Origin of the sequence: Paenibacillus radicibacter (assembly GCF_024721995.1) — a bacterium.
In the GTDB taxonomy this organism is placed as follows: Bacteria; Bacillota; Bacilli; order Paenibacillales; family NBRC-103111; genus Paenibacillus_AM; species Paenibacillus_AM radicibacter.
Window position 1 is genome coordinate 402,238 of the sequence record NZ_JANQBC010000002.1, and the last position, 115,343, is coordinate 517,580.

99 protein-coding genes (2 of these 99 only partly in view) are annotated in these 115,343 nt (G+C 43.5%); 32 read left to right on the top strand and 67 right to left on the bottom strand.

The features are described 5' to 3' along the window. From NV379_RS07195 to tdh, 3 genes are all read right to left on the bottom strand, one after another. A protein-coding gene (locus NV379_RS07195; protein WP_258206605.1) for a metal ABC transporter substrate-binding protein crosses the window boundary here: on the bottom strand, positions 1-29 show its start. The gene continues 1,000 nt to the left of window position 1, outside the view; 29 of the gene's 1,029 nt are visible here — the first part of the coding sequence; it begins with the start codon at positions 27-29; its stop codon lies off the left edge, out of view. A gap of 197 nt (positions 30-226) precedes the next feature. Next, a complete protein-coding gene (locus tag NV379_RS07200) occupies positions 227-1,402 on the bottom strand; it encodes a glycine C-acetyltransferase (RefSeq protein WP_258206606.1) in 1,176 nt (391 codons plus the stop codon). Between the two features lie 32 nt (positions 1,403-1,434). Further along, complete coding sequence (gene tdh / locus NV379_RS07205) at positions 1,435-2,475, bottom strand: L-threonine 3-dehydrogenase (protein WP_258206607.1); 1,041 nt, start codon at positions 2,473-2,475, stop codon at positions 1,435-1,437. Between the two features lie 160 nt (positions 2,476-2,635). Here tdh and NV379_RS07210 point away from each other — a divergent pair, with 160 nt between their 5' ends. Continuing rightward, positions 2,636-3,196, top strand: a complete 561-nt coding sequence (locus tag NV379_RS07210) for a helix-turn-helix domain-containing protein (RefSeq protein ID WP_258206608.1) — start codon at positions 2,636-2,638, stop codon at positions 3,194-3,196. Between the two features lie 197 nt (positions 3,197-3,393). Beyond that, entirely contained in the window at positions 3,394-4,416 is a 1,023-nt protein-coding gene (locus NV379_RS07215) for an alpha/beta hydrolase (RefSeq protein WP_258206609.1), read from the top strand. 284 nt (positions 4,417-4,700) lie between these two features. On the opposite strand, the gene metG is transcribed toward NV379_RS07215, so the two are convergent. The 3 genes from metG to adh form a co-directional block, all read right to left on the bottom strand. Then, positions 4,701-6,752, bottom strand: coding sequence for a methionine--tRNA ligase (gene metG / locus NV379_RS07220; protein ID WP_258206731.1), 2,052 nt, complete (start codon positions 6,750-6,752; stop codon positions 4,701-4,703). Positions 6,753-7,042: 290 nt separating this feature from the next. After that, positions 7,043-7,432 carry a DUF779 domain-containing protein gene (locus tag NV379_RS07225; protein WP_258206610.1) on the bottom strand — a complete coding sequence of 130 codons (390 nt, stop codon included), beginning with the start codon at positions 7,430-7,432 and terminating at the stop codon, positions 7,043-7,045. A 14-nt stretch (positions 7,433-7,446) separates the two neighbouring features. Then, the gene (gene adh, locus NV379_RS07230; protein ID WP_258206611.1) at positions 7,447-8,967 is read right to left on the bottom strand and encodes an aldehyde dehydrogenase; all 1,521 of its coding nucleotides are present in this window, start codon (positions 8,965-8,967) and stop codon (positions 7,447-7,449) included. A 297-nt stretch (positions 8,968-9,264) separates the two neighbouring features. On the opposite strand from adh, the gene NV379_RS07235 reads away from it, so the two are divergent. Continuing rightward, on the top strand, positions 9,265-10,668 hold the full coding sequence (locus tag NV379_RS07235; RefSeq protein ID WP_258206612.1) for a peptide MFS transporter: 1,404 nt from the start codon (positions 9,265-9,267) through the stop codon (positions 10,666-10,668). A 90-nt stretch (positions 10,669-10,758) separates the two neighbouring features. Here the strand turns inward: NV379_RS07235 and yidD are convergent, their stop codons facing one another. Together yidD and NV379_RS07245 are read right to left on the bottom strand one after the other, a co-directional pair. Beyond that, positions 10,759-11,016 carry a membrane protein insertion efficiency factor YidD gene (gene yidD / locus NV379_RS07240; RefSeq protein ID WP_258206613.1) on the bottom strand — a complete coding sequence of 86 codons (258 nt, stop codon included), beginning with the start codon at positions 11,014-11,016 and terminating at the stop codon, positions 10,759-10,761. Continuing rightward, positions 11,013-11,426, bottom strand: a complete 414-nt coding sequence (locus NV379_RS07245; RefSeq protein ID WP_258206614.1) for a Fur family transcriptional regulator — start codon at positions 11,424-11,426, stop codon at positions 11,013-11,015. Before NV379_RS07245 ends, yidD begins: the two co-directional genes overlap by 4 nt. Positions 11,427-11,555: 129 nt before the next feature. Here NV379_RS07245 and NV379_RS07250 point away from each other — a divergent pair, with 129 nt between their 5' ends. After that, positions 11,556-12,170: a DsbA family oxidoreductase gene (locus NV379_RS07250; protein ID WP_258206615.1), complete on the top strand. Its 615-nt coding sequence runs from the start codon at positions 11,556-11,558 to the stop codon at positions 12,168-12,170. A 56-nt stretch (positions 12,171-12,226) separates the two neighbouring features. Continuing rightward, positions 12,227-13,042 carry a divergent polysaccharide deacetylase family protein gene (locus tag NV379_RS07255; protein ID WP_258206616.1) on the top strand — a complete coding sequence of 272 codons (816 nt, stop codon included), beginning with the start codon at positions 12,227-12,229 and terminating at the stop codon, positions 13,040-13,042. A gap of 24 nt (positions 13,043-13,066) precedes the next feature. Here the strand turns inward: NV379_RS07255 and NV379_RS07260 are convergent, their stop codons facing one another. From NV379_RS07260 to NV379_RS07270, 3 genes are all read right to left on the bottom strand, one after another. Further along, positions 13,067-14,320 (bottom strand): MFS transporter, encoded by a 1,254-nt coding sequence (locus NV379_RS07260; protein ID WP_258206617.1) that lies wholly within the window; start codon positions 14,318-14,320, stop codon positions 13,067-13,069. Positions 14,321-14,443: 123 nt separating this feature from the next. Then, positions 14,444-15,250 carry a DeoR/GlpR family DNA-binding transcription regulator gene (locus NV379_RS07265; protein ID WP_258206618.1) on the bottom strand — a complete coding sequence of 269 codons (807 nt, stop codon included), beginning with the start codon at positions 15,248-15,250 and terminating at the stop codon, positions 14,444-14,446. A 30-nt stretch (positions 15,251-15,280) separates the two neighbouring features. After that, complete coding sequence (locus tag NV379_RS07270) at positions 15,281-16,336, bottom strand: SIS domain-containing protein (protein WP_258206619.1); 1,056 nt, start codon at positions 16,334-16,336, stop codon at positions 15,281-15,283. A gap of 126 nt (positions 16,337-16,462) precedes the next feature. Here NV379_RS07270 and NV379_RS07275 point away from each other — a divergent pair, with 126 nt between their 5' ends. Continuing rightward, positions 16,463-17,335: a class II fructose-bisphosphate aldolase gene (locus NV379_RS07275; protein ID WP_258206620.1), complete on the top strand. Its 873-nt coding sequence runs from the start codon at positions 16,463-16,465 to the stop codon at positions 17,333-17,335. 125 nt (positions 17,336-17,460) lie between these two features. After that, positions 17,461-18,405 (top strand): 1-phosphofructokinase family hexose kinase, encoded by a 945-nt coding sequence (locus NV379_RS07280; protein WP_258206621.1) that lies wholly within the window; start codon positions 17,461-17,463, stop codon positions 18,403-18,405. Between the two features lie 53 nt (positions 18,406-18,458). On the opposite strand, the gene NV379_RS07285 is transcribed toward NV379_RS07280, so the two are convergent. The 5 genes from NV379_RS07285 to pflB form a co-directional block, all read right to left on the bottom strand. Beyond that, positions 18,459-19,367 carry a C39 family peptidase gene (locus NV379_RS07285; RefSeq protein ID WP_258206622.1) on the bottom strand — a complete coding sequence of 303 codons (909 nt, stop codon included), beginning with the start codon at positions 19,365-19,367 and terminating at the stop codon, positions 18,459-18,461. 1 nt (position 19,368) lies between these two features. Continuing rightward, on the bottom strand, positions 19,369-20,220 hold the full coding sequence (locus NV379_RS07290; RefSeq protein ID WP_258206623.1) for an SMP-30/gluconolactonase/LRE family protein: 852 nt from the start codon (positions 20,218-20,220) through the stop codon (positions 19,369-19,371). Positions 20,221-20,321: 101 nt separating this feature from the next. Then, positions 20,322-20,492, bottom strand: a complete 171-nt coding sequence (locus tag NV379_RS07295; RefSeq protein ID WP_258206624.1) for a hypothetical protein — start codon at positions 20,490-20,492, stop codon at positions 20,322-20,324. A gap of 71 nt (positions 20,493-20,563) precedes the next feature. Beyond that, on the bottom strand, positions 20,564-21,307 hold the full coding sequence (pflA, locus tag NV379_RS07300) for a pyruvate formate-lyase-activating protein (RefSeq protein ID WP_258206732.1): 744 nt from the start codon (positions 21,305-21,307) through the stop codon (positions 20,564-20,566). An 89-nt stretch (positions 21,308-21,396) separates the two neighbouring features. Next, complete coding sequence (gene pflB / locus NV379_RS07305) at positions 21,397-23,664, bottom strand: formate C-acetyltransferase (RefSeq protein WP_258206625.1); 2,268 nt, start codon at positions 23,662-23,664, stop codon at positions 21,397-21,399. A gap of 169 nt (positions 23,665-23,833) precedes the next feature. On the opposite strand from pflB, the gene NV379_RS07310 reads away from it, so the two are divergent. The 5 genes from NV379_RS07310 (at position 23,834) to NV379_RS07330 (ending at position 29,451) form a co-directional block, all read left to right on the top strand. Beyond that, a complete protein-coding gene (locus NV379_RS07310) occupies positions 23,834-24,550 on the top strand; it encodes a Crp/Fnr family transcriptional regulator (protein ID WP_373426083.1) in 717 nt (238 codons plus the stop codon). A gap of 222 nt (positions 24,551-24,772) precedes the next feature. After that, positions 24,773-26,875: an LTA synthase family protein gene (locus tag NV379_RS07315; protein ID WP_258206627.1), complete on the top strand. Its 2,103-nt coding sequence runs from the start codon at positions 24,773-24,775 to the stop codon at positions 26,873-26,875. A gap of 160 nt (positions 26,876-27,035) precedes the next feature. After that, complete coding sequence (locus tag NV379_RS07320) at positions 27,036-28,292, top strand: MFS transporter (protein WP_258206628.1); 1,257 nt, start codon at positions 27,036-27,038, stop codon at positions 28,290-28,292. Further along, entirely contained in the window at positions 28,273-28,893 is a 621-nt protein-coding gene (locus tag NV379_RS07325) for a TetR/AcrR family transcriptional regulator (RefSeq protein ID WP_258206629.1), read from the top strand. The genes NV379_RS07320 and NV379_RS07325 overlap by 20 nt, the downstream gene beginning before the upstream one ends. Before the next feature lie 102 nt (positions 28,894-28,995). After that, the gene (locus NV379_RS07330; RefSeq protein WP_258206630.1) at positions 28,996-29,451 is read left to right on the top strand and encodes a MarR family winged helix-turn-helix transcriptional regulator; all 456 of its coding nucleotides are present in this window, start codon (positions 28,996-28,998) and stop codon (positions 29,449-29,451) included. Positions 29,452-29,504: 53 nt separating this feature from the next. Here the strand turns inward: NV379_RS07330 and NV379_RS07335 are convergent, their stop codons facing one another. The 4 genes from NV379_RS07335 to NV379_RS07350 form a co-directional block, all read right to left on the bottom strand. Then, positions 29,505-30,380, bottom strand: coding sequence for a sugar phosphate isomerase/epimerase family protein (locus NV379_RS07335; RefSeq protein ID WP_258206631.1), 876 nt, complete (start codon positions 30,378-30,380; stop codon positions 29,505-29,507). A gap of 37 nt (positions 30,381-30,417) precedes the next feature. Next, positions 30,418-31,479 (bottom strand): Gfo/Idh/MocA family protein, encoded by a 1,062-nt coding sequence (locus tag NV379_RS07340; RefSeq protein ID WP_258206632.1) that lies wholly within the window; start codon positions 31,477-31,479, stop codon positions 30,418-30,420. A 202-nt stretch (positions 31,480-31,681) separates the two neighbouring features. Continuing rightward, positions 31,682-32,545: a sugar phosphate isomerase/epimerase family protein gene (locus NV379_RS07345; protein ID WP_258206633.1), complete on the bottom strand. Its 864-nt coding sequence runs from the start codon at positions 32,543-32,545 to the stop codon at positions 31,682-31,684. A 270-nt stretch (positions 32,546-32,815) separates the two neighbouring features. Next, the gene (locus NV379_RS07350) at positions 32,816-33,775 is read right to left on the bottom strand and encodes a DMT family transporter (RefSeq protein ID WP_258206634.1); all 960 of its coding nucleotides are present in this window, start codon (positions 33,773-33,775) and stop codon (positions 32,816-32,818) included. A 169-nt stretch (positions 33,776-33,944) separates the two neighbouring features. On the opposite strand from NV379_RS07350, the gene NV379_RS07355 reads away from it, so the two are divergent. The 7 genes from NV379_RS07355 to NV379_RS07385 all read left to right on the top strand — a co-directional run bounded on the left by NV379_RS07355 (position 33,945) and on the right by NV379_RS07385 (position 39,860). Then, entirely contained in the window at positions 33,945-34,175 is a 231-nt protein-coding gene (locus NV379_RS07355) for a FeoA family protein (protein ID WP_258206635.1), read from the top strand. Beyond that, positions 34,169-36,172: a ferrous iron transport protein B gene (gene feoB, locus NV379_RS07360; protein ID WP_258206636.1), complete on the top strand. Its 2,004-nt coding sequence runs from the start codon at positions 34,169-34,171 to the stop codon at positions 36,170-36,172. Before NV379_RS07355 ends, feoB begins: the two co-directional genes overlap by 7 nt. A gap of 17 nt (positions 36,173-36,189) precedes the next feature. Next, positions 36,190-36,363, top strand: coding sequence for a FeoB-associated Cys-rich membrane protein (locus NV379_RS07365; protein WP_258206637.1), 174 nt, complete (start codon positions 36,190-36,192; stop codon positions 36,361-36,363). A gap of 105 nt (positions 36,364-36,468) precedes the next feature. Continuing rightward, the gene (locus tag NV379_RS07370; protein ID WP_258206638.1) at positions 36,469-37,632 is read left to right on the top strand and encodes an ABC transporter ATP-binding protein; all 1,164 of its coding nucleotides are present in this window, start codon (positions 36,469-36,471) and stop codon (positions 37,630-37,632) included. After that, positions 37,629-38,291 (top strand): ABC transporter permease, encoded by a 663-nt coding sequence (locus tag NV379_RS07375; RefSeq protein ID WP_258206639.1) that lies wholly within the window; start codon positions 37,629-37,631, stop codon positions 38,289-38,291. The genes NV379_RS07370 and NV379_RS07375 overlap by 4 nt, the downstream gene beginning before the upstream one ends. Positions 38,292-38,310: 19 nt before the next feature. Continuing rightward, on the top strand, positions 38,311-39,213 hold the full coding sequence (locus NV379_RS07380; RefSeq protein WP_258206640.1) for a glycine betaine ABC transporter substrate-binding protein: 903 nt from the start codon (positions 38,311-38,313) through the stop codon (positions 39,211-39,213). Positions 39,214-39,230: 17 nt separating this feature from the next. Then, complete coding sequence (locus NV379_RS07385; protein ID WP_258206641.1) at positions 39,231-39,860, top strand: ABC transporter permease; 630 nt, start codon at positions 39,231-39,233, stop codon at positions 39,858-39,860. A gap of 3 nt (positions 39,861-39,863) precedes the next feature. Here the strand turns inward: NV379_RS07385 and NV379_RS07390 are convergent, their stop codons facing one another. The 8 genes from NV379_RS07390 to NV379_RS07425 form a co-directional block, all read right to left on the bottom strand. Further along, positions 39,864-40,868 (bottom strand): ABC transporter ATP-binding protein, encoded by a 1,005-nt coding sequence (locus NV379_RS07390; RefSeq protein ID WP_258206642.1) that lies wholly within the window; start codon positions 40,866-40,868, stop codon positions 39,864-39,866. Positions 40,869-41,086: 218 nt separating this feature from the next. Next, complete coding sequence (locus NV379_RS07395) at positions 41,087-41,878, bottom strand: ABC transporter permease (protein ID WP_258206643.1); 792 nt, start codon at positions 41,876-41,878, stop codon at positions 41,087-41,089. Continuing rightward, positions 41,875-42,651 (bottom strand): ABC transporter permease, encoded by a 777-nt coding sequence (locus tag NV379_RS07400; RefSeq protein ID WP_258206644.1) that lies wholly within the window; start codon positions 42,649-42,651, stop codon positions 41,875-41,877. Before NV379_RS07400 ends, NV379_RS07395 begins: the two co-directional genes overlap by 4 nt. Positions 42,652-42,887: 236 nt before the next feature. After that, positions 42,888-43,766, bottom strand: a complete 879-nt coding sequence (locus NV379_RS07405) for a carbohydrate ABC transporter permease (protein WP_258206645.1) — start codon at positions 43,764-43,766, stop codon at positions 42,888-42,890. 16 nt (positions 43,767-43,782) lie between these two features. Continuing rightward, positions 43,783-44,655 (bottom strand): carbohydrate ABC transporter permease, encoded by an 873-nt coding sequence (locus tag NV379_RS07410; RefSeq protein WP_258206646.1) that lies wholly within the window; start codon positions 44,653-44,655, stop codon positions 43,783-43,785. A gap of 1 nt (position 44,656) precedes the next feature. Continuing rightward, positions 44,657-45,997 carry an extracellular solute-binding protein gene (locus NV379_RS07415; protein WP_258206733.1) on the bottom strand — a complete coding sequence of 447 codons (1,341 nt, stop codon included), beginning with the start codon at positions 45,995-45,997 and terminating at the stop codon, positions 44,657-44,659. 123 nt (positions 45,998-46,120) lie between these two features. Next, positions 46,121-47,629, bottom strand: a complete 1,509-nt coding sequence (locus NV379_RS07420) for an AraC family transcriptional regulator (RefSeq protein WP_258206647.1) — start codon at positions 47,627-47,629, stop codon at positions 46,121-46,123. Positions 47,630-47,632: 3 nt separating this feature from the next. After that, positions 47,633-49,390, bottom strand: coding sequence for a cache domain-containing sensor histidine kinase (locus NV379_RS07425; RefSeq protein ID WP_258206648.1), 1,758 nt, complete (start codon positions 49,388-49,390; stop codon positions 47,633-47,635). 144 nt (positions 49,391-49,534) lie between these two features. Between NV379_RS07425 and NV379_RS07430 the strand changes: the two genes are divergently transcribed. Next, positions 49,535-50,173 carry a DedA family protein gene (locus NV379_RS07430; protein ID WP_258206649.1) on the top strand — a complete coding sequence of 213 codons (639 nt, stop codon included), beginning with the start codon at positions 49,535-49,537 and terminating at the stop codon, positions 50,171-50,173. A gap of 52 nt (positions 50,174-50,225) precedes the next feature. On the opposite strand, the gene NV379_RS07435 is transcribed toward NV379_RS07430, so the two are convergent. The 3 genes from NV379_RS07435 to NV379_RS07445 form a co-directional block, all read right to left on the bottom strand. After that, positions 50,226-50,411, bottom strand: coding sequence for a hypothetical protein (locus NV379_RS07435; protein WP_258206650.1), 186 nt, complete (start codon positions 50,409-50,411; stop codon positions 50,226-50,228). Positions 50,412-50,504: 93 nt separating this feature from the next. Further along, positions 50,505-50,639 (bottom strand): YjcZ family sporulation protein, encoded by a 135-nt coding sequence (locus tag NV379_RS07440; RefSeq protein ID WP_258206651.1) that lies wholly within the window; start codon positions 50,637-50,639, stop codon positions 50,505-50,507. Positions 50,640-50,786: 147 nt separating this feature from the next. Next, the gene (locus NV379_RS07445; protein WP_258206652.1) at positions 50,787-51,620 is read right to left on the bottom strand and encodes an aldo/keto reductase; all 834 of its coding nucleotides are present in this window, start codon (positions 51,618-51,620) and stop codon (positions 50,787-50,789) included. A 132-nt stretch (positions 51,621-51,752) separates the two neighbouring features. On the opposite strand from NV379_RS07445, the gene NV379_RS07450 reads away from it, so the two are divergent. Further along, positions 51,753-52,706, top strand: coding sequence for an L-lactate dehydrogenase (locus NV379_RS07450; protein WP_258206653.1), 954 nt, complete (start codon positions 51,753-51,755; stop codon positions 52,704-52,706). Positions 52,707-52,786: 80 nt separating this feature from the next. On the opposite strand, the gene NV379_RS07455 is transcribed toward NV379_RS07450, so the two are convergent. The 5 genes from NV379_RS07455 to NV379_RS07475 are packed head-to-tail and all read right to left on the bottom strand — an operon-like array spanning position 52,787 to position 55,970. Beyond that, entirely contained in the window at positions 52,787-53,176 is a 390-nt protein-coding gene (locus NV379_RS07455; protein ID WP_258206734.1) for a DUF350 domain-containing protein, read from the bottom strand. A gap of 5 nt (positions 53,177-53,181) precedes the next feature. Next, positions 53,182-53,841 (bottom strand): signal peptide protein, encoded by a 660-nt coding sequence (locus NV379_RS07460; protein ID WP_373426085.1) that lies wholly within the window; start codon positions 53,839-53,841, stop codon positions 53,182-53,184. Then, entirely contained in the window at positions 53,813-55,033 is a 1,221-nt protein-coding gene (locus NV379_RS07465) for a glutathionylspermidine synthase family protein (protein WP_258206655.1), read from the bottom strand. Before NV379_RS07465 ends, NV379_RS07460 begins: the two co-directional genes overlap by 29 nt. Further along, positions 55,033-55,755, bottom strand: a complete 723-nt coding sequence (locus NV379_RS07470; protein ID WP_258206735.1) for a hypothetical protein — start codon at positions 55,753-55,755, stop codon at positions 55,033-55,035. Before NV379_RS07470 ends, NV379_RS07465 begins: the two co-directional genes overlap by 1 nt. A gap of 5 nt (positions 55,756-55,760) precedes the next feature. Continuing rightward, entirely contained in the window at positions 55,761-55,970 is a 210-nt protein-coding gene (locus NV379_RS07475; protein ID WP_258206656.1) for a hypothetical protein, read from the bottom strand. Positions 55,971-56,202: 232 nt separating this feature from the next. Here NV379_RS07475 and NV379_RS07480 point away from each other — a divergent pair, with 232 nt between their 5' ends. Next, positions 56,203-56,643, top strand: a complete 441-nt coding sequence (locus tag NV379_RS07480) for a hypothetical protein (RefSeq protein ID WP_258206657.1) — start codon at positions 56,203-56,205, stop codon at positions 56,641-56,643. Positions 56,644-56,711: 68 nt separating this feature from the next. On the opposite strand, the gene NV379_RS07485 is transcribed toward NV379_RS07480, so the two are convergent. From NV379_RS07485 to NV379_RS07515, 7 genes are all read right to left on the bottom strand, one after another. Beyond that, complete coding sequence (locus NV379_RS07485) at positions 56,712-58,850, bottom strand: HelD family protein (RefSeq protein WP_258206658.1); 2,139 nt, start codon at positions 58,848-58,850, stop codon at positions 56,712-56,714. A gap of 129 nt (positions 58,851-58,979) precedes the next feature. Continuing rightward, positions 58,980-59,735, bottom strand: coding sequence for a carbohydrate ABC transporter permease (locus NV379_RS07490; protein WP_373426091.1), 756 nt, complete (start codon positions 59,733-59,735; stop codon positions 58,980-58,982). A 93-nt stretch (positions 59,736-59,828) separates the two neighbouring features. Further along, a complete protein-coding gene (locus NV379_RS07495; RefSeq protein ID WP_258206736.1) occupies positions 59,829-60,788 on the bottom strand; it encodes a carbohydrate ABC transporter permease in 960 nt (319 codons plus the stop codon). Between the two features lie 19 nt (positions 60,789-60,807). Next, a complete protein-coding gene (locus NV379_RS07500; RefSeq protein WP_258206660.1) occupies positions 60,808-62,118 on the bottom strand; it encodes an ABC transporter substrate-binding protein in 1,311 nt (436 codons plus the stop codon). Between the two features lie 162 nt (positions 62,119-62,280). Next, entirely contained in the window at positions 62,281-63,450 is a 1,170-nt protein-coding gene (locus NV379_RS07505) for a response regulator transcription factor (RefSeq protein ID WP_258206661.1), read from the bottom strand. A gap of 3 nt (positions 63,451-63,453) precedes the next feature. Next, entirely contained in the window at positions 63,454-65,184 is a 1,731-nt protein-coding gene (locus NV379_RS07510; RefSeq protein ID WP_258206662.1) for a sensor histidine kinase, read from the bottom strand. Positions 65,185-65,215: 31 nt separating this feature from the next. After that, entirely contained in the window at positions 65,216-66,919 is a 1,704-nt protein-coding gene (locus NV379_RS07515) for an amylo-alpha-1,6-glucosidase (RefSeq protein ID WP_258206663.1), read from the bottom strand. A 334-nt stretch (positions 66,920-67,253) separates the two neighbouring features. Here NV379_RS07515 and NV379_RS07520 point away from each other — a divergent pair, with 334 nt between their 5' ends. Continuing rightward, the gene (locus NV379_RS07520) at positions 67,254-68,297 is read left to right on the top strand and encodes a serine hydrolase domain-containing protein (RefSeq protein ID WP_258206664.1); all 1,044 of its coding nucleotides are present in this window, start codon (positions 67,254-67,256) and stop codon (positions 68,295-68,297) included. Between the two features lie 54 nt (positions 68,298-68,351). On the opposite strand, the gene NV379_RS07525 is transcribed toward NV379_RS07520, so the two are convergent. The 14 genes from NV379_RS07525 to NV379_RS07595 form a co-directional block, all read right to left on the bottom strand. Then, positions 68,352-68,525 (bottom strand): GapA-binding peptide SR1P, encoded by a 174-nt coding sequence (locus NV379_RS07525; protein ID WP_258206665.1) that lies wholly within the window; start codon positions 68,523-68,525, stop codon positions 68,352-68,354. Further along, complete coding sequence (gene gap, locus NV379_RS07530) at positions 68,501-69,541, bottom strand: type I glyceraldehyde-3-phosphate dehydrogenase (protein ID WP_258206666.1); 1,041 nt, start codon at positions 69,539-69,541, stop codon at positions 68,501-68,503. The genes NV379_RS07525 and gap overlap by 25 nt, the downstream gene beginning before the upstream one ends. A 199-nt stretch (positions 69,542-69,740) precedes the next feature. After that, on the bottom strand, positions 69,741-70,511 hold the full coding sequence (locus NV379_RS07535) for a 3'-5' exonuclease (RefSeq protein ID WP_258206667.1): 771 nt from the start codon (positions 70,509-70,511) through the stop codon (positions 69,741-69,743). A 104-nt stretch (positions 70,512-70,615) separates the two neighbouring features. Then, positions 70,616-71,332: an acyltransferase gene (locus NV379_RS07540; RefSeq protein ID WP_258206668.1), complete on the bottom strand. Its 717-nt coding sequence runs from the start codon at positions 71,330-71,332 to the stop codon at positions 70,616-70,618. 84 nt (positions 71,333-71,416) lie between these two features. After that, complete coding sequence (locus NV379_RS07545; RefSeq protein WP_258206669.1) at positions 71,417-72,580, bottom strand: acyl-CoA dehydrogenase family protein; 1,164 nt, start codon at positions 72,578-72,580, stop codon at positions 71,417-71,419. 46 nt (positions 72,581-72,626) lie between these two features. Next, complete coding sequence (locus tag NV379_RS26040; protein ID WP_308860258.1) at positions 72,627-73,820, bottom strand: DUF4269 domain-containing protein; 1,194 nt, start codon at positions 73,818-73,820, stop codon at positions 72,627-72,629. Between the two features lie 101 nt (positions 73,821-73,921). Further along, positions 73,922-74,905, bottom strand: a complete 984-nt coding sequence (locus NV379_RS07560; RefSeq protein WP_258206670.1) for a type I phosphomannose isomerase catalytic subunit — start codon at positions 74,903-74,905, stop codon at positions 73,922-73,924. A 27-nt stretch (positions 74,906-74,932) separates the two neighbouring features. Then, on the bottom strand, positions 74,933-75,865 hold the full coding sequence (locus tag NV379_RS07565) for an ROK family protein (RefSeq protein ID WP_258206671.1): 933 nt from the start codon (positions 75,863-75,865) through the stop codon (positions 74,933-74,935). Between the two features lie 13 nt (positions 75,866-75,878). Continuing rightward, positions 75,879-79,022, bottom strand: a complete 3,144-nt coding sequence (locus NV379_RS07570) for a beta-galactosidase (RefSeq protein ID WP_258206672.1) — start codon at positions 79,020-79,022, stop codon at positions 75,879-75,881. Positions 79,023-79,105: 83 nt separating this feature from the next. Then, the gene (locus NV379_RS07575; protein WP_258206673.1) at positions 79,106-80,608 is read right to left on the bottom strand and encodes an ABC transporter substrate-binding protein; all 1,503 of its coding nucleotides are present in this window, start codon (positions 80,606-80,608) and stop codon (positions 79,106-79,108) included. A gap of 290 nt (positions 80,609-80,898) precedes the next feature. Continuing rightward, positions 80,899-81,858, bottom strand: a complete 960-nt coding sequence (locus NV379_RS07580) for a carbohydrate ABC transporter permease (protein ID WP_258206674.1) — start codon at positions 81,856-81,858, stop codon at positions 80,899-80,901. Positions 81,859-81,877: 19 nt separating this feature from the next. Further along, positions 81,878-82,807, bottom strand: a complete 930-nt coding sequence (locus tag NV379_RS07585; RefSeq protein WP_258206675.1) for an ABC transporter permease — start codon at positions 82,805-82,807, stop codon at positions 81,878-81,880. 238 nt (positions 82,808-83,045) lie between these two features. Beyond that, entirely contained in the window at positions 83,046-84,635 is a 1,590-nt protein-coding gene (locus tag NV379_RS07590) for a response regulator transcription factor (RefSeq protein WP_258206676.1), read from the bottom strand. A gap of 4 nt (positions 84,636-84,639) precedes the next feature. Next, positions 84,640-86,454 carry a sensor histidine kinase gene (locus NV379_RS07595; RefSeq protein WP_258206677.1) on the bottom strand — a complete coding sequence of 605 codons (1,815 nt, stop codon included), beginning with the start codon at positions 86,452-86,454 and terminating at the stop codon, positions 84,640-84,642. 236 nt (positions 86,455-86,690) lie between these two features. Here NV379_RS07595 and NV379_RS07600 point away from each other — a divergent pair, with 236 nt between their 5' ends. The 7 genes from NV379_RS07600 to NV379_RS07630 all read left to right on the top strand — a co-directional run bounded on the left by NV379_RS07600 (position 86,691) and on the right by NV379_RS07630 (position 100,238). Further along, complete coding sequence (locus NV379_RS07600; protein WP_258206678.1) at positions 86,691-89,828, top strand: alpha-mannosidase; 3,138 nt, start codon at positions 86,691-86,693, stop codon at positions 89,826-89,828. Between the two features lie 352 nt (positions 89,829-90,180). Continuing rightward, complete coding sequence (locus NV379_RS07605; protein ID WP_258206679.1) at positions 90,181-91,455, top strand: glycoside hydrolase family 125 protein; 1,275 nt, start codon at positions 90,181-90,183, stop codon at positions 91,453-91,455. 28 nt (positions 91,456-91,483) lie between these two features. Then, positions 91,484-94,249: an alpha-mannosidase gene (locus NV379_RS07610; RefSeq protein ID WP_258206680.1), complete on the top strand. Its 2,766-nt coding sequence runs from the start codon at positions 91,484-91,486 to the stop codon at positions 94,247-94,249. A gap of 299 nt (positions 94,250-94,548) precedes the next feature. Beyond that, positions 94,549-97,227: an endo-beta-N-acetylglucosaminidase gene (locus NV379_RS07615; RefSeq protein ID WP_258206681.1), complete on the top strand. Its 2,679-nt coding sequence runs from the start codon at positions 94,549-94,551 to the stop codon at positions 97,225-97,227. A gap of 210 nt (positions 97,228-97,437) precedes the next feature. Further along, the gene (locus tag NV379_RS07620; protein ID WP_258206682.1) at positions 97,438-98,442 is read left to right on the top strand and encodes an ABC transporter substrate-binding protein; all 1,005 of its coding nucleotides are present in this window, start codon (positions 97,438-97,440) and stop codon (positions 98,440-98,442) included. Between the two features lie 69 nt (positions 98,443-98,511). Beyond that, on the top strand, positions 98,512-99,444 hold the full coding sequence (locus NV379_RS07625) for an ABC transporter permease (protein ID WP_258206683.1): 933 nt from the start codon (positions 98,512-98,514) through the stop codon (positions 99,442-99,444). After that, on the top strand, positions 99,444-100,238 hold the full coding sequence (locus tag NV379_RS07630; RefSeq protein WP_258206684.1) for an ABC transporter ATP-binding protein: 795 nt from the start codon (positions 99,444-99,446) through the stop codon (positions 100,236-100,238). Before NV379_RS07625 ends, NV379_RS07630 begins: the two co-directional genes overlap by 1 nt. 65 nt (positions 100,239-100,303) lie before the next feature. Here NV379_RS07630 and NV379_RS07635 read toward each other — a convergent pair whose 3' ends face one another. Next, entirely contained in the window at positions 100,304-101,047 is a 744-nt protein-coding gene (locus NV379_RS07635) for an SDR family NAD(P)-dependent oxidoreductase (RefSeq protein ID WP_258206685.1), read from the bottom strand. A gap of 128 nt (positions 101,048-101,175) precedes the next feature. Between NV379_RS07635 and NV379_RS07640 the strand changes: the two genes are divergently transcribed. Then, entirely contained in the window at positions 101,176-102,069 is an 894-nt protein-coding gene (locus NV379_RS07640; protein WP_258206686.1) for a LysR family transcriptional regulator, read from the top strand. Between the two features lie 60 nt (positions 102,070-102,129). Here the strand turns inward: NV379_RS07640 and NV379_RS07645 are convergent, their stop codons facing one another. The 4 genes from NV379_RS07645 to NV379_RS07660 form a co-directional block, all read right to left on the bottom strand. Continuing rightward, a complete protein-coding gene (locus tag NV379_RS07645) occupies positions 102,130-102,570 on the bottom strand; it encodes a DUF1992 domain-containing protein (RefSeq protein WP_258206687.1) in 441 nt (146 codons plus the stop codon). Positions 102,571-102,770: 200 nt separating this feature from the next. After that, positions 102,771-106,445, bottom strand: coding sequence for a family 10 glycosylhydrolase (locus NV379_RS07650; protein ID WP_258206688.1), 3,675 nt, complete (start codon positions 106,443-106,445; stop codon positions 102,771-102,773). Positions 106,446-106,812: 367 nt separating this feature from the next. Next, positions 106,813-107,496 (bottom strand): TerC family protein, encoded by a 684-nt coding sequence (locus NV379_RS07655; RefSeq protein WP_258206689.1) that lies wholly within the window; start codon positions 107,494-107,496, stop codon positions 106,813-106,815. 51 nt (positions 107,497-107,547) lie between these two features. Beyond that, on the bottom strand, positions 107,548-108,471 hold the full coding sequence (locus tag NV379_RS07660; protein ID WP_258206690.1) for an AEC family transporter: 924 nt from the start codon (positions 108,469-108,471) through the stop codon (positions 107,548-107,550). 251 nt (positions 108,472-108,722) lie between these two features. Here NV379_RS07660 and NV379_RS07665 point away from each other — a divergent pair, with 251 nt between their 5' ends. Next, positions 108,723-109,379 (top strand): class I SAM-dependent methyltransferase, encoded by a 657-nt coding sequence (locus tag NV379_RS07665; RefSeq protein ID WP_258206691.1) that lies wholly within the window; start codon positions 108,723-108,725, stop codon positions 109,377-109,379. A gap of 46 nt (positions 109,380-109,425) precedes the next feature. Here the strand turns inward: NV379_RS07665 and NV379_RS07670 are convergent, their stop codons facing one another. From NV379_RS07670 to NV379_RS07690, 5 genes are all read right to left on the bottom strand, one after another. Further along, the gene (locus NV379_RS07670) at positions 109,426-110,859 is read right to left on the bottom strand and encodes an ABC transporter substrate-binding protein (RefSeq protein ID WP_258206692.1); all 1,434 of its coding nucleotides are present in this window, start codon (positions 110,857-110,859) and stop codon (positions 109,426-109,428) included. Positions 110,860-111,007: 148 nt separating this feature from the next. Then, the gene (locus NV379_RS07675) at positions 111,008-111,892 is read right to left on the bottom strand and encodes a carbohydrate ABC transporter permease (protein WP_258206693.1); all 885 of its coding nucleotides are present in this window, start codon (positions 111,890-111,892) and stop codon (positions 111,008-111,010) included. Continuing rightward, positions 111,885-112,808 (bottom strand): carbohydrate ABC transporter permease, encoded by a 924-nt coding sequence (locus tag NV379_RS07680; protein ID WP_258206694.1) that lies wholly within the window; start codon positions 112,806-112,808, stop codon positions 111,885-111,887. Before NV379_RS07680 ends, NV379_RS07675 begins: the two co-directional genes overlap by 8 nt. 169 nt (positions 112,809-112,977) lie before the next feature. Next, positions 112,978-114,321, bottom strand: coding sequence for a response regulator (locus tag NV379_RS07685; protein WP_258206695.1), 1,344 nt, complete (start codon positions 114,319-114,321; stop codon positions 112,978-112,980). A gap of 10 nt (positions 114,322-114,331) precedes the next feature. Then, positions 114,332-115,343, bottom strand: the 3' portion of a protein-coding gene (locus NV379_RS07690; protein WP_258206696.1) for a sensor histidine kinase. Its footprint extends 737 nt past the window's final position; the window shows 1,012 of its 1,749 coding nt (coding positions 738-1,749); its start codon lies off the right edge, out of view; it ends in the stop codon at positions 114,332-114,334.

Genomic DNA, 115,343 nt, shown 5'->3' on the forward strand with positions numbered 1-115,343 from the left:
AGTGTAAAAATAAAATAATTGCGTTTCATGAGTAGTTCCTTTCTTATTCACGTTATTATTTAATCGTAATGATTCCTATTTGATTATAAGTGGGCATAATCTTACTGTCAATACTAATCGTTAATATTACGATTAAGAATACTAAAGCAATAAAAAGAACGAATCTATCTCTAGATTCGCTCGTCTCATTTATAAATATTCAGTTATACCGTGTTCATGCCGACTACTAAATCAAACCAAATTCTTTTCCAACTTTAAGAATCTTCTCAAGCGCGAACGCTAAATCTTCTTCGGTATGGCTAGCCGTTACGATTAAGCGCACTCTGCCTTTATCCATGGCAACTGTCGGATAGACAATTCCTTGTGCGAAGACGCCTTCCTCAAGCAGACGATCCGAGAACTGATTCGCTCTCGCAGGCTCACCTACGATAATCGGAATGATCGGTGTCTCACTTGCGCCAGTATCAAATCCTGCATCCTGAAGCGCTTTACGGAAGTAATTCGCATGGCTCCACAACTTCTCAATTAGCTCATCGCTTTGTTTCAACATGTTGACCGCTTCAAGGCAGGAAGCTGCAACAGCTGGCGTCTGCGAAGTGGAGAACAAGAATGGACGTGCTTTGTGGATCAGGTAGTCCTTCAACACTTGCGAACAAGCGACATAACCGCCAACAACACCGATTGCTTTAGACAATGTACCCACTTGAATATGAACACGTCCGTGCAAGTTGAAGTGATCTGTTGAACCCTTACCATGTTTACCAAGCACACCGCTTGCGTGCGCATCATCTACGTAGACAATCGCATCGTACTTTTCACATAGCTCAACAATTTCAGTTAGCGGCGCAATGTCGCCATCCATACTGAACACACCGTCTGTTACAACTACGCGCTTCTTGAAGTTCCCTGATTCTTTAAGAATCGCCTCTAATTGATTCATATCTTTATGAGCAAAAATACGACGTGCTGCTTTCGTCAGACGAATACCATCAATAATACTTGCATGGTTTAGTTCATCGCTGATGACAACATCATCTTCATTCAAAATGGAAGACAATACGCCGGAGTTCGTCGTGAAACCCGATTGGAACGTCAGTACCGCTTCTGTTCCTTTGAACGCCGCAAGCTCTTTTTCAAGTTGATCATGGATTGCAAGTGTTCCTGTAATTGTACGAACGGAACCACTGCCTACGCCATACTCTTCAATTGCCGCGATTGCTGCTTTTTTCAAATCCGGATGTCCTGCAAGTCCTAAATAGTTGTTGGAAGACATTTGCAGTACTTTGCGACCATTCAGTTCCATCCATGTGCTAGAACCGCTGCCCCATACCTTTAGATCACGGTATCTGCCTTGCTCTTTAAGTAGCTCTAGTTCTTCATTTAAGTAATCAAAGCTTGCCATGTGAGTTCCCCCTTATAAATCCTGTTCAATCTTTAATGTTCAAATACAATCTTACCGCATTCTCCTGATGACATGAGTGCAAATCCTTCCTCATACTGATCAAGCTTAAGGCGATGTGTAATAAGTGGTTTAAGATCAATTCGCTTCTGATCAATCAAGCCCTTCATTTGGTACCAAGTATCATACATTCTACGACCTGTAATACCTTCAATACGTAATCCTTTAAAAATAATATGACGAGATAAGTCCAGTGAAACCTCTTGTGTTGGAATACCAAGCATAGATACACGCCCTGCGTTCGCAGCAGCTTCAAAACCATCACGAATCGCAACTGGATGTCCTGACATCTCAAGTACGACTTCCGCACCCTCACCATCCGTATAGTCACGAATCGCATCGACCATGGATACTTCGCGACTGTTGATAATCACATCAGCACCCATTTGCTTTGCAAGTTCCAAGCGATAAGGATTAATATCAATTGCCATCACAAGTCCCGCTCCACATGCCTTTGCAACAGCAACCGCCATTAGACCAATCGGACCAACACCGATCACAGCTACGCTTTTACCAACAATATCACCGGATAGAACCGTCTGAACCGCGTTGCCAAGAGGATCTTGCAAACATGCGATCTCGAATGGCAGTTCTTTGCGATTATGAATGACATTACTTTCACGCAAGACGGCATATTCTCCGAAACAACCCGGAACTGTAATTCCAAAGCTCTTCGTATTCGGACATACATGCGCTTTACCTGTACGACAAGCTTTACAGTTCCCACATACAATATGACCTTCACCTGATACGTGGTCGCCAATCTTCACTGTTGTGACCTGACTGCCCACCTCTTCAACAATACCCGCAAACTCATGCCCGAATACATTCGGTGTAACAACCGTATTCTCCGCCCAAGCATCCCACTTATATATATGTACGTCCGTTCCGCAAATTGAAGACGCTTTCACTCGAACCAGAACTTCATTCGGTCCACAGGTTGGGACAGGCACTTCCATAAGAGTTGCTCCAGGACCGCGTACATCCTTAACCAAACCCATCATCATCCGACTCATCATAGTCACTCCTACTCAAAATCTCATTTATACACTATATTATACATATGTATGTTATAATGTACATAGTTATTTATCACGCACAAAAAACACTTACTAACATAAAATATCTGTTAAAATATTTGATAGAGAATTCTATAGATCATAAACGGAGGATAAGATGGAGACAGAACAAATTCACAAAAAAATCGGTCGTAACTTACTTGCCGTTCGTAAATCCCGCTCTTTAAGCCTCGATCAAGTTGCCGAACTAACCGGTGTAAGTAAAGCGATGCTGGGTCAAATCGAACGTGGCGATTCCAACCCGACGATCTCGGTACTTTGGAAAATCGTAAACGGACTACATATTTCATTTACTTCTTTAATTGAAAATGAAGAGCCTACCGTATCGGTCGTACACATCGAAGATTTAACACCTTTTGGAGAGGAAGACGGCGAATATCGCGCGTATCCTGTGTTTCCTTTTAACCAACAGAAGAAATTCGAGATTTATAAAGTGGAGATTGATCCATACTGCAAGCATGAATCTGAGGCACATAACGAAGGTGTTGAAGAGTATTTATTACTTGTAAAAGGGAAGCTGAAACTTACAATCGATCAAGAGTCCTATATCATTAATGAAGGTAGTGCCATTCACTTCTCAGCAGATCGACCGCATATTTACGAGAATTTATCCGATGAAATGACATCGTTCCACACGACAATCTTCTACAGTTCATAGTACTAAAAAGGGACGCACCATGCTCAAAAGGCGGGTGCGTCCTTTTTTTGTCTAGCAAATATTGTATGTTACATCCATTCGGATCAATGTTACAGCTCGTTTACAAAAGTTTACGTTTTTCGCATATCCATTGACTTGTAAGCGCTATCAAACTAACATTAGGAATACACTTAAGATCAGAAATGAGGTGGAATCCTATGTCAACAACATCCTTGTCACCCTATACGATCCCGCAAACATTGCCCGGTCGAATTCATACTGAGATTCCAACACCTCAACCACGTAAACGGAAAGTGTTACGCAACATTCTCATTACCCTTTCACTCTTAATCTTTAGCGCGGTTATCGCGTTCCATGCCTATGTGGCACTATTCTTAGCTAGACCTGACATCGTACCATTGCCTTCAAACCCCATGCAGAAACTCGGTTTATCGTATGAAGATGTCTCATTTGCTAGTTCCAACGGGATGACACATCTAGATGGATGGTTGATCCCAGCAGTAAAATCCAAGAAAAGCATCGTCTTCTCTCATGGTTATGGGGAAAATCGTGCAGCCCCTTGGGTGCCAACCTACACGATTGCCAAGGAAATGCATAACCGCGGTTACAACGTGCTCATGTTCGATTACAGCTACGCAACTGCAGGCAGCACGAGACTTATGACAGGTGGTCTACAAGAGTCCAAAGAGCTTGCAGGAGCGATTGAATTCCTGAAAGAACGCGGCATGGAGCAAGTGTACGTATGGGGCTACTCTATGGGTGCAGGCACTGCGCTACAGACGGCGCTTAGCCAGCCGAATATTGACGGGATGATTCTAGACAGTACCTTCATCCTTAGTTCTGATACGTTATCTAGCAACATCAAGCGACTAGCGAATTTACCCAAATATCCATCTGTACCCCTCATTCAATTGTTCTCCTCCCTCATTGATGGAATCAATATGCGGGATATTCCTTATAAACAAGTGATGGCACATTCGTATAACATGCCGATCTACTTCATTCACGGCGACAAGGATCAATTAGCACCTTATGGTGTCATCGAAAAGCTTGCAGCAAACCAGAAGTCCCCTCTTTCTGACAAATGGATTGTTCAAGGTGGCGAGCATGAGATGATTCACCAATCACAGTCCAAAGCGTATTTCAAGAACACATTCGCTTTCCTCGACAAAGTGTCGAGTGAACGAACCAAGTTTTTAGCGTCGAGTACGCCACTTTAAGAGCGTGTTCAAAAAGTGGGTCACTGCAGAGAAAAGAACAACTAATGCTTACGATGTGGCTTTCCACAAAAATCCTGTGAGTCTCAATCATGAATTTTGAATTTATTTTATGGTATTTTCATGATTTCAAAGGCGGACGCTACGCTCCTACAGTTGCTCTTTTCTCTTTCGTTAACTTTTTGAACACGCTCTTTAATACACACATTCTTACATGCAAGAAAAAGGGCGCCCCTCACGTAAGTTACTTACGGATGGAGCTGCCCTATTTATTTTCAAACAAATGATTACTTCACAACCGCGCCGTTCGGCATAGCGTCCGGCACTGTAGCAAGTGTAAGCTGGTCGCCTTCTGATGCTGCAAGGATCATACCTTGTGACATCTCACCACGAAGCTTCACTGGCTTCAAATTCGTTACACAGATCACTTTGCGTCCTACTAGTTCTTCTGGCTTGTAGAACTTCGCAATACCAGACACGACTTGACGTTGCTCAAAGCCAAGATCCAATTGCAGCTTAAGCAGCTTGTCAGCACCTTTTACAGGCTCAGCAGCTAGTACTTGAGCTACACGCAGATCAACCTTCATGAAGTCGTCAATCCCGATCTCCTCTTTAAGAGGTACAGATGGTTCAGATACTTCCTTAGCTGGTGCAGCTGCTTCTTCCGTCACAGCAGGTGCTGTTCCACCTGTCATTGCACCAGCAATATAAGCCACTTCCGCAGCTACATCAAGACGTGGGAACATCGGATCAGCCTTACGAGTTTGCGTGCCTACTGGGAATGCTCCGAATGCTTGAACACTATCCCAAGCTGTTAGTTCAGCTTGTCCATCAACCCCTAGGGATTGCCACATTAATTGTGGCGTGCGCGTCAAGAACGGCTGAAGCAACACGGAGGAGATACGTTGGCATTCTGCCAGCACGTACATCACAGAACCAAGAATATCTTTCTTGGACTCATCCTTCGCAAGCACCCATGGCTGCGTCTCATCGATGTATTTATTCGTACGACCGATGAATGACCATACAGCAGATAGTGCTACGGAGAATTCCATGTTCTCCATGGCCTCTTCATACTTCGCAACGGTTTCGTTAGCTAAAGCGATCAAGCTTGCATCAAACTCTGTCGCGTTTTCTACTAGTGGCTGTACTTTACCTTCGAAATACTTGTCCATCATCACCATTGTACGGTTAAGCAGGTTGCCTAGATCGTTCGCAAGATCATGATTCACACGCTCTACGAAGTTCTCAGGAGTGAAGGTACCATCAGAACCAAATGGAACTTCACGAAGCAAGTAGTAACGAAGTGCATCAAGTCCATAGCGGTCGATCAATGTTACAGGGTCAACAACGTTACCTTTAGACTTGGACATTTTGCCGTCTTTCATGAGTAACCAACCATGAGCGAACACTTGATTCGGAAGCGGCAGATCAAGCGCCATCAGCATAATCGGCCAGTAAATCGTGTGGAAACGTACAATTTCCTTACTCATCAAATGAACGTTAGCCGGCCAGAACTTGCGGAATTTCTCGTCGTTGTCTGTACCGTATCCTAGTGCTGTAATATAGTTCGATAATGCATCGATCCATACATAAATAACAGCCTTCGCATCACCTGGAACTTTAACGCCCCAATCGAACGTGCTGCGGGATACTGCTAAATCTTCAAGACCCGGCTTAATGAAGTTGTTGATCATCTCATTCTTACGAGATTCCGGTTGGATAAAGTTCGGGTTTGCTTCATAATACGCTAGAAGACGATCTGCGTATTTGCTCATTCTGAAGAAATAGCATTCCTCTTCGACAATCTCTACAGGTCCGCCGCAATCTGGGCATTTGCCATCTACAAGCTTCGCTTCTGTAAAGAAAGACTCGCATGATGTACAGTACCAGTCTTTATACGTACCCAGATAAATGTCACCTTGGTCCATGAACTGCTTGAAAATTTTCTGAACAACCGTCTTATGACGCTCATCCGTAGTACGAATGAAATCATCATACGAGATGTCGAGCTTGGACCACAATTCCTTAATCCCTGCTACGATTTCATCTACGAATTGCTGCGGCGTAACGCCTTTCTCTTGCGCTTTGCGCTCAATCTTCTGACCATGCTCATCCGTACCTGTCAGGTACATCACTTCATAGCCACGAAGACGCTTATATCGAGCCATAGCATCACCTGCTACGGTTGTATACGCATGACCAATATGCAGCTTCGCGCTTGGGTAATAAATTGGTGTTGTAAGGTAGAACGATTTGCTATTCGTTGACATGTTAAGACCCTCCTTGAATAGATGTACCCATGTTGCAATGAGAGAACACAAAAAGCCCCCGCCCATATTGGGGCGAGAGCTGTTACTCACGCGTTACCACCCAGTTTCCCCTACCTCTTGCGAGAGTAAGGCTCAGTAAGTCCTACGACTTTTCCGTTAACGCTGGAAAGGCGATACTCCCTCACTCGATTCATCAGCTCGAAAGTATGTTCTCCGGGACCATTTTCCAAGTATCTTCCTATACCAGCTTTCAGCATCCACCGGCTCTCTGTAATAGGCGTCCACAAGTACTTATCCGTTCATTGAACATGAAATATCCATATACTCAAAAATATAACGAAATCGCACCTCGATTGTCAAGTCGATAACAGGCCAAGAATAGCAAGTTCTTCCTCTTTAAAAGGTCGCGATCTTGTCAGAAATCGAAAGCCTTCAGGACTTTCTAATGAAAAACCCGCTCCTCGTCCGGGAACGATATCAATAGTAAGCTGGGTATGTTTCCAGAGCTCATATTGTGCAGCCCCGATATAGAACGGTGTTGTCGCAATATGTCCCAAATACACATCCTGATCCCCTACTCGAAACTCACCTGCTGGAAAGCACATTGGTGCACTACCATCACAGCAACCGCCTGATTGATGAAACATAAGCGCACCATGCTGTGCTTTGAGCTTCAGAATAAGTGCTGCAGCTTCATCGGTTACGAGCACCTTCGCAACTATAGCCTGCTCTTTCTCCTTCTCCATCGGCTCGCCTCGCCTTAGAAGAAACCGAGTGCACTTGGACTGTAGCTCACAAGTAAGTTCTTCGTCTGCTGATAGTGATCCAGCATCATCTTGTGATTCTCACGTCCAATACCCGAGTGCTTGTAGCCGCCGAATGCTGCATGAGCTGGATAATCATGATAGCAGTTTACCCATACGCGACCCGCTTCAATACCTCGTCCGAGTCTATATGCACGGTTCATATCCCGCGTCCATACCCCTGCACCAAGTCCATAGAGCGTATCATTAGCAATTCCAAGCGCTTCTTCTTGGTCTTGGAACGACGTCACTGAGACGACAGGACCGAATATTTCTTCTTGGAAAATGCGCATTTTATTATTTCCTGTAAAAATTGTCGGCGTCACATAATACCCATCAGCTAAATCGCCAGTTAATATGTTACGCTCGCCACCAGTCAGCAGCTCAGCACCTTCTTGCTTACCAAGCTCGATGTAGGACATGATTTTCTCCAATTGATCCTTCGAAGCTTGGGCACCGATCATCGTATCCGTATCAAGCGGATTACCTTGCTTCACTAAGCGTGTCCGTTTCACAGCTGCATCCAAGAAATCGGAGTAGAAGCTTTGCTGAATGAGCGCACGCGATGGACACGTACACACTTCCCCTTGGTTGAGCGCGAACATCGTAAAGCCCTCTAGCGCTTTATCCGCAAAAGCATCATCGTGTGCAAACACATCTTCGAAGAAGATATTCGGCGACTTACCGCCAAGCTCAAGCGTTACAGGAATAATGTTATCGGAAGCATACTGCATAATGAGTCGGCCAGTGGTGGTTTCACCTGTGAAAGCCACTTTGGCAACTCGTTTACTTGATGCAAGCGGCTTACCTGCTTCAATCCCGAAACCGTTTACAATATTGACCGCACCTGGTGGCAATAAGTCCGCAACAAGTTCTGCCCAGACCAAGATACTTGCTGGTGTCTGTTCGGCTGGCTTAATCACCACACAATTGCCCGCAGCAAGTGCAGGTGCAAGCTTCCATGTTGCCATGAGCAAAGGGAAGTTCCACGGAATAATCTGTCCGACTACGCCGAGCGGTTCATGGAAATGATAGGCTACTGTGTTCGGATTTAGCTCTCCAATTGAACCTTCCTGTGCACGAATAACTCCGGCGAAGTAACGGAAATGGTCAATGGCAAGCGGCAAATCCGCAGCAAGTGATTCCCGAATCGGCTTTCCATTGTCCCATGTTTCTGCAACAGCAAGCATCTCAAGATTCGCTTCCATCCGATCTGCGATCTTATTCAGTAAGATCGAGCGTTCAGCAGGTGTCGTCCGTCCCCATGACGCTTTCGCAGCATGTGCGGCATCGAGTGCTTTCTCAATATCTTCAGCTGTCGAGCGTGGTACTTCACAGAAATTTTTGCCGTTTACCGGCGACGGATTCGAGAAATACTGTTCTTTAACAGGAGGAACCCACTCTCCACCAATGTAGTTGTGATAACGACTACGAAATGTCACCTTACTATCTGGACTTCCAGGTTGTGCATAAATCATACGAATCATCTCCTTTCTATCATCACTAGCATTATATTCTCGCAAGTAACGCGTTATGTCCGAGCCAATCCATCATTTACCCTGGATGGAACCTGCATGGAATAACAGTCAATTGCAAAATATATAAAATCCATATATTAACTACAAAGTAATATTTTAATCATCATACATGTGGTGATTGTCCTTGACGTAAGAACGACAAAACAACTAAGCTTTTATATACAACTGTTTTGATTTTAGTGCGCTAATGAACTAATATCCTAAAGAGACACTTCGACACCAAGAGGAGGAAACAACATGACGACCGTCAACTTAGATGCATCAACTCCATCAAATAAGAAAAAACACCCGCCGGGTCTATACGTACTATTCTTTACTGAAATGTGGGAACGGTTCAGCTACTACGGCCTTCGTGCCATGCTGGTTCTTTACTTAACAACAACATTTATCAGTGGAGGACTCGGTTTCTCTGATAGCTCAGCTACTCTGATATACGGGTTTTTCACTGGTGCCTGTTATTTCACCCCGTTACTCGGCGGATACTTAACAGACAGGTTTCTAGGGCGTCGCAAAGCGATTACGATCGGTGGTATCGCAATTGCAATCGGTAACCTTGCCCTATTTCTCTCTCAGAGTACAACAGCCCTCTACATCGGACTTGGACTCATCATTATCGGTAACGGCTTCTTCAAACCGAACATTTCAACACTAGTTGGTGAGCTTTATCCAAAAGGAGACAAGCGTATCGACTCCGCCTATACGATCTTCTATATGGGAATTAACGTCGGTGGCCTTATTTCACCACTCGTGGTTGGATTCTTAGCCGAATCCCTGTTCAAGACAAGCTTCATGGATACGATTACCTACGGTTATAAATATGGATTCTTAGCTTCTTGTATCGGGATGATTGTCGGTCAAATCATCTTTAACCTGTTAGCCCCGCGTTACTTAGGTGACATCGGAACAGTACCGACAAGTCAGATGAATGTGTCGAAGACTTCCGATAAGAGTACTTCTGAAAAGGCAGCTAACGCTCCGCTAACGAAAAAGGAGAAACAACGCACGACTGTTATCCTTATCATTACCGGCTTTGTCGTCTTCTTCTGGGCTGGTTTCGAACAAGCGGGAAGTTCACTTACGTTATATACCAAACATTTTATCGACAAAACCATCTTCGGTTGGGAAGTACCTACAACTTGGTTCCAATCGATTAACCCGATGTTAATTATTCTTCTCGCACCGCTCGTATCGATGTTATGGATTAAATTATCTAATCGTAAGCGTGGCGACATCAGTATTCCAACTAAGATGGGTATTGGTATGATTCTACTCGGTGTAGGTTACATGGTTATACTTATTGCCATTATGAAAACAGGTAGCGACACGAACAACATTGTGCAAAAAGCGAACATTATGTTCATCGTCGGCACTTATTTCTTCCATACAGTCGGAGAACTGTTCTTATCACCTGTAGGATTATCCCTGGTGAATAAGATTGCACCACTCAAGCTAACATCTCTTCTTATGGGAGTATGGCTATCGAGTACGGGTATCGCGAACATTGTGGGTGGACTATTCGCTTCCCGCATCAAGGAATTAGGTTTCTTCAGTGTATTCTCTGTCATTGGCCTCTTGGCAATTGTTCTCGGTTTCGTATTGCTTGCAGTTTCGAAGAAATTAGTCCGCATGGCTGATTTATAGTCACAATACATTTATTAAAAATAATAATAAGAGGCATCACTCAAGAGCTGCTAACAGCTTTCGGGTGATGCCTCTTCTTGTCACATTCAACTATCCATTACTGTCGCTCATCTGTTCAAGAGATTTACTCTTCTTCCCCGGCGGTACATGATCAATACCTCCAGGATGGAACGGATGGCACTTACATAGCCGTACGACCGTCAGCCAGCTCCCCTTAAGCGCCCCATGCTCTTCTAAGGCTACTAGGGCATATTCCGAACAGCTCGGGTAGAATCGGCATGTAGGCGGTTTTAAAGGTGAGATGAACCTTCGGTAGAAATGTACCGGTCCTTGCAGAACCTTTTTCATGACTGACAATCCTTACAGTAGCCATAGACCTCAAATTTATGTTTCACGACGGCAAAATCGTCTGGAATCCCAGATGCCCCATCCATCGGACAATACACAAACGGAATCGTACGCGCGCAATGCAAACAGATCAGATGATGGTGGTGGTGATGTTCTTGGCAGTGGGCACGGAATTTAATGCCATCTTCAAACACGAACTGCTCCAGCACATTCATATCGTTCATAATGCGTAAATTGCGGTATACCGTATCAAAGCTAAGCCCTGTATATTTCTGGGCCATATGTTCATAAACATCTTTCGGAGTTAAGTAGTTATCTGTTCCAGCAAATAAATCAGCAAGTGTTCGTCTTTGCTCTGTAATCCGCAGCCCTTGCTGGGACATCAGCGAAATGATTTGTTCCGTCGTCACGGGCAAGTACCTCCAAGAAAATCAGTCTCTTCTAATCATGCAAAAAAAACGAGAGCGAGTCAACTCATTGACAAGTCCGTTATAATAAGACTATAAGTAGTTTTTAACTTGAAAGGAGCATGTTATAAGATGAAAGTAGTCGAAGTATTCCACGATACGATTTGTCCTTGGTGCCGAATCGGTATTAAAAATCTTAATGATGCCGTAGATCAACTCGGTGAGCCTGTTGAAATCCGTTTACATGCTTTTTTCTTAGATCCACTTACCCCAGCAGAAGGCGTGCCTTTTAAACCGATGTTGACTGAAAAAATGGGTGGCGAGGAAAATTACAACGCAGCCATTGAACAAGTTACACGTGTTGGTGAAATGTGCGGCCTTGAATTTAACTTTGATAAGGTAGAGCTTTCCCCACACACTCTTATGTCTCACCAAATGATTACTCTTGCACCACCACATATGAAAGTTCAAGTCGTTGAAGCGATTGATCGTGCTTACTTTGCAGAAGGCAAAGATATTGGCAACAAAGAAGTGTTGCTCGAGATCGGTAAGCAAGCGGGACTTGATCCCGAATACATTGCTGACTTTATCGGACCGGATGTTCGTCTGAAGGAAATTGACCTCGATATTCAGAAGACATTCGAGCTAGGTATCTCACAAGCTCCATTCTTCGTTATTGATGGTAAATATGCAGTCAGCGGCGCGCAACCTGTCGAAGCGTTCTTACAAGCACTTCGTATGAAATAAATGCATACAAAATAGCAAACACCTCCATATTAACGTAATGGAGGTGTTTTTTTGTTATGAAAATAAATGGATCTATCCGATTGGCTGCATTAGTGGCAAGCGTGCTCATCAGTACCCTGAGCTCAGGAATGAATACATATGCTCATGCTGCCCCTACCCAGAAAGCCGTGAAATCTGCCGCCATTATTATTGATGATTTTGGCAATAACATGAAAGGTACACCTGAGATTATTGGTCTTCCCTATAACATCACAATCGCCGTCATGCCTTTTCTTCCTACTACAAAGCAAGATGCCGAAGCTGCATACGCTGCCGGCAAGGAAGTCATTGTGCATATGCCAATGGAGGCCAAGAGCGGAAAGAGCAGTTGGCTTGGACCTGGTGCCATTACTGTAAATTTATCAGATGACGAAGTTCGCAAGCGGATTAATCTCGCTATTGATGAAGTTCCTCATGCCGTTGGAATTAACAATCACATGGGTTCTAAAATTACGGGAGACGCTCGCATTATGCGAATTATCCTGGAAGAATGTAAGAAGCGCAATTTATTCTTCATCGACAGTCATACGAATTACCGTAGTATCGTCTGTCAGACTGCCAAAGAAGTCGGTGTCCGATGCTTGGAAAATCAAGTGTTCCTCGACGATGTCCATACGACAGGTCATGTACTGAAGCAAATGAATGAGATTGCCAAACGCCTGGAGACGAGTTCGACTTGCATTGCAATTGGGCATGTCGGTGTAGGCGGTAATATTACAGCAAACGTATTAAAAACAAAGCTGCCGGAACTCGCCCAGCAGCATCATTTTGCAAAAATATCGGAATTGTTAGCGCCAGCTGAAACTGCGCCAAGTGAGCAGCATCAACATTAAATTATGCACTTCTCAAACGTTGTACTAACCGGTAACAGCAGCTTTCTCGCCTGCCGGCTTACGTGCAGCGTTTGTTTCATTCTGCCGAACATCCAGCTTATGCCGCTTCGTCTCGAAGGTTGTAAATACGCCAATGATAAGCGATAGAATCATCATGATGTACAAGTACCATGGCGTTCCGAACAAATCGAGAATTGCACCCGTCGCAAGTAAGGCCAACTGCATCAATACTCGATCAATCATTTCCTTAAAGGAGAAGAATCGACCTTGCATGTGACTTGGAATTTGGCGTTGGAATATCGTTGTCACCATCGGGAAGAAGAACGCAACAGCAAAGCCGAATATGACAAATCCTCCTAATACGCTAACTGCAGAGTGTGCGAAGGACATGAAGAACTGGGATACCGCAAATACGAGTAATAATAGGGATGAGCCTAATACTAAGTTCGTCTTGCCGATCACTTTCTTAACGAAGAAACCTGCGATTAGAATACTAACTCCCTCAACCGTGTAAACCAACCCCATTATAAGATCGGACTGCTGCACTTCACTAAACGAGAGAATGAGTAGGTTAAATCCACCAAAGAAGAAGTTCAGCATCCCTGCTGAAACCAAGCCGACAAGGACGGCACGTTCGGTTTTAATTAAAGTAAACACTTCTGAGAAGCGCATTTTTTCCTTCGGACCCGATGCTTTAACAACAGGATCTTCTGTCTGCTTCGGAATCTGAATCAAGCAGTTCAAACCGAACAAAATGACAAAAACAATGAAAGCACTTACATAGTTCGTCATTAAGCTGAGCTGGGCTACCATCACACCTGCGACTGCCGTCCCTGCAATGCGAGAGATGGTCGTAATATTCATATGGATCGTATTCGCCGACAACAATTGATCCTTCTGTATAAGTAAAGGGATCGTCGTTCTAACTGATGGAAAATAAGCTGCACCCGACACTTGCATCAATACAAGTGACGCAATCATCCATGGGATTGAATCAAGCATTAGAGCCGGAAACATACACAGCGGCGATAAGACACGCACGAAATTAGCTGTCAATAACACCGTCTTCTTATTCGTACTGTCAATCCATCTTCCTATTAATGGTAATAGTACAACGGAAGCTAGTAAACCTACCATCAATATCAGAGATTTCAGAAAGTCAGATGAAACAAGATGCTTCATGAATTGCAAGTTGCCGATAATGCTAAGCCACAGCCCAATACCACCGACAAGCTCCCCAATCATAAGCACAAGAAAAGATTTATTTCGAAAGAGCATACTTCCCCTCCTATTCTGTCTCACAAACTCATTATTGGATTATACCGCAAAAGGCACAAAAAAGGCAGACATGTACATCCTTTTCGAGAAGATTCGAAAAGTAATGTACACATCTGACCTTCACTACCTCAAGATAGCCGGTGTCTGATCAGCGATTATGGCTTGAATACCATGTTCGTTCATGTAAGCAGTTGTCGGTTCATCAAATGGCTTATCGCAGATACATCCATAAAGCGAAGTAAGCGGTGCAATGGAGAATAGCGATGCTTTTCCAACCTTCGTATGATCGAGTACAGCGATTGTCTGAAGCGCTCGATTCATGAGCATTCGTGCGGTCTGCGCTTCAAGCTCCGAGTAAGTACTAATTCCTTGCTGGATGTTGAACCCATCGATGCCAAGGAACATTTTGCCGATATTAATATGTTCAATCGTTTTCTCTGCAAGCGGCCCACACAGTTCAAAGTTCTTCGCACGCATCACACCACCGATGACAACAACTTGAATACCTTCACTATCTGCAAGTTCCATCGCGATGTTAACAGCATTCGTGACAACGGTAATCCCTTGACGTGATTTAAGCTGCTTCGCAATTAAATAAGTAGTCGTCCCACCCGAAAGGCAAATGCTGTCCCCTTCTTCAATGAGCTCACTTGCTTTGCGAGCAACCGCTTCTTTCTCAAGCCATAACTTTTGGCTCTTCTCAGAAAAAGCGACTTCACGAACTGTAGACATTCCTTCGTAAAGGGCTCCACCAATCGTTCGAATCAGCTCACCCTTACGATCTAATAGATCCAAATCACGACGCGCAGTCGCTTCCGATACGTCGAATCGTTCAATAATCTCAGTAATTGTTATCTTTCCCTGCTGCTTAAGCAGGTTCATCATCTGTGTACGTCTAATATCCCCTTTAGAGGAAGGAGTATCGTTCATTGTTCAGTCACTCCAACTTGATTTAATTGATTAAATTTGCACGACTTGAGTTAAGTTGCGCGGTTCATCCGGGTTTAAGCCTAATCCATACGCTGTATAGTAACCCAGGTATTGAGCAGCTGGCAAGTAAAGTACACTGCGTGCTTCATCGCTCACTTGCGCAAGACCTACCTCAATAACTAGATCAGCGAATGCTGTATCTTCGCCTGCAATAGCTGCAATTAAGATAACTTCCGCACCGTAATCCTTCATCTCTTGCGCTACTTTAAGCTCATATGCACGCGCTGTTTGCGACAAGAGCAGGCAGACAATCGTGCCTGGTTCAACGATCGACTTCGGTCCATGACGGAACTCCATCGTACCATAGCTTTCTGTCCAGACATAGGACATTTCTTTCAGCTTGAGACAAGCCTCCATCGCCAGCCCACCATATGCCCCCATACCCAGGTATACGAACTTTTTAAAATCTTTTCCTTCTATAAATGGCTTCACGAGTGCATCCGCTTCACGCACTACCGCCTCGTCTTGCTCAAGCACCGCTTCCATCTCATCGACCCATTGCTGCTCACCTGACACTTTCGCAATCGCAGCTTGCATCAAGAACGTCATCGATGCGAGAGATTTCGTCATGACTGTACTTTTCTCTTTGCCAAGTGGAGAGATCAAGCATTCAGAGATTTGCGCCATCGTACAGTCTTCATAACAAGTAATGCCACATGTATCCCAATTTGATAAGTGAGCTACGGATTTCAAAGCTAATATGACTTCTGTTGATTCCCCCGAGCGCGATACACCTACTAACAATATTTTGCGATTTGCTGCAACTGTCTGATCACGGAATAAGAAAATTTCTGAAGAAGGATACGCGGTTGCGACGCGTCCTGTCCATTTGCGGAAAGTCACTGCCATTGTCAACGCTTGATAGTACGAAGAGCCCGAGCCAATGAACACAACTTCATCATAAGAAGGATTTCCAATATATTTATTCAGCCAATCGACTTGCACATCTAGCTGTTTCCATGCTGCAGCAAGTGCTTCCGCTTGCGAACTAATCTCTGGATACGTAAGTTGACCTCTCATTGACATCTCCAACATTCCCCCATATAATTCAGATATTAATAGTATAAATCATTATTATGATCGTTTCAATCAAATTAATGATGATTCGGTCACAATCATTCATTTTGATAGGAAAAAAGGAGCGAATCAATCATGGGTCACTTAATTTCCTCTACAACCATGCTGCAAGAAGCACGCAGAAATGGATATGGAATTACTGCTTTTAACGTACATACATTGGAGATGCTGCAAGCGGTTGTAGAAGCAGCAACGGAACTTGATGCTCCACTCATTCTCCAAACCACTGTTGGTACAGTGAAACACTTGGGACCTGAATATATTGTCGCTGCCGCGCAAACAGCCGCTAAGTTATCCAATGTTCCGATTGCCTTGCACTTAGATCACTGCACAGACTATGATCTTCTGGTAAAATGTATTCGTGCAGGTTATACATCGGTTATGATAGATGCCTCGATGTTCCCATTTGACGAGAATGTCGCATGTTCACTTGAGGTTGTCAAAGTAGCCAAAGCCGCAGGGGTTAACGTTGAAGCTGAGCTTGGTAAAGTAGGCGGGGTTGAGGACGACATCGTGGTTGAAGAAGCAGATGCAAGGCTCGCGATTCCTGAGGAGTGTTTACGTTTCGTCGAGCTTACAGGGGTTCCGACACTCGCACCTGCCATTGGAACTGCTCATGGTATCTATAAGGGAGAACCGAACATCGCATTCGATCGGATCGCAGAAATTGCAAGCTTAGTGGATCTTCCACTCGTCTTGCACGGTGGTTCCGGCATTCCTGCTGAACAAGTGAGACGCTGTGTAGCACTTGGAATGGCGAAGATGAATGTTGCAACAGAACTACGAATTGCTTTCTCCGATGCCATTAAAAATGTATTTAACGCAAATCCAGATGAGAACGATCCACGTAAGTATATGGTTCCTGCCAAACAAGCAGTTAAATCCCTTGCGATGGAGAAAATGCACCTTGTCGGCTGTGTCGGCCGCGCACAAGAATTGAAATTATAATTAAAGAGAGTGGTCAAAAAGTGAAGCCAAAGAGAAAAAAGCAACTGGAGGAACGAAGTGTTTTTTCTCTGCAGCTGATCGACATTTTGAACACGCTCTAACAAACAGCAGGAGGGGGAATTAGCATGATTACGACGCTAACCTTGAATGCAGCTGTGGATAAAACTTATGTCGTGCCCGGATTTTATAAATCCGGGTTATTCCGTGTCAATGAGATGGTCGCCGATCCTGGCGGCAAAGGGATTAACGTGGCAAGAGTTGTCACACTGCTTGGAGGAAAGGCAATTGCGACCGGATTTATTGCCGGTTCACAAGGAGCTTTCATACAAAAAGGTTTAACCAGACAAGGCGTAAGCCATGATTTCATCGAGGCTCACGAAGGTGAATCTCGCTTATGTACGACCATCCTTGATCCTGAAAGTGACGAGCACCAGACGGAACTCTTGGAGATGGGACCCACAATTACAGAAGATGACATCATAAAACTCAAGCATAAAGTTGCTGAACTTGCCAAACAATCATCAATCGTCGCGATGTCAGGTTCTTTACCCGTTGGTTGTCCGCCAACCATCTATGCCGATCTTATACAGATTGTTAAAGAGCATGGTGCCAAAGCGATCCTCGATGCTTCCGGTGATGCACTAGCAGCAGGAGTCGAGGCTAAACCCTATTTAATTAAACCAAATGAACATGAAATTGCACGGTTAACAGGGAAGAAGCACGCTTCGGATGATGAACTTGCTCACGCGATTCAGACGTTAATGGATCAAGGCATCCCATGCGTAATCGTCTCCCTTGGGAAACGAGGTGCACTTGCTGGTTGGGAAGGTGTCATTTACCGGGCCCAGGCTCCTGTTATCGATGCTGTAAATCCTGTGGGCAGCGGTGACTCCATGGTCGCAGGTATGATTACGGCCATTGAGTGCGGGGCTACTGCTGAGGAAGCCTTACGTCTCGGTGTTGCCTCTGGTGCTGCGAATGCATTAAATTTACGAGCTGGATTCGTAGACTCGCAAGTCGTGGAACAACTCAAGGATGAGGTTCTAATTGAGCTATACGTAAAGCATTAAACATAGTCCTTTATAGAAAATGCAAAAATGCCTTCCTAATCTGCGATTTGCAGTTAGGAGGGCGTTTCTGTTGTGATCTGATCTATAGGTGTACGGGCATCGTAGCTGATCGCTTGCGATCCCATCTGATGCCATGCGCGAACAAACGCATCCTTCTCCGTCTGATCCGCAATCCCTAGCGGATCATTGATATATATGAAGTCCTCGTCATATCCAATCACTAACACCGAGTGTTCTTTCATCGTTGCTCGTATAGAACCTGTTGCTGTATCCCACGTTTCGAAATCGTCATCCGCTAATTCATCAAAAGTGCTATTCGCAATGACCCAGACGGGAGACCCCATATTTAAATAATCTTCAACACGCTGCCACTGCGACCCTGTCAGATCGACAATTCGATCAGGCAAATACTGCTCAGCAAGTTCGACAATGGGTTCATGATACACACCGTATCCGTAATGATCTCCAGTGATCGAGCCTACGAATCCGATGTCTGGATTCCCCCATGATAACACTTGGTCATCATCGCCCTCTACACGAGGAGCAGGGTCTTTCTTAATCGCTTGAGCTAGCGTCAATTTATCAACGTCTACGCCTGCTGATTGCAGCAACATGGCAAGTGATGTCACTTCACAACCATTATACAGTTCGGGATTTTGCAGTATTAACGGGACATGAAGCTTAACGGAAGTTGGGATAGGTGGTGTAGATGTAGGTATAGAGGTGGGTGTTGGTGATTGACTAGATGTTGCTTCGGTTGAAGCTTGAGGAGCGGAAGAAGGAGCCGCGCTAGCATCTAGAGATGGCTCCTGCACTTCCGATAAGACTTTATCTTGTAAATCAGGGTACTCCAATGATGTTGGCATCGCAAGTTTATCTTCTGCCTGATTAAACGAGCATGCCGATGCAATACCTCCGACCACTACGATAATAAGAACAGCTTGCCTCCATCTATTGTCCATCTTACACGACCTCTATTACTCCGCACAGCACACGACAACGTCCAGGTGATTCCACACGGAACTTCTCTACATTGCCTTGGTCAGCTAGCGTTACATAGACCGTACAGCCATCAACACCACCGAACGTTAAATTCGTACAATTGGTACCATGCAGCTTAATTTCTTGTACGATTTCACCTTGTGGGGACAGCTTCACAATCGTACCTTTACCAAAACGTGTCGAATAGAGATAACCTTCTGCATCACAACGCATGCCATCTAATCCGAAATCTTCAAATTGGATGAGCAATCGTTTATTACTAATCTCACCAGTTTCACTTAAGTCATATGCCCAAATGTTACGCTGCACGGATTCATTCACATAGAGCGTCTTCTCGTCCGGACTCACTTCAATTCCGTTCGTTGTCCCCATATTCGCTTCAAGTAGATCAACTTTGCCATCTGGAGTAATACGCCAGATTTGACCGGTCTCCTCTGCCCAATTCGGATCAGAGGCAAAGACGATTCCACTCGCCGCAATCGCGATGTCATTCGGCTGATTCATGCTTGGCTCATGGGCATGAACGGTAATCTCGCGAGTTTTCGGATCTATTTTCAAAATATTATGATTCGTATAATCGGCCAGTAACATCTCACCTGCTTGATTGAATCGAATACCGTTCGCGATACTACCACTTGGAAGTTCTACGTAAACGGAGCATTCACCATCAGGTGTTACCATACCGATTGTGCCCTCATGATCATAATTAACTGCATATAAGTTACCAGCCGCATCACATGCCGGCCCTTCAATCCCACCCGTAAATCCATGTGCCGTTGTAAACACTTCACTTTGGTAATAGGACTTAACCATTTCACTCGCTCCTTATGTACGAAATTATCCTTCTACATTTCGCCATAATCCCTTATAAATCCTGCATTAGGATATGGAAAAAAGGACTAGATGCTAAGCATCTAGTCCTTCGGAAAACCAAGTTGTTCGCGGGTAAACTTACCTTCCCACAGCATGTCCAGATCGAGATTGATGGAGTCTCTCTTCACAAATCGGAACAGACCATACATGACTGTCCCCATCAATCCACCGAAAATAAGCAATGAGACCGTTAAATAAACTGCCGATGCCAAGCTCGATCACCTCCTTAGAACCACTTAATGTGATTATATGAAGGCAATTGTGACATATGCTTTAGGATTTATTACTTACTGTTAGCCGCAGATAGCGCTCTTGCATCTTCAATAATCGCGTAAGCACGTTTTACCTCTTCTTCAGTCGGTGATTCTACACCTTCAAGTGGATACTCTTTGCCAAGCGCCTCCCACTTGTATATACCCATTTGGTGATAAGGAAGAATCTCGAACTTCTCCACGGTCTTCAGTGTGCCTAAGAATTCACCTGTTGCACGTAGATTCTCTTCGCTATCTGTAATACCTGGGATTAACACGTGGCGAATCCACATCTTCGTCCCATTATCCGATAACCACTTCGCTGTACGCAAAATTTGATCATTCGGTTGTGAAGTTAGTTCAATGTGCTCATTACGATCCATCATCTTCAAATCAAGCAAAACCAAATCTGTTACTTCATATAAAGATCGATTCTTCTCCGCATCGCTAAATCCTGAAGAATCAATTGTCGTATGCAAGTTAAAGCGCTTCTTCACTTCTGTGAAAAGTTCCGTTACGAACGGAGCCTGCAAAGTAGGCTCGCCGCCAGATACCGTCAAGCCGCCGCCTGAGCTGCGATAGTAAGGTAGGTAAGGCTCAATTTCCTTCACCATCTCTTCCACTGTTACCTTACGTCCTTCATCTGTTGCCCAAGTATCAGGGTTATGACAGAACTTACATCTAAGCGCACATCCCTGTAAGAAAATAATGAAGCGAATCCCCGGACCATCAACGGTACCGAATGTTTCGACAGAATGAATACGTCCTTCCATGATGTGTTTCTCTCCTTTAAAGGCAAATACAGACGAGGGGGTCTGGCCCGCCTCGCCTGCATGAACCTATATATAGTTATCGTAACTTAGGATTAGATCGTGCCGTGGAACGTACGGTTGATAACATCTAGTTGTTGTTCTTTTGTCAACTTGATGAAGTTAACCGCATAACCGGATACACGGATTGTAAGTTGTGGATAGTTCTCTGGGTGTTCCATCGCATCCATCAATTGCTCACGGTCAAATACGTTAACGTTCAAGTGGTGACCACCTGTTGTCATATAACCATCAAGCATGGATACCATGTTCACTTTACGAGCTTCAAGATCTTTACCAAGTGCTTTAGGTACGATCGAGAATGTGTTGGAGATTCCATCTAGGGAATGCTCGTACGGAAGCTTCGCAACAGAGTTCAAGGATGCAAGAGCACCTTTCTTATCACGTCCGTGCATTGGGTTTGCACCTGGTGCAAACGGCTCGCCAGCTTTACGTCCATCAGGTGTGTTACCTGTTTTCTTACCGTAAACGACGTTAGAAGTAATCGTTAGTACGGACATTGTAGGGATTGCGCCACGGTATGTTTCGTGCTTACGAAGCATGTTCATGAACTTCTCTACAAGCTCAACTGCGATTTCATCGACACGGGAATCATTGTTACCGTATTGTGGGTAGTCGCCTTCGATTTCGAAGTCTACAACGATACCAGCTTCGTTACGGATTGTTTTTACAGTCGTATGCTTAATTGCACTCAAGGAGTCAGCTGCTACAGACAAGCCCGCGATACCGCAAGCCATTGTACGGATGATCTCACGATCGTGAAGTGCGAATTCAATACGCTCATAGCTGTATTTATCGTGCATATAATGAATCACATTCAAGGTGTTCATGTATAGCTGAGCTAACCACTCAAGCATGTTGTCGAATTTCGCTGTAACTTCTTTGTAATCAAGTACATCAGAAGTGATTGGCGCATATTTCGGTCCTACTTGAGCACCGGACTTCTCATCTACACCGCCGTTGATTGCGTATAGCAATGCTTTAGGCAAGTTCGCACGAGCACCGAAGAATTGCATTTGCTTACCGATCTTCATCGCGGATACACAGCAAGCAATACCGTAGTCATCGCCATAGATCGGAAGCATCAAGTCATCACTCTCATATTGAATGGAGCTTGTTTCGATGGAAACCATCGCACAATACTTCTTGAATCCTTCAGGAAGCTTTTCAGACCATAGTACAGTCAAGTTCGGCTCTGGAGCTGGTCCCAAGTTGTAAAGTGTGTGCAAGAAACGGAAGGAGTTGCGAGTTACGCGAGTCTTACCGTCTACTGCCATACCACCGATGGATTCTGTTACCCAAGTTGGGTCACCAGAGAACAATTCATTGTAGTCAGGTGTACGCAAGAACTTAACGATACGCAATTTCATTACGAAATGGTCAACTAGTTCTTGTGCTTCAACTTCAGTCATTGTTCCTTCTGCAAGATCACGTTGTACGTAAGCATCTAGGAAGGAGGATACACGACCCAAGCTCATCGCTGCACCATTCTGCTCCTTAATTGCTGCAAGGTAACCGAAGTATACCCATTGGAACGCTTCTTTAGCATTTTGTGCTGGGTTTGAAATATCGAAACCATGCTCATTTGCCATTGCTTTCAATTCTTGAAGGGAACGGATTTGCTCAGAAAGTTCTTCACGAGCACGAATCACGGATTCTGTCATGGAATTAACTTCTAATTGTTTAAGGTCATTCTTCTTCTCAGCGATTAGACGATCCACACCGTAAAGTGCTACGCGGCGATAGTCACCGATAATACGTCCACGACCATAAGCATCTGGAAGACCTGTAATTACACCAGACTTACGAGCTGCTCTCATCTCGCCTGTATAAGCATCAAATACACCTTGATTATGAGTTTTACGGATATTGGTAAAGATATCGATAACGGATTGCGGCATTTCAAAGCCATAAGCTTTACATGCATCAATCATCATTTTAATACCACCGTAAGGTTGCATGGAACGTTTGAAAGGCTCATCTGTTTGCAAACCAACAACTGTTTCCTTGCTTTGATCTAGATATCCTGGTTTATGAGAAACGATTGAAGAAGGAGTATTTACATCAACATCTAGTACTCCACCATTTTCGCGTTCTTTAACGGAAAGCTTTGATACAATGTCCCACAAATCATTCGTGTTTTGAGTTGGACCTACTAGGAAGCTCTCATCACCATGATATGGAGTAATATTCAGTTCAATAAAGTCGCGGACATCGATTGCTTTTGCCCATTTTCCTAATTGAAATCCACGCCAGCCATTAATTTCAGTTCCACCAAGTATGTTTTTCTCTGTTGCAGCCATTATAGCTACACCTCCTGATCGTGATTGGTTTTCCTTTATAACCACATTGTAATCCATTTGTGAAATATATCACTATGAAGTTTGTCACAGACAAAAATATTGTTTATAATGACAATGTTCCCGAAACGTCTTTACGCCTACTTACACTTTTTTTGATAAGGGAGTTATGATGTTGACTACTAATCGTAAGAAATACCCAAACGCCAACACATCCACTTTTTCCGAAGCGAATTTGAAGTGTTTGATGGATCATATGCAAGAACTTAAAGTACCTGCTGGAAGCCATCTGTTCTGGGAAGGTGAAGCTGCTGACAAATTGTATTTTGTGCAATCCGGCAGTGTTCGAATCACCAAATCCTCGGACGAAGGCAAGGAGCTTATTCTTTATATGTACCAACCTGGTGATTTGCTCGGACAAATCCATCTTTTTCAAACTTCGACGCATGGTTTTAGCGGTAAAGTGGTAGAAGATACCGTTGTGGGATTTATGAATCAGAAAGATCTCGAAGTACTAATTGAACAAAACAATGAACTTTCTGTTGAGTTTATGAAATGGATGTCCCTGAACCATCGTATTACAGAAACAAAGCTCCGCGACTTGATCATGTACGGCAAACCTGGTGCACTTTGCTCCACGTTAATCCGACTTTCCAATACGTTCGGTAAGCCCGACGGTGATTATGTTGAGATTGCAAAAAAGCTTACACATACTGAGTTATCCAACATGATTGGTGCAACGAGGGAAAGTGTAAATCGGTTGTTAAACGATCTGCGAAAGCAAGATATTATCGATTACAGCAATGACTACATTCTTATTAAAAATATGGAGCGGTTGAAGGAATTTTGTAAATGCGAAAACTGTCCGATTGAAATTTGTCGCATTTAATTCATTCATCCATATCAAGCAAATCCCCACTCATTACTGGGGATTTTTTGTTTTTCTGGGATCATTTTTAATAACTGCTAAGAGTATGAAATGAAAGAGTCTCTGCCAATAAAAAAAGTTTGTGATGTTTATAACCCATGTTATAATTATTGAGGTTTGCGTGTTTACAATGTTCTTACAAATAGATGCAGTAAATTTAATAGAAAGGGGAGCAGACATCAGATGAGCGATCGAAATTTCTCAGCTAAGTCCATTGGGAAGTACATTCTATCCAAAATTCATATTTTACTATGGCCGATTCCACTCGTACTCATGATGGAATTCCTAAACCGCGACAGTGTCTATAAAGCACTGGGCTACGGTTACAAGCATATGAATGAAATGTTCTTAAATTACTTGATCATCTTGGCGCTCTTCTTCTTATTCATCGCCATTCTTGGTCGAACACAGCTCGCTTTCTGGGTCGTGTCCACACCGATCATGATCCTCTCTCTAATCTCTGGGGTAAAGAGACAAATTCTTGGAGTACCGCTACTCCCGTGGGATGTGTTCTTGACCAATGAGACTGAGGACATCACGAAAGAATTAGGGGATCTTATCCCTTGGAAAATGATCATTGGAATCATTATCTTTGTTGTAATTGCTATTATTCTACTTAATAAAGTGAAACTATTAAGAGGTAAATTCAATTGGACAGAGAAGATCGTCCTGCTCGTGTTATCCGTGTTTATGTTATTTACGATCTATACGGACAAGCCGATTAAGATCAAAGACGCACTTAGCATCAGTACGATCCCTTGGGATCAAGCGGATAACTATCTGCGCAACGGTTTCGCGCTGACAACGATGATGAATATGGATTTAATTTTCGTTAAAAAGCCAGACGGCTATAACGAAGCGAACATTGCTGCGATGGTGAAAGATACAGAGCGTCGCACGAACACAGGCAGTAAAGAAAAGCCGAACGTTATTGTCGTTCTCAGTGAATCCTTATTCGATGCAACGAAGCTTCCGAACGTGAAATTCTCTGAAGAACCAATGCCTCACCTACGTTCCTTGCAGCAAAAGTACCCGCATGGTGAAATGCTATCCCCGCAATTTGGCGGCGGTACGGCTAACGTAGAGTTTGAAGTATTATCGGGTAACTCGATGCGCTTCTTACCGCAAGGCTCCCTTGCGTACATTCAATATGTGAACCATCCGACCGATTCCATCGCTGGAATCTTGAGTCGTAAAGGCTACAATACAGCAGCCATTAACCCTTACCACAACTGGTTCTTTAACTCGAAGAACGTGTATCATAACTTTGGATTCTCCAAGTTTATATCGACCGAATTCTTTGAACCAGAGTATAAGGGTAACTACTTGTCTGACCATGCTGTAGCGAAGAAAATTATTGAAGAAGCCGACAAATCAGACGGCCCAGACATGATTTTTGCAAACACGATGGAAAACCATGCTCCTTACGAATCGAATAAATTTGCATCTAATCCGATTTCCGTATCCGGCAACATGTCTCCTGAATCCAAAGCGATGCTAGAGACGTATGCGACAGGTATGCGTGATGCCGATCTGATGCTTAAAGAGATCACGGACCATTTTGAGAAAAAAGGCGAACCAACGATTGTTCTATTCTTCGGTGATCACTTGCCGTCTCTAGGCAATGACTACCAAGTGTACCGCGATGTTGGTTACTTGCTTCCCAATGACCCGGATGTTACGAAGAAGTTATTCTCGACTCCATTCGTGATTTGGGATAACTACTTGCCTGAACACCGCGAAGAATTATACATGTCTCCTTCGTTCTTATCGCCTTACATCTTGAATATGGCGAACTTGGAAGGAACTTTCTATACGGATTACTTGTACAATCTGATGAAGAAGCATCCGGTAATCCCGCCTAAGAACATGTATGAAGCGATGAACATTAAGGAAGAAGATTTAAAAGGCTACGAAATGCTGCAATATGACGGTATGTTCGGCAACCAATTCAATTACGGTGATTATCGCGATAAGATCTTAGCGAAGAACTTCATGCTCGGTCTTGGTGAGATGAAGATTGAAGATGCTAGTGTGCAGCAAGTTGGTGGTACTCAGACACTTGTTATTTCTGGTAAGAACTTGTCTCCAACTGGCGTTATTTACGCGAATGACACAGCACTAGAGACCACTTATTCGAATGGCAAGCTGATGGCTCCGTATAGCAGCTTAGCGGGTAAAGATAATATCAAGATTCAAATCCGTGTCATCGATACGAAGAACATTACGATTGCAGCGTCCAACAATATGGATCTAGGCCAGCAAGCGGTACCTGCATCGAATTAGGTTCATAAATCAACTTAAATAAAACCTGAAGAAACAGCTTGATTATGCTGATCTTCGGGTTTTTTTGTTATTTTCAAATAATTATCTTGTTATTTATTACCAACTGCAATATAATAATGACACGTATGTCATTTATATTTTCTTGAGGAGGATATATATTGTGGAGAGTACAGAAAAGGTGCAACGAGGGTTATGGCATAACAAATCTTATCGCTACTTGATCAGTTCGCAGCTAGTCTCCAATCTAGGGGATTGGCTGGATTTGCTCGCCCTGTTCGCACTTCTATCTTTAAAGTGGCAAGTCACTTCCATGGAAATGGCGTATGTGATGATCTGTTTCGGCTTGCCGATGGTCTTATTCGGTCCAATCTCAGGTGTGCTCGCAGATCGATTCGAACGACGTACTCTCATGATCATATCCGATGTACTGCGAATCCCACTCGTTCTTGCCTTTATTTTTGCAACAAACATATGGCAAATCTACATCATTCTGCTTCTAAAAGGATCACTTGCTGCACTATTTAATCCAGCGAAGAATGGGAAACTGAAAGAAATCGTAGCTCCCGAACATATGGATAAAGCCGTTGCATACAGTACGATGATTGAACAAGTCTCTAAGATCGCAGGCCCAATCGTAAGTGGTGTGCTGCTTAGCAGTGTTGGTATCGCAGCAGCCTTCTATATTGACGCTGCCAGCTTCCTCGTCTCCGCGCTGCTTCTCATTGGAATTCCTGTTCGAAAGCACTTTGATGCGACTGCATCTGCTGATCAAGAACATAAATCCATTTTGCAAGACTTGAAATTGGGATTCACCTTTATGTCGAAAGTACCATTCATCTTATTCGGCACTGGCTTATTCTGTATGACCTTCCTCGTCTTGCAAATCGCCGACACCCAAGTCATGATCTTACTTCGAGAAATTCCAGGTATGTCTGCGGAGTTCATCGGGATCGCACTAGCTAGTAGTGGAATTGGACTGTTGGGAGTGGCTGCACTCCTTAATCGTAAGCCGGTTCAATCCATTGTTCTTGCGATGTGTATCGGTATTATTGGACTCGGGATCGTCTTTGTTCTCGCTGCATGGTTTGCCTCCTTACAAGGCGGGTTCGAGTGGCTCATTCCGGTTTCATTTATGTTCGGTGGTGCAAGCGCAGGACTTGTTATTATTCCATTTAATGTGACCGTTCAAAAACGTACACCTGTGGAATACAGCGGACGCGTATTCGGAACAATCGGGAGCTTATCGACACTCATGAGTATTATTGGACCTATGATCGGCGGGATTATTGCCACTGTTTATGGGGTGATGGCGGCATTCGTCTGGTCAGGCAGTTTACTTGCTATTCTTGGCATTATCGCTTTATTATTAGGTAAATCCTTTGATCGGAGATCAACACATGTCACCGAAAGTGCCTGATATTTATAAACAACATAAGAAGATCGAAATCTTACAAGCAGCAGAACAAGTTTTCATTCGCAAAGGGTTTGGCCGCGTCACGATGAAAGATATTGTGGAGCAGTGTCAGATTAGTCGTGGTGGTGTGTACTTATACTTCTCCTCTACAGATGAGATTTTTCAAGCCATATTAGATTGGAAGAATGGGCAACCTCAACAAGAACTACTCCTGATATATGAATCGGCTAACAACGGTGAAGAAGCACTCACACAATTTATCATCCTTATATCCACTTATATGAAAGAAACTGCTAATAGCTTATATCGAGCGCATGTTGAATTTTTTAGTGCACTTGCTCAAGATGATAATCGATGGCAGTTTGTTCAGCAGCGTCATGAATTATTGGTCAATAATTACGCATTTTTCTTTCAGGAAGGGACACGACTTGGTTATTTTTCACCTCAGACAGATTTACGGATTCTTACGAAGTTCGTTCTTACTTGGTGCGAAGGATTTTCGTTAAATACAATGATCCTTCCTATGGACGATCTTCAAGCTGATACTCAAATCGAGTTACTACATCAATATTTACGACAAATGCTGCGAATTCCTTCCTTCTAAGCCCGTAAACATTGACATTTTAGCTTCAAAAAAGTATACTTCTCAATAATTTGATAACTAAAATGATCGTTGGTACAGGCTTATAAATAAAGGAGGTGCGGTATGGCACGTAAAGATCTTGTACAACTTGAAACAGCGTTTCGCAAAATTTTAAAATCCATCACTATCGCATGGAGTAAGCAAGTGGACAGTACAATTAATCGTTCCCAGTTCTATGTCCTAGAACGACTTGCTAAGTGCCCGCACAACATCTCAACGCTTGCGGAAGCACTTCACATTACTTCTGGTGCTGTCACAGGCATTTCCGATAAGCTCGTTGATGAAGGTTACGCTAGTCGACGTCGTGCAGAAAATGACCGCCGCGTCGTGTTCCTTGAGATTACAGACAAGGGACATGAAATTCTTGCTCAGCTTAGCAATCAAAGAAAAGAATTGTATGAAAACTTCTTTGGCGGTTTAACGGATACAGATGTGAAGGCATTAACACGCATCTTCGAACAAATTCTCGATAGCCAGGACGCAGCTAACAACGAAGTCGAGCCTAAAGTTAAGGCTTAATATTACAAAACGAGCAGCCCATACACGGGTTGCTCGTTTTTCATTAGAATTTATTACTTATAACCTTGAATAAATTTCACTGCGAGTGCGATGTCTGCCTCTGCATTCTCGCCTACTTCACGCTCGATCGTTAAGTAACCTTTGTAGCCGATCTCTTGCAGCGCTGCAAAATATGCTGGGAAGTCTACTTTACCCTGACCAAGTGGTACTTCCTTGAAGAACTCTCCAGATGCAACCATCTTCGCAATTTTCTCATGATCCATACCTTCATATCCCAAGCTGCCATACACATGTTTTGGATCAACTGGCTGCACTTGATAGCCATCCTTCACGTGTGTATGCACGATATAATCTTTAAGCAGCTTCACGCCTGCTACAGGATCATCTCCTGTTACCATAACCATGTTCGCAGGGTCGAAGTTCACAGATACACCCTTTGTACTTAAGGAGTCCAGGAAGCTTTTCAAATGAACAGCACGTTCGGGCCCTGTTTCTACGGCAAAATAGGCATTCATACTATTCGCATACACGCTTAGCTCTTCACAAGCTTGCTGCATATTCGCATAAACCGCACTATTATGATCGTCTGGCACGATACCGATATGAGTCGTCACCACATTCGTACCTAGCTCAACAGCAAGATCTAAGATTCGCTTGGACTTCTCCACCTTGGATGGATTTACTTCTCCATCTTGGAAGCCATGACCGCCGAGATCTCCACATAGCGCAGCAATGTCCAGTCCCAGATCAGCAATATATTTCTTCAATTCAGAGCGATCATAAGCTGTTAAATTTGCTGGGTCCATCTCACCGGATACCGCATAAATTTGTACACCATCTGCTCCAACTGCCTTCGCACGTTTCAAACCTTCACGTACTGGGAGTCTAAAACTATCAACAATCACACCGATTTTATTCGTTAATTGCATTGTCGTTTACACCTCATTATTTATATTGAAAAATAATCTATTCAAACGTCACTTCGCGACCTTGCTCTGCCGCTTCGTAAATACCGCACAACATTTTCATAAGTTCCACGCCGTCCTCAACAGGAGAGATTGTCTCTTGCTCGCCCAAGCAGCAGGATACGAATGCTGAAATCTCACTGCGGAATGCATGCACGAAGTCGAATGACAGATGATCAATCTGCGGCTGAATGTTTAAGATTGTGTCGTATTTTTCAGAAACTAAAGATAGTTCAGGCTCTAGCTCTGCGCCACCTTTCGTACCGAACAACTTCACAGACAACTCATCTTTCTTCAAATGAAGCGTAAAGGACACGTCCACCATTAAGGATGCGCCGTTCTCAAAGCGAAGCAACGCATTCGCGCAATCTTCAACTGAGTTTTTGTCAGCTGCATAATCAGCTGCTTGATAGAAGGATAAGTTCTTCACGTTCGAACGATTGCCTAGACGGTTATATACGTTACCAGTGATGGACTTGATCTTCGGCTTGCCCATCAAATACCAGCACACATCAATAATGTGAACACCAATATCGATAAGCGGGCCGCCACCAGAACGTTCGTGATCTGCGAACCAACCGCCAGGGTTACCTAGGCGACGAAGGAAGGAAGCTTTCGCATAATAAATCTCACCTAGATCACCGGAATCAATGAATTGCTTGAGCAGCGTTGTGTTCGTTGCAAAGCGTCTTACAAAGCCAACTTGAAGAACCTTGCCACTACGGCGAACCGCTTCTTCAACTTGCAATGCTTGTTCTACTGTCTTACAAAGCGGCTTCTCACATAGAACATGCTTACCTGCATCAAGTGCTGCAATCGCAATCTCTGCATGTGTGTTGTTCCATGTACAGATGCTTACCGCTTCAATATCAGGGTCAGCAAGCAATTCCTTATAACTTGTATATACTTTCTCAGCTCCGAACTGCTTCGCTTTCGCAGCAGCGCGCTCTTCATTCAAATCACAAACCGCATAAATCGTTGCGCGCGGGTCATGCTCATACGCTTGGAAATGAACTTCTGAGATCGAACCGCAACCGATAACACCAATTTTAATCATAGACATTGGGATAACTCCTTTTTCTTTAAAATATCGTTCATAGAGAGCGTGTTCAAAAAGCCTAAATCACTGCAGAGAAAAATACACTTCCGGTCGCTGTCTCAATCATGAATTTGAATTTGTTTAATGGTATTTTCATGATTTCAAAGGCGAACACTTCGTTCCTCCAGTGCATCTTTCTCTTCCGTTTACCTATTTCAATACACTCTTAAACTTCGTTCCAAATGCGTAAAGCGTTCTCAATTCCTGTCTTAGAACCCCATAGACAATCTTCCTTGCCTTCAAACTCGACGGAGAAATAGCCGTCATATCCCGACGCTTTAATCGTCTTCAGAATTCCGCGCATATCAAGATCCCCTTGGCCAACTACTGCACCGCGCAAGTATTGACCACCTGCCGAGCGGAACCATCCATCACCTGGATCTTGCGCTGCAGGGCGAATATAGAAGTCTTTTAAATGAACGATGGAAGCATATGGTAAGTTATTGGAAACGGATACAAGTGGATTCTCATCAACGCATACAAAGTTACCAACATCCAGTGTTGTACGGAAGTTTGGACGATTTACACGATCCACTAGTGCACGAACACGGTCACTTGCTTGCACGTAGAAACCATGATTTTCAATCGAAGTCGTAATGCCGTATTGCGCTGCATAATCCGCAATTTGCCCACATGCATCGGTCATACGGTCGAGATCCTTTATGTAATTCGTAAGTGTTGTCTCTGGAATTGGACGACTAGCAATGTCATGACGCATAAGCTTCGCACCAAGACGATTCGCGATATCGACATGAGACTTCACACGCTCAATTTCCTGTTGATACTGCTCTTCATCTAATCCTACAAAATTAGCAGAAATCGCATAGTTGGATACCGCAATTCCTGCTTTTCGCGCTTCAGCTTGAATCGTTTCTGCCAGACCTTCGTCTTGTACCAAATCAAATCCTAGTGGCACAATCTCAATATGGCTTCCACCAATTTCTGCTACCCACTTGATGCAGTCTACGATGTTCATTGTTCCAGCATTCAGTTCTCTGTATAAACTGTACGAGCTAAGGCCAATCTTCATTACACGTTCCTCCTGTAAATCCGAATTTTGTAGTTTATATCTCGTTATATCTTTTCTACTACACCCTCCAAATTACCTGCTTTTTGCTAGATATGCAATGAGAAAAAGGGATAGAATAGGGATAAATTACTCTAATATAACAAGATCGAATATTCAAATTTTTGCATGGTTATTCGTGCAAAAAAAAGCACCCCTTAGATTTTATCGGATGAACCAAGGAGGTTAATCCAATGTCTATTCTAAGGGGTGCGCGTCATTTGTGAATGATGCTTATGATTGCACTGAATTTTGTACGGCTGATCTGCTAGCTTGCTTCTGCTTTCCATCTCGATTCACGATGACAATGCCTGTTACAACGAGCGCAAGTGCGATAAAGGCTGTGTATCGAACCTGTTCTTGAAGAAGTAACGCCGACAAGATGACGCCGAATACAGGCATTAAGAATAAGTACATCGACACCTTGCCCACCTTGTTGTACTTCATCACACTATTCCATAATACAAACCCCACAGCCGATAAGAAGGACAGATAAGCTAACATCCCAATTGCTTTAGGTGTAAACGTAAATGGAGCAAAACCTGCTTGTAATCCCCCTACGACAAGAAGTCCTATACCCCCAAGCAACATCTGGTACGAAGTCATGTACATGAGTTCCATCTTCTGTGCGACGCCCTTCGATAACACATTACCAAGTCCTCCACAGAACATCGATACCAGGAGCAATACCGCCCCCCAGCCGAATTCCGCTAAGAAATCGCCTTTGCCTAAATTCACAGCTAAGACGGCACTAAAACCGAGAATAATGCCGATCACTTTACGTGTAGTCAAGCTATCATTCTTAAACATAAAGTGCGCGACAATAATTTGAAAAAAGGACGTCGTCCCTGTAATAATCGAACCTTGTATTCCGCTAGAAATCGATATACCCACATATAGGAATAAATATTGTAAGAACGTTTGAATGAGTCCGAGCTTCGTAACACCACCAAGTGTACCTTTTTGCGGCATAATGCTCTTGCCGAGTACTTTCATGATAACCATAATGATCAGCGCTGCTGCAATAAATCGATACCCCGCAAACACGAACTGTTCGAATATATCCGATGAGCTGATTTGCAGCTCGACATAAGACTTTTTAATAAACGGGAATGAACTCCCCCACAGGAATGTCGCCGTAACTGCTGAGGCTAATATCCCGAGTGGATGGGTAAAAAATTGTTTGGCATTCATCTAAGCTAGCAACTCCATTCGCAAATAATAACAACCGATTATAGCACGTTTGCTAGACGGAAGAAATAAATACTTTATTAGTATACATTTTATCATTGCAGGAATTACTTAAACAATTTATAATGTTTTTGCATGATAATGATTATCAATATCGAGGTGTAATTTTATAATGAAGTTAGCTGACATTCCAGTAGGAAAATCTGTACGTATTACCGATGTTACAACCTTGAATGAACTCGTTCGAAGACGCTTAATGGATCTTGGCATTATGGAAGGTGCTGTTATCTCTCTTCGAAAAACATTGCCTTTCGGTGGCCCATTTACGATAGAATCAAGCGGGCAATGGATCGCCATTCGCCGCTCGGAAGCATGCCAGATCGCAGTTGAGGGTGTATGTTAACAGTCGCATTGGTCGGAAATCCAAATACAGGGAAGACCTCCCTATTCAATACACTTACAGGTTCTTATGAGTATGTTGGCAATTGGCCAGGCGTCACAGTCGAGAAGAAAGTCGGCGTCCTGAAAGGTAAGCGCGGTTCCTTAATTGACTTGCCGGGTGTATATTCGCTTAATCCTTTATCCAAGGACGAAGGAATTACCTCCCAGTTCTTAATGGATGAGCCATTCTCTACGATTCTAAATGTGGTAGATGCCTCACAGCTCGCACGAAACTTACAATTAACGATTCAACTCTTAGAACTTGGCAAGCCTATGATTATTGCAATGAACATGGTCGATGTTGCGGCGAATCGCGGTCTTGAAAACGATCCGAATGCTTTGAGTAAAGCCCTTCATATACCTGTTCTTCCTGTCGTAGCTCGCCTAGGCAAAGGAACCACAGAAATTTTCGAATACTTATCTTTGGAAAATACTTCTGTACAATCTCATGCGTTCCAGCTCGATTATGGGATTCTTGAGAACGATATTACAGCCTTGAGCAAGCAATTGCCCGAGCATGTAAGCAATAAGCGCTGGATGGCGCTTCAGTTTTTCGAAGGGAACAGTGTCGTGCGTCATGCACTTGAGGCGCATATCGATACTGCTGTATTGCAACACGCCTATGAGCAAGCACAATCACAAGTGAAGACAAGTCATCAAGTCAATAACTTACCACAGTTCATTCGCCAAGTACGTAGTCGCTATATTGACTCGCTCTTGAAACAATGCACGACTGAGTCAAAGCCAAAGCGTTCTTTACGCTCAGAGCAGATTGATACGATTGTCACGAATAAATGGTTAGGAATACCGATCTTCATCCTATTCATGTTCCTTACGTTCAAGCTTACGTTCGAGTGGATTGGGCAGCCCTTATCAGACTTACTCGATACTTTCTTTAATGGTCCACTCAAAGATGGCTTTGGCACTGCACTCACTGCGATAAATGCCTCTCCCTTCATTGAGTCACTTGTACTCGATGGGATACTAGCAGGTGTCGGCGGCGTACTTGTGTTTGTACCGCAAATTTTCATGCTGTTCCTGATTATCTCCTTTATTGAAGACTCAGGATACATGGCTCGTATTGCAACCGTAATGGATAAGCTGATGGAAGTGATCGGACTTAACGGCAAAGCCTTCATCCCGATGATTATCGGCTTTGGTTGCAATGTACCAGGAATTATGGCGGCAAGAACGATTGAACAACCGAAAGAGCGATTACTTACCGTTATTCTCACACCGCTTATGTCCTGTTCAGCACGATTGTCTGTATACAGCTTGTTTGTCGGTATCTTTTTTAAAGAGCATCAAGCATTAATCGTCCTGTCCTTATACTTACTAGGAATCGTCATTGCACTTGTCTTAGCCAAAATATTCTCGATGACCATTCTCAAGCAAGAACAATCGATGTTCGTTGTTGAGTTGCCACCTTATCGTATCCCGCAATTACGTACACTACTGCGCAGTACGTGGGAGAAGGGCAAAGGCTTCGTGAAGAAGGCAGGTACTTTCATCTTCGGAGGTTCTGTTGCGATCTGGCTGCTTAGTTATGCAGGACCAGGCGGTCTTGGCGTAGATATGAACGAAAGTTTCATGGCGATGATCGGTGGATTCATTGCTCCACTGTTTAGTCCACTTGGATTCGGCACTTGGCAGGCAGGCGCAGCGCTTATCACTGGGTTCTTAGCCAAGGAAGTCGTCGTCTCGACCATGAACATCATTTATATTGCTCCTGACACGCAGGCGCTCCAAACCGCTCTAGCAGGGCAATTCACACCACTTGGTGCTTATAGCTTTATCGCATTTATTCTGCTGTATATCCCATGTCTAGCTACGGTCGGAGTTATTCGTAAAGAAACAGGCTCTATCAAATGGACTTGGTTCTCGATTATATATGCACTTATCGTCGCTTATCTCATCTCACTTATCATTGTCGGTATTGGACATTTACTTGGAATGTGAAGGGAAGTGATTGAATCTTGGCTGCAAGTATTATTCTAGGTACAGTCATATTCGGCTATGCGGCTTGGACGCTAGTCCGATTCTATAAGAAAAGTAAACAAGGTAAATGCGCGGGATGCTCCATCGCAAAGACATGCCAATCCTCGTGCAGCTCTACTATCCAACCGAATCAACCAAACGGTCCTGCTTAAATGCAGGGTCTTTTTTTTATAGCAATGGAATTATCCTTAACTGGGTATATTATGTTTGTTTCACCGATCATTCCAGATACGAAAAAATGAGGTGCTCCAAGTCGTATGATCCGATTCGAAAAGGTAAGCAAACGATATGACAATGGTTATGTTGCGATAGAGTCACTTGATCTTGAGTTTGCCAAAGGACTGATCCATGTCTTGATTGGACCGAGCGGCTGTGGGAAAACTACGACCATGCGTATGATCAACCGGCTTAACGTCCCATCTTCCGGCAAAATATATATCAACAACAAAGATATTTCCCAGATTGATCCTGTTGAGCTGCGCCGCAGCATTGGATATGTCATTCAGAGCATCGGACTTTTCCCCCATATGACGATTGCGAGAAATGTAGCCGTCGTTCCTCGCCTGTTGAAATGGGATCAAGCACGCATCGATAAGCGAGTCGATGAGCTGCTTGAACTGGTTAACTTAAGTCCAGATACATATCGCTCTCGCTATCCATCTGAGCTAAGTGGGGGGCAGCAGCAGCGTGTCGGGGTTATTCGCGCATTTGCTGCTGAGCCTGACATTATCGTCATGGACGAGCCATTCAGTGCCCTTGATCCGATCTCACGCGAGAACTTGCAGGATGAACTTATTCGCCTGCAGCAAGAGCTAAATACAACGATTATTTTCGTGACACACGATATGGATGAAGCGATTAAGCTTGCCGATAACATGATTCTGATGAAAGACGGATTTGTCGTGCAGCAAGGTCGTCCTGAGCATATTTTGCGGCATCCAGCCAATGATTTCGTCAAAAGCTTTGTCGGTAAACAACGCTTGATGGAAGACTCGCTCTCCGAGAAAATCACTGTCGATGAAGTCATGGCTGAGTATCCAGTTACGGCTTACCCTTCCCGTGGTTTAGCGGAAGCGATTAAGATCATGGAAAGACGCCGCGTCGATTCCCTTATTATTGTAGATCGCAAGCATGTGCTCCTTGGTCATGTGTCTATTTTCCAAGTGATCGAACGATTTAAAGAAGAGAACATCACGATAGGCGATTTGGCGACGCCATTCGAGCATGTTGTGGAACAAGGGTCTGATTTACAATCGGCACTTCAATTACTCACGAATCAGCGATTGCCGTTCATTCCTGTCGTAGCTGATCACAACCGATTTGTTGGCTTAATTACGAAAGGAAGCGTTGTACGTTATATTGCGGATGTATATGGAGCAGAGTCTGAACCCTCTCCAGTAGAAGGAGGAGCTTCCGAATGAACACCATTTGGACAACACTGCAGGAACGATCAGCCGATATCCTAAAGGCAGTTGGTGAACATCTATATATATCAGGAGTATCCGTATTCTTCGGCATTCTAGTTGCGATTCCAATCGGGATCATGCTAGCAGGCAACAAGGTCAAATGGATCAACAGTGCGGTATTCACCATCGCGAACATCCTACAAACCATCCCCAGCCTTGCCCTGCTCGCGATTCTCATCCCACTGCTTGGCATCGGGACCTGGCCGGCGATCTTTGCCTTATTCCTCTACTCCCTCATGCCACTCATGCGCAATACATTCGCTGGCTTTGAGGCAGTTGACCCTGGGATCATCGAAGCAGCTAGAGGGATGGGCTATAACGCACAGCAACGATTGTTTCAAATCCAGCTTCCGCTCGCATTTCCATACATCATGGCTGGAATTCGCACGACGACGGTGTATATCATCAGTTGGACAACACTGGCTACGTTAATTGGAGCTGGTGGGCTAGGACAGTTAATTTTCTCAGGTATGGGTGTGAATAAGAAGGAGTTAATTATTATAGGTGCTCTGCTCGCTGTTATATTGGCACTCATGATGGACTTTCTACTTGGTCTTGTTGAAAAATGGGTCTCGCGTAAAGTCAGAGTAAGCCCTGCATCCAGTTCTGTTTAATCCGTCTAGGAGGAAGCATATGCACAACTTAAAGCTCAACTACCGTTGGGGCATGATCATCGTCATTCTTACCTTGATAAGTACGCTTACCGCTTGCGGAAACAAGGATCTCATTCGTATTGGTACCCAAACGTACTCCGAACCGAAGATCATTGCCCAGATGTACAAGCTGCTGATTGAGGATCGTACCAATCTGAAAGTGGACGTCTTGCCCGATCTTGCTTCAAGTGCCGTCATTGTAGGTGCACTGAATCAAGGCGATATTCAATTAGCCACATTGTATAGCGGCGAAATCTTTAATAATTATTTTCCAGTACAAGCAACGAATGATCGTGCAGAAGTGTTAAGACAAGCGCAAGAAGGCTTCCTCACGCACTATAATTTCAACTGGTTTAATCCTTACGGATTCGAGAATACATACGCATTCACAATGCGTGAAGAAGTGACAAAGCAGGATCACATCGAGCAAATCTCTGACCTCACAGACACAGCGAAGAACTATAAGCTTGGCGTGGATACGACGTGGCTAGAGCGCGAGCAAGATGGTTATAAGGCTTTTACGAAAAAATATAACCTAGCCTTTGGCAAGACAATTCCGATGGAAATTGCTCTTGTCTATCAAGCCGTAGCGACTGGCAATGTGGATATTGTGCTCGCCTATACGACCGATGCAAGACTCAAAGCCTACAAGCTCAAGTCGCTGAAGGACGACAAACACTTCTTCCCACCATACGATGCTTCCCCAGTTATGCGGAAGGATTTACTCGATAAGCACCCGGAACTCGCAGAAATTATTGGTCTATTGATTGGTAAACTTAGCACCGAGACGATGATCGATCTGAACTACGAGGTGGACGTAAATAAACGTAATGAGAAGAAAGTCGCCGAAGATTATTTGAAGAAACTCGGACTGCTGAAATGATGGGAGGGTAACATGCGATGCAATTATTTGTGAACTATGTAAGTGAAAATTGGCTCGATCTGCTCAGTCTAACCTATGACCACATCGTGATGGTTCTGTGTGGACTATTGCTTGCACTCGTATTTGGCATCCCGCTTGGCATGATTGCTGCTCGAAATAAAGTGCTGGCTGCAATCATCCTTACGCTTGCGAATGTGGTTCAAGTGTTCCCAAGTCTTGCGCTGCTTGTGCTGCTAATGGTTATCTTCGGTCTTGGCTTCAAGACTGTAGTCATTGGGCTATTCCTCTACTCCCTCATGCCTGTCATTCGCAGTACGTATATCGGACTGACCCAAGTAAACCCTAGCATCTCTGAAGCTGGAAAAGGGGTCGGCATGACTCGGCTGCAACTCCTGTTTCAAGTGCAGCTTCCGCTTGCCGTCCCCTATATTCTAACTGGTGTACGTGTGTCTGCTGTTATTGCCATTGGCGTTGCCACGATTGCCCCGCTAATTGGTGGTAGCGGGCTTGGTCGAGAAATTTATTCAGGGATTAACATGGACAACAGCGCGCGGCTGTATGCCGGTGCGATCCCTGCCTGCCTTCTTGCGATTGTGACCGACTTCTTGTTCGGTAAGTTGCAGCAAAAGTCTCAGATTGTGAAGTAACGCTTAGGCGTACAGCATTTTCTTCACAGGCTGTGCCTGAATACGATGAATGATTTCTTCGAAATCAGGCTCTTTGAGATGCACATCGTCCATCTCGCCCCAGTCACTAACGATTCGTAGTACATCCATCGGCTTGATCTCCTGTCGATTGCAATGAATCATTAAGTAGTCACTACCATATTCCTTTATTTCAAAAGGAAACTCCGAAGCTGTCCACTTCGGAACATGTACCTGCCCCACAAAGCTAACGCGCATAATCGTCGGCAAGCCGATCTGATCGCGCAAAGAATCAATTGAACCATCGTAGCTAATACGTCCCGATTCAATTACAATCACTCGCTTACATAGCTGCTCAATATCGTCCATATCATGTGTCGTCAGTAGGATTGTCTTACCAAGATCTTGATTGAGTGTGTGAAGAAAGCCGCGTATATTTTTCTTCGCTGTTACATCTAGTCCGATTGTCGGTTCATCGAGGAACAGAATGTCAGGGTCATGGAGTAGTGCCGCTGCCAAGTCCGCACGCATCCGCTGTCCGAGTGACAACTTACGTGCTGGAGTCGTTAGGAACTCATCAAGCCCTAGTAGCTCACTTAATTCCCCTAATCGCTTCTTCTTTACATCTTCACCAATCCCATACATCGCGGCGAGAATGTCATACGTATCTTTGGTCGGCAGATCCCACCATAACTGACTACGCTGCCCGAATACGACACCAAGGCGCTGCACCACCTGACGTCGGTCTCGCTGTGGACTAAGTCCATGAATCGTAATCTCGCCAGCACTTGGATGAAGAATACCGGTCAACATCTTTATTGTCGTCGACTTCCCCGCTCCATTGGGTCCGATGTAGCCAACAAAATCTCCTTGTTCAATTGTGAAGTTTACGTTCTGCACCGCTATTTTCTCTGTATATCCCCTTGTAAAGAGACTTCGTATCCCTGCAAATCGCCCTTCTTTGACAATGGGGAGTTTAAATGTCTTCTGCACATTGTTTACGATAATCATTTATCCGTTCACCTCTACCTTTTTCATGGAACGCTTTGCGAGTTCAAAAAGTAGTGTCACTACAGAGAAAAAAGTATTTCCGGTCGCTGTCTCAATCGTGAATTTTGAATTTATTTTATTGTATTTTCACGATTTCAAAGGCGAACACTTCGTTCCTACAATACATTTTTTCTCTTACGTTTTGCTTTTTGAACTCGCTCTTGCTAATCACGCACTCTTCAAGTCCCTGTGCTCTGGTACTTCGTAATCCCAAACCGCCAGAAGGCGAAAGAAATGGCGAAGAACGCGATAGCCGCAATTGGGATGACTCCGATTACCCATAGCCCATATTCATTCCGTAAAATGGCAAGGGCAGGCACATAGTTCGTCAGACCAACTGGAATTAACATTAGCAGGATTCCCTTGAACCACTTCGGATACAGTTCAAGCGGATACTGAGCCGCCGTTCTTGCTGCATCTTCGGTCATCGTCTGCAATTCATCCACACGCGTCGTCCAGAAACCTACGGTTGCTGTGGCAAGTCCAATTGCAAACAAGATGATCGAGCCAGATAGCACCGTGATAATTGTCAGAGGAATCGCCGTCCAGTCAATCTGTCCACTGTGCATCATCGTTCGCATCGCGAAGTAGAGGACAAGTAAGCTTTGTCCAAATTCAGCAAACAAGATTTTGAAATTTTGCGACATGAGTGCAAGTAAGACAGGAATCGGACGCAGTAGAAGCGAGTCAAAGTTGCCTGTAACTAAATATTTTTCAAGATGATGCACATCACTTGCAAGCGAACGATAGATCGCTTTGGACATCATAATGACGCCATACAAATAGGCAACCTCTGCAATTGACCACCCTTTAATGCTGCCGAATTTCATCAGCACAAGCGCAATCATCAAGAATTCAGATGCCGATACGAACGCTGCTAGTACAGTTGAGATGAAGAAGTTCATTTTATATTGCATCTGACTTCTGAGGCTTGCTCGAATGAGCAGCCCATACATTTTAAGCATTTTCATCCACCCTGCACCTCCAACTTACGCTGCAAGAAGCGAGTCATGAGTAGACAGAAAAAAGTAAATCCGATGCACCATAGCAGTGAAATAAACAGCACAGAGGGTGCGATTCTGCCTAAATACAAATTTGTTGGATAGTACAGCATACTTGGATACGGTGATGCTAAGCTGATCGTACGCAGCCAAGCTGGCAGCCATTCAATGGGAATGAAGAATCCGGATATAAGCATGCTGAGCGCATAATTGACCCAGTATAGCCATCTAGATTCGGTTGTCCACATGCTAATGAGCCCGATCATGTATTGGATACAGATCGAGATGTATGCTGCCATAACGAGCGCCAGAGTCGTCCAGAGATAAGTTGAGACTTGATTTGGAAGAGATAGCGAGAACATGAAGTAATAGAGGATGTAAATCGGAAGAAACTTGTACACGAATTGATAAGCAACCTGTCCCCACGCTTGACTTAACTTTTGCGTAAACAGATGTGTCGGTCGCATCACATCAAGTGCGATTTGACCTGTTCGGACGGATTGTTCGATCCCAAGACCTGCTGGCAAGAAGCCAGTTATCCATAGAACCGCTTGGTTGAAGGCAATGTATGCCGTCATCCCTACTGCTGCCTTAGCCCCCAGTTCACTGCTGCTGCCGATCCCAGCCCAGATCGCAACATACATAAACCCGAAGATTAGACTTGCTGCATTCTTGATCATATGTGCACCCCGATATTGCAGGTTGCTGACATACGTCTTTCTTGCGAGCACATAAAATAACATCTTTTGCACCTCCAGTTCGTTTCATCCTTTGACAATAAAACTTACATGTGTGCGTGAAATGCGCGTATAGAGCGAAGGTTTACATCATACCAAATCCACCAATAAATTGGCAATCATTATTTTTCACTTTTCAAAAAAATAATAAATAGCAAAAAGACACTGACTGCTAACAGTCCGTGCCCTTCCCTATACTAACTCTCTTTCTAACTTTCTATTTATCTAACCTTTCTAACCTTTTAGCCTTTCACTGAACCAGCTAACATACCCTTCATAATTTTCTCTTGAAAAATCACATATATCACGAGCGTTGGAATGACGGATAAGGACAACGCTGCCAGCGTTAACTTGTAATCAGAACCGAAGCCGTCGGAGAAGACGGATAAGCTAAGCGGAAGCGTTTTTAAAGAAGGCTTACTAATAAACACGAGTGCAAAGGCATAATCATTCCAGAATCTTAAGAACGCTAGAATCGCAACCGTTGATAAAGCAGGCATCGAAAGTGGCAGCATGATCCGACCGAATATCCCCCAATACCCTGCACCGTCAATTAAAGCAGCTTCTTCAATTTCCTTGGGAAAAGCCGACATAAACGCCGTTATAATGAAAAGCGCTATCGGCAGCTCGAACGCGATATACGGTAATATCAGTGCTAATCTGCTATCTAGTAAACCCATTTGTTTCAGCAAAATAAACAGTGGAACGAGCGTACTATGAACAGGTATGAGCATCCCTAGTACAAATAAACCAAGCACCCAGGTCTTAAACCGAAAGTTAAATCTTGCGAGTATAAACGATGCTAATGCACCAATCAGTAGAGTAAGCACTAACGAAATTGCCGTCACGACTATCGAATTAACAAAAGCGGTTCCCATTCCAGCTACTTTCCAAGCCCGGGTAAAATTCTCGAAATGCAGTGTAGTCGGCAGCCCAAATGGGCGGGAGAAAAACTCTTCATTCGTTTTAAATGCACTAATAAACAGCCAGATGAGCGGATACAACGTGAGCAAGGCATAAATCGTAATGATGACCCAAATCACCGTGTTTCGAACCTTTTTTAAAGCATGAACTCCGCTCAAGATCGAGGAGGCTTTCGATGTGTGAATGGCAGGCTGCATCTGTGTACCTCCTCCTTTACAATTGATTTCGTTTGTTATTCATCAACAATTGACTACCTGCGATCAGTGCCAAGCTCAATATCACAATCAAGGTAGAAACTGCACTGCCGTACCCATAGCGATAAATCGTAAACGTGTTGTTGTACATGTACGTCGCGAGTAATTCGGTCGAATGTGCCGGCCCTCCGCCTGTCATAATGAATATGAGATCGAATGCTTTGAGTGAACCTGATATACAGAGCACGACTGCGACTTTAATCGTATTCCAGATCATCGGTAATGTAATGGCAAATAGCTTGCGAGAACCTGTCGCTCCGTCAATGCGAGCTGCATCATGAATTTCACTTGATATGTTCTGAAGGGCTGCAATAAATAAGATCAAGTAAGGACCAATATTCGCCCAGATGATCGGCACGCCTAGCGAGAACATGTTAATTTTCGGATCAGATAACCACTGCATTTCCCAAGAACTAAGCCCTAAGAAGTCCAGTAAGAAGTTAATAATTCCGATCTGTGGGTGGTACATATATCCCCATATAATCCCGATGACAACAGAGGATAGCACCATGGGAACGAAGATCGAAGCTCGGATAAATCGCTGGAAGAACGAGTTCTTGAATAGAACTAATGCAAGCAGTAACGCTATCGGAAGCTGCCCAAATATCGAGAAACCGACAATATACAAGTTATTGACGAATGACTTCCAGAACATCGGGTCTTGAAGCGCCTCTGTAAAATTTCCAAACCCGATATACTTCGCAGCGCCAATCCCTTTCCAGTCAAAGAATCCATAATACGCCGACCAGACAATCGGTACGAGTACGAAAATTACATACAGTATAACGGCAGGTAGAAGACCAATGATGATAAAGCGCTTCGCCCTTGTCATCTTATTTACCAAGCGCCTTCGCTTGTGCGTCTTGGATTTTCTTCGCTACATCCTCTGGTTTCGCACCAAGTAGAAGCTCCTGCAAGCCATTATTAACCGCATCTGTTCCAGCAGAAGTTAAATAGCCATCATAAACCGGTGTACGCTTCACTCTGCTCATTAGCTCATACACTTCTGCAAATAGTGAGGATACCTTGCTCTTATCCAGATCCACTTTATAGCTGACAAGGTTGTTACTCTCTAGCGTCTTCTTCTGCGCTTCTGGACCTGACATCGCATAGATCAGATCGTGAGCTGCTTTCTTCTGATCACCAGCTGCCACTTTCTTGCTTAGACCAAGACCTGATCCCACTGCACTGGACGTCGATTGTGGATCGCCTTTACCACCTGGAATCGAAGGAAGAATCGTTGCCCCAACCGAATCCAAGAATTCCTTGGACGAGTTGCCCGCTAAATTCGTTACTCCCCAACCGCCTTCAATCATCATCGCCGCTTTCCCTTGAATGAATAGCTGCTCCATCTGTGTACCATCTATCGAGTTAAAGCCTTCTTGGAAAGCCCCTGCTTTACCTAAGTCCTGCAAGTACGTTAGTGCCTTAACAAATTCAGGGTCCGTGAACTTCGCTCCGTCTTGCTTCACCGCTTTCCGGAACCAATCCGAACCTGTTACACGGTCTCCTAGTGAGCTAATGATACAAGACTGTGCCACCCAGTTTGCTTTGTTACCAAGGGCAATTGGAATCAAATTCTTTTTCTTGAGTGTATCTACCGCTTGCAGCAATTCGTCCCAAGTTGTAGGCGGTTTCAATCCATTTTGCTCGAAAATTTTCTTATTATAATAAAGAATCGAAGTTGGGGATAAGCCCATCGGTGCGCTGTATGTCTTACCATCAACCGTAAAATCGTCAAACGCATTCGGCATGAATCCGTTCTTCCACTCCGACTTACTGTCCAGCAGATCATTCACCGGTTGGATAAGCTCCCCCGATACGAACTCTCTAGTAATCGTACCCGGCTGCATAATGAAAACATCTGGCATCTCATTACCTGCAGCAACTGTCTTAAGTCTTGCCTTATATCCATCTGGAGGAATGGCTTGAATTTCTAAGTCCACATTCGGATGATCCTTCTGATACTGCTCAATGATGCCTCGCATCGCCTTCGCACGAAGATCTTCACCTGTAAAGTTATGCCACAAAGAAAGTTTTACTTTCGCCCCTGCTGGTGCTTTCGTTTCACTTGGCGCTCCGCTTGCAGCTGGCGTATTCGTACTTGCTGCTTCCTGACTACCACAACCTGCAATTACACCCGTTCCGAGTACAACAGCTAAACTCGACATCATCAATTTACGTTTCACGAGATAACCTCCCCTTTGTAACCTGCATTTCTATCTTTACGTATTCAGTATAGAAGCTGATAGGGTCGCCACATAGGGGATATAATTCAGCTTACGGGTAGACAAAGTTCAGTATTTATGACGATATTCCGAAGGGGTTTTACCCATATACTTTTTAAATTGTTGGCTAAAGTATTTGATGTCCTCATAACCGACTTCCTTCGCAACCTGACTAATTTTAATTGAAGACTCATTTAAGATTTCGACAGCTCGGTGCATTCGCTCCCTTGTTACGAACTCCAAGTACGTTAACCCTGTCTCACGCTTGAACACCTCAGAAAAATGATTCGGGTTCAAGTGTACATAACGTGCTACCTGTTTCAACGTTAAGCTCTGATCGAGATTGCTGCGAATGTAATTCATACTGCGCTGCACATAGGAGAATCGGTCGTTTACCACTTCTACACGATGTGTTTCCATAATGACCGACATTGATTTGAATAGCGACTCCTCCATCATCTCGCTGAGCTCTGTGAATGTCTCGGGAGGTTTGCACAACTGAACCTGATCCAATCTACTCGCATGCAGCATTCTCTCTAACCACCGATGACCCGAGATAATGATTGAATTTAAAAATGCAGTAAGCGATATCGGTGTTACGTGTTCATCAGATAACTGAGCTTGAACCATCTGGTGAATCCATTGCCGCAACTCAATCTGACCTCCACTATTTAGTATCGCTGCAAGCTCACCCTCTTCTTCTCTGGAACAGACTGTGCGTCCACCAACCCTTCCTTTTATCTGATCATAATCAACAAACTGATCGGGCTCGAATATAGGCTGGAAATCAAGAACATACGCAGCCTCCTTATACGAGGTATGTAATTGTTCCAATTGCGATACACTTGATCCCACTGCTGCATAGAGCGAGCATTTCAATTTACGCATGAGCCTTGTCAGCGCCAATTGAAAGGCATCCAAGCTGCTGATAATGACGACCAAATGCCCATCAGAGAGCCAAATTTCACATTCTAAGAGCTCATATAGCATGTTGCTAACAGCAAACAGCAGTAGTCCATATTCCTCCCAACCTGAGGGTCTGATACAAGCGACATTCAGCCTTGTACAACACTTAAGCTTCTTAAATATAGTTGCAGCTTGCTGAATGACTAACGCATCCGACTCGCCTTCAACGACCAATTGTTCAAACAATCGGCTGCGAAACGCACTTTGCTGCATATGATCCTGTTTCAACAACTCCCATTTACTCAAAATACGCTGCTTCGCTTTCACAGCTGTTCGCATAATTTCATCTGGGCGACTTGACTTTAGCAAATAATCGCTCACTCCCGCACGTAACGCTTGCTGCGCATATGTAAATTCATCATATCCAGTTAGAATGATCACTTCCGTATACGACCAGGCTTCCTGAATGGCTGCTGCAAGCTCAAGTCCGTTCATCGCGCCCATTCGGATATCGGTAAACACAATCTGTGGACGTTCTATAGGAATACGATTCAGCGCTTCTTCGGCAGAGGCAGCAGGCGTCAGCACCTCAATTCCAATCTCACTCCAGTTCAATACCGTGCTAAGCCCTTTACGAATAATGATTTCATCATCAACAATGAGTAATTTCATCACTTAACCACCTTTCATGGCAGGAATCGAGAACGTAACTCGTGTACCTTTTCCAAGAACACTATCAATTTGAAGACCCGCAACATTACCATAATGAAGAACTAATCGGCGATGGACGTTACGCAGCCCGTAATTCGCATGAAGCATCACTTCGTGATCAATAGGGGCATTCAATTGTGCTGTTATTTCACTCAACTTTTGTGGTTCAATACCAACTCCCGTATCCTCAACGATACAACGAATATCTGACCCCAGTTGATCGATATGCACATATATTTGACCAACAGTGCCCCCTTGTTTCTGAATACCATGAATCATCGCATTCTCAATTAATGGTTGCAGCAATAATTTCAGAATGGACTTACTACGCAGCTCTGGATCAACGTAGAAGGTAACCTCGAATTGATTGGGAAAGCGGATCATTTGAATTTGGACATAGTTATGCGCATGAGCCACTTCTTGATGGATCGCGCAATATTCCTCTCCTTTATTCAAGCTAAACCGAAGAAAATCACTTAAAGCCCCTACCATTTCCGCGATTTGTCCATCTTTACTCATGAGCGCCATCCAATGGATGGACGATAATGTGTTATATAGAAAGTGTGGATTGATCTGCGCTTGAAGGGCTTGCATATCCGCTTCCTTCTTACGCGTCTCATTGCGAGTGACTTCCTCCTTCAACCATTCCATACGATCTCCGAGCTTGTTGTAGCTGTGTATAAGCATCCCAACTTCATCGGATGTTGTCACGGGATAAGTTGGAATCGACTCATCTGGATTCACATTGCGAAGGTATTTACTCAAGTTCAATAGCGGCTTCGTTACCTGTTGGACGAAACTTAGGACAAGAATCATAATGAGTACAATCGCGACTCCAACCGCAACTGCCGTTAATTTAAGAACATACGTATTCTGAGCTTGATACTCACGAAATGGTATCATCCCAACAGTCGTCCAGTTCACATAAGGTACTTTGTCATAGAGCACTGTTCGCTTTTCCTGACTTGAAGTATCATTCATCGTTCCTGACTTTTCCGTAAATCCACCTACACCGGGAAACAACTCACCAAAGTCATGATTGAGCCAGCTCCTATTACTGCCTGCAATCACTCGGTTGTTACTGTCTAATAATGCAATAAAGCTACCCTCATCCATCTCCGACTTCATCAAATACTTCGTTAGTTCTTGTTGGTCAATGGAAATAATGAGCATCCCCATTTCATGGAATGTGTTCATGTTGCGAATAGGGCGAACGAGTGAAATTACCTTTTTGACGCCCATTGGGGTATTATTTTCATAGAGGGAAGACCACCACTTGGAATGAGCTTGGAAGTAATCCGGCTGCGTGTCTGTAATTAATTTGAGGTTTGATTGTAAAATAGCCGTATTCGTAAACGGTTCCCCTTGCAAGGGGCGAATTGTAATATTGGATATATACGTCTTGGAAAAAGCTAAATTCGTTAGAAAACCGTTGATTTCATTCTGTTTCTTCGCTGTCACTTCAGCGCCGCTTAAATATTGCTGAATGTTATCTTGACCAATCAAGAATAGCGACATATTCTCTACATCCTGTACAATAAACTCAAAGTTCGTATTGATCTGCCGCAGCATATTCATCCCTGACTGCTTAGCTTTATCCTCAGTTACTGCCGCTGCAATCAAATAGGATACAAAACCTAGAGACAATAACGGAATCAAGATGATAACAAGCAACATGAACGAGAGCTTACGTTTGAGCGATTTACCGAGCCACCGCTTCATCCAGTCACCTCCAACGTAAATTTAATTTTCAGATAATTTAGCAATTACTATGAATTACGATCATAAAGAAAAAGAAACTTTCATTCCTTTTTCACGTACACATAAAGTAGATCGGCAGTTCGCCGTATGGCATAGGAGGCAATCATGCAAGTTATTCAGGACTTATTCCATCAACATGGCTATTACGTATTGTTTTTCGGTCTTCTATTAGAATTCATTGCCCTTCCTTTTCCAGGGGAGACCACGATGGCATTTGCAGGGTATTTATCTTATGAAGGCATATTTCAATGGGAATGGCTTGTCCTACTCGCTTTCTTAGGTACGACAATTGGCATGACCATCACCTATTTCATTGGTTATTTTGTTGGAATGCCTTTCGTCAAAAAATATGGCAAGTGGGTTTTCCTCAGCCCTGAGAAAATTGATAAAACGAAGTTTTGGTTTGATAAATATGGTTATGCACTCATCTTTATTGGCTATTTCATACCAGGGGTGCGTCACTTCACCGGCTATTTCTCTGGTATTGTTCGACTACCGTTTCGGAAATTCGCTTTCTTCTGCTATACCGGAGCACTGTTTTGGGTCCTACTATTCATCTGGATCGGCAAGCTGTTCGGTCCTCAATGGGAAGCTATGTTCCATCTATTCGAACGCTATGCCAAGATTGGTGTCGTTGTACTTGCTGTACTTGTACTCCTCTATGTATGCGTGCGATACCGCAAGCCAATTATCAAGTGGGTACGCCAACTCGCGCGTAGCAAAAACTCCAAATCCATTAAATAATTTAAACTTTGATACTAAAAAAGACCATCTCTCGATGGTCTTTTTCATATGCCTAGGAACCCCCAGTACGTCTACGTTGGTTATTCGGCTTCTTTTTGTTTTGTGTTTTCATTGCATGCGGTTGGTTACCGCCACCAAACCCACTTGGGTTATTCGCTGCTTGCTGTTTCTTCTCAGCTAGCTTCTGTTTAATTGCGTCAGCTAGGCTAATTTTTTTTGGTTCATTAGTTTCAGTCATGGATACACCACCCTTGTACGCGATACGGCATTAACCTCATTGTAAACTTTTTTGCCAATCACGACAAGTGCGTACCTATAACTCGCTTAATCATTATCTACAAGGAAATACACAAGAAATAATCACTAATAATATAAACAAAACAAGAATTGTACCTGTGTTGGAACGACGACCAACAGGTTCTACTACTTCATCACATCCACAACCGCATCCACCTAATACGCCCATTTTCAAATCCCCCTTCCCAGTGCATGAATCCAACATCCTTTGCACATTTTTATTCTATGAATTCGCACAGGGAATGATTGGACGTTTAACAGGTAAATAAAACAGGCTACCGCATATATACGATAGCCTGCAAATTCTTACTCTTTTTTAGAACAAAAATTGATCCGGATCTGGACCAAATCTACGGTTTTCATTCAAAGCATTCAAGTGAACCATGTCTTCAGATGAAAGTTCAAAATCGAACACATTCCCGTTCTCTTGAATACGCTCTGTACGAATCGACTTCGGAATCGTCACAACACCTTGTTGAATATCCCAACGAATGATAATCTGTGCAGGTGATTTCTTGTATTTATCAGCAAGCTCCGTAAGAAGCGGTAAGTCTAAGTTACCTTGCATCAGTGGGCTCCATGCCTCAAGCTGAATACCTTCTTGCTTACAAAATGCGTGTAGCTCAGGTTGATTCAAGAGTGGATGATATTCCACTTGGTTCACCATTGGCTTAATTTCACAGTTTGCGATTAAATCTTGTAAGTGATGAACATGGAAGTTACTTACGCCAATCGCTCTTACCTTACCGTCTTTATATAGCTTCTCAAGCGCACGGTATGTATCGATGAATCGAGCGGTTCCCGTACCTGGCCAGTGAACCAAATACAAGTCTACATAGTCTAGGTCCAGCTTCTGCAAGCTAGTCTCAAATGCTTGAAGCGTAGTCTCATAACCTTGATCATCATTCCATACTTTAGTCGTGATAAATAGTTCTTCGCGAGTCACACCGCTTGCCTTAATACCGCGACCCACACCTTCCTCATTCTTATATATGGCTGCTGTATCGATACTGCGATAACCTGCTTCGATTGCGGAGCATACAGCATGTTCGACTTCCTGTCCTTCTTGCGTTTTCCATACGCCTAGTCCAAGCCAAGGCATACGAACCCCATTATGAAGTGTCGTTGAATCTTGAATATGAGTTACCATAAATTGAAACCTCCCCCAAAGGAATGTCCCTACATCGGGCACTCCTCTCATCATACCATAATTATGAATAAGATTTTATATCGATCAGCATCCTAAGTTGTGATTAAGAAATAGGTTGGAGGAATCAAGCTTATGGACGATTGTCAATTTAAAGTCAGCCGCGTCGCGCTTGTCGGCTCGGGTGCAGTAGGGGCCAGCTATGCCTTTGCCCTGCTTAATCAAGGGATTACAAGCGAACTGGTCATTATAGATCGTAATTTTCAAAAAGCAGAAGGCGATGCCATGGATTTAAATCACGGACTCCCTTTTAGCCCGTTATCCAAAATTTGGGCTGGTGACTATGAGGATTGCGGAGAGGCGGATATCGTCGTCATTACTGCGGGTGCTGGTCAAGCACCTGGGGAAACGCGTATGGACCTGATTAATAAAAACTCTCGCATCTTTAAAGATATCATCGCAAGCGTTATGAATAGTGGATTTAAAGGGATCTTCGTAATCGCAACGAACCCTGTAGACGTCCTCACTTATGTCACATGGAAGTACTCGGGACTTCCTGCATCACGCGTCATTGGATCTGGCACGATCCTAGACACAGCTCGTTTACGCTTCCTACTCGGACAAGAATTTGACGTCGATTCACGTAACGTACACGCGTACATAATGGGTGAACATGGTGATACAGAGCTCCCCGTATGGAGTAATGCGAACATTGCTGGACTTTCTCTCATGGAGTACAAAGCACAGCATAACAATCCAACAGATGAGCGCTTAGAAGAAATTTTTGTCCAAGTGCGTGATGCAGCCTATCATATTATTGAACGTAAAGGTGCGACTTACTACGGAATCGCTATGGGGCTAGCGCGTCTCACCAAAGCGATTCTCAATAACGAGAATTCGGTATTCTCCGTCTCTGCCTTGTTAGATTCCGAGTACGGACTTGATGATGTATATATCGGAGTCCCCGCTATCATTAACCGTGATGGTATTCGAGAAGTTCTGAAATTGAACTTATCCGATACAGAACAAGAGAAACTACACCATTCTGCAACTGTACTCAAGAAAGCAATTGCATCTCTAGATCTATAAGTTAAAGCAAAACGACCGTTGATCTACTCGAGCCTCTAGCTCCAATAATCAACGGTCGTTTACATGACTACATGCTCTTTTTAAATAATCAAACTGCTAATTGAAATACTAATGCCTACATAAACCATGCTCAGCAGCACACCAACTGCTAGATTTCCATTCTTCAAGTGCTCCGAGATTTTAAGCCCTGGTGTAATCAATTCAAAGATCCAATACGCAATAAGTAAACAGACATACCCGACTGCAAACCATAATGCAAGATGAAGGATCGAAGAATTCGTGTAAGCGGCAATACCTAGAATAATGCCTGTTGCAATGAATTTACCACCCATCGCAAGACCAACTGCCGTATTCCCCTTCTTCAATTCCTCTAAATCGTTAAACGGCGTTATCCAACTAAAGACTAACATCCCGATCATTTGTAAAATAATAATAACTGCAATGCTTATCGCAATATCAAGCACGACGATTCCCGTCACTCAGCCCACCCCCGAAATTTGGCCATCGATAAATCATAGTTAGCAAAGTCATGCACTTCTTCAAGCACAACTTTAACTTGTTTCTTATCTTTCAACTTCCCATAACGCGCATCGTCGATCGGCTGCTTAACGACATGACCTGAAGGCATCTTCACAACAGCGAATTGTCTGAACTTTCCGTCCATCTCCGTCTTATACACGCCGACTAAATCAACGTCTGTCGTTAAATTTACTTTCAATTCTTTCAGATCAGTCTCTGCTTCAGCCTTTGACTTGTAAGTCTTAATAGACTGCCATTTGGACAACTTAATATCATTGCGCTTATCATCGCGAGTTGTCATCTCAGCTGACATGAACTGCACGATCCATAATTTATCGCCTGTTGCATAGTTGTTGTCATTGGTCAGCATTTCATTATCCGGCAAAATCGTCATATCTGCCCCAATGAGATCGCCGACTGTGCCTTCCACAATCTTATAATCCCAAGGCAGCGTTTCATTTCCTGTAGACGATTCTGCTCCTGCGCTTGTCGTATTTGTATTACCTGAGCCAGACTTATTGGGATTAATGAATAGCCCAATTGCAAGCAATACCACAAATGCGATACCCAGCCCAATGAATATTTTCTTATATCGTGGATCCATCTTCTGCCTCATGTTCATTCACCCCAATCGCTACAAAATGGCTGCTGTTACCCGTGATAAGTCCACCTGCACGACCCAGCAAGCCACATGGTTTGCCATGGATAACGAAAACTCCTGTTAATAAATGAAACGATCCGCTTGCAAGTTCAATATGTGGCAAATCTGCTCTTTTTTGATACACACGGCTAAAGAATTGACTCGTGTCAACGCCCGCTGTATCTTGAACATCCAATTGTCCTTCTGTATCGAACATTTGCACAGAACCGCCTTCTCTTCCAAACATCGACTTGGACACATAACTGTGATCGAATATTGGCTTATTGTAGGTAGGCAGCATGAATCGCTCAATATAATCATGTTCTTTCTCATCAAAAAGATCGACTTCAAGTTCATGCAGACCCCAGATTAATGCCTGTAGACCTTTAGATTGCAGAATAATAGCGTGAAGCGAATTAAACAGCTCCACATGACGATTCTCAATGGAATAGGCGAATGCTTCGCCACCATCGTCAATTGCCATCCATTCCTTCGGATACAAGGCAAATAACCGCTTAATGGCAATACCATTCGCGTCTTTTAGCACGCCTTCATCGACCCATAAATCTAAGCAATCGATCATTTTAATATCTAGACCGCTATGTTTAGCGAGCATATCTACAGTTCCCGTGTCTTCAAGGTGTTGACCATAACTGACACATGCCACATACTCTGGCTGTTCAACTGCCCATGCATCACGAACAAGGCTTGCCATCTCGTTATTCGTTGTGTACTTCTCGTATTGCTTACACATCCAAGGTGTCACAACCGATGATTCCACATACCCTGTTGGTGTATCCGCATTAAGCTCCAATAATTTGATGTTTCCATCATGTCCTATTGCAAAATCAAACCGCGCATAGCGGCTCATCTGCCCGAATTCATTCGGATCTAACCAATCGAGCCCATCCCACAGCACTTCAGGAATAGATAACACTTGATATAAATCTTCTTTACCAATGACAAAGCGTGCTGCTTTATCAAAAATGTTCCAAAGGATCTGAGAAGCATCCATCAGTTCATCATGTGTCTTGCGATCCATCGTTACTAATTGATCGATCCAATACTTCTCCTCTTCAATATCTGCCCACGTAAATCCCATTGCGGCAAGTTCTGCAACGCGAGCATCACGATCTTCATGCGGTGAACCGACTACATGCCATACCATTAGCCGCCGAAGCTCCCGCTTGACGAGCTGCCAGAGGATTTTCCCGATGAGGATGATCCAATGCTGCCTGAGGAACTTGAACTACCAGATGAACCGGATGAAGATGACCCGATGCCGCTCGATTTCCCACCGATACCACCTGAAGTTGAAGAAGTAGATTTATTGCCCGCTGATGCCCCACGTCTAACAATCGATCCCGTTGAATTCGAAGTTTTAGGTGCAACTTGCGAGTTCGGTTTTGTCTTATTCTGGAACGAGCTGTTATCGTAGCTCTTCGGTTTGTATGACGACCCGCTTCCGAAGACGTAAGCTGGACGATTCGCATAATATTGACTAGAAGAATACACACCACCACGGTTAAAGATTAAATGATACAAGAGCAGATCATCCCAGCCGAATCCACCCGTATGCACGATCGTTGAACCACTGCCGCTTGATCCACCATTATTCGTTGGTGTTGGAGTCGGAGCGACATTCTCACCCTTACTTAAAACTGGAAGAGGCATGTTCCAATCTGAGCTTGGATCGAAGAACGCTTTCACTTCATCCGAAGACCATTCCACTAATTTTGCACTTGGAGCTGCTGTTTCACCGATCACCAGTGGCGTAAATGCCAAGTTCGCAAGTAATACAAGACCCATCGATGTGGATAACACTTTTAGGGGCTTTCCTTTGTAATGCCAATAAGATCGTTCTTGTTTCTTCTCACTCATTCCAGTCATTCCTTTCACGGTCTTTGTGCGGATACGACGAGCAGTTCCATCACTTCCTTGTCTACATTAATCCGACCTTCAATCATTTCATACTCTTGCTCATTGATCGTGATGTAATTCGTGTGATTAAGTAAGCCTAACAATTCTGAACTCCACTTCCGCTGATCAATACACGAAAGTTCTCCACTTTTTAACTTTTCATACACTATGACTTCAGTTCCCATCGCTAAAAGCCTCCATTTCGACAAGCATTTCTATAGGATTGTAATACGTACTATTTTATCATATGTTTCAACACTTACAGATTAATATCCTTGTTTTCCTTCATTTCACAATCATTTACATCGATTTTACTTACTTTCGTAAAGGGGTTTTTTCATCAGGATTACCCGTCCAATCCAATGCGGTCGCCAATCATATGATGTGGATATAACAAAGAAAAGAGGTGACTCAATAATGGGTGGTAAATTTTTAGATTCACAAATCTCACAAAATGGTAGCTTTACTGGCTCAGTTGGTATTGGTGTTACTAGTACTCCAGCGTTGTTCGGTACTTTAGGACTTATTACTTCTGGAGCAGGTGCTCACCTTCGTGTGCAATTTACAGCTACTGTAACTGTATCCTCCTTAGTTTCCGTTTTAACACCAGTAACAATCCAGATCTTCAGAGGTACTGGCGTAGGTGCAACTCTCGTATATTCCGCTACTGAAAGCTTGCCTCTTGGTTTGCTTGTTCTTAGTGAAACGGTATTTACAGCAACCGGTTGTGACTATCAACCTCCTAACCCAGATGGTTTCTTAATTTATCAGGCATTTGTTAGCATTCCTGCTGGTCTTGCTATTCTTCCTGTTCGTACAGGTCCAGAAAGCTTTAACGCTGCTGCTTACTCTGACTAATTCTATGAAAATGAAAATGATCGCATCTCCCTTGCTTCTTAAGGGAAGTGCGATCATCTTTTTTTATTTTATGAAGAAGGGACAAGCGGTGTTGGCTTACCTTCATACAACACCCATAGCTCATGAAGCGCACGGGTACAACCTACATATAGTAATTTGGCATCCATCATATTCGCTTCATAATGACGGTCATCCGCATCCATTACAAGTACCGCGTCAAACTCTAAGCCTTTGGACAAATAGATAGGCAGTACAGATATACCACCTTCATATTTGCTCTGGCTGCCATCGATCAAGTGAATGTCCAGTCCTTTTTCCTTGAGCTCTGTATAAAGAGCAACAGCCTCTTCAAGTGTACGTGTAAGCAGTGCAGTCGTATTGAATGCTCGTTCTTTGAATTCATTCAGTGCATCCGAAATTAGCCCGAATTGCTCCGCTTTCGTGTAAGGAGTCACTCGTACAGGCTGTCCACTGCGGAACACAGGTACGGCAAGTAGATCTGTCTTAACGCCGCGAACTAATATTTCATTTGCAAACTCAATAATTTCCGTCGTGGAACGATAGCTGCGCGTAAGCGCGAAGTAAGCCGTCTCTTCAGGGGTAAATAATGCCTGCATCTCATTCCAATCTTGAATACCTTGGTACGCATGAATTCCTTGCGATAAATCACCTAAGATCGTGAAGGAGTGATTGCGTACGAACCGATCCAGAACTGCAATTTGCAGCGGCGAGAAATCTTGGGCTTCATCAATAACGATATGATCGAATTGATCTTCACCTGCAATCTCGTGCAACTGCACGTGAATATACAGGAGAGCTGCCAAATCTTCGGTAAGCACTTGATTCTTCTTCAAATATTTGCGTGTATCGGTTGCAACTTGAGGCGGAATTTCACTCACAATTTCATTCGGGAGTTCCATCTTTGGTTCCGCTTGGAACATGGCCTTATACATAGTTAACGCATCGAAATTCGGCCATTTATTCGCATAAGTCTTCATGCGCTGTGATGCTTTTTTCTTATTTTCCTTGAGCTTCACTGCTGAATAAATCTTCTTGAGTTCCATCTCTACCCAGCGGTTAATTCTCGCCATCACACGATCCTTACGTTTAGCAAGTGCATAATGCTTGTATTCCTCATCAAACCAGACTCGAATCGTCTTGTACGGAAGCACCGCGCCATCCCATGGAGAGAAGTCTGTATCCGGCACTGAATTTATTTCTAACAACTTCACACTTTGATCAACGAGATGCTGAAGTCGAATGGATCCTTTAAATCTTCCCGACACATCATCATTAAGCTCTGGGCGATTGTCTATTGTGCCGAACCATTTGGATAACAATGCGGTCGATGGTGCTAACTTCGCCTTCAGATCAAGCAAGTTCATTGCCCAATCTGGGAATGTGCCCTGCTGAATATTGCCCACACCAAGTTCGGGCAGTACATCCGAGATGTAATTTAAGAACATATGGTTCGGTGCGAAGATGATCATCTTCTCTGCGCGAATCTGCTCTTGATATTGATATAACAAGAACGCAAGTCGGTGAAGTGCGACCGTCGTCTTCCCACTACCGGCAACCCCTTGAATAATAAGGGCTGTATTCTTCGCCGCGCGAATGATTGAATCTTGTTCCGCTTGGATCGTCGATACGATATCGCGCAAGCGATTGTCTTTATTTTCACCTAATCGATATAACAAAAACTCGTCATTTACCGAAGGTTGGTCACTTTCTCGGTTATACGTGTCTACAACACGCTGTAAGATTTGTTTGCGAACGACCAAATTTCGTTTTAGATAGACGAGTCCTTCAATAGTTCCTTCTGGTGCTTCATACTGAGCGGGACCTTCTCCTCCTGTAAAGGAGTAGAACAGGCTGGATATAGGTGCACGCCAGTCAATAACAAGTGGTGTCTCCTTGCCTTTACCTTCTTCACCTTGATTCACACCTACTTTACCAATGTAAAGCTCTGCGGTGTTCGAATCGTTGGTAGCTTGGAAATCCATACGTCCAAAGTACGGTTCCTCTGCTGCCTTAGCTAGCCGCTGCCTGCGAACTTCACGGCTGTCTTCCAATACTTGCTCGGTAAAGTCATCACCGGTATACTCCGGAATACTTCTTAGCCATTTGAGCTGGCTTTCGATCTCAAGCTTTGTTGCATCTAACCGCTTGAGCTCTTCTTGATAGGCACTATGAAACGTGTCAGTCACTTTCAGTTACCTCCTAAGAATGAATTTTCTGAATATCTTTAAGTGCAAAGAATAATCAATATACCCTATCCAGTTGTGAAAAGCAAGAAAAAAAAGCCATCCTTATGGATAAGCTTTTTCTTCCAACGTCTATTTAATTGCCGTATGTGCAATCTCTTCCACAATGTATTTCTGTGCAAAGAAAAATACAGCCAGTGGAGGTAAACAGATAATAGCTGTAATCGCCATAATCGAATCCATCTCAACACCACGTACGCCTTTAAACTGTGCCAAACCAAGTGTCAATGTATACTGGCTTGCATCGTTCAAGAAAATGAGGGGTCCAAGATAGTCATTCCATGTCCCCAGCATGTTGAACACGCTGACGAGAATAAGTCCTGGCATTAATAATGGCACAATGACTCTAACGAAAATTTTCAAATCACCTGCACCATCCATCCGCGCTGCCTCATCCAGTTCACGTGGAATCGTTAGAATGAATTGACGAAGCAAGAAGATGTAGAACGCTGATCCGAACCAAGCCGGTACGATTAGTGGTTTTAATGTATTAATCCAGCCTAAGAAATTAAATTCCATATAGAGCGGAATCATCGTTACATCCCAAGGAATCATCATCGTAGCCAGTACGACTAGGAATAAAATTTCTCTACCCTTGAATTGAAAACGTGCGAATCCGTACGCCACAATAGAAGAGGAAATGAGTGAACCGATATTACATAGGATCGTCACTAGGAGTGAATTTTTCAAGTACACGTTAAACGGCTGCACCGTCCATGCACTCACGAAGTTCTCAAAGTGAAACTCCGATGGAAACCACTTCGGTGGAAACATATAGAGCTCTTCTGGTGACTTCAGTGCTGTCGTTAAGAGCCAATAGAATGGCATTAGAAACAAGATTGAGAAGAAAATCAATAAGCCATATGAGATCGTTTTCTGCACTGCCTACACCCCGCTAATCCAACAAATTTTATTCGCTCTTCAGCCTTTAGCGGATTTATTTTTCTTGACTTCGCCTTCATAATAAACCCACATGCTGGTCGATTTAAACACAGCCAGCGTCAAGACTAATATGATCAAGAACATGAACCAAGCATTCGCTGCTGAGTAACCCAAGTGGAAGTATTTGAAAGCATTCTCATAGACATACATCGCGTAGAAATGCGTTTCATTCATCGGTCCCCCACCAGTCAGTGTCAGCGCCAATGTCAACTGCTGGAAGGCACTAATAATCGATGTAATGACATTGAACAGAATTGTAGGACTTAACATCGGCAGTGTAATACTGAAGAATTGTCTAGCCTTACTTGCCCCATCTAATGAAGAAGATTCATACAAATCTTTCGGAATCGCTTTAAGTCCAGCCAAGAATATCAACATCATGGACCCTTGACCCCATAGACTTGCCCCAATCATGGCTACCATCGACCAACCCGGTTCGCGAAGCCAATCTGGACCTACAATGCCGAAGAAGGATAACACATAGTTCAAGATCCCGAAATCACCGCTATATACCCATGCCCAGATCATCGCAAGCGCAACCCCTGAGATTACGGAAGGCAAATAGAATATCGTACGGAAAATTCCGCTGCCTCTAACCTTCAAATTGAGCAGTACCGCAAGTAGTAAAGAGATCATTAAGTTGAGCGGTACAAAATAAATCGCAAACTTCACAGTGACCCAAAGTGACTTCCAGAATAGTGGGTCATCCGTAAACATGTTGATGTAATTATCGAGTCCAATAAATGTTCTTTCCCCGACAATCGGGTAATCAAACAAGCTAATAATTAAGGAGAAGAACATCGGCCCTAATGTGAAAAATACGAAGCCTAATACCCAAGGAAGAATGAAGAGGTAGGGCTTATGCCTACCTCTATTCAATTTTTTAGCTAATGGAAGTTGTTTCTTAATCTGAGGTGTTGCTACCTGCATACTCATCATTCCCACTTCATTTCGAATTTTATTTCAAAAACTTCATGGAATCCTTCACAGCCGTATCGAACGAGCTCTGTGCGTTCTGACCTTGCATTACGGCATCGATCGCTGAAGTTAAACCACGGTTGATCTCATTCCATTTTGGCTGGAGCAAGAATGCTGGTGTGTTGTCACTTTTCTCGATCATTTTGAAGAATGGTTGGTAAATTGGATCTTGGTCATACTTAAGCTCTGCTACTACGCTCTTGCGAACAGGTAAGTCCGACTTGCGCAATTTGATCGCGTCGCTTGATGCATAATACTTGATAAATTCCCAAGCTTCTTTCTTATGCTTACTGTTCTTGTACATCGATACGGCGGACTGTGCGACAACGCCCTTAACCGGCTTACTACCGAATGCTGGCATCACGACTGTTCCCACATCGATCTTCGCTTCTTTATATCCATTAAGCGGCCAAATTCCGCTTTCCCACATTGCCATACGGTTCGCTTTGAAGATGTCGTCACCGGACTGTTGGTTCTTACCGCCAACGATTGTTGCGGTTTTCTCTTTCACTAGATCACCGAACATCTGGATCACTTCAACCGTCTCTTTACCATTCATAAAGCCCTCGATCTGCTTACCATCTGGACTTACGAAGCTGCCTCCGTTACTCCATACAAACCCTTGCAAGTCATACGGATCGTTCTCTGCACGAACACCGAAGCCGTACACTTTCTTCGATGGGTTCGATAATTTCTTTGCTGTTTCCCTGAACTCATCCCATGTCCAGCCTTCCTTCGGATAAGGAATATTAGCAGCATCGAATAGTTTCTTATTGTAGTACATGACACGTGTCGTAAATCCAGCAGGCATCCCGTACGCTTTGCCATCAATTTTCACGTAATTGAATAGTCCAGGATAGAAATCGTCAACTTTGAGTGACTCATCCGATTTCATCAATTCATCAAGCGGCTCTAAATTTTTGTAGTAAGTTGGGAAATCCCACATGTACATCACGTCTGGTGCATCATTGGCACCAATGGATGCTGCAAGCTTCTGATCGAAGCCGTCGGAATAAGCTTCCACTTGCACTTTAATATTGGGATGAAGGGCTTCAAAGTTCTTTGCAATTGTTTGTTGAATCGCAAGTAAATCACCAGAGTCCCATGTTGCAAATCGAAGCGTAACTTTGTCGCCTTTCTTACCTGTATCTGGAGAGGTAGCCGCAGTTTTATTATCTGCCGGTGCTTTTGTTGCATCTGTATTGCTACCTGTTCCACTACTGCCGCAGCCTGCACCTACTACTGCGATCATGCTAAGCAAAGAAACCGCCATGATCAAACGTTTTTTCATATTCATCCCCCTATAATAAAGCGTTTTCATAATGTTCGCCTTCATTGTATTAAATCTAAAGTTCGATCAAAACCGAATATTGTTTGTACTTATGTGTGAAATCAGACGAATTTACAAATCGACTTCAAATAGGTGTTTGAATGTTTGATTCAACATGTCTTTTTAGCTGATTCGATGTTTGCTTCTGTATTGACTTGGTGTCTCGAACGTACAACGTTTGAACCATTTGCTAAAATATTTCACGTCAGGCATCCCGACTTTGTCTGATATATCTTGAATGTTGAGTTTGCTGCTCGTCAGCAGTTCACACACGATGTTTAATTTAATTTGGTACATGAACGATACGAAACTTTCTCCGACAACCTTTTTGAATAGAGTGCTAAAATGACTGCGGCTAAGCCCTACCTGCTGCGCCACATCCGATACGGACAATTGCGTATCTACATGACGAATCATGATCTGTACCGCCTGTACGATCGGCTCCGGCCAATCACAGCGATTAATATTGTATTTCTTCTCCAGATCATACTGGCCATGCAATCTCTTCACCGCTTCTATCCATTGCTGCTTGCCCGTGATGCTGCTTGATTTCGTCCATTGTAAGTCCGGGTATGTCCCTTTCCACTTCGATAAACGATAGTTCCAATCCCGACAACTTGCACTACTGCACATCAAGAGAAGAACATCGCCTTGAATCGGCATCATATCCGCTTCACTCGTTGTGCGAAGTAAATCCTGTATGTCCGAGCGAATCTGCTGCAAGTCGGTATTGCTACCACCAGTTATGAGGTATGCATAGTTCGCCTCATTCATCCAAGCCCAACTTGCCCCAAGCAGCACATCCATTTTTCCCAGGAAATATTGATTCACACCATAGAGCCATTCCACGAACAATCCATGGGTTTCTGACATGGGCATATAAGGCTCGATTGCAGGTGCATCCCGTCGCAGATCCTTTTTGAACAACTCTAAATACTGCTCCAATTCATTATCATCAAAGGAGGTTTTGAGTAAATAGCCAGAAGCACCAAGCCTAATTCCTTGCTGTGCATATTCAAAGTCCCGATGACAGCTCAGAAGCAATATCTTCGTGTTAGGTGTATGTTCCTTTACTTTCTGCGCAAGCTCAATTCCATTCATCTCTGGCATGACAATATCGGTAATGATGACATCTGGACGGTGCTCCAAGAACGCATCCCACCCTTTTTTCCCATTGGGGACATCCGCAACGACCTGCATGTTGTATTTGTTCCACTGCACAGTACTAATCAAACCTCTACGAATGATCACTTCATCATCAGCAAGTAATACTTTAATTGGGCTTGTATTCATCTTTTATCCTCCTCCAGGTAATCGAATGGTAATGGTTGTGCCAACCCCAACTGTTGAAGTCACGAACAATCCGTATTCAGCGCCAAAATGCAATTTAATTCGTTGATCCACATTGAACATACCAATGCGACGTTTGGATTTGAGCGAATCCGATGGGTCAAGCAAAGTACGAAGCTTGTGCTCATTCATGCCTTTGCCGTTATCGATCAGCAATATCCGAACACTCGCCCCGTCCTTCTCCATTCGCAGTTCAATATTGCCTTGCCCATCTTCAAATCCATGGAAAAATATGTTCTCGAGTAACGGTTGAAGCGTCATTCTCGGTATATCCACTTGAGCAATATTGACTTCTTGTGCGTCGATACTGTACGTAAATACATGCCCATAACGGAATTCTTGAATTTTTAGAAAATGATCAATCACACCTAGCTCTTGTTCCAAAGTGACAATCTCTCTCGTAAAATTCAAGTTCTCGTCAAGCACCATCGTCAGGTGATGAATCATTCGATTCACATCTTGTGCGCCTTGAAGTCTTGCTTTCCATTGAATAGAAGCTAGTGTATTTATCAGTAAATGCGGATTAATCTGATAATGGTAAGCGCGTAGCTCTGCTTCTTTCTTCTTCTGCTCGACCCGCTTCACCTCATCGATAAGCTCCTGCAATTGATACACCATACTATTGAAACTTTGCGCAAGTCTGCCGATCTCATCATCTGAATCCACTTGGATTCTCGTGTCCAACTTACCAATACTAACCATGTGTATCGATTCTTTCATTCGTTTAAATCGACGTATGAAGCTCGATGAGATGAAGTACGCCAGAATAATGGCGAACAAGAATGAGATCACGACAGCCATCATCGTAAAAGTACGAATACCGTTTAATGATTTGTAAAAATGTTCATGTGGGATACGAACCTCAATGGTCCAATTGGTTTCATCCGAATGGTTCTGCCAAACCACATCATCTGGATGCGGAACGTAACTGGCTGTCGTCCCCTCCAGTTTCATCCCAACCTTATCCGTTTCATAACGAACTCGCCCTTGATCTGTAATGCGTAAGTAAGCGCCCGTATCCATCTCAAATTCACGGAACAGATCAAGTAGCTTATCTGCATTGATCTCGATTAGAATTCGAGCATCCTCTAGGATTCCGGTCTGATTATGTATCTTAAACAACAGCCCAATAACTTTCTCACCAGGTATCGTTGAGTTTTTCGTATAATGTTGCGGTTCGTAAATACGCAGCGGATAACGATCCGACTTCTCACTTGGGTCGGTATACCAAGGCTCTTCGAGCAATTTGTCTGTCATGATGTTGCGATCCCCGTAGTAATACCCCGATTTCGTTATGATATAGATCCCTTTCGTCTCAAGGGTCTTATGTGCTTTAATGAACTGCTCAAGCTTTTGTTCGTCTTGAAAACCTTTGTACGTCTTCGGTATTTCTTCATAAAGTACAGTGAAATTCGGGTCAAGCAAGTAAGAGAGCAGATCATCTACCGTGTATTTCATGCGCCCAACTATCGAATCAATCTGAAATTGCAGCTGATAGACCGAATTCTCGCCATATTTACCGAACTGTTCATTAATCGTACGCGAAGATTGATTAAACAGAAAGTAACCAAGTCCCATTAATGGAATCGTTACGACGAGTAAGATAAGCAACATCAGCTTAGACTGTAGACTTTTACTAACTACAGCTGGAAATGTAAAAAATCGTTGTAAGCGCATGAATCATCAACTCTCTCTTTCGCACTCTAAATTACACCCATTCGCTTGTTAGGATGAGGAACACACTCGACGTCCACGTAAATGCAGGGTCGCGCAATCCTTCGCCTGTTATGGCGTTATAGTTCTCTGCCATGCCGTTTCTTGCAGCCATATTACAGAATTTTCTTGCAAGTTCTTGTGCAAATTCCCTCTCGCCTGAACGTGTTAACCCATCAATAAGCAGCATTGTCGATGGCGCCCAGATCGGCCCTCTCCAGTAGCCATCACTGGAATAGAACGAACTTTTGACACTCTCTGTCGCAAGTCCATTTTCCGTTAAAAAGCGTCCTGTTTCTTTCAATCCCGCAATCAATCGAACACGAATTTCATGTGGCAATCGATCCCCTAGAATAATCGGCATGAATAGCAGTAAGCTATCCCCAGTTGATCCCTCATGTGTTCCAGATTGCATCGCGACAAACTTCTCTCCATCCCAGAAATGGGCAAGCATACGATCTAACAGATCATTTGCTTGCGTTCGCCACTGATTTGCTTCCGTTTCGTCGCCTAGTATATCGGCAATCTGTGCAAGAATGTCCATTTGTAAAATAAGGAAGGCGCACAAATCCGGACTTTCTACAGGAATTGAGGTTAGGAATACCGTGCTATTGTCCCATCCGCAATCATTGCCGTGGTTATATTGTGGAATACCGTCTTGATCATCATCTCGATGCTTAAGCCACCAATTCGTCCATGCTGCAAGAGGTGCGTAAATTTCTCTGTAATGATCTTCGGTTAGGAATGTTGTCCGATCCATCATCCACTTCAGTGTCCAACCATGAATGGGTGGCTTGCAGCAGTTCCACAGTGCAGTCCGGTCATTCATAAAGTCAGGCAGCATCCCACTCTCATCCTGTCGATCAAAGAAAATCATAAGCTGATCCCACGCAAGCTGCGGATTTGTCTTGATAAGCGCCATCGCGTTGAAGCAGTGATCCCAGCTCCAAATATTTGTCATCCAATTCTTGGACATGTACATCGCATCTCGTGGTAAGTAACCGTCTGCTTTCACTATACATGACCATGTGATATATGCTGCAAGCTCTCTTGCTTCTTCATAAGGTGCAGGCGAAGGTAATGTGCGTACTACCCACGCTTCATAGTCCATTTTTACACGTGCTAAACTTTGTTCATAGCTTGGGTATCCATCCCGCTTCTTCGGAACGGCTCGATATTCTTCAATTGTAAATTCAAGCTTACCTGTCGTCTTATCTGTTAGACAATCAAGCGTAATATGTTTGGAATGCAGTCCTTCCCACTGAGAATCGACCATAATATCACCAACAAGTGGTGTAAGCTTGAATCTTGTCTCACGCTTGAAACTGTTCACTTCCCAGCATCGCTTGTGGCCTTCGTGCAGCTTAATCGCATAATCATAAGCACCTGGTTCATAATGAAGTCTAAGACCTACCCCACTTGCTTGTACATGGACGAAATCATTTTCTGCTATGCACCATTTGACATAACCATGTTCAGTATCGAGCATAAGTTCAGTTGGAGTAGCTTCATACGTATACGAAATCTCCTGTCCATCCTTCATTATTGCAATCCGAAATACCGCTCCAATATCGTTATCGCCGCCACGTACAATACGTAAGTAGCAACCTTCCATACGTTTATCTGTTGTTTTTAAGTGAGATATTACAAAATAGGATCCGTATCTGCTGAAAGGTACTCTTTTTAAATCAAAATGCATAAGATTATCCTCCATCTTCGCCTTTATTGAAGGCGTTTACATTGTATTGTAAAGAGAATACCTCCATAAAAACACGCCAAATTGTTAGGCGAAGTGTGCCATAACTATCTAAATCATTATACAACTGTATCCTTCACTAGAAAGTCACCCTATTGTTCGATACATTTCGTATTATTGTTCGAAATCATTACCCCTCCGTTCTAATAGATGTAAATTGCAAAGTATCCTATATTCTAAATAAGCAAGAATCATGCCAATTAAATTGATTATTGAAAACAAAGAACATATGTTCTATACTGAGTAATATTCAAGTGTACATACCTAGGAGGCAAGCATGAAACAAATGATCAACATCCCTGAACGCATGGCGCATTATCAAGTATCTGCCTTAAGTATCGCACAAGTGTCACAGGGTGCTATTCATCTAGTTACAAGCTACGGGGAGCTTGAGGCTGGAGAGAAGCAGCAAGTGAATGCAGAATCCATATTTAATGCCTGCTCCATTAGTAAATTTGTTACTTCTGTATTGGTAATGAAATTAATCGAACTTGGCAAATTGGACTTAGATGAAGATGTGAATGAACGACTTGTTTCGTGGAAAGTACAAGATAATGCCTATACGACGAATTATAAAGTGACTTTACGGACACTGCTCAGCCATCAAGGAGGTTTCATCGATCCAGAAGGCAGCTTCGATATCCTACAATTAAGTCATGGCATTCCTAAAATAACGGATTTATTAAATGGGAAATCCTCTTACTGTCACGAAATGATACAAGTACGATATGAACCCGGAAGTGAATTCCACTATTCCGATGCTGGCTATTGTATCATTCAACAGCTTATTGAAGATGTGTGTGGTAAACCTTTTGAGACGGTGATGCAACAATTTGTATTTGAACCTTTACATATGACAAGCAGCGCCTACTTACTGTCCGTCCCTGACTTCATTCGTGAGCATGTTGCTTGCGGACACGATAAATACGGACATATTGTTAGCAACAAATATCCGATCTATCCTTATCCAGCAACGGCTGGTCTGTGGACCACACCGACTGATCTCGCACAATTAATTATCGCTGTGATGAAGTCATGCAATTGCAATGGAAATCGCGAGTCCTTCCTCTATCCCAGATTGGCGCAAGAGATGATGACTCCTCAAGGCTGTAAGGAATGGGCAGGGCTTGGACTATTCTTAGATCACACGGAAGAGGAAAGTGAGATTTCATCACTCGGTTGGGGTGTCGGGTTTCAGTGTATGTTAGTTGCGTACCCAAAGCGTGAATCAGCCGTCATCCTCATGACGAATACAGACCTAGGTGTCCATCAGACTAAGGGACTGATTGGAGAAGTCTTTAGCTCCCTGACTCTAAATTAATGGAGACAAAACAAAAGCGAGTAGGATTATCTCCTACTCGCTCTAATCTATAAATTAGAAGATAAATGGATCTTCTTCCCCTTGCTCTAGTCGTGCTAAGACGCAGGATTCCTCCATGCAGTCGCTATAAAAAGTTTGTACGCGATTGGTGTTGACAGTATCAATTATCGTTCCGCAGTGTTTACATATGATGACACCTAATTCTAGCGAACGAGCGTTGGATCCCATCTATTCATCACAATCCTCTCTTCAACTAATTGAGCGAGTTCCACTACCCTACATGCATAAGCCCATTCATTGTCATACCAAGCGAGCACCTTAATTTGATTACCCGCTGCCATAAGCGACAAACCATCTACAACTGCCGATTTCGTGCAACCTACAAAGTCCATCGATACGAGCGGTTCATTGGAATACTCCACATAAGGGAAGAGATCTCCATTTGCAGCATCGATGAAAGCAGCACGTACTTCTTCTACCGTCACATCTTGTGATACTTGAACGGTTAAATCGACAAGCGATACGTCTTGCGTCGGTACACGAACCGATATCCCTTCAATAACAGGTGCAAGATGCGGAATAACGTCTAGTAGTGCTTTACCCACACCTGTGCTCGTCGGCACGATAGATTGGGTACAAGCTCTTGCTCTACGCAAATCCTTGTGTGGATTGTCAAGGTGATTCTGGTCAGATGTGAACGAGTGAACCGTCGTCATCCAGCCTCTTTGTACTTGGAACTTTTGATCCAGAATGTGAAGCAGTGGAGCCACACAGTTCGTCGTGCAGGATGCTGCGGATAGGAATGTATGTTTCTCAGGATCATAGAGATGATCATTCACACCCATGACAACAGTAAGATCCATTTGCTTACCTGGCGCTGTAATTAGGACCGTCGTTGCACCCGCATCAATATGCTTCTGTGCACCTTCGCGCTCATTGAATTTACCTGTTGCATCAATTACCGTCTGAACACCTAACTGTTCCCATGGTATACGCTCAGGATCACGTTCATAAGTAATAATAATGGAATGACCATTCACGATTAGCTTGCCGTCATCGATCGAAACATCCGCATTCCATCTTCCGTGCACGGTATCATACTTGAGCAAGTGTGCAACTGTCTCTACTGGATATATGCAATTAATCACCTTTAAATTAACACTTGGCACTTTAGTAGAAAAAATGTTTCTAATCAGCAGTCGTCCAATTCTCCCCATACCGCTGACACCGATTCCCCTTGACATACACTGCCTCCTCACCTGAATCAATCGTTGACGTCAATTTTCGTTTCCTTTATTGTATACTATTGATTCGATTAATGTATAATAATTAATATTTATTGTACACTATTTAATATATATGATTATTTAATACATCACAATAGGCAAAATGAGTTCTATTCAAATTTTTTGTGAAATTAAAAAAGAGCAATTGACATTAAGGTCAATTACTCTTCGTCGCTTGTAGACTATTCTCTTTTTCCGATTCAAAATATTGTCGAAGCTCTTCAAGTTTCTTCGTCTCTTCGGAAGTAATCTTCGTCTTAATAATCTTCTCATACATCTGATCCCAGTCGAGTGGAATTTTCTGCATGCGGAACGTCTTCATGGCATTCTTGACCATGCGTCGTTCTTTGGCATTCGTATAGGTATCTACATACTGCGACACAGCCGATAGATCTAACTCTGCAAATACCGCCTTGAAAATTTGAGCTGTACTTCTCGCATCCTCAAATGCACGATGTGTCACACCATCTGTCTCGATACCGAGTTCGTGCAACGCGGACTCTACACTAATATCATTCGTATGCTTCTTCACCTTGATGTAGCCTTTAAGCAAATCCAGCGATTGCATCGCCATCCAATACGAATCATCCATCTCATGCATGCGTGTATCGAATACGATTCGCTTCACATCTTCTTTCCCCCAAGTCAGGAGTAAGTAGTCGCTTCTTTTTTGTAGCCAAGCTAGAAACTCTGTAACGACTGGCTTAAATCCTTCTGCCTGATCAATTTCCTCTTGGACAATTCCTGTCTTATCTCTAATAAATTTATTTAACTTTGCAAAATAAACCGGTTTAATTAGTGCCGAGAACGTATCGATCTCCTCTAACTGGTCATTCAGTCGAACGGCACCAATTTCAATGACTTCCATCGGTTTATCGCTAGCAAATTTGCGTCCATTAAATTCGATATCGAGTACTATATAGTCCATTACTTTCCTCCGTCATCTCTCACTCTAATTTACTTATTAGATCATAATTGATCGCACGGAGCAAGACAAACCCTAACTTTTGCTAGTAATGGCATTGAACTGGTCTATGGCTGATCAAGTAACTGATGTTCCGGTACATCACGTAATCGTCTCGCTGGTGAGCCTAGATATACTTCGCGTGCAGGAATATTATGCGTCACAACACTGCCCGCTCCTGCCACACCTTCTTCTTCGATCACTTTTCCTGGCAAAATGGTCGCATTCGCGCCAATTCGCCCCCCATGACGAACGGTAACGCCTATAAACTTAGCTGCCGGGTCCATGCCTCGTGCAAGATTATTATCATTAGTCGTTACCACACATGGCGCAATAAATACCTGATTGCCAAGCTCCGAGTATGCCGTTATGTAACTATTGGTTTCTAGTTTACACGCTCTGCCAATGACGCAATCGTTCTCTATCGCCACACCTCTGCCGACAATCGTCTGTTCCCCAATCACGGTTCGTTCACGAATGGTTGCTAAATCGGCGACATACACATCAGATCCAAGAACAGCCCCTGCATAGATGATGGATGATGTACCGATCGTACAGCCACTGCCAATTACAACGGGATCAAGCGGTTTGACAGTTGTAGGGAGTGCTGAATTTCTCGCTCTGGTAGGCTGTTTACCAATAACCGCATGATCTTGAATAACCGTATGATCCCCGATGATTGAACCCGCATAAATGATGACATGATTGCCAATTCGTACATCTATTCCTAAACGCACATCATCTTCAATAATGACATACTTCCCCATATTGCCTGTTTCTTGCATATACGTTTCTCCTTCATACCTTAAAGGATTGTTAATCGTTCTTATTGTATGTGTATGAAGTTTACAAAGTGCCTAGAGAACCATTTAATCTGCCAGCGTTTCTTTCACTGCCAAATCACCCAGCATCCGAATTGTGCTATCATCCATCGGTGGATTATGTAGGCCAAAGCGAACATCACGATACATGCGTTGCAGCGGATGATTCATCGACAGGCTATGTGCACCAACGATCCGCATGGCTTGATCAACAACAGAGATTGCTGTATTCGTAGCAGTATGCTTAACTGCCGCAAGCTCAGATGGTATGAGACATTTCTCTGTATCCCACCTCTGTGCCACGCTATACATAAAGGCTCTTGCTGAAGATAATGCCAGATCGATCCTTCCGATCTGCTCTCGAATATGGGGCAAATGAATAATCGGTTCCGTCAAGCTGTTCGGCTGGTAGTTCGCCGCGAATACTAACGCTTCTCTTCGAGCGGCAAGTGCAATTCCAAGATAAGTGGCAGGAATGAACAGATGATAAGGGGATGCCTTTCCATCGCCAGGCGTCAACCTTCTGACTAATGCTTCTAAAGGCAAATCCACATTCTCCAAGATGAGATCATGACTTCCCGTGCCACGCATCCCCATCATGTTCCATGTCTCATCAATTCGAATGCCTGTCGTCTCTCGCGGTATGAGGAATTCGGCAACTTCCTGCGAATCCGTAATGGTCGCCGATACGATAATATGATCAAGTACAGGCGATAGGGTTGTGAACGTCTTACGTCCGTGAATTCGCCAGCCATTGTTAGTCCGTATTGCTGTCGTCTCCGGCTTACCTCCACGGGTTGGACTTCCGTTTGCAGGTTCCGAGGATGCACGATTGAGTAGTGTTCCATTCGCAGCAATATCACGAGCCACACGGGCGAACACCGCTTCGTCCCATTTGCCAGAATGTGCAAGATCGTACACACAACCAATATGCCAGCCCATACCAAGTGCCGTCGCTGCATCCCCTTGTGCCAAACGCTCTTGCATAAGCGCAACTTCATACAAGCTAATTCCAGCACCACCATACTGATCAGGTACGGTTAATGCATGATAGCCAATCGCCTTCAGATCCGTAATATTTTCAAATGAGAAACCATTCTGTTCATCCACTTCACTTGCTCGCCCCGCAAAGCACTCTACTAAAGGTGTAAGTAGATCATATCGGTCACGCTGCTCCTGCGTACGCACAAATCGATCATTCCACGTACTCATCTTCCATCCCGCTCCCTTATCCCAAACCGAAGCTTGGCTTTATCTATTATTTAATCCCTTCCCACTCCGCATAAAACTGATCTAAGTATTGCTCCATAAACGTATGGCGTTCTTCTGCCATCTGTCTGCCATAGTTCGTATTCATTAGATCTTTAAGCTTTAGCAATTTCTCATAAAAATGATTAATCGCCGTATCCTCGCCGCTACGATATTCGGCCGTTGTCATCTGCTCACGCGGACGAATCGCTGGATCATGGATCAAGCGGTTCTTCGCACCGGAATACGCAAACACACGAGAAATGCCCATTGCACCAATCGCATCCAAGCGATCTGCGTCTTGAACGACTTTTCCTTCTAATGTACGAATCGGTGGACGGTTGCCACCCTTGAACGACATCGTCGTAATGATCTCAATCACTTCAGCAATGGTGCTTGTATCCACTTGATTGTGCGTCAACCAAGCTTGAATGTTCGTAAGTCCTTCCGCTTCAGAGGCGACTACCTTGTCATCCGCCAAATCATGCATAAGTGCCGCTAACTCACAGACGAATGCATTCGCTCGTTCTTGCTTGGCAATCGTCTTCGTCGTCTGTACAACCCGATAAATATGCCACCAATCATGTCCACTTGCATCCGATTCAAGCTCCTGCCTAACATATTCATGCGCACGGCTCAGAATCGCTGCCTTCTCTTCACTTACCGTCCAACCTGCATCCATACGAGCTTCGATTATATGCTTTAATTCCACATCATCAGCATGAACAAGCTCTAATAATCGATTGTAAGGATTACCAGATAAATGGAAGTAGTGAGCGAATGCTGGCTCCGTCTTAAGTCCATTTAATTTGAGCTGTCGAATCGATTCTTTCGCACCCTCACCTGCAAGCTTTAACATTCGCTCTTCGATGACCATATGTAGATAGCCATTCTGCTCTTTCACAGGGCGATTCTGTGCAAAAATTTCAATCGGCAGATCTTCACATGTAAAATTTACAATAAGAGTTGGCAATTGTTTCACATCTTGTTCCACGATTTGAAAATCGGGATATGACCCATATTGTTCTTCTACTACCTTACGAAACTGCTGTATATCTTGTGCTTCACACAAAATGTCTGCATCGCTTGCTGGGATATCAATTTCAATTGGGAAAGTACCTGCGAGATGTGGATCGTAATCACGCAGCACTTCATTTATACGTAATTTCGCTAATATTTCTGCGACATGTTGCCGTTTGGACATGAGTAAAGCCACCTTTTTACGAAAATTATAGAATAAACCCAATATATCACAAAAATATATGCGGAACGCAAAAAAAGCCGCCATAATGGCGACTCTTTCGTCTAATAGTATGTCCGAAGCAAACGGATTTTGGAAGTAGAAGTTACATGGTACGCATGTACCGTACTTGGAATTAAGACTGTGTCTCCACGTTTAAGGGAGATCGGTTCAAAGCCTTCACCTGTAAGTTCCCCTTCACCTTCTGCAACGACTAGCACATCAGGGTTACCTGCTTTACCTAATTGCAGCGTATGCGATCCTTGCTTCACGATCATTTTTTCAATTGTAAAATACGGGCAAGTGACCATATGCTCTACGCTTACTTGGTTATTCTCCACTATCATGTATCTACGGTCGTCTGTTCCTGGCATCATCGCAAGTTGATCATCACCATAACGCATTGCGTCAGCCGCTTTCTCGATATGAAGCTCGCGTGGCTTGCCATCTGCTTCTACACGATCCCAGTCATATACACGGTAAGTGACATCAGAGGTTTGTTGAATTTCGATCAATGTCGTACCAGACATTAAGGCGTGCATCGACTTCGCAGGTACGAAGATAATCTGATCTTCTTGCACAGGCAAGTAGTTCAAGTGCTCCTTGACCTTGCCTTCACGCACGGATTCACAATAATGCTCGCGATCTTGGAAAGAGTGGCCGTAGTTCACTTTAGCGCCTTCTTCTGCACCTAGAATGTACCAAGCTTCCGTCTTCCCGTAATCGCCTTCATGTTCTTGTGCATAAGCATCATCTGGATGAATTTGAACGGATAGATCATCGGATGCTTCTAAGAATTTAATGAGTAGCGGAAAACGCTTCTGCTGCGAGTTGCCCAAATACGCTTCTGGGTAAGTCTCTGTCAGTTCAACGAGCGATTTCCCACCTAATTCACCATTTATAACGACGCTAGTACTGCTTGGATGACCGGAAAGCACCCAATACTCGCCGATTTTCTCTTCTGTGGTTTCGCCGAACCATTCTTTAAGCTGACTGCCACCCCAAATTCGTTTATGTGAAAGAGGAGCAAATTTTACTGGATAAACCATCATTACACATCCTTTGTTAGTTCTTGCTCATGACTTCGTTACGCCTCTAGGTGTAGATAGAATAAGTGCTGCCGCACCAATCAGGCCGGCATCTTGGTTCAAGGAAGCAGGTACGATCTCTGTCTTTCTCCCTGCTGTATTCAGCGCAAATTGCTGTACATACTGCTGCACGCCTTGGAATAAGGACTCACCAACTTGCGAGACCCCGCCCCCAATAACTATCTTCTCTGGATCGAATAAATTGATAAGGCTTACACAACCCATTCCGATATACGTGTATATATCATGAATAAACGGTTCAATTACCGGATGTTTATCTTCATATAATTGGAAAATTTGCTTGGTCGTCAAATCTTCGCCCATCAGTTCAGACCCTTTGCGTGCAATACCTGTACCTGAGGCGATATATTCGAAGCAGCCCTTCTGACCACATACGCATGTACCATAGCTTGGATCTATAATCATATGTCCAACATCGCCAGCATTGCCTCTTGCACCAGTTGCGAGTTTACCGTCGACATAGATACCAGCACCAATGCCCGTACTGATTGTTAAATAAATGAAGTTCTCATTCGCCTGCGCTGCGCCCTTCCACTTCTCGGCTAATGCTCCTGCTGTTGCATCGTTTTCCATCCGAATCGGCATATCAAACTTTGCTTGGAACATCTCGACAACCGGAATATCTACCCACTCCGGTAAATTTGGTGGGCACGCAATCATACCTTTACTCGTATCAAGTGGGCCAGGTGCACCAATGCCAATTCCGCTGAAAGATTCTGGAGCAAGTCCAGAATCCTTCATCATTTGCTGTACGGTATCGCAGATGCGGTCTATCATCATCGCTGGTGAAATCGTCAAATCAGTAGGTAGTACTTGTTTCGTTACGACCTGCCCTTCAACACTTACAATTCCGATCGCTGTCTTCGTACCACCAATATCAATTCCTACTGCATATTCCATGCTTGAATCCCCCTTATTTCCACGGTTTCATGCTGATTTCAACTTCTTCTGGACGGTAAACAGCAATTAATTTACCTTGTAGATCCACAGCAAACATCACTGTTCGCTCACTCTCTACTCTGAAATCATACTGTTGATTAGTCGTTGGGTCTGCGACCTTAATCTCAGCATCCACACCGTATTCAGATACGAATATATACAGGGAGCCTTGCTTAAAGCTTAGCTTTCTACCATAAATTCCAGCTAGATCGCCACCTTGCTCCCATACAAGCTCAGGTTCAATCTCACATTGTTCAATCGCATACTGATACAATTGTTCAATCGATTCCGTTCGATCATTCATCTCAATAGGCAATCCACACCAAAGCATGCGACCTTTGCCAATTGCGATTTCTTGTAAGGATGCTGCTTCCCTCGATGCGGTTCCTGTTTCTGAATCTAGCATAAGCTCCTTGCTTAGCTTCGCAATCTTGCGAGCACTATACGATAATGGAACCCGCTTGCCACCCAGATCAAACGCTTCTTCACGTAGAACATTTCCGATAACAGATGCTCCAACCTGCTCCGTTAATCGCTCGACTTGCTTCCAATAAGCATCCATACGCAGTGGTCCTGTGACTAATAACGTCGCACCAAAATCCGCAACATGAGTAATTAACTGATCGAACGCTTCTGAACTAAAGTTATGTGCACTTGGAACCACAATAAGCTTCGCTGGCTGGTCCTTCAGTGCATCTAATTGATACTCACTGAGCGCACGGAAATGGACATTCATCTCATACGTCAGCACCCGCGTTAATCGACTTGTTGCTTCAACCGCGAGTCTACGATTGGATAAATCATTCGAATATGGGAAAATAACCACAATGTCTTCTAACTTACGATCTTGGAATAATGGGCTAATCTCCCCCATGAATGCACCGAAATCATACGATACATTCGCCTCTGGCTTCTCCGTTCCATCCGCTCGAATTGCACCAATATTGGACTCATTGATGTTATCCATATAGAAATTCGTATTCCACAGCCATTGCACAGCACCCGCTCCACCAGTTGAGAATGAGTACGCATATTTCCGCTCTAGGATGTTGCGCAATTCTTCTTCTGTACGTTTCGCTTTACCATCTGGTGTTTCCACATACATAATGCCTGTTTCTTGAATCAAGTTCGGCTTATATGGTGTCTTCGCAAAAATACCATCCCACACGAGCTGATCCATCAGCCACCAGGAATGATTCGTCGTATAATCAACCGTTTCTTCATAGAAAAATGGGGATGGGCGTTGGAAGTACAAGGCTTCATCTTGTCCAATCGTCACTAATTGGTTCGGATTGAATGCTTGGATCGTCTCACGCATCGTAAGTGTCCACTGGTTAAGCATCGCCATCGTAAATAGTGAATAGTCGAGCCACTGCGTACCCTTTTTACCAAAAATCATATCTTGGATGTCAAAGTTAATGTCTTTATGTTCTGGAAGCTGGATCGCTTCGAAACTTGGCAGTTGTGCGGGTGTAAAGCCCCAACGTACTTGCAGTTCATCAATCGATGCATGGCGCTCTTTGAGCCAATCAATATATGCATGACGCTCAAAAGCATCTTGTGCGCTGCGCGGCCCCTCAAAGATCCGCTTCGGATCAAACATCGAAGGTTCATTAATGAAATCCCAATGTACATTCTTCGTATGTTGATGTCTGGACACAACCGCAGCAATGAATCGCTTCTGCGCCTCAATCGACCTTGGATCTAAGTACGGATTAACCCCTTCCCATGTCTCCGGTGTAAAGGCGAAGAACGTGAAGGTCACTTCAAGATCATATTGTTTCGCTGTCATGATAAACGCATCAATCGCGCACAGTACATCTTCTGATGGATGACCATCCACATACATCGCATGACGGTAACTTGTCCAAATTCCTGTACGGATGAGGTTAATGCCCGCATTCTTCATTGTCGCCATATCTTTGTTCCACACGGACACATTCGGCATGAAAATAAACTTCCGCGCCACATCCGAACTCATGTAAGTCATCCCAACGATAGGCATTGGCTTTCCGTCTTTGTGAAAATAATCTCGATCACACGAGAGCATCTCGCCTGACTGTAATAATTCCACATCTTTACACCAGAACCCTTGGTGAATGATGCGTTTTTCTCCAAGATTCGACATTGCAATAACCGTAAGCTCATACCGACCCGCTTCCAAATCAATTGGAATTTGCAAATGGTGCATCTGCAGTTCATGGGAATTAGATACAGACTCACAATCCGTCCAGATTAAGTCCTCGGACTGTCCAACCTTCGTAAGTGCAAAGTCGAATGTCCACTCTGCATTATGAAGCTCAGAATGAACACAGGATTTGCGCTGTACATGCTGGAACTGGAAACGCAATTTCGCTTTATCTCCCGGATCATAGCAAGCAAGCGATGGACGAGCCCACATCTCCGTTACACCACGGGCACAGAACTTAGCCCATTCAAGAATGGCTTCAACACCTTTATTCGACCAGAACTTCTCCGTTAGTTGTTGATTGATGAACATCCAGCGACTGCCGCGGAAGTCTCCCTTTGTCTGTTCCATCAGTACAATTGGTGCTGCAACTTCACGCTTTGCCTTCGAAACCCCTTTTACAAGCGGATAAATGTGCGTATCCATTGGGCCAGATGTACCGCCTTCATGCGGCTGATCACTCTGGTGCGTTACATGTAAGATCAAGCTGTACGTTGGCTCCACCGTAAGTAGGTCCATGTATTCACTGCATACTGGAATATCGAGATTCGCAATGAAATGATCAATCGGTGCAGCTTGCACCGGCATCGTCTCATGGATGTTGATTTGTTGATGATAGCTGGTTTGTTCAGGTTCCTTCACCCACTCGTTATTTTCCAAACGAACAGGAACTTTAAATGGTGCACCACCGCTACTGACAAGTCCGCCACCTTTTTGCAAATAGCCAAGAATTGCTGGCCAAGCCTGCTTTGGAAAATAAGGAGCGTGAAGGTTAACGAAACATCCTCCATCTAACCCAGATAATGCGGATTCCAAGTTTTGAGCATCTACAATTTGAACTTCATTTTGTAATTGAGCGAATGCTGCCAATGGCAACCGTTCACCTGAATATGGAAAAGATGGATCATAGAATACGATAATAGGCTTCATCTTGTATTTCTCCTCCTTTATAAAAGAAACAGGCAGCTAAGCTGCCTGTCCCTGATCCGCATGATGGTCTTCTATGCAGATTATTATTTTTTCGAAGCTTTCCAATCATCAAATTGCTTTTGTACTTCTGCAATTACTTTATCAAGTCCTGCTTCTTTGAATTTCTTCTGTGCTTTAGGCAAGTATTCCTTCGGATCTACAGAACCTGTAAATAGCGCAGGAATGAACTCTTTGGATACGTTGTTAATTGCTGCTACTTCTGTCTTCACTGGTGCTGGATCAAATGCGAAACCGAATGTTGGAGCTTCCTTGGAGCTTTCATTGAACTTCTTGAATGCATCCCACTTGTCAGCAGGCTCATCTGCATGCAAGTAAGTCAAGAACATGTTACCAAGGGAGAAACCAGGCATTGCATAGTTGTCTTTCATTGCAGGCAATTCTTCGATTACGTTATCAGAAATTTTCTTATAGTGCGTGCCTTCAATACCATAGTTAATCAAGTTACGAAGGTATTTATCTGAGTTTAGCAAGTTCAAGAACATCATAGCGCGCTCTGGGTTACCAGAAGTTACGGAAATCGCATGCATGGAACCTGCAGCTGATTGTGTGTATACATACGGATCGTGCATTGGAGAAGTTACGATCTCATAACCAGCAGAACGGGACCAGCCTTTTTCCGCATATGGTTGTGTAATTTCACGGTCAGCGAACCATTTACCCGTCTTCATGTTATCGATACCATCAAGTGTCGCTACGTCTGGACGCAAGTATCCATTCGTGTAGAATCTGCGCATTGTATCAAGCGCGCTTGTAAGTTCTGGTGTGTCAAGAACGTTTACAACTTTGCCGTCTTTGGAATCCATGTAAACCCCGATTGGCAACTCATCACCAAGTACATAGTCAAATGGCATGTATGGCTTGTAGTTTTTCGGAACCGCTAGAGGTGTAATGTCGTTTGGCTCGTTCTCTTTGATTTTCTTAAGTAACGGCTCAAGCTCTTCAAGTGTGTGTACTTTGCTGATGTCCATGTTGTACTTATCTACATATTTCTTGTTGAAGCGCCATACCCATTGTTGACCTAACTCTTTGTTTACAGGTACACCGTAAATTTCGCCTTTAATTTTCGTACCTTCTAAGAAACGTGGGTCAAGTGCAGCTTTCGTTTCTTTTCCATACTTATCAAGTAAGTCATTCAATCCCATGAATGTACCGTTCGCTGCGTTACGACGGAAGTCATTTGTCCAAGAAGCTGTAAATGCGATATCGTACGGCTCACCGGAAGCTGTGATTACTTGCATACGCTTGTCGTAATCGCCCCAATCGAACATTTTGATATCAACTGTTGCATTGATCTTCTCTTTTGTATATTTGTTAATTTCTTTAACGACCATGTCTAAATCTTTTTGTGGGCCACCTACTAGGTACATCTTAAGTTCGTAAGGTTTCAGCTCAGATGCGACTGCATCAGGCTTATCAGTTTCTTTCACTGCGCCAGCATCGTTCTTACCGCCGCCACAACCTGTTAGTAAGCTCGTGAATAGCATTGTGCCTACTAATGCAAGTGATAATGATTTTTTCATTTTCATTTCTGTTATCCCCCTTAATGTTAAATGAAAACTTTTATTTAAGCGTCTTATTGTAGCCAACATTTTCAAAAAGTCTGTTCGCTACGGATAAAAGAATAACTTCCAGTCTCCGTGAAATCGTGAACTTTGAATTGACTGTAAGGTATGTTCACTCTTTCAAAGTCGAACGCTACGCTCCTTCAGTTAATTCTTTTCTCCTTCGCATGACTTTTTGAAAATGTAACTATAAGAACGAGTAAATACATCCTAAAAAACTTAAAACCTCTAACTTCAAAACCTATCAACCAACACTACTCTTTCAAAGAACCTACAGTCAGGCCTTGCACGAAGTACTTCTGGAAGAACGGGTACGCTAGTGCAATTGGTAACGTCGCAAGTACGACCATCGCCATACGAACCGTTTCCTTCGGCATTGTTGCTGCGATCTCGAAGTTCGAACCACCCATCTTCATGCTGTTCTGAATGACGAATTCCATGTTGTTCTGAATACGCATCAGCAAGGCTTGAAGTGGTACGAGGTTTGCTTTGTCGATATAAAGCAAGGCGTTGAACCAGTCATTCCAATAACCAAGTGTAGAGAATAATCCAATTGTCGCAATACCTGGCAATGAGATTGGAAGTACAATCTGAGCGAATGTACGCATCTCGCCTGCACCGTCGATCTTGGCAGCCTCAACAAGTGCATCTGGCACTGTCGTCTGGAAGAATGTCCGCATGACGAGAATGAAGAATGCATTCATCGCTTGCGGTAGGATTAGCGCTAGAATTGTATTTTGCACATGTAAGAATTGGGTTACGACGATATAACCTGGCACCATTCCGCCTGAGAACAACATCGTGAAGAATGCAAAGAAACTGAAGAAGTTGCGGTAGCGGAACGATCTGCGTGAAATCACATACGCATACGTCGTAATAAGGAATAAACTAATGAGCGTACCGAGTACGGTTACCATTACAGTGACTCCGAACGAGCGGAATAGTTGATCACCGGTCTGGAATACGAACTTATATGCCTCTAAACTGAATTTTTCAGGAAATAAGCTAAAACCATTCATGGTTAGCGCCATCTCATCGGTAAATGAAATTGCGATAACGAAAAGAAACGGGAAAACACAAGAGAATGCGAACAAGCCGATAATAATATTTAGTACCACATTCCAAAAGGGCGTAATGGCGTTGTTGTTGACTTCTTTTCGCTTCCGCTTCAACGATAGCTTTGGCGATTTGATCGGTTGATTCTGTACTTCCATAACGTCACTTCCTCCCTTTCTAGAATATAGCGTTTTCTTTGTTGATCTTCTTGACGATATAGTTCGTCACCATAACGAGAACGAAACCAACTACGGATTGATATAAACCTGCTGCTGTACTCATACCCAAGTTACCTGTCTGACTCATACTGCGGTAAATGTACGTATCAATTACGTTCGTCACGGAGTAGATAACACCGGAATCACGTGGAATTTGATAGAACAAACCGAAGTCAGATCGGAAGATACCGCCGATTGCAAGAATCGTAAGAATAACCATTAGCGGTTTAAGGAGCGGTAGCGTTACAAACTTAATTTGCTGCCACTTGCTCGCGCCATCAATCATGGCCGCTTCATAATAAGACTTATCAATGCCTGCAATTGCTGCTAAATACACAACGCTGGAATAACCAATGGATTTCCAGATTCCCATAAAGATCAAGATGTACGGCCAAAATCTCTTATCTGCATACCAAGCAACTGGATCACCACCGAAGCTTGTGATGAGCTGATTGAGCACCCCTTTATCAACACTCAGGAAACTGAATGTGAAGAAGCTGATAATAACCCAAGACAAGAAGTATGGCATGAACATTGCCGTTTGGTATACTTTTGCCATCCGTTTATTGACAAGCTCATTGAGTGTAATCGCAATTGCTACTGCCAATACCAGACCTAAGAAAATTAATGCCATGTTGTACAAAATCGTGTTTCGCGTAATGATGAACGCATCTTCCGTTGAGAATAAGAACTTGAAGTTCTCGAACCCAACCCACTTACTATTTAGAACGCTTGCAAAAAATCCATCCCGATGAATCTTAAAATCCTTAAATGCGATAACCGTACCGAACATCGGTAAGTAACTAAAAATGAGAAACCATAACGTACCCGGTAGAGCCATTAATAGTAAAACTTTATCCCTGTTTAAGCTTTTGAAAAATGAAGACATGAACCTTCATCCCCCCTTCTCTATCCCCCAACAACCCTTACAACCACTTGAACTTGATTTCCTCGCCCCCTTGTTTAACTATCTTTATTGTGCACGATAATAGCGCTTTCATGTAGTTGAAAAACTCTAGAAAGAGGTGTAAATATTAAAGGTTCATGCTGGATAAATAAAAAAACCTCCGCATCGAGCTCAAGCAAACACGCTTGCAGAGCTACGATTTAGAGGATAGAGGATCATACTATCGACCGGACACCTTGGTAGTTTGGTACATTTTACGCAGCTCTGTCGGTGAGACGCCGGTTGATTTTTTAAATTGTCGATAGAAATAAGTTGGATCGAGATACCCTACTTCTGCTGCTACTTCATTGGCAAGTAACGTCGTTTGCAGCAGCAGCTGTCTTGCTTTCTCGATACGGTATTGCGTGACATAATCAGAGAAGCTGCGTCCCACTTCCTTGTGGAACATTTGTCCTAAGTAATTCGGATGCATCTCCATACGCTGACTAATCGTCTTCAAGGATAATTCATCTTTATAATGTTTGCTGACTTGCTCAATCATGTAACGAATATTAGGGCTAAGATCTTGATGCTCTTCTTGCAGATCACGTAGTGTTGAAGAGACAGACTCCTGTACATGGCTCATAAGCTGCTCAATCGTCTGCATATGCAGAAGTGGATTGAATAATGGACTGAAGTCCGCATTCTTCTCCATATTCTTCGCCATTAACATGAGCTTAATCGCCACGTTATAGAAGTCAATTCGAGTATAGCCGCCAAGTGCTAACAACTTGTTGAATGCCGATTCAATATACGCGTGTGCTTCTTCACGTTCCCCTGCTAATAACAGCTTGGAGAATGCCTCGTAATCCAGCTCAATCTTCTCTTCATCAACGTTTAACTTCGGCAATTGATCGATGTCGATAATCGGATATCCCGTTAACATGAGGTGATCGACGTATAAGCTCTTTGCATGTTCATAACTCAGCGATACATCTTGATAACGGGACTGTTTACTACCAATCGTAATCCAAACAGGCTGTTCAAGCTTCTGCTTCATCACGTACTGAAGCTGTTGATGGACAGTATGAATCCGTTCTTTCAATTCATCTCCGAGCGCTTCGCCAAAGATTAGAATCAGATCGCCTTCCGTATCAATAAATGCGTACACCGTATTCAAGTGCCCAATCAAACGCTGTGCATAACCATAGCACGCTCCCATACGCTCACTTCGAAGCTGCCGAAGCTGTAACTCATCACAGTCTGGATCAGGCTCCATGATGAGCCGAAGTGCAGTCACGGTATAGGAATCACACGTTAGTGATATGTCCAATAAATCCGAGCGATGACGAAGCTCCTGCGCATCAATTGTTCCTGTCACCCAGCGATTCATTATGTTACTGCGCAAGATTTGCCAGTCTTCCAATGCGCGATAATGCTCCTCTGCCTCTTGATCCAGATCATCCACAATCTGACGAACTGTCGATTCGAGTTCCTTTATATTAATCGGCTTTAAGATGTAATTCTCTATACCAAGCCGCATGCCGGCTTTTACATACTCGAACTGCTCATATCCACTTAGGATTACATAACGCATTTTGCTATCAAAAGTCTTTACTTGCTCAATAAGCTGTAGTCCATTCATTTTGGGCATCGTAATATCCGTAATTAATAGATCGACTTGACCTTCATATTGTTTTAGAAAAGCGACAGCCTCTTCTCCATTACTTGCTTGTCCAATAATCGTCAGACCATATTCTTCCCATTCAATAATCGATCGCAAACCCTCAAGAATAAGCGGTTCATCATCCACAATCAGTACATTTCTCATGCTGCTATTGCCCCCTTATAGCTGGTATAGTAATCTGAACGGTCGTTCCTATCCCCACCTCACTATCAATTGTCATTCCATATGTTGTTCCATAATATTTTTTGATACGCGCATTCACGTTATATATCCCAATTGAAGAAGGCATTTCCTCGATACTCTCGTTTACATGTAGCATTTGCCGCAGCTCTTCAAGCTTCTCTGGCGCAATACCTACTCCATTATCACGTATTGTGATGTAGATTTGCCCATCGGATTCAGATACTTCAATTCGAATGAGATTATCACTTCGATCAGGCTCAAATCCATGTACGATGTAATTTTCAATTACAGGTTGAATAAGCAGCTTGACGATCATGCAGTTCATACTCGGTTTGCTTAACACAGTCTCTACTTGAAGTTTATCATCATGCCGGATTTGGAACAGTTCCAAATACAATTGACAATACTCGATCTCATCCTCCAGTGTTACAATCATTTTCTTCTTCACAATATTACGAAATAGTGTCGATAAGATATAGGTCATCTGTCCTACATCTCTTGCGCCTTGTGAAATTGCCCGCATTCGAATCACTTCAAGCGTGTTATATAAGAAATGAGGATTGATCTGTGCTTGGAATGCCACGAGATCTGCTTTCTTTTGCATAATTTCCGATATATATACTTTCTCAATATATTGCTCTAATCGCTCACACATGTAATTGAAATTGTTCGCAATGAGTTGCAGTTCATCTTCCCGATGCAGCACAATACGAGTCGTCAAATCCCCTTCTTGCAGACGTTTCATTGCGTGTAGAATGACTTTAATTTCTTTGGAAAATCGTAGAATAAAGCCGTACGTAATTAGGGTCGCTGCAATAATTAGTGTAAGTGTAATGACAAAAATCCAATCTCGTACAAGGCTCAGCTCTTTATCAATTTCCGATTTCGGTGTGATGCCGACTAGAATCAACCCTGAGCTATTTGCTGCATTCAAGTTCACGCGAGAAGGCTCATCAAGCATCGTCCAATTATCGGAGTTTAATTTGCTAATATGGGGATAATATTGTCCCGTATATTGACCCAGTGAATCATACAAAACTTCTCCATTTGGTTTAAGTGCCAAGTGTTGTCCGCTGCGAGAATCTCTTCTGGAAGCAATCCAATTCGTAATCCCTTCCGTGTCAAAATCAACCATCAGCATTCCAATCCCTTTAAGCGAGATCGGATCCCTTAATTCCCGGGAAATCGTAAAGATATCTTTATCCTCCCGTCGTTCATCCCATAGAAAGGCATTATTATCTCTCGATAACCACTGGTTTCTGGAAGCGTTGTCAAAAATACCATGAGGATCGTATGGACTCGTCACATTCGTATAGAACATCCGTGTACGACTCTTTATTAAGATAAAGTTTTGTTCAAAACTGGATAAAAGTATGTTTTTTACACCAGCGTGCTGATCCATATAACTTTTAAAGAACGTCTCGAAAGTTCGTGGAACGAAACTTCCACTTTCCGCATAATGATCCAAGCGGTATTTCAAGTACGTCTCATAATCTCGACTTAAGAATGTAGCGACATCCTGACTTAACGATGCATCACTGTAAATTTGTTGGACAGCCAGCTGCATACCTTCATACTGCTGATTCATATACATGCTCATGTAATCGAGCACCTCTTTGTTCGCATTAATATGATCACGCGTTGCAGCTTGTTCATAATATTTGTATACGGCAAATGCAGCTGCAATGAGGGTCACAACCGTAATAGATAAGTAAATAACTAGAATTTTATTAAACAACTTACGCTTTAGATGGTTGCTATAAAATTGACCGATACTCAAGCGGATGTTCCTCCTCTCGTTATCCGATGTTTCGGTAAGAAGTGTAACACCACCTGTTACATTTACGCAATGCAAGCGTATTCATTCGAAATTATGCGACTATTATTGTCCCCTTTACATCTCAACTCAAATCGACTATATTAAGGATCTAAACCCCAACAACCCTTTATGAAACCAATTGAATTTGATGATACATTCCTCGCCTCCCATTTAAATATTATGGGGGGCTATTACTCATGTTTTTGACATCACACAAACTAAATTCCCGATTACACGAAATTAACGGATTAAGATATCGCGATCGTATACACATTCCTTTCTTCCATTCCATGGTGGATGAGTCTAACGAAATTGCAGCTATGCCACCAACAGAAGGTAATTGGTCCGAGATGCGTGTTGGTGATACTTGGACAGGACGCGATTTATATTTGTGGCTAAATGCTGAGATTGAAGTTCCATCTGCTTGGAGCGGACGCCGCGTACTTGGACGTTTCGACTTTGGTGAGACTGGTGCGGGCAATAACTCCGGCTTCGAATCTTTATTCTTCTATAAAGGAAAGCCTTATCAAGGCGTTGACTCCAATCATACGGAAGTGTTCTTCCCTGAAGAAGTGGTTGGTTCGAACCTTGACCTTACATTCCGCTTATGGTCTGGTCTTGAAGGCGGCGGTGTTAAGAAAGATCAGACACACGGCGTTCGAATGGCTGAAATTTGCTGGTTAGATGAACCTACAGATGATTACTACTACACGGCACTTGCTGTAACAGAAACTTTGAAAGTGCTAGATTCCAAAACACCTGAGCATACGATGATGCTGAGCGCAGTAGACCGCTCCTTACTATATATTGACTGGACACACCCAGGATCAGAGCGTTTCTACGCATCTGTTGCTGAAGCGCGCGATTACTTGCGTAATGAAATCGACAAGATGGAGAAATCTTCACCAGTAACCGTTACATGTGTCGGTCATACGCACATTGACGTTGCATGGTTATGGCGTTTGAAGCATACGCGTGAGAAATGTGCTCGCTCCTTCTCCACAGTACTTCGTTTGATGGAAATGTTCCCGGATTACGCATTCCTGCAAACACAACCACAACTATATGAGTACATCAAGAATGACTATCCGGAAATTTACGAGAAGATCAAAGAGCGTGTAGCTGAAGGTCGCTGGGAAGCTGGCGGCGGTATGTGGCTAGAGGCAGATTGCAACTTAACTTCTGGTGAATCCCTAGTTCGTCAATTGCTGTATGGCACAAGATTCCTTCGCAATGAATTTGGCGTGGAATGTGACTACTTATGGCTACCAGACGTATTCGGATACAGCTGGTCCCTGCCGCAGATTTTGAAAAAATCCGGTATCAACACGTTCATGACGACAAAAATCAGTTGGAACCAATACAACCGCATGCCGCATGATACGTTTAACTGGCGCGGTATTGATGGTACAGAAGTATTGACTCACTTCATTACAACACCTGAACCTTGGTCCGAAGAAGGCTCTTGGTTCTACACATACAACGGACGCATCATTCCGAAGACAGTTAAAGGCATCTGGGACACGTATCGTGATAAAGAAGTTAACCGCAACTTGCTTCTCTCCTACGGTTATGGCGATGGTGGTGGTGGAGTAAACCGTGAAATGCTTGAAATGCGCCGTAGATTGAACGACTTGCCTGGACTTCCGAAAGTAGAGACTGGCACAGCTGGTGACTACTTCCGTAAGTTGCAAGAAACTGTGAACGAATCGGATCGCTACGTCCATACATGGGACGGCGAACTTTACTTGGAATACCACCGTGGAACATATACGAGCCAAGCGTACAACAAGCTAATGAATCGTAAGCTTGAACTCTTGTACCGTGAAGCAGAATGGTTGAATGCATTGCAAAGCATGACAGCAGGTGACTGGTCAAACTATCGTCAAGCGGATCTGGACGAAGGTTGGAGAATTATTCTACGTAACCAATTCCATGACATCATTCCTGGGTCCTCCATCCGTGAAGTTTATGAGGACAGTACAATTGAGTACGCAGAAGCGGAAGCAATCGGTAACTCCGTCTGGGAACAATCTACACAAGCACTTGTTCAAGAAGTTACTTCTGGTTCATACACAATCTGGAACAACTCTTCTTGGAGCGTAACAGAACTTGTGACTATTCCTGTAGAAGCAGGCATGGAGCAAGGTAACTGGATCGCTGCTAACGGTGAAGCATTGCAAGCACAGCGTGAAGGTGAGAACTGGATTGTGGAAGTTATTGACATCCCGTCACTTGGATACACGACGATATCATTCGTGAGCGAGACAGTTGCGCTAGTAACTGAGGTTCCTTTTGCTAAACAAGATCAAGGCATGACAACGCCTTTCTATGACATTACATGGAATGAGCAAGGTCAGTTAACTCGTATTTACGACCGTGAAGAAGCTCGTGAAGTGCTTGCAGCTGGCAGCCGCGGTAACGTGTTCCAAATTTTCGAAGATAAGCCACTTGCGCATGAAGCGTGGGACATTGATATTTTCTATCAGGAAAAAATGCGTGAAATTAGCGACTGCCGCAGCGTTGAAGTTATTGAGATCGGCGAGCTTCGCGCAGTAGTTGAGATGACTTGGGTTTACATGGATTCAACGATTAAGCAGCACATGATCTTACATGCGAAGCACCGTCGTATTGACTTCGAAACGAAAGTTGACTGGCATGAGCGTCAACAATTGCTGAAAGTCGCATTCCCAGTAGCAATTCGTGCAACAGAGGCTACTTATGAGATTCAATATGGTAACGTAACACGTCCAACACACTGGAATACAAGCTGGGATTATGCAAGATTCGAGTCCGTTGGTCACCAATGGGCAGACTTGTCCGATCGCGGTTACGGCGTGAGCTTAATGAACGATTGCAAGTATGGCTATGACATCAAGGACAACGTAATGCGTCTATCTCTTGTAAAATCTGCTGTACATCCTGACCCTGAGGCAGACCAAGGCGTGCACAACTTCACGTACTCCATCTTGCCGCATACAGGCGACTGGCTACAGGGCGACACAGTTCGCCAAGCATGGGCGCTTAACAACCCGCTTCGCAGTACAAAAGGTACAGCGATGGCGAAAGAGAAATCCGTGTTGACACTATCCACAGACACAGTGATGGTATCTGCTGTGAAGAAAACAGAAGACGGCAGCCAATTGCTTGTTCGTGTTCACGACTACTCCGGTAGCCGCAAGCCAGTAACGATGACTAGTGATCTGAACATCGTATCCTGGCAGGAATGCAACCTCATGGAGCTTCCTGAGGGCGCAGTTCATGCAGAGTCTGCGATTGAATTTGTACTAGAACCGTACGAGATCAAGACGTTTATGATTGATATGAAGGCTTAGTTATTCGTTCGTTAGGACTTGTTATGAATGCTTAGTTGTAATTTTATTAGGATTTGTTATCTATGCTTGATGAAGTTGCTTGTTGCAACTATGCAACAAGAGCTTCTCTAATGTTTAATGCACAACCCTAACGAGAACGTGTGCCAAAAGTATAACGAAGGAGAAAAGATACACTGGAGGACGAATTAGAAAGAGTGAAAACACCTTAAAATCAATTCAAATTTCACGATTTCTCTCACAGGCTTTCCGAAGGAAAGCCACTTCGTAAGCATGAAGTGTATCTTTTCACCGCAGTGGCCCTACTTTTGGAACACGTTCACCCACACTCCACCTGAAAGAAGGTTCACCAACCATGAAACTACCTACTTCCATCATCGAGATGCTAGCTACGGCTGAAACAAAGCTCGCCGATCAACCCAAGCTACTCGACATGTACAAGAAGTGTTTTCCAAATACATTAGAAACAACTACCAAACTATGCGACGACGGCACAGCATTTGTATTCACTGGTGATATTCCTGCCATGTGGCTGCGTGACTCCAGCGCACAAGTCAAGCAATACTTGCCTTTTGCCAAAGAAAATAAAGACCTTCAGCGCATCATCGGTGGACTCATCAAGCGTCAGATGATGTACATTACCATGGATCCTTATGCGAATGCATTCAACGAGTCTGCAAACGGAAAAAGTTGGGAAGTCGATCATACGGAAAACAACCCTTGGGTATGGGAGCGCAAGTACGAACTAGACTCCCTCTGCTACCCGATCCAACTGAGCTACCAATACTGGAAACAAACAGGTCAGACCGATATTTTCGACGTGACTTTCCTAAGTGCAGCAAGAGCGATTCTGCGCTTAATGCAAACCGAGCAGCGTCACGATGAGCAATCCAACTACCGCTTCATGCGCGACAACTGTCCACCAACTGACACTTTGCGCAATGAAGGCAAAGGGATGCCAACAAGCTACACTGGCATGGTGTGGTCTGGCTTCCGTCCAAGTGATGACGCGTGCCAATTCGGTTACTTAATTCCGGCTAACATGTTCGCTGTCGTCATTCTGGATTATTTACAAGAAATCGCTGTTGAAGTGTATGGCGACGAGTATTTGGCACAAATGGCTGCTAAATTGCGTGATGAAATTGATTACGGCATTCAAACATACGGGACTATCAATCATCCTGTATACGGCAAAATGTACGCGTATGAAACAGATGGCTACGGACATTACAACTTGATGGACGATGCAAACGTTCCAAGCTTGCTTTCCATCCCTTATCTGGGCTATGCACCAGCGGATGATCCGATTTACTTGAACACGAGAAAATTCATTCTAAGCAGCGATAATCCTTACTATTACAGCGGTACATTTGCCAAAGGTATCGGTTCACCACATACGCCAGAACGCTACATCTGGCCAATTAGCTTAAGCATGCAGGCTTTAACATCGACTAGCGAAGAAGAAATTGCAGCACTTATTACATGCTTACAACAGACAGATGCAGATACTGGCTTTATGCATGAAGGTTTCCATGTTGATGATCCAACTCAATTCACACGTACATGGTTCGCTTGGGCAAACAGCCTATTCGCTGACCTTATTACACAACGTTTACTAGCAGACAAGTAACCTCCTAACTAGAAAGGAATGTGACCTCATGGCTAAGAAGACCGCTCATATCATCTCGCATACACACTGGGATCGCGAATGGTATTTACCATACGAACACCACCATCTCCTCTTGATTGAGACGATGGACACTTTACTCGATACACTTGAGAAAGATCCTAATTATCGCTACTTCCACCTCGATGGACAGACGATCATGATCGATGACTACCTACAAGTTCGTCCTGAGAAAAAAGAACAACTCACAAAGTTCATTAAGGAAGGTCGTATCCTAATCGGGCCTTGGTATATTTTACAAGATGAATTCCTAACAAGCAGTGAAGCGAACATTCGTAACATGCAGATCGGACATCGCGATGCGAAAGAATACGGTGTTATATCCAAGCTCGGTTACTTCCCTGATTCATTCGGTAACATGGGGCAAGCACCGCAAATTCTGAAACAAGCTGATATTGATGCGGCTGTCTTCGGTCGTGGAGTTAAACCAACTGGCTTCAACAATACGGTCGGTGAGTCAGATACCTACGAGTCCCCATATTCTGAGATGATCTGGGAATCTCCAGATGGTTCATCCGTCATCGGTATCTTGTTCGCGAACTGGTACTGTAACGGCATGGAAATCCCGACGGATCCTGAGAAAGCAACAGAATACTGGAACAATAAACTTGCTGATGCGCTCAAGTTCGCCTCCACAGATCACTTGCTCTTCATGAACGGATGTGATCATCAGCCTATCCAGACCGACTTATCTGAGGCGATCCAGACCGCACAAGCACTTCACCCCGAGATCGAGTTCATTCATTCGAACTTTGATGATTACGTAGATGTGCTGAAGAACAACTTGTCCGATGATATGGTTACAATTCAAGGTGAACTGCGCAGTCAGCATACAGACGGCTGGGGAACGCTTGTGAATACAGCATCTTCCCGTGTTTATTTGAAACAAATGAACCAACGCTGTCAGACTTTATTGGAAAAGGTAGCTGAGCCGCTTGCAGCTTTTGCCCATATTAGTGGTGACAAGCCTTACCCGCATCACTTGTTCAACTATTCTTGGAAAACATTGATGCAGAACCATCCACACGACAGCATCTGTGGTTGCAGTGTAGATGAAGTGCATCGTGAGATGGTCACTCGCTTCGAGAAATCCAGACATATGACTGAACAGATTGTGGAACAAAGTTTGGAAGCGATCGTGAAACAAATTCATACCGATGTTCCTACTTGGGGGCAAGAAGCGCTGCCATTTACCGTGTTTAACTCCACAGGCTGGGATCGTTCAGGCGTCGTTTCCGTTGAGTTAATCGTTGCGCAGCAATACTTCCAAGTAGGTATAACACCAGCTGAGCAATCCGAGCAATTAAGCAAGCAGTCCATCGATCACTATGTATTGCACAATGAACATGGTGAGGTTATTCCAACGCAAGTGGACGATCTTGGCGTAATTTTCGGTTATGATCTGCCAAAAGATAAATTCCGTCAGCCTTACATGGCAAGACGTGTCCGTCTGACGTTCTTAAGTAAGAAGGTTCCAGCACTTGGCTATCAGACCTATGCGTGGGTACCGAATCAGCAAGCGGGTATTGCATCTAAGCAGTTACAAACAGAGAAACCAGCTTCTCTTGAAGGCATTGTCTACTCCAACGAACGTTCCATGGAAAACGAACTTGTATCTGTAAGCATCAATAACGACGGTACACTTCAATTGACAGATAAACGTACAGGACGTACTTTCGATAACTTATGTTCCTATGAGAATACAGGCGACATCGGTAATGAATATGTGTTCAGACAACCTGAAGGCGAGCAAACCCTAACAACTCAAGGTCTTCCAGCTTCGCACATTCGACTCATTGAAAACACACCGCACCGTGCAACGATTGAAGTTGTCCATGAATGGGCGATTCCAGCATCTGCGGATGAGTTATTTGAAGAAGAGAAGCGCAAGTTTGTGTTGTTCACAGAGCGCAAAGCGAAGCGTGTAGAAGAAACCGTTCCATTTGTCATTACGACACAATATACACTTGAAGCGATGGCACCTAACGTTCAGGTACGCACAACATTTAACAATGTGGCGAAAGATCACCGCTTGCGTGCACTATTCCCAACTGGAATCAATACGACAACCGCTGAAGTGGATTCAATCTTCGAAGTAGCAAGTCGAGATATAGTACCTGCTAAGGAATGGGTTAATCCAAGCAACTGTCAGCACCAACATGCATTTGTAAGTGTGCATGATGCAGAAGTTGGACTTACAGTTGCAAACCGAGGCCTCAACGAATATGAAGTGCTTCGTGACGGACAGAACACGATTGCCATTACGCTACTTCGCGCTGTATCTGAACTTGGTGATTGGGGTGTCTTTCCTACTCCTGAGGCACAATGCTTAGGCGAACAAGTCGTGGAATTCTCCATCTTCCCACACGCAGGAGATGGCATTCAATCTGGGGCTTACTCAGCTGCTTATCAGTACCAAATTCCTTGGACTGTAAAACAGACAAAGGTTCAACAAGGCTCACTTCCACTCACGCACCAATGGTTGAAATGGAAAGGTACTTCCCTTGCCTTCTCCAGTGTCAAAATCAGTGAAGAAACTGGCGATTTAGCTAGCCGCTGGTACAATCTAGCTGACAACCAAGAATCACTCGATGTTCAGACCGGATTTGATTGCACACACATTCATGCTAGCGATATTCTAGAGCGCCGCAATCAAATGCTCGGCTCCAAAGACTTGAACTACTACCCAGTTTCCAAGAAACAAATCGTTACATTATCCTTTGATATTAATAAGTAAAAGATATATCGCTTCTACTTGTTCTAACATGATAAACTGCACCCCAAGTCCTGATCACAGTGACTTCCGGTGCAGTTTTTCTTTTTCCAATCGACTCGAATTAATTTCGTTATTCTACTATCTTTAAATTTGAAACTATTAATTGTTACATCTGTGAAATTTTCATCAAATTAATTCACTCACCTTTAGTTTTTACACCTAACCTGTCATTTCTCAACTTTAGATCGCCTCCTCAATCACCGACAATAGTATTAGGTATTATGAATACGCTTACATATTGATTGGAGGACGATTCACAAATGAAAATTCCAACAAAGTTTAAAGTATTAGCAGCTACAGGTGTGCTTGCCGCATCCATCGTAGGTTTCGCAGCTACAGCAGATGCAAAGCAACCTCATTCCTCATACTGGTACCCACAAGATTTACTCAACTGGAGTCCAACTCAAGATAAAGACGCGAAATTCAACAAAGGCAGCATTCCTCTCGCAGATCGTTTTGCAGGACAAAAGGTAAACCCAAATGCTTCCACAGATCCAAAAGTAATGGCAATCTCGATTATGAATCCCCATACAAGTAGTACGCCCTCTCAAGGTTCAAATGATTTCAAAGCATTCACATTCGGTTATTGGCAATATGTTGATAAATTGATAAGTTGGGGCGGTTCTGCAGGTGAAGGGATCATCGTGACACCAAGTGCAGACGTTATCGACTCCGGTCATAAGAATGGCGTCCCAGTCCTTGGTACAGTCTTCTTCCCTCCTGCGGTATACGGCGGGCAATACGATTGGGTGAAGGAATTCATGCATCAGAAGGAAGACGGATCATTCCCTGTTATCGATAAATTACTAGAGGTTGCTGACTACTACGGCTTTGACGGTTGGTTTATTAACCAAGAAACCGAAGGTGGCACACCAGCGGACTCCGTTCAGATGCAGAAAGCTATCGAATACATGAAGCAGAAACAGGCCAACAAGCAAGTGATCTGGTATGACTCTATGACAGACGAAGGCAAGATCAAGTGGCAGAATGCGCTAACTGACAGAAATCAGATGTTCATGAAAAATAATTCGAAGCAAGTTGCAGACAACATGTTCCTCAACTTCTGGTGGAAGACCATGCAGCCTTCTGCTGACAAAGCGAAAGAGATTGGCATTAATCCTTTTGACCTGTATGCAGGCATTGATGTTCAGGCGAAAGGCTATCATACGAAAGCCGCTTGGGATGGTCTATTCCCTGATGGTACAGGCAATAGCGCTCGTGTTTCACTTGGGTTGTACGCACCAGATTGGACGTTCAGCAGCTCCAGTACACATGAAGAATATTTAGCTAAAGAAAACACATTCTGGGTTGGGCCAAACGGCACGCCTGCAAATACGAAAACTGACGGCGAGTGGAAAGGTATTTCTAACTACGTAGTCGCGAATTCAGCGATTAACGATCTTCCTTTTACAACCCATTTCAATACAGGTAACGGTAACTTCTTCTCTGTTCAAGGAAAATCAATGACCGATAAGCCGTGGAACAATCGCAGCTTGCAGGACATTTTGCCAACATGGAGATGGTTAACGGAAAGTAAAGGAACTGCACTTAAGGCACAGCTTGATTTCACAACTGCTTATTACGGTGGCAGCTCTTTAAAATTGGCGGGTAATCTGAATGCAGACAACGCCACTGAGATCAAATTGTACAAAACAGATCTACTTGCAGCGTCTGATACGGAGCTTGCCCTTACTTATTCAACTCCAGCTCAAGGATCTAACATCCAAGTCGGTCTAACATTCGCAGATGCACCAAATAAAACTGTATTCGTTGATGCTGGTACGGCTCAATCAGGTGATTGGACGACTAAGAATGTTTCACTTGCAGAATATGCGGGTAAGAGAATCACTTCCCTATCCCTTCATTTCTCAAGTACGAGTGAGGTTCGTGACTACTCCATTAACATTGGTGAATTGTCGGTCTATAACAAGGCAGCGAAGCAAGAACTTGCTGCTGTGAACAAACTCGTTGTAGAGGAGACAGCTTTCGTAGAAGGCATTTACACAGACGCACGTCTGACATGGGATAAAGAGAATGGCGATATCCAGCATTATGAAGTGTATCGCGTTCTTCCTTCTGGTAAAAAGCAATTCTTAGGCGCTACGCCGAACAATGCTTACTATGTACAACAGATGAAGCGTGACAGCAAAGAAAACAAGACAACAATTGAAGTCATTGCCGTGAACAAGCGTTATGAACAAGGGCAGACTGCCAAAGTCAGCTTCGACTGGCCCGAATATCCGAAGCCTGAAGCGAAATTCACATCCGATACGAAAGTAATTGCTCCTGGTGGAACTGTGACGTTCACAGACCTATCTTCTGAAGTTGCTGAAGAGCGGATCTGGTCATTCCCAGGTGGTACGCCATCCTCTTCTACTGATAAGAATCCGACTGTTGTCTATAAAGAAGAAGGATTCTATGAAGTGTCCTTGACTGTGAAGAATAGTGCTGGTGAGCATGTAAACACACAAGGGACCTACATTCAAGTGACTTCTGATGAAATTGCTTTAGCGAAGAACATCGCAGTTGGCAAAGAAACTTCGGCAAGCAGCTTCGTTGGTGAAGGTGAAGCACCTAAATTTGCAGTTGATGGAAAAGTTACGGATAACAGCAAATGGTGTGCAGTAGGTGAAGGTCCGCATTGGTTAATGGTTGATCTCGGCACGATGTCCAGAATCAAAGAATTCGTCATTAAACATGCAGAAACTGGCGGAGAAGGTGCATCGCTTAACACAAGCGACTTCAAGATCGAGGTAAGCAAAGACGGTAAATCGTGGTCTCCAGCAGTAAATATCACTGGCAACTCAAAGGGTGAAACGAGACATGGTATTTCCGTTACCGATGCTCGTTATGTGAAGTTGACTGTCCTAAAGGCTACACAAGGCGGAGATACAGCAGCACGTATTTATGATTTTGAAATTCATGGTGTTCAGAAATAGATTTATTCTCATATAAAAGAAACAAAGAGGGAGCTTTAATTGATCTTGTGTCAATAAAGCTTCCTTTTTATTTCATGATTGAATGCGTTTTCATTAAATAATTCAGAAAATTGTAAAAATTGTTTGACGCCAATCTATTAGCCCCCTTAAACTAGTAGTAATACCATGTTCTACTCGCAAAAATAATAGATTTTGAGAGGGGTTATGAATTTGAAAAAGAAATTAGCACTTACGATTTTGTTAGCATCTGCATTAGTTGCAGTTGCAGGCTGCGGCAAAGAAACAAGCGGTGGAGACACGAAGACCTACAAGATTGCGATTTCGCAATATGTAGAACACCCATCATTAGATGCAACAAGGCAAGGTTTCTTAGCAGCACTTAAAGATGCTGGGATCGAAGATGGTAAGAATTTAAAAGTCGACTATAATAATGCGCAAGCTGATTCACCCAATAATTTATCCATTGCGCAAAAAATTGGAAACGCTGACAATGATTTAGTTCTTGGAATCGCCACTCCATCCGCTCTTGCTGTAGCAGAGAAAGTGAAGAAAACTCCTGTCTTATTCGCAGCTGTTACAGACCCACTTGCAGCTAAATTGGTTTCGAATATGGACAAACCAGGTGGTAACATCTCTGGTGCTGCGGATACAAACCCAGATGCAACAACACAACTTGTTGGCTTTATCGCTAGCAACTTCCCTAATGTGAAAACGGTTGGTCTCGTTATTAACGAAGGTGAACCTAACGCTGTAATCATGGCAAAGAAAGCCGAAGTAGAGCTGACGAAAAAAGGTATCAAACTTATCAAAGCACCTGTTACGAATACTTCCGAAGTAAAACAAGCTGCACAATCCTTAATCGGACGCGCAGATGCGTTCTACATTACACTTGATAACACAGTTGTAGAGGCTGTAGATACAATTCTTCAAGTTGCGAAAGACAAGAAGATTCCTTTCTTCTCCAGTGACCGCGATACGGTTGAGAAGGGTGCATTTGCAACCGTTGGATTCAAATACTTTGATCACGGCTATCAAGTGGGTCAAATGGCAGTCGAAGTTTTGAAAAATGGCAAAAAGCCTGCTGACATGAAAGTAACTATACCGGATAAGCTTGACCTTATTCTAAATGAAAAAGCAGCTAAAGACCTCGGCATCACCGTAACAGATGCGATGAGAAATGCTGTCAAAGATAAAGAGAAGAACATCATCAAGTAAGATCTACATCAATAGGAGTGAACGCACAAGTTCGTTCACTCCTTTCTATTATCTTAGGAGGAATACATAATGGTCGATTCAATACTTGGAGCAGTTGAACTTGGACTCCTATATGCCATCATGGCACTTGGTGTGTATATCACGTTCCGCATACTGGACTTCCCCGACTTAACTGTTGATGGTAGCTTCGCAACCGGCGGCGCCATCGCAGCTGTCATGATTACACATGGCTACTCCCCATGGCTTGCTACACTTACTGCTATTGTTGGTGGACTCATTGCAGGTGCAATTACCGGTTTGCTTCATACCAAAGGCAAAATTAATGGATTGCTCTCTGGTATTCTCATGATGATCGCGCTTTACTCGATTAATTTACGCATCCTGGGAAAACCTAGCGTTTCAATGCGAGGATCGGATACTGTATTTTCACCCTTATCCGATCAAGGAATCTGGGTCATACTTCCACTTATCGCACTCGGAGTTGTGATCATTAAACTTCTACTTGATACATTCCTTCGTACAGACCTAGGACTTGCTCTTCGTGCAACAGGTGATAATTCGCGTATGATCCGTAGCTTTGGCGCTAATACCGATAGCACGACGATTATCGGCGTTAGCTTGTCCAATGGACTAGTCGCATGTTCTGGTGCACTTATTGCACAACAGTCCTCTTTTGCCGATATCACAATGGGTGTAGGGATGATTGTTGTCGGTCTTGCGTCAGTTATTATTGGAGAAGCCATATTCGGTGCTCGAACAGTGTTCATGGCAACACTTGCTGCTATTCTTGGTTCTATCGTCTATCGGATCGTTGTAGCAATTGCCCTCCGATTAGAATGGTTCGAAGCTTCTGATCTTAAATTGCTTACAGCAGTGATCGTTATCATCGCGCTCGTCTTCCCTACTTTACAACGTACGTTGAAACAGCGAAGCTTGGCAAAGCGGCGCTCAGCTGAACTTGCAGCTGCTTCAACAAACAAAGGCAAGGAGGTTAACCGCTAATGTTACAGATCATGAATACCTCCAAGCTCTTTAACCCAGGAACACCTGATGAAAAAACAGCGCTCATGCACATTAACTTGAAGCTGAATCCGGGTGATTTTGTAACCGTTATCGGTAGTAATGGTGCTGGAAAGTCAACTTTAATGAATATTATTTCCGGGGTAATTACGCCTGACGTTGGACAAGTCCATATCGATGGAAGCCCCGTTCAACATCTACCCGAACATAGACGGAGTATGTGGATTGGGCGTGTGTTCCAAGACCCTATGGCTGGAACCGCACCACGCATGACAATCGAAGAGAATCTTGCAATGGCTTATGCACGTGGGAAGCAGCGCGGACTCAGCTTCGGCATTACTTCGAAGAAGCGTGCCTTTTTCCATGATGAAGTAAAACGCCTTGGTCTTGGCCTTGAAAATCGCCTTCGTGCGAAAGTGGGACTGCTCTCTGGCGGGGAACGACAAGCACTAAGCTTGCTTATGGCAACGTTCACGAAGCCGCAAATCCTGCTGCTTGATGAACACACAGCTGCACTTGATCCTGCCCGTGCAGAGCTTATTACGAAGCTCACTGACAACATTGTCCGTGAACTGAAGCTTACAACGCTTATGGTCACCCACAATATGGAGCAAGCGATTCGCCTCGGTAACCGTCTTATTATGATGGATAAAGGCCGCATCATTCTAGATGTGCCACCAGAACGAAAGAAAGATTTGACCGTCCCGCAATTGCTCGGTGAATTTGAACAAATCAGCGGTCACAAGATGTCCGATGATCGCGTGATACTTGGTTAATACCAAAGAAGCCTTCTACGTTGAATCATCGTAGAAGGCTTTTTATATGATACGCGTTAACGATATTATTGAGCCGTATATCCACCATCAACAAGCAGCGTTGTACCTGTAATATAGGATGCATCCTCACTTGCCAGGAATAGTACAGCCTTCGCAACTTCCTCAGGTTTACCCAATCTGCCCATCGGATGTAGATCTACAAGATGATTCATGATCGTTTCATCAGCACCAGATAGTAAAGGCGTGTTAATGTAACCTGGACATACAGCATTTACACGAATACCTTGCTTCGCATAATCGATACCTAGAGTCTGAGTTAGCAACTTCACACCACCTTTGGCAGATGCATATGCGGTTACCCCATTCTTACCCGCAACACTATGAATAGACCCTGTATTAACGATAGCTCCACCTGTTCCTTGAGCAAGCATTTGCTCGATTGCGTATTTATTACTCAAGAACACTCCTGTTAAATTAATATCAATCGTTCTTTGCCATGCTTCCAAGCTCAGCTTGTCCGCTGGTGCATCCTTGGCAATACCAGCATTTGCGAACATGACATCTAATCTACCGTATTTAGCGACGGTTGTTTCTATCATATGCTTAATATCAGCCTCTTTGGACACATCTGCCTTTACAAACATCGTATCATAACCTTGCGCATTCAATGCATTGGATACTTCAAGGCCATGATCTGCATAATCAGCAATGACAGTCTGAGCGCCTTCTTTTGCAAATAGTCGTACCGTTTCCAAACCAATACCACTTGCTCCACCTGTTACAATGACAACTTTATTATTGAATCTCATATGTAGTCCCCCTTATGTAATTATCACGTTCAAAGCTTGTCATTATTGTAGCATTCAACTATATTAAGATAAATTTAATTATTATTATGTTATATTAAATTCAACTTAACATAAGGAGGGTTTATTTCATGAATATGAATCACTTGGAGAACATTATTGAAGTCGCCAAAACTGGTTCATTCTCAGCAGCTTCGCAAAATTTACATATCACCTTGTCTGCCATCAGCCAATCCATCTCCACATTGGAAGAAGAGCTAGGCATTACCATATTCACACGTTCTCGATCCGGAGCTGTTCCTACTGCAGAAGGTAAAATCATCATTCAAAAGTCATATGAAATCATTGAGAAGCTTCAAGATTTGAGAAGCACTTCCCATCAATTCTCAAGTACACTTTGCGGTGAATTAAGACTGGCTACCATTCCTGGTCCCATGTCCATGTTAGTTGATACGGTTCTTGGTTTTAAGAAAGATTATCCGAATATACAAATGACCATTACCGAACAAGGCTCTCAGGAAATATTAGATGATATTCGTCATGACAGGCTGGACGTGGGATTAATAATAATGAATGATCAGTTGGAGGAAGAGGCTTCGGGACTCGTGTGTGAGCGTCTAATAAGTGGAAGAATGGTAGTGGCAGTGAGCAGTCAGTCACCCCTTGCACTTCAGAAATCTATTACGCCAGAACAGATGCTGCGCCAATCCTTCGTCTTATATAATGATGATTCTGTCAAATGGTTTATGGACCAATTCGCTGCTGACTACGACCCTGCTCACATCTTATTTACAAGCAATAATAAAACGGCCATTCAAAAAGCGATCAAAGACCACCAAGCAGTTACTGTTGGTCTAGACTATTCTTTCTCAGAAGAACAATTGTATCAGAGCGGTGAAATGGTTGTTTTACAGATCGACATGCCGATACATAAACATTTTTACTTAGGACTTGTTCGTACAGAAGGCAAGCATTTCTCTCAAGCTACAAGAAGTTTTATTGAACGGTTAAAACACGAGTTATAATAGGCTCCTTAAGTTAACAAAAGCAGCTCTATCCCTCATCACAGGGTGAGCTGCTTATCCTTAAATCCATTTCGGATACTGCAAAACGATCGAGTCACGAGCTACAACATTACGCTGCATACTCGGAATTGGTACTAATGTATTATATTTGCGGATACGGATATTAATTTCGATAATTCCTTTATCAATGAGCTCATCGGATTCCCCTGATTCCATCTGATTCATCACAACTTGAATCTGATCACGAATTTCATGCTGGATCGTAAGCCATGCTGGTAAGACATTCGCATTAGCGAGTACACTGCCCAGTGGATCATGCGATTTAATATCTAGTGGTCTACCTTTAGCGCTTAGGCTTTCATAACCACCATTTTTCTCAAAATCAGCAAAGATCTGACTCATCACATCACCTGTACGTCTCTCATGCAGAATTGTCTGGGCTGCATCTTCACGAACTTCCGATTTCATTCCACTTTTCTTTTCCTCACTTTTGAAAAACATGTTCATCTCCCCTTTTGCGAAGTTCGATTACACCATAGAAGATCGCTATGGAAGCGCGTTCTCTTTACTTCTATCGTATCCAAACTAACCACTAGAATCATCTACTCTTTGAGTATTTTCGTGACTGTTTTCTGACAATTCTAATATGGGTAGACAAAAAAACACGATCCCTCGAAAGAGACCGTGACATTTAATACAATCTACTGAAGTGCCTGTGCGAGTCGGATCAGCAGGTCCGCTTGTTTCGCTTCGATCTTCTTCCCTTTTTGAGCGGAAACTTCGTTTATATAAGCTTTGTAATTTCCTTTTTCCAGCTTCTTGAGAAGTGAATTGATAATGCCCTGCTTACCCGGCCCAGTTACAGAACGCTCTGTTAAATTTACAAGACTCTTGTTCGTCACCTGAATGGTGTACGATGCATTCTGCGATGTAGTATTACCTGCTACATCCGTTGCAGTTGCTGTAACCTCGTGTGTACCAAGCTCTAATTCATAGCCAAATCCTTGTACTAAAGGTGTTGAGCAATTACTGTTAGCAACTCCAGATAATACATCCTGCGCTTGGCACGTAATTATGATCATCTGATCTACTTCATACGTACCCGCTCCTGTCACTTGAATATGAGGCGCAGTCTTATCTATAGAGATATCGAGCAACTTAATAGCTTCAATATTCCCTGCTAGATCGATGGAGCGATAAGCAAACGTGTGCTTACCCTCAACTGTTAAGGTTATAGGTGTTGTGTATGCTAGCCAAGTCTCTCCACCGTCCTGACTAACTTCTGTACGATCTACACCCATTCCATCATCTGATGCTTGAAGTGTGAGCACAACATCTGAGCTGAACCAACCGTTTACCTGTTTCCCTTCAAGGCTAGGGGTTGTTACAGGTGGCGTACTATCTACGATGTTACTTAAGGTCACGCTATTGCTTGCCACACTTTCATTATGAATCCGATCCACAGCCGTTATTACGTACGTATAGGCTTGACCTGCGACTGCAGCATGATCCACAAACGATTGTGCAGTACCTGCTTGCTTACGTACTTTGGCGAGGATATTTGCCGGATCATCCGTACTTCCTGCTGCATTCCCCTCATAACGATAAACCACGTAGTAAGCCGCATCTTCCGATGGTTCAACTGACCAGCGCAATTGCACACCATTTGCAGTCGCTGCAGCTTGATTAAGTACTGGCTGTAACGGAGCAGTATTGTCTAGCCATGGCATAACAGGCACAAGTGCTTGATTCTTATAGATTTGACCCTTTAGACGATCGGAGAATCCAAGCAAATTCGCTTGCAAGCTCTTCGCACTGAAATATATACTACCCTTAATTTCGCTAAAATTACGGTTGTAAGCGATCTGATTTGGCATCTCATCTGGATTCATCCAAGCAGGATCACCAGCGCCAATCCGATAAGCCGCATGACCGATGTATAATTGCGTTTTGCGCCCTTGTACTTGCGCTCTCCACCAGTCGGTTACCTTCTCGTAAGCAGCTGGCGAATAGCCAAAGTACCAATATACTTGAGGAGTAATATAATCAATCCATTCCTCTGTCACCCACTTGCGTGTATCTGCGAAAAGGGCGTTGTAGCTTTCTAAACCATTCGTATCCGAACCATTCGGATCACTGGATTTATTTTTCCAAATACCGAATGGACTAATACCGAACTTCACGTAAGGCTTTGCTTGCTTGATTTGTACTGATAAGTTCTGAATGAATGTATCTACGTTGTAATGTCTCCAGTCTGCTTTGTTAGCAAATCCAGTCCCATAAGCAGTAAAAGCCTCACTATCTGGGAAATCTACACCTGATACTGGATATGGGTAAAAATAATCGTCAAAATGAACCGCATCAATATCGTAGCCATTCACAACTTCCATCACACTGTCCGTAATGAACTGACGAGCTGCTGGTACACCCGGATTGTAATACAGCTTGCCACCATAGCTAATTAGCCAATCTGGATGCTGCTTTGCAGGGTGATTATCTACAAGCTTACCTACTTGATCCTGCATACTTACGCGATACGGATTAAACCATGCGTGGAACTCCATGTTGCGCTTGTGTACTTCCTCAATCATGAATGCCAGTGGGTTATATCCTGGATCTTGACCTTGAACACCTGTTAACCACTCTGACCAAGGACCATATTGAGATGGGTAAAAGGCATCTGCTGTCGGTTTGATCTGCATAATAACCGCATTGATCCCTTGTGACTCAAGATCATCCAGCATCTTAATGTAATCGCGCTTCTGCTGCTCTGCATTTGTCACGCCTTTGGCTGGCCAATCCACATTATCTACTGTTGCGATCCACGCTGCTCGCATCTCATGCTTAGGCGCCGCAACTTGATTATTCACAACGACTAGGAAATCACTTGTCTTCCCACCATACGATGCCATAATTCGCGTCGTCCCCACTTTCTTAGCTGTTAACAACCCACTACTCGTAATCGCTGCTACATCGGAATTGCTACTTGTAAATGTAACCCCGCTTGTGATCTCAACTGGAGCATCCATTAATGTGTAAGTTCCCATCACTTTCCCCTGGCGAGATTCCCCAACGTACATTGCACTTAATCCCGTAAGTTCAATCTTTTGCAAAATTGGAACGGGATTTGTAACAGTAAGCATGTAGGTCTTCGATACACCACCATAAGACACCGTAATCGTACTTATACCTGCTTTAAGTGCACGAACGTTCCCTCCACCATCAATGGAAGCGACAGCCAAATCACTGCTAAGGAAATTCACGCCACTTGTCAATTCCACAGGTTCATTCGTACCTACGTACGACGCGAACGTACTAATTTTACTTATCTGCCCCACTTCTAGCTTACTCGTAGCTGCTAGTTCCAAACGCTGCGGTATTGGCGGCTCTGTACTTACTATTAATTGAACCGATGCTTGTGGCGCACTGCCATAATCTGCTGTAATCGTAACCGTTCCTGCTGAAAGTGCAGTTACATTCCCTGATCCATCCACTGTCGCCACACTCGGATCACTACTGGCATATACCACACCACCATTTAATAGAGTCGGCGCACTTGCACCTTCATAAGTTGCATATGTCTGTACTGCCTTGGACTCCCCTACTTGAAGCGGTGTTAATCCAACAAGATCAAGTCCATATACATTCGTATCATTGTAAAATGCACGTAATCGGTCAAAATAGATCGTGCCTGCATTCTTGTTATTATCCTTCGTCTCCACCACATAAATTTGATTTAGTTTAATCGGTGTCTTCATCGTGCTCGGCACTCCTGCCGTCACATACTTCCACCCCGACCAACTAAGCCCGATGCTTGATGTAAAATCGACCGTCAACTTCGTTCCTGTCGCATCTTGCAATTGACTGCGCAGCCAATGATTATTGCCATCCCCATACACCCACATGCCGATTTTGCGTGGTAATCCTTCAATGGATCGTCCTGCTGATCCGTTGCTATCCTTGAGGTTGATGTATGCAGCTGAAGTTCCTAATTGTCCTGTAAAATCGTATGTAAGCCCCACAGCATGATAACCATCCTGAACTGGATCTGGACGATTCGTGAGTACCAAGTTAACCGAATTCGCCTTCGCTGAAGATGGTACCATCACAGATGTCGATGTGGATTCGAACTCTTCCACAATAGTACTTGGGATTGCAGCCATAAGCGCATTCATCGTAAATGCTGATCCCTCATCTTCCACAATCGCTGCAGGTACAGCTGGATCATCCATCTCCATCATGACTGAACCATCATCTGCAGTCTCTGCCAGTGCCTGTTTTGAAGCGCTTACATAAATCGGTGATAAAGTCCCTAACATTAGAATGAAAGCCACAAACAACATGATACATTTACGCTTTACTTTGGATAAAGCCAACACTAATTTCCCCTCCCTATCATAATGGTTGTCATCCTGCCCCGAGGAATATCATCCTCTTAACCATGAGTTTAGGCTAAACCCTAGAAAATGTAAATAATAATTTCACAATTTTATGTATTATTTGAAATTTAATTTCAACCTTTGATACCCACCTCCTATTACCAATTTTATAAAGGTAAAAGTGTCATCATTTTGGGACGAGCGGAGGTGGATTCTAAGTAAAGCAGTGCGACACGCAAGTTTGGAAACGGTCCTTATTGTAGAATAATAATCATTTAAAATCAAAGAGCCCACAGCACTCAAGGACTTGTCCTCCGGCTGTGAGCTCTTACTCTTTTCCCTTAAACGTTATCGAAATAATTTCTTACACCGCATGCACAGACTTTGCTCTCTGCTTCTTCTGTAGCATTCTACCTGCCACAATAACCCCAACTGCTAACATAACCGGAATCACATAATGGAATGCCGCAGGCAGTGTCGCCATACTTGCTTCGATCATATGATCGCTCATAATCATCTCCCCAGATGTGTAACCAAGCAGTGCCACTCCTAATATCACAATGAATTTAAAGCGTTCCATCAGCATCATTAGCAGCTTACTACCCCAGATAATAAGCGGGATACTCACTGCAAGTCCAAGACCAATCAATAAGTAATTTCCATCCGCCGCACCTGCAACAGCAAGCACGTTATCCAAGCTCATAATCAGATCCGCGAATAGAATCGTCTTAATCGCCGAACCTAGGTTACTACTCGACTTAATATTCTCGTCTTGCTCCTCATTTAACATAAGCTTAATCGCGATCCATACGAGCAATACACCGCCTAATACTTGAACGAACGGGATATCTAGCAGCCATACCGCTGCGAACGTTAAGATAATCCGTAGAGCAATCGCTCCGAAACTTCCTAAGAAAATTGCCTTCTTCTGATGTTCCGCTGGTAAATTGCGACAAGCAAGTGCTATCACGACCGCATTATCACCGCTTAGTACGATGTTAATTAACACAATTTTAAGTAATCCAAGTAACAATAATTCATATTCCATATCTACGATGACCTTCCCCTCAAACATCTCTTATGTTGTGATTTGTTTTTGTCAAAATAATATTTTGGCTGCGTAGACGACACCTGTCACCGTTATGCTGCTTAATAGTGTCGAGAGCAGAACCGCTTGCGCCGCCGTCTCGGGGTGATTCCCATACTCGAGTGCAAATACGGCGCTGTTGCGAGAAGTTGGGAATGAGCTTGCGATTAGCAGTGCTTGCGCCGTCGTCCCTTCAATTTGGAACAACAGAATTAGCAAGAATGCAATAATCGGTGAAATGATTAAACGTCCTAACAAACTAAAAATTAACACTACACTCAATCGTTTGAATTGTAAATATGCAGATTGCGCACCGAGTGTAACTAGAGCAATCGCAAGGAACGCATTCGCAATATTTTGCAAGGGATTCCAAATAAATGACGGGATTGGGATCATGAGCCCATGCATGAGCATACCGAGTAGAAAAGCGTAAATCATCGGATTCTTCGCTAGTTCTTTCACTATTTTGAGCCCTTGGCTTTGAGCAGACACAGCGTTCATCAGTCCGTATGTATTCGTCAGTAGGTTTTGGTAGATGGACACGACCACTTGCACCGAAAGCCCGAGCGGATTGTTGTGAAAAACAAGCTGACTGACCGGCAGCCCAAAGTTACCTGAGTTACTTAGGACAACGCTGTTCGAGAATATCGAAGACAAACCCCTATCGAAATGAAACAGTATAGATACAATCTTACAACCAACAATCAGGACAAACGTTTGCAACACTAGAAAACCAACAATCTGAATCAGTAACTCTGCGTCGAACTGACTTTCATAAATATTTGTAAAACTAACAGCTGGCAGCAGAAAAAAAGCATTCAACTTCGACAACGTGTTCATGTCAAAATTAAACTTTCGATGCATCACTACACCTGCTGCAATGAGCAGAAAAACAGAGACAATCACATTCAGGACGATCATAAACAGAACATTCATAGTCAATCACTCATTCTTCTATGATATCAACAATCAATAGTAAAGCGTTTTCATAATACCACTCGATAAGTATAGCGAAAAGTTTATGAAGATTAATTGTAATAAGGTTATAAAGTGTATTTTGTTCATATTGTTTACGAGTGCGAAATTTCAAACATAAGAAGCTCGGCAAGTATTAATATCCTTCGGCACAAGCTACTGCTTCACAGAATAATACTGTAGAAAGTTATTTCGTAAAAGGAGGATCTTACATGCTTACCCAATTGCAATCCCGATTTTTCAAACAGTCCGATCCCAAAGTGAAAGAGTTTATATACCGATTACCTCAGTCTTGGTGGAGCAGATTTTATGAATATGCCTGGTGTGCTTCCTTTATTGAATCGAGCGATACGGCATTAGATGCGGCTTGTGGAATCCTTCATCCTTTTAAATTCGTTCTCGGTCGGAGTTGCCAGCATGCATATGCTTGCGATTTGGACCCTCGCATCCTTTCATCAGACAGCATCATCGATGATATTCGAATGGAAATTAGTGAAGAGGCCGCCGTACAGGTGCAAGATGGTGCATACATGGAAACTCATCTCAGTCATGCCAACCTTTCGAATCTTCCTTACGCAAATGATTTTTTTGATAAAATATTTTGTATTTCCGTGTTTGAGCATTTGAGCCTTGTGGACATGCAGCTTGTATTACAAGAATTTCACAGAACACTTAAGGACGATGGAATCGTTATCCTCACACTCGACTACCCAACTATTGACCTCAAGATCTTTCAATCATTTGTTCAAAATGCTGGTCTAGAATTTTTCCCTGAAGCTGACTTTGAACTACCGCTTGATGCGTTACATACGGACTTATGGGGTGGATTGTATTGTTTTCGAGCAGTACTTAAAAAAAGCGGTTTTTAGAAAGCAAAAGGAGCTAAGCGATAATCTCGCCTAACTCCTTTATTTATTATTGAATCTTAATTTTATCAAACACTTCTTCCTGCAACTTCTTCGCGTGGAACTCCATCCGCTCTTTCAAGTTAATATCTTTTACAGTGAAGATTTCTTGTACAAGCTCTGCCATCTCAGCGTAATACTTTTGTGTTTCGAATTGAGATTCTGGCTTACCTTCGAGCAGCGTCAACAATTGTGGATCATACTTATACACATTGTCATGCTTCGCAATCATGTCATTATACTTCTTGCCATACTCTGAATCTTCTTTCCAATAATTCGTTAATTGCGGCACGAAGATTTGCTTCTTCTCCTTACGGGAAGTGATCTCGGCATCACGAGCATTAATTGCTTCTTCAGTAAATGCTTCGTCTGAGATCCACTTGAATGCTGCAGGTTGATCCTCTTTATCCACTAGACCACTAATAATTTGGTACGTACCGCCAAACACTCCAGTATGCTTGCCACCCTTCTTCATCGATGGGATCGGGTAAATCGCCAGATCATCCTTATTCATGCCACCTTGGTTAATCGCTGTATCCACGGCATTCCCGCTACCACACAGAACCATTGCACCGCGCCCTTGATAGAATGCGGTTAAGGCATCCATGTAGCCCAAAGCCCAATTTTCAGGGATTACATTGGCATCCTTTAGCTTTTTATAAAATTCAAGCGCTTGTAAACCCGCTTCTGAGTTAAATGTAGTCACAACTTTTCCATTCTCAACTTTCTGAATATCCCCTCCTGCTGCGAACAAGAAGTTCGTCCAGTTCCAACCAGACTCCGTTCCCTTACCCATTGGAATAAATCCGGCGATCCCTTTGGCTGGATCATTTACTTTTTGCGCAATATCGAAGAAATCGTCCCAAGTCCAATCCAGCGGAGGCATCGCAACGCCTTTATCAGCAAGCAGCTTCTTGTTAATTGTCACAGTCATCACATAGCCGTCTAGAGGCAGTCCATAGATTTTATCATTCACTGTAAAACTCTTTGTCATAAGTGGATTCAAATCATTCTTGAATTTCCATTCATTTAGAAAAGGTGTCAGATCAAGCGCCCAGTTATGGTCCGCTAGCATCTTGCCTTCTGAAGCATAAACCTTAATTACGTCAGGCACGCTATGGGACGCCATTTTGACTCCAATTTGGGTAGGATCATATTTCCAGTCATCCTTCGAAATCTGAACGCCCGGGTACTTTGCCTTATAACGTTCAATCGATTTTTCAATCTGCTCATTCTCTGTCTTCTTATCTGGTGTCTCCATCTGAACCGTCAGTTTACCTTTAATTGCTGCATTAGTAGCCTGCCCAGTAGTAGTCGCACTAGGTGAGGTCGTGCTTGGAACCGTACTAGAAGCAGTGCCTTTATCAGGCTCTTTGCTACCGCATCCTGCCATTACCGATACCATGGCAACTACGGCTACGACACTTATTAATGTTTTTTTCACTCGTGATCCCCCTCAAAGTTTGATCATTTGTAATCCTATAAAGCGTTTTTCGTAAGTGCTTACAATTTGAATTATAGATGGCGTGAAGACATCCTTGCGAGGTCAAATATTAAGTTCTAAGAGTCAAATATTATAAAGTAAAGCGGTATTACCCTTTAATGCCCGAGACATTTAACCCCCGCATGATATACTTCTGCATGAATAAGAAGAACACGACTGGAGGCAGCATGGCAGATGCTAATAAGGCAAAGCGGACATTCCAAGGAATTTGAGTACCTCCGACTCCACCTGCTATTACATATCGGTAAATAACTGTCGCTAGCGGATACTTTTCTTTGGAAGTAATCACAAGTGATGGCCAATACCATTCGTTCCACGTTGCTGAGAAACCTAATATGACGAGTGTTGCAATGATAGGTAACGATAAGGGGATTGCGAGCTGCAGATAGCATCTTATTTCGGAAGCTCCATCGACCCTCGCTGCTTCGAACAATTCTTTATGAATACCGTCGAAGAAGGTTTTAAGTAACAACAAGTTGAAGGCATTAGCACCCGCAGGCAACCAGAATGCCCAATAGCTATTCAGCAGACCTAAGCTTTGTAAGTTGAGAAAATTAGGGATCAAATAGCTGTTGGTCGGAATGAGTAAGGTCGATAAGAAAAATAGTATAAACCATTTTCGATAAGGCACTTTTAGATGAGATAAGCTGTATGCAGCTAAACCCATAAAGAATATGGAGAACACCATATTTCCTACAAAGATGATAATCGTATTACGCATATACGGCAGAAGATTCATCGTATCCCAAGCTTCCACATAATTGTGCCAAATCCATTCTTTTGGGAAAAAAGGAACTGGAAATGTAAACATCTCTTGTTTGGTTTTGAGTGAAGAGAATAACGTATTCAGAAAAGGATACAGCATCGTAACACCTAACAAGACGATAAAGAGACACATGATTACATAGCCAATTTTGACTCGAGGCTTCTTCAGATCATAATTCGAGATAATTCCACGTTCCCAGCTACTCATGCCCTACACCTCTCCGTTGCAATTTTTGATATAGGAAGGACAATCCCAGCAAAGCAATGAACATCATAACCCCCATCGCTGACGCTTTACCGAAATCCATATTGACAAAAGCTTGACGAGTCGCCATCAGCATATACGTTAGCGTCGCATTATTCGGACCTCCATCTGTCATCGCCATCTGTGCTTGGAAACCTTGTGAAGTATTGATTAATTGTAAAATGAGCATGAGTGCGAGCAGTTTCTTAATCCCAGGCAATGTAATATGTCGGATTCGCTGCAATACGGACGCACCATCAATCTCCGCTGCTTCATACAAATCCTTCGGTATGCTCATAATGCCAGCCAGATAGATGAGAACCGCAGCCCCGAACTGCTGCCAAGTCTCCATAATTACAATAGATATCATCGCCATATGATTGGAGAAAAAGCTGATCTTGTCCAGATGCAAGGACATTAGCGCACTGTTGATCGGACCGATTGGATCATAGAACCATGTCCACATCCCGTATAGAACAATAGATGGGATAATGCTTGGCAAATATCCGATCACTCTAGCGATACCTTGAAACTTTCTTAGCTCCGAGACGCAAATTGCCGTTAAGGCTGGCACCCAGAAGCCAATTACTAGACATAGAGCCATATAGGATAGCGTATTGATGATCGCTGTTTTGAACTGACTGAGTGCAAGAATTTCCCGGTAGTTATCGAGTCCGACGAATGTATTCGGATTTACGAAATCAATTTGTTGGAAGCTAAAAATAATTCCTTTGATAATAGGCATCCACAAAAATAACGAGAAAATAATGACCTCTGGCAATAAGAAGGCTAATCCCCAGAAATACCAACGGGACTTTTTCTTCCAAGTCGATTTTCTCACAACCTTTACATCCGTCTTAACCGCAACTTCCGTCGCCATGCCGTTACACATCCTTCCTCTACTGTATTTACAAGTATAATTTAGCGATTGTTCGATCACGACGACACATATTAAGAACTTCAGGACATATTTTACTTAATCACGCAAAATAGACCCTCATCTATGACATGGAGCCATAAATGAAGGTCCTAAACGGAGTTAGAATAAATTAGTGTTTCACTTCCGAAGTGCTTATGCCAAAATATTTTTTAAACACCTTTCCAAAATGCTCGGGTGACTCATATCCAACTAGCTCTGCGATTTCATAGCGCTTCTTATCGGTATGCAAGATGAGGCGCTTGCCCTCTTCCATCCGCAATTGAGTGACGTAATCCCATACATTCAACCCAACATGCTTCTTGAATAAATAGCTCAAATAATTGGAACTGAGATGCACGGAGTTCGCTATATCTTGAAGCTTTAATCCTCTACGCATATAGAACTGTTCGATGAATGCCATTGTTTCTTTAATGAATGTGTTATGTTCCTCGTGAGCGACCGTTTTTCCAACGTTTGACCCACCCACATCAACCTGAAGTACCTTTTCATGAGTCTCGAGATCACCGAAATACAGCACCGTGTAGTCTTGCGAGTTCTCCCCCCACTTTAATGCAGCCTCAGCCTCGCCGTACATGGTATAGGCGTTTTCAATCCCACTGTGAATTCGACTCATGCCAACTTTACATTTTACATTGATAAAGGTTTGCAGATTCATGAGCAGCGTATTGGAAAGAATAAATAATTGCTGTTGCGCTGGAAAATGAGCTGAGTTAATCTCTTCGCTGTCAAACGGCAGCAGTACGATGATTTGATTATTCATTCGGTAAAATGTTAGTTTCTCGCGCTTGTCGAGGGATTCTTCAATAATATTCAAACATGCATACTTGAGTAAATTCTTATCTCGGTATGACTTGATCTTATCATTATTGAACCCAGCACTATTCAGATCCAATTGGAAAGCTAGCAAGCAATAATAAGAACCTTCAATTCTTTTACCTAGATGAGTCAGAATATCTGTAATCTCTTCTTGATCTATTTGCTCGTTCAAAATTTCGTTCAGTACATAGTTTTCGTTCGTCAGAACTTCTTTTAATGAAAATTTATCGATCAAATCTGTGTCTAGCGAATATTTCGCACGTTCTTGCTTACCTGCCAGAGCTCTAGAAACGGTCTGGAGTAACTGTTCTTCTGCAATGGGCTTTAATAAATAATCCTTAACTCCAAAATGTAAGGCTTTCTGTGCGTATTCAAACTCCCCGTGTGCGGAGAAAACAATGATTGGAATCGCTGGATTATCCATGCTTATCGCTTGGATCAGCTCGATTCCGTCCATTCCACTCATCTGAATATCGGTAATGACGAGATCAACCTGTTCAATGCGCATCAAGTCCAGTGCTTCAAACCCATTACCCGCAGTCATCACTTCCCTAATCGCTAGTCCTGATTGGAGTAAAATGGCGGAAACTCCCTTACAAATTCTAGGCTCGTCATCAACAACCAGTATGTTGTACATCTATGCAACCTCACTTTGTATCTTGATTGGATTCATCTATTACAGCCGGTAGAACAATCGTAGCTGTCGTGCCACCTTCTGTATTAATTGAATAGAACAATCCATATTCCGGTCCAAAATGGAGCGCTATCCTTTTATGAACATTCTTAATACCATAACCTTCACCAGATGTTTTCCCATCGAGTATTTGTTGTATTTTCTCCAAACTTACTGGCTTGTAACCGTTGTCATGAATGGAGATGAATAGAATGTCAACACCTGATTCGTCGCTTTTCTTCATACGTATCTCTATTGTCAACTTGCCTTCATTCTCCATGTTCTTGATTCCATGCAGAATCGCATTTTCAACTAAAGGCTGCAAGGAAATCTTCGGAATGAGATAAGAACCTGTCTCTTCCTCCACTTCCCAAAGCACCTGAAAAGAATAATAATAACGATTCAATTGAAGTCTTAGATATGCTTTACAGTGATTTAATTCCTCTTCTAACGTGATAACGTTCTTACCTCGACTTAATCCAATTCGCATCAGCAGCGACATGTCACGTATCATCTCAGAAGACTCAGTAGCTCCCTCCATCTTGCTGGTCCAATAAATGGACTCGAGTGTGTTGTATAGCAGATGGGGATTAATCTGACCATGGAGGATTGTCAATTCCGCTTCCTTTTGTTTCAGTTCAAGCAAATACTTTTCACTAATGGTCTGATTGAGTCTTCGTGTCATCTCATAGAAGTGCGTACCCAGTTCTCCGATCTCATCTTGCCTTTTGGCTTTAGATAATTTAGAAGATACTGGCGCACCCGGTTCATATGAACGAAAAAGTTGAGCAAGCAAGCCTAATGGCTTTAGAACCGTATTGAAGAAATAGACGAAGATGATCATGATGATCACAAAGTAAGCAATAATAAGTACATCCACAATCCGCTTGACCACGATATGATCCTCGAGAATTGAAGTCACTGGTGTTTTGACAAAAAGTTTCGTATTAAACTCCATGCTATGATGAATGGCGAATAACCATCGT

What these genes read in the sequence shown, in the direction of transcription:
- NV379_RS07400 (WP_258206644.1), bottom strand. Translation starts at nt 42,651, where the DNA reads ATGTTATTTTATGTGCTCGCAAGAAAGACGTATGTCAGCAACCTGCAA.
- NV379_RS07310 (WP_373426083.1), top strand. Translation starts at nt 23,834, where the DNA reads ATGTTGACTACTAATCGTAAGAAATACCCAAACGCCAACACATCCACT.
- NV379_RS07465 (WP_258206655.1), bottom strand. Translation starts at nt 55,033, where the DNA reads ATGGTATGGCATGTAGTCGGTTCACCGCATGAAGATCGTGATGCTCGC.
- pflB (WP_258206625.1), bottom strand. Translation starts at nt 23,664, where the DNA reads ATGGCTGCAACAGAGAAAAACATACTTGGTGGAACTGAAATTAATGGC.
- NV379_RS07685 (WP_258206695.1), bottom strand. Translation starts at nt 114,321, where the DNA reads ATGTACAACATACTGGTTGTTGATGACGAGCCTAGAATTTGTAAGGGA.
- NV379_RS07660 (WP_258206690.1), bottom strand. Translation starts at nt 108,471, where the DNA reads ATGAATGTTCTGTTTATGATCGTCCTGAATGTGATTGTCTCTGTTTTT.
- tdh (WP_258206607.1), bottom strand. Translation starts at nt 2,475, where the DNA reads ATGAGTCGGATGATGATGGGTTTGGTTAAGGATGTACGCGGTCCTGGA.
- NV379_RS07565 (WP_258206671.1), bottom strand. Translation starts at nt 75,865, where the DNA reads ATGGAATATGCAGTAGGAATTGATATTGGTGGTACGAAGACAGCGATC.
- NV379_RS07260 (WP_258206617.1), bottom strand. Translation starts at nt 14,320, where the DNA reads ATGCTCTTTCGAAATAAATCTTTTCTTGTGCTTATGATTGGGGAGCTT.
- NV379_RS07680 (WP_258206694.1), bottom strand. Translation starts at nt 112,808, where the DNA reads ATGGCGACGGAAGTTGCGGTTAAGACGGATGTAAAGGTTGTGAGAAAA.
- NV379_RS07615 (WP_258206681.1), top strand. Translation starts at nt 94,549, where the DNA reads ATGAAAATTCCAACAAAGTTTAAAGTATTAGCAGCTACAGGTGTGCTT.
- NV379_RS07545 (WP_258206669.1), bottom strand. Translation starts at nt 72,580, where the DNA reads ATGAGTACGTGGAATGATCGATTTGTGCGTACGCAGGAGCAGCGTGAC.
- NV379_RS07265 (WP_258206618.1), bottom strand. Translation starts at nt 15,250, where the DNA reads ATGAACGATACTCCTTCCTCTAAAGGGGATATTAGACGTACACAGATG.
- metG (WP_258206731.1), bottom strand. Translation starts at nt 6,752, where the DNA reads ATGGGCGGGGGCTTTTTGTGTTCTCTCATTGCAACATGGGTACATCTA.
- NV379_RS07330 (WP_258206630.1), top strand. Translation starts at nt 28,996, where the DNA reads ATGGCACGTAAAGATCTTGTACAACTTGAAACAGCGTTTCGCAAAATT.
- NV379_RS07355 (WP_258206635.1), top strand. Translation starts at nt 33,945, where the DNA reads ATGAAGTTAGCTGACATTCCAGTAGGAAAATCTGTACGTATTACCGAT.
- gap (WP_258206666.1), bottom strand. Translation starts at nt 69,541, where the DNA reads ATGTCAAGGGGAATCGGTGTCAGCGGTATGGGGAGAATTGGACGACTG.
- NV379_RS07255 (WP_258206616.1), top strand. Translation starts at nt 12,227, where the DNA reads ATGAAAATAAATGGATCTATCCGATTGGCTGCATTAGTGGCAAGCGTG.
- NV379_RS07270 (WP_258206619.1), bottom strand. Translation starts at nt 16,336, where the DNA reads ATGTCAATGAGAGGTCAACTTACGTATCCAGAGATTAGTTCGCAAGCG.
- adh (WP_258206611.1), bottom strand. Translation starts at nt 8,967, where the DNA reads ATGATTTATGCACAACCTGGAAGTCCAGATAGTAAGGTGACATTTCGT.
- NV379_RS07625 (WP_258206683.1), top strand. Translation starts at nt 98,512, where the DNA reads ATGGTCGATTCAATACTTGGAGCAGTTGAACTTGGACTCCTATATGCC.
- yidD (WP_258206613.1), bottom strand. Translation starts at nt 11,016, where the DNA reads ATGAAAAAGGTTCTGCAAGGACCGGTACATTTCTACCGAAGGTTCATC.
- NV379_RS07460 (WP_373426085.1), bottom strand. Translation starts at nt 53,841, where the DNA reads ATGAGGCAGAAGATGGATCCACGATATAAGAAAATATTCATTGGGCTG.
- NV379_RS07515 (WP_258206663.1), bottom strand. Translation starts at nt 66,919, where the DNA reads ATGCATTTTGATTTAAAAAGAGTACCTTTCAGCAGATACGGATCCTAT.
- NV379_RS07655 (WP_258206689.1), bottom strand. Translation starts at nt 107,496, where the DNA reads ATGGAATATGAATTATTGTTACTTGGATTACTTAAAATTGTGTTAATT.
- NV379_RS07645 (WP_258206687.1), bottom strand. Translation starts at nt 102,570, where the DNA reads ATGTTTTTCAAAAGTGAGGAAAAGAAAAGTGGAATGAAATCGGAAGTT.
- NV379_RS07285 (WP_258206622.1), bottom strand. Translation starts at nt 19,367, where the DNA reads ATGGACAATAGATGGAGGCAAGCTGTTCTTATTATCGTAGTGGTCGGA.
- NV379_RS07275 (WP_258206620.1), top strand. Translation starts at nt 16,463, where the DNA reads ATGGGTCACTTAATTTCCTCTACAACCATGCTGCAAGAAGCACGCAGA.
- NV379_RS07405 (WP_258206645.1), bottom strand. Translation starts at nt 43,766, where the DNA reads ATGCAGCCTGCCATTCACACATCGAAAGCCTCCTCGATCTTGAGCGGA.
- NV379_RS07350 (WP_258206634.1), bottom strand. Translation starts at nt 33,775, where the DNA reads ATGAATGCCAAACAATTTTTTACCCATCCACTCGGGATATTAGCCTCA.
- NV379_RS07395 (WP_258206643.1), bottom strand. Translation starts at nt 41,878, where the DNA reads ATGAAAATGCTTAAAATGTATGGGCTGCTCATTCGAGCAAGCCTCAGA.
- NV379_RS07225 (WP_258206610.1), bottom strand. Translation starts at nt 7,432, where the DNA reads ATGGAGAAGGAGAAAGAGCAGGCTATAGTTGCGAAGGTGCTCGTAACC.
- NV379_RS07510 (WP_258206662.1), bottom strand. Translation starts at nt 65,184, where the DNA reads ATGCGCTTACAACGATTTTTTACATTTCCAGCTGTAGTTAGTAAAAGT.
- NV379_RS07280 (WP_258206621.1), top strand. Translation starts at nt 17,461, where the DNA reads ATGATTACGACGCTAACCTTGAATGCAGCTGTGGATAAAACTTATGTC.
- NV379_RS07345 (WP_258206633.1), bottom strand. Translation starts at nt 32,545, where the DNA reads ATGAAGATTGGCCTTAGCTCGTACAGTTTATACAGAGAACTGAATGCT.
- NV379_RS07470 (WP_258206735.1), bottom strand. Translation starts at nt 55,755, where the DNA reads ATGACTGGAATGAGTGAGAAGAAACAAGAACGATCTTATTGGCATTAC.
- NV379_RS07385 (WP_258206641.1), top strand. Translation starts at nt 39,231, where the DNA reads ATGCAATTATTTGTGAACTATGTAAGTGAAAATTGGCTCGATCTGCTC.
- NV379_RS07590 (WP_258206676.1), bottom strand. Translation starts at nt 84,635, where the DNA reads ATGAGAAATGTACTGATTGTGGATGATGAACCGCTTATTCTTGAGGGT.
- NV379_RS07575 (WP_258206673.1), bottom strand. Translation starts at nt 80,608, where the DNA reads ATGAAAATGAAAAAATCATTATCACTTGCATTAGTAGGCACAATGCTA.
- NV379_RS07525 (WP_258206665.1), bottom strand. Translation starts at nt 68,525, where the DNA reads ATGGGATCCAACGCTCGTTCGCTAGAATTAGGTGTCATCATATGTAAA.
- NV379_RS07450 (WP_258206653.1), top strand. Translation starts at nt 51,753, where the DNA reads ATGGACGATTGTCAATTTAAAGTCAGCCGCGTCGCGCTTGTCGGCTCG.
- NV379_RS07600 (WP_258206678.1), top strand. Translation starts at nt 86,691, where the DNA reads ATGTTTTTGACATCACACAAACTAAATTCCCGATTACACGAAATTAAC.
- NV379_RS07335 (WP_258206631.1), bottom strand. Translation starts at nt 30,380, where the DNA reads ATGCAATTAACGAATAAAATCGGTGTGATTGTTGATAGTTTTAGACTC.
- NV379_RS07480 (WP_258206657.1), top strand. Translation starts at nt 56,203, where the DNA reads ATGGGTGGTAAATTTTTAGATTCACAAATCTCACAAAATGGTAGCTTT.
- NV379_RS07390 (WP_258206642.1), bottom strand. Translation starts at nt 40,868, where the DNA reads ATGATTATCGTAAACAATGTGCAGAAGACATTTAAACTCCCCATTGTC.
- NV379_RS07440 (WP_258206651.1), bottom strand. Translation starts at nt 50,639, where the DNA reads ATGGGCGTATTAGGTGGATGCGGTTGTGGATGTGATGAAGTAGTAGAA.
- NV379_RS07430 (WP_258206649.1), top strand. Translation starts at nt 49,535, where the DNA reads ATGCAAGTTATTCAGGACTTATTCCATCAACATGGCTATTACGTATTG.
- NV379_RS07340 (WP_258206632.1), bottom strand. Translation starts at nt 31,479, where the DNA reads ATGTCTATGATTAAAATTGGTGTTATCGGTTGCGGTTCGATCTCAGAA.
- NV379_RS07410 (WP_258206646.1), bottom strand. Translation starts at nt 44,655, where the DNA reads ATGACAAGGGCGAAGCGCTTTATCATCATTGGTCTTCTACCTGCCGTT.
- NV379_RS07675 (WP_258206693.1), bottom strand. Translation starts at nt 111,892, where the DNA reads ATGAGTAGCTGGGAACGTGGAATTATCTCGAATTATGATCTGAAGAAG.
- NV379_RS07495 (WP_258206736.1), bottom strand. Translation starts at nt 60,788, where the DNA reads ATGATGAGTATGCAGGTAGCAACACCTCAGATTAAGAAACAACTTCCA.
- NV379_RS07445 (WP_258206652.1), bottom strand. Translation starts at nt 51,620, where the DNA reads ATGGTAACTCATATTCAAGATTCAACGACACTTCATAATGGGGTTCGT.
- feoB (WP_258206636.1), top strand. Translation starts at nt 34,169, where the DNA reads ATGTTAACAGTCGCATTGGTCGGAAATCCAAATACAGGGAAGACCTCC.
- NV379_RS07535 (WP_258206667.1), bottom strand. Translation starts at nt 70,511, where the DNA reads ATGGACTATATAGTACTCGATATCGAATTTAATGGACGCAAATTTGCT.
- NV379_RS07235 (WP_258206612.1), top strand. Translation starts at nt 9,265, where the DNA reads ATGACGACCGTCAACTTAGATGCATCAACTCCATCAAATAAGAAAAAA.
- NV379_RS07540 (WP_258206668.1), bottom strand. Translation starts at nt 71,332, where the DNA reads ATGCAAGAAACAGGCAATATGGGGAAGTATGTCATTATTGAAGATGAT.
- NV379_RS07475 (WP_258206656.1), bottom strand. Translation starts at nt 55,970, where the DNA reads ATGGGAACTGAAGTCATAGTGTATGAAAAGTTAAAAAGTGGAGAACTT.
- NV379_RS07420 (WP_258206647.1), bottom strand. Translation starts at nt 47,629, where the DNA reads ATGAAATTACTCATTGTTGATGATGAAATCATTATTCGTAAAGGGCTT.
- NV379_RS07415 (WP_258206733.1), bottom strand. Translation starts at nt 45,997, where the DNA reads ATGATGTCGAGTTTAGCTGTTGTACTCGGAACGGGTGTAATTGCAGGT.
- NV379_RS07435 (WP_258206650.1), bottom strand. Translation starts at nt 50,411, where the DNA reads ATGACTGAAACTAATGAACCAAAAAAAATTAGCCTAGCTGACGCAATT.
- NV379_RS07635 (WP_258206685.1), bottom strand. Translation starts at nt 101,047, where the DNA reads ATGAGATTCAATAATAAAGTTGTCATTGTAACAGGTGGAGCAAGTGGT.
- NV379_RS07605 (WP_258206679.1), top strand. Translation starts at nt 90,181, where the DNA reads ATGAAACTACCTACTTCCATCATCGAGATGCTAGCTACGGCTGAAACA.
- NV379_RS07490 (WP_373426091.1), bottom strand. Translation starts at nt 59,735, where the DNA reads ATGCCATTCTATTGGCTCTTAACGACAGCACTGAAGTCACCAGAAGAG.
- NV379_RS07560 (WP_258206670.1), bottom strand. Translation starts at nt 74,905, where the DNA reads ATGGTTTATCCAGTAAAATTTGCTCCTCTTTCACATAAACGAATTTGG.
- NV379_RS07210 (WP_258206608.1), top strand. Translation starts at nt 2,636, where the DNA reads ATGGAGACAGAACAAATTCACAAAAAAATCGGTCGTAACTTACTTGCC.
- NV379_RS07500 (WP_258206660.1), bottom strand. Translation starts at nt 62,118, where the DNA reads ATGAAAAAACGTTTGATCATGGCGGTTTCTTTGCTTAGCATGATCGCA.
- NV379_RS07325 (WP_258206629.1), top strand. Translation starts at nt 28,273, where the DNA reads ATGTCACCGAAAGTGCCTGATATTTATAAACAACATAAGAAGATCGAA.
- NV379_RS26040 (WP_308860258.1), bottom strand. Translation starts at nt 73,820, where the DNA reads ATGTCCAAACGGCAACATGTCGCAGAAATATTAGCGAAATTACGTATA.
- NV379_RS07370 (WP_258206638.1), top strand. Translation starts at nt 36,469, where the DNA reads ATGATCCGATTCGAAAAGGTAAGCAAACGATATGACAATGGTTATGTT.
- NV379_RS07250 (WP_258206615.1), top strand. Translation starts at nt 11,556, where the DNA reads ATGAAAGTAGTCGAAGTATTCCACGATACGATTTGTCCTTGGTGCCGA.
- NV379_RS07425 (WP_258206648.1), bottom strand. Translation starts at nt 49,390, where the DNA reads ATGAAGCGGTGGCTCGGTAAATCGCTCAAACGTAAGCTCTCGTTCATG.
- NV379_RS07640 (WP_258206686.1), top strand. Translation starts at nt 101,176, where the DNA reads ATGAATATGAATCACTTGGAGAACATTATTGAAGTCGCCAAAACTGGT.
- NV379_RS07200 (WP_258206606.1), bottom strand. Translation starts at nt 1,402, where the DNA reads ATGGCAAGCTTTGATTACTTAAATGAAGAACTAGAGCTACTTAAAGAG.
- NV379_RS07375 (WP_258206639.1), top strand. Translation starts at nt 37,629, where the DNA reads ATGAACACCATTTGGACAACACTGCAGGAACGATCAGCCGATATCCTA.
- NV379_RS07665 (WP_258206691.1), top strand. Translation starts at nt 108,723, where the DNA reads ATGCTTACCCAATTGCAATCCCGATTTTTCAAACAGTCCGATCCCAAA.
- NV379_RS07290 (WP_258206623.1), bottom strand. Translation starts at nt 20,220, where the DNA reads ATGGTTAAGTCCTATTACCAAAGTGAAGTGTTTACAACGGCACATGGA.
- NV379_RS07580 (WP_258206674.1), bottom strand. Translation starts at nt 81,858, where the DNA reads ATGGAAGTACAGAATCAACCGATCAAATCGCCAAAGCTATCGTTGAAG.
- NV379_RS07215 (WP_258206609.1), top strand. Translation starts at nt 3,394, where the DNA reads ATGTCAACAACATCCTTGTCACCCTATACGATCCCGCAAACATTGCCC.
- NV379_RS07315 (WP_258206627.1), top strand. Translation starts at nt 24,773, where the DNA reads ATGAGCGATCGAAATTTCTCAGCTAAGTCCATTGGGAAGTACATTCTA.
- NV379_RS07610 (WP_258206680.1), top strand. Translation starts at nt 91,484, where the DNA reads ATGGCTAAGAAGACCGCTCATATCATCTCGCATACACACTGGGATCGC.
- NV379_RS07570 (WP_258206672.1), bottom strand. Translation starts at nt 79,022, where the DNA reads ATGAAGCCTATTATCGTATTCTATGATCCATCTTTTCCATATTCAGGT.
- NV379_RS07630 (WP_258206684.1), top strand. Translation starts at nt 99,444, where the DNA reads ATGTTACAGATCATGAATACCTCCAAGCTCTTTAACCCAGGAACACCT.
- NV379_RS07380 (WP_258206640.1), top strand. Translation starts at nt 38,311, where the DNA reads ATGCACAACTTAAAGCTCAACTACCGTTGGGGCATGATCATCGTCATT.
- NV379_RS07505 (WP_258206661.1), bottom strand. Translation starts at nt 63,450, where the DNA reads ATGAATACAAGCCCAATTAAAGTATTACTTGCTGATGATGAAGTGATC.
- NV379_RS07520 (WP_258206664.1), top strand. Translation starts at nt 67,254, where the DNA reads ATGAAACAAATGATCAACATCCCTGAACGCATGGCGCATTATCAAGTA.
- NV379_RS07585 (WP_258206675.1), bottom strand. Translation starts at nt 82,807, where the DNA reads ATGTCTTCATTTTTCAAAAGCTTAAACAGGGATAAAGTTTTACTATTA.